Consider the following 115,343-nt stretch of genomic DNA (forward strand, 5'->3'; position numbering starts at 1 on the left):
TAAATGCTTCAGATAATAGATAACTATTACCACCAACTCTTGCGCTACAAATCAACATTAAAATATTTTTCTAGGTAAACAAAAAACGAGTGTAATCTAATGGCAGCTTTCAGATTTCACTATTAGCATATGAAGCAAGAAAATATGTATTCTGTTTAGATTATGGATACAATGTTTAAATTTTATGTAGCAACTGTTTTGTTTTAAAAATAAAATATTGATTTAGCATAAACTTTTTTTTATAAAGACATAATAAAATTATATAATAAATGGCAAGGAGGATTTAAATGGAAGCATTTAAGAGAATATTAAGTATAGCTTTACTTGCAATTATATTGGTTATAATGCTTGGAAATAACTCATATATGACTACGAATGCCAGCACAAACTATCGTCAAGGCTCTCCTGTTAGAGTAGGCTTATTTACAAGAGATCTTAATGATGATTACATTGTACTCCTTCGCAAAAATTTTGAAGATATCCAAAAGAATAATCCAGGAGAAGTTTCATTCTCTTTTTATAATGCCAATTTTAATCAATCAACGCAAAACACAGATATTGAAAATGCACTTCACAAGGGTATTGATCTTATATTACTAGATATGGTTAATCTACTTGAAATACGAGAAATGATTAACAGAATTTCACAATTTAACATCCCAGTAGTAGTTTTTAATAGAGTACCATTTTCAATGGAGGCAATTAAATCATATAAAAAAGCTTTTTATGTAGGAACAGATTCAGCACAAGGCGGCACTTTGCAAGGGAAAATGATTGTTGATGCTTGGAACAAGCATAAAGAATTAATTGATAAAAATAAAGATGACACATTACAATACGTATTACTAGTTGGTGAAAAACTTAATAAAACTTCCATTGATAGGTCAGCATACTCTGTTTCAACTATTAACGAAGCTTTTATAAAAACCGAACAACTTGCATCTCCTATTTTGAATTGGGATACAGCGTCTGCTAAAGATGCCGTTGATGCATTGTTTTTGAGATTTGGTAACAAAATAGAAGCGATAATTTCAAATGATGACTCTATGGCAATTGGTGCTGTTCAAGCGTTGCAAAAATATGGCTACAATACTGGAAATAAATCTCAGTCGATCATAGTTGTTGGTCTAGATGGAGTATCTGAAGCTAAAGAACTAGTTTCAAAAGGCTTTATGTTGGGTACTGCATCACAAGAAACAGCTGATATGACTAATACAATATATACCGTAGGAATGAATTTAGTTAAAGATAGAAATCCTCTTGAAGGGGTATCCTATAAATCAGATGAAACAGGAGTGGCAGTTTTACTTCCATATGAACCATATACCGGACCAATGTTTCAATAATAATTAATTTACTAAAGGTGAAATTGAAATAGGTATACATTATTTTAACTTAGATATTTACTTAGGTTTTATTCTTGACTTGAAGTTAACTTTAGGTGATATAATATGTTAATATAACCAATATATTTATGGAATTGCGAGAAAGGCGATGATAATATGGTAAATGTTACGCTAGGAAGAACTGGGATAGTAGTAAATAGAAATGGATTTGGTGCTCTCCCTGTTCAGCGTGTCTCTAACGAAGAAGCAGTAAAATTGTTGAGGAAAGCTTACGATAATGGGATTAATTTTTTTGACTCAGCAAGAAGTTACACTGACAGCGAGTACAAAATTGGTCTTGCTTTAAGTGATGTTAGAGATAAAATAATTATTGCAACGAAAACACCATCAACTACTGTTGAAGGTTTTTGGAATGATTTAGAAAAGAGTCTTGCTATGCTTAAAACAGATTATATAGATATTTATCAGTTCCATAATCCAAGTTTCTGTCCTAAACCTAATGATGGGACAGGTCTATATGAGGCTATGCTAGAAGCAAAAAAACAAGGAAAGATTCGTTTCATAGGAATTACAAATCATAGATTACCAGTAGCTATAGAAGCTGTTGAATCAGGTCTTTATGATACATTACAGTTCCCATTTAGCTATCTTGCTGATAAAAAGGATGAGGATCTAGTAAATTTATGTAAAGAGAAGAATGTTGGCTATATCTGCATGAAGGCATTATCAGGTGGGCTTATAACAAGAAGTGATGCAGCTTACGCATACCTTTCTCAATTTGATAATACTTTACCTATCTGGGGAGTTCAAAGAGAAAATGAATTAGATGAATTTATATCATATATAGACAATCCCCCTGCAATGACAGAGGAAATTAAAGAATTTATTGAAAATGAGAGAAAAGAGCTTGTAGGTGAGTTTTGTCGTGGTTGCGGATATTGCATGCCATGTCCAGCAGGAATAGAAATTAATAATTGTGCAAGAATGTCCTTACTTCTTCGTAGATCTCCAACTGAAGGGCATCTTTCAGAGGAAGGCCAAGCTAAGATGAAAAAGATTGAAGATTGTATAGAGTGTGGTAACTGTAAGGCTCATTGCCCTTATGGTCTTGATACTCCAAATCTTTTAAAAAGAAACTATGAGGATTATAAAACATTTCTAAAAAACATAGGTTAAGCAATTATAGATAACCCAACTAAGACCTGAACTTATGCATATAACTCGCCGAAATGAATAATATACTTTTGTTCCAGTTTCTGGGTAATTTCACAAAAATATATTACCCATTTCTAGTTGGGATATATTTCATAGTATAAATCTAACTTATAATTGGCTTATCTATATAGATATCAAATCATACGCGTAAAGCTTAACCAGTAATCACCAAATTGTGGGGGGAAAGAGAGTATCCCATTAATTTTCCCTCTGTAGTTTGGCGTTTTCTTTTTTCTCGGTTACAGCTCCTTCCTAAACTTACTAGAACGTTAAGCTCATATCTTAACTAGAAATCATAAATATATTTTCATAGCTTTTCGGAATCAAAATATTTATGATTTCGGTAGATTATCACATAAATCTCAAATTATTGTTCTTTATTTTTCTATTTTTATAGATTTTCTACATAGCTTTTTAGCATATCTATAAAGGCCAATGTTCCTTTTGAGGGGATTATACCTTTTTGCATTACATATGAAAATGGACGAGTGTAAGTTTGTTTGGTTTTTAAAGTGGAAATTTCATTGTTTTTTAAAGAATTCTCAATTACAAGTGAAGAAATAAAGGTTATTCCTAAATTGTTTTTTACAGCTTCTTTTACAGAATAATTACTTCCAAAAACAATGATATTTTTAGCGTTAATATTATTATTTGATAAGAAGAGATTCAAATATTGCCTAGTACCAGATCCTATCTCTCTACTAATCCAAGTCTGATTTTGCAGATCCTCAGCTGAAAAATAGTTATTAACTAAGTAGTGATTGTAAGGAACAGCAACTTCCATTTTGTCAGTATAAAATTTTTCAATCGTAAAGTGGGAAGGAGGAACAGTGCCTTCAACTAGAGCAATGTCAACTTGAAAATTCTTAACTTTTTCGCATATGTTATGTGTGTTTTCAATTGTCACTTCTAATTCTAACTCAGGATAGGCCTTTGCAAATTTTCCTAAAAAGGCTGGTAGTAAGTATTCTCCTATAGTAAAACTAGCCCCTATATGCAGCTGACCTTTTACAACATTTCCATAACCTAATAGATCATTTTTAGTATCATTTAGTAGCTTAATCATTTGTTTTGAACGCTCATAAAGTAAAAAACCAGATTGAGTTATATTTATATTTTTCTGCTTTATTGAACGTTGAATTAAAGTTGTATTAAAATACTCCTCAAGGTGCTTAATATGTAAACTTACACTAGGTTGGGATAGATTAATGGATTCAGCAGCTTTAGTGAAGTTTTTATATTCAACAACTGCTATAAAAGTTTTTAATTCATCAAGCATAAGATCATCCTTTCTTAATCATTAATATTCTTAATCATTATTATAGAATATATATATTTTACTTATGATTATACACCTAATATACTAAAAATAGAAAAAGAAGTACTTCATATTCAGATAAATATTTTAGAAGGTGATATGAATGAGTTTAAATATAATTAAAGATAGGAAATTATCAAGAGGAATGGATAAGGTTTTAGAAGTTTTACCAGGAGTTATAATATGTACAATAATCGCATTTATCGCAAAGTATTTAAGTAATTATGTACCTAGCATAGGGGCGGCATCTCTAGCAATATTCATTGGGATGGCAGCAGGAAATACATTTTGTAATAGAAAAATATATCAAAAGGGATCAAAATTCGCGGAAAGTGAACTATTGTCATATTCTATAGTTCTGTTAGGCGGAACATTGGGAATTCAAACTATATTAAAATTAGGTTTTTCAGGAATATCATTTATAGTATTTCAAATGAGTATTACTATAGCACTTGTAATTTTAATTGGGAAAAAGCTTAAATTTTCAGAGAATTTTAGTTTTTTAATGGCAAGTGGAAATGCAGTTTGTGGATCTTCAGCCATAGCAGCTACTGCACCAGTAATAGGAGCGGGGGATAGTGAAAAAGGCATAGCAATAACTATAGTAAATGTTACAGGAACAGTATTGATGCTTGTTCTTCCATTTATAGCTAAAGTGATATTTTCATTAGAAACAATAAAAACCTCCGCTTTAATAGGAGGAATACTTCAATCTGTAGGACAAGTTGTTGGTAGTGCAAGTCTAGTAAATGAACAAGTTAAGGATTTATCTACAATATTTAAAATAGTAAGAATAATATTTCTAGTTGTTGTTGTATTAATATTAGGAAAAATGAAAAATAAATCTGGTAGAGTAGAAAGCGGAAAATTAAATTCAAAAATAAAAGTACCTTGGTATGTGTTGGCCTTTTTCCTTATGTGCTTAGCGTTTACTGCTGGAGTTTTTCCAATGAATATTTCTAATATATTTAAATTAATAAGTAGTAACTTTGAAGTAATTGCTCTTGCTGGAATAGGGATGAGGGTGAATTTTAGACAACTTATAAGAATAGGAAAGAAAGCTTCACTTTATGCTATAGCAATTGCCTTAATCCAAATAGTTTCAGCAATCTCACTTATCACAGTATTTTTGTAAAATGCTATGCTTTAATATAGTGTTGAAATGTAGCGTTATAAAAATTATAGGTGGGATTGCCCACCTGTGATACTTAATATAACAACATTGTTTATTAGTTTTTTGGCTAATTCATAAATTAATGTTTCATATTAATTCCTATCTATCTCAACTATTCTAGTCATATCTTCAAATAATATCTTTTCATCTATTGGACCTATTAACGTCTTTACCCTTGCAGAAGCTACAGCACCTCTAAAACTTCCGATTGAGTAAGATTTTATTCTACTATAATATTGATTTCCTGCTTCCATAGTTCTTTCTTTCAATTCAGGATCATTAGGAGCTTTACTCAATTCTAAAAGAAGTTTATAATAAATCTTTTTATAAGGATTAGATTCCCACATCGTAAAAACTACTTGAAATATAACAACTGCAATAGTTGCAATACATGCTATTAATACTTGTATTCCCATATATATTCTCCATCCTATAAATACAGAATAATTAACTATTGTTCATTAGATTACAGTTTTTAATAACACTTATTATAACATAACTTGCAAAATATAACACATACTATGTATACAAGGGGTCTCTATTTTTTAAATCCCTATGTAGAACATTAATATGCTCAAAATAAATTTTTTGATTTTTAACACGATTTAAGCGCTTATTCTATAATATATAATATAGTGTAGTGTAGTTGAAATATTATTTCTCCTTATTAAATAAATTTCACGACAAACTTAGAATGATTTATTAATTTTAATAAATCATTCTTATTTTAATTCCTAAATCATATGGCCTGAGAGATTAACATACAATAATTACAAAACAAATACTATTTTATAATTATTATATTGCAATTAAGCCCGCACGATTTAATCTTTGCTAAGTACTCAATTTACTAGAATTTTAAGGTGAATTCATTATTTCGACATACATACTGAATGATTTCCAATACAAGCAACTAAATAACAAGAATTATATTAATTTTGTTCTTATTGAAAATGATACTATTCATAATATAGATAAACAACTTAAGGATTTGATTTATACTTTGCGTCAAAATACCATATAAGAAAGCAGAAACATTTTTATGCAGCAGGCATTGAAAATGAGCTAGCCAAAGTACTTAATTGTAGGTTGTTCAACTAATGCTTGTCACAATGAAATTGGGAGCAAGCATTAGTTGGTGCAACCTGCAATTTAGCACTTTCAGCGAAATTTTCATAGTCCTGCGAAATAACAATGTTTCTGCTTTCGGTGGGTTGTCGCATAAGTCCGAATTTAAAGCTGAGTATCTATAATTAACCTATTGCTTTTTAGGATGAAACTTAATCGAACTTGTTTTTATCGGTAAATAATGCTTATTTGAAGCAATAGGAAATTCTGAATCTTTATAAAGAGTTTCCTGTATAAGATGAAATTGATTTTCTGGCGAAATTGGATACGTTTTAGCAGCAAAGTTTCCAGAAGTTGAATACTTTATTTCAACTAATATATCACTAGATATTTCGTAAATATCCTTTTCTAGAAATTCTAAAATCATATCCTCATTGTTTAAATCAAGATTAAATTTTGAAATAGTTTCAATTGGCAATAAAGTAAACGTATAAGCTATAGCTTGACCTTCAGATTTATACCATCTATCTATTAATACTACAGCAGCAGTTTTCTTTACAAGAATTTGATTAAAATAGTCAGTAGATGGCTCTATTCTTAATTGAATTTTAACTTCATCAATGACATCATTTATGCACTTGTATACGGGGTGTCCCATTGTTTCTAAACCAAGATCTTTTTTAGGCTTAGATTTTACTATAAAATTTCCCTTGCCTCTTATATTATTTACTAATCCATCATCTTGTAGTAGTGCAAGTGCCTGTCTTAGCGTAGTTCTACTAACACCAATTAATTTAGATAGTTCAGGTTCAGAGGGTAATCTACTTCCTTCGGGAAAAGTACCTTCATTTATCATTTTAAAAAGTTGATTATATACACTTACGTATCTTAATTCTTTTGGCTTTTCAACTATATCAAATTCATCATTCATAAAAATATCACCTTTCTACAGATATAACCCTGTCTAGACAAGTATACATATTGAATTACAAATTTTCAACTGAAATATTTGTTTTATACTTAATTATAACGTCAATTAAACAATATTGGCAATTAAATTATTAGAGTTATTTTGTGCACAGCCTGTCCTTCTAAAAGCTTGTACTAACAGCCTTTTAGCATAGTTTTAAAATTGAATGAATTTTCGGAATTTACCATGAATAAAATGCTTGACATGAAATAACAGACATGCTATTCTTTGAGTACAAACAATAATACAACTTAATAGACAAGTATTAAGGATGTCCAACATTTTTTAACGTAATGTTGAAACCGTATTCTGAAAGCGAATCGTGAAATAAATGGAGGTATTATAATGAATTATTCACAAGGTTCTGGGAAACAATATCATATAGATGTGAGAGAAGGAGATGTAGGTAAATACGTAATATTACCAGGGGATCCAAAGAGATGTAAAAAGATTGCTGCATACTTTGATGATCCAAAATTAATTGCTGATAATAGAGAGTATGTTACTTACACTGGATTTTTAGATGGTGTAAAAGTAAGTGTTACTTCAACAGGAATTGGTGGACCATCAGCTGCTATAGCATTAGAAGAACTAGTAAATTGCGGAGCAGATACTTTCGTAAGAGTTGGTACATGTGGTGGAATGGACATAAATGTTAAAGGTGGAGATGTAGTTATTGCTACTGGTGCAATTAGAGCAGAAGGTACTAGTAAAGAATATGCGCCAATTGAATTTCCAGCTATTGCAAACTTCGATGTTGCAAGCCTGCTCGTGCAAGCGTCTAAAGATTTAAATAAAAATTATCATGTTGGGGTAGTTCAATGTAAAGATTCATTTTATGGTCAACATTCGCCAGAAACTAAACCAGTAAGTTATGATCTTTTAAACAAGTGGGATGCATGGATGAAATGTGGATGCCTTGCTTCTGAAATGGAATCAGCAGCCTTATTTGTAGTAGGAAGCTATTTAAAAGTAAGAGTAGGTTCAGTATTTCTAGTTGTTGCAAATCAAGAACGTGAAAAGGCAGGACTTGAAAACCTACAAGTGCATGATACAGAAACAGCTATAGAAGTTGCAATTGAAGGAATTAGAAAATTAATAAAAGCTGACAAAGAGAGAGAAACTAAGTAAGAAAGTGTTTGATCTCTTGGAAAGGAATATGAAATGAAAGAGTATGAAGATATTTTAGAAAGAGCTTTTAAAGCTATGGAAAATGCATATTCTCCTTATTCAAATTATAAGGTTGGTTCTTGTGTTGTTACTAAAGATAATAAATACTTTATAGGAGCAAACATTGAAAATGCATCTTATGGTTTAACAAATTGTGCAGAAAGAAATGCAATCTTTCAAGCATATTCAAATGGGTATCGTAAAGAGGATGTAAAAGCAATTGCTATTGTAAGTGATGGAAATACGCTAGCAACTCCTTGTGGTGCATGCAGGCAAGTTTTAGTTGAATTATTAGAAAAACATACTCCAATAGTTTTATCTAATAAAAAGACTGAAAAAATTACTGATATCGAAGAATTATTACCAATGTCCTTTACAGAGGAAGATCTAAAATAATAAAATTTTAATTTGGGAATAAGTATTAAATATAAAATGAAATATAAACTTATATTAGTTTTGAAAGGATGGAGTTATGAAGAAATATAATAGAATTTTCACAATAGTAATAGATTCACTTGGAATTGGAGAAATGAGTGATTCAAAAGAGTATGGTGATGTTGGTGTAGACACACTTAAGCATATATCAGAGTCGGTAGATGAATTTAAGATTCCAAACTTACAAAAGTTAGGGTTAGCTAATTTACATCCAATCAAACATGTTGAAGCAGTTGAAAAGCCTTTAGCTCATTTTATGAAGATGAGGGAAGCAAGTGTTGGAAAAGATACAATGACTGGTCACTGGGAAATGATGGGGTTAAAAATAGAAACACCATTCCAAACATTTACTGATACAGGTTTTCCACAAGAGTTATTAGATGAACTTGAAAAGAGAACAGGTCATAAAATAGTTGGAAATAAAAGTGCTAGTGGAACAGAAATATTAGATGAACTTGGCGAACATCAAATAAAAACAGGAGATATGATCGTTTATACTTCAGCTGATTCTGTTTTACAAATATGTGGTCATGAAGAAACTTTTGGTTTAGATGAACTTTATCGTTGCTGTGAAATTGCAAGAGAATTAACTCTTAAAGATGAATGGAAAGTTGGAAGAGTTATTGCAAGACCATATTTAGGAATGAAAAAAGGTGAATTCAAACGTACAAGTAATAGACATGATTATGCTCTAAAACCATATGGAGCTACTGCATTAAATGTATTAAAAGATAATGGATTTGCTTCAATATCTGTTGGAAAAATAAATGATATATTTGATGGTGAAGGTATAACAGAATCAAATAAATCAAAAAGTTCTGTTCATGGAATGGAACAAACTTTAGAAATAATGGATAAAGAATTTAAAGGATCGTGCTTTGTTAACTTAGTAGACTTTGATGCTTTATGGGGACACAGAAGAAATCCAGTTGGTTATGCTGAAGAATTAGAAAAGTTTGATGTTAATTTAGGAAAAGTATTAGATAAATTAAAAGAAGATGATTTATTAATAATTACAGCAGACCATGGTAATGATCCAACTTATAAAGGATCAGATCATACACGTGAACATGTTCCTTTCTTAGCTTATTCTCCATCTATGACTGAAAGTGGATTAATGGAAACAAGCGATAGTTTTGCAGCAATTGGTGCTACAATAGCAGAAAACTTTGGAGTAAAGATGCCTGAGAATACAATTGGTGAATCAGTACTAAGCAAGTTAGTATAGTATTACAGGAAGGATATTTAACTAATGATGAGTACAGTTAATACGCTAAAGGAAAAATCACTTAAAGTTCTTCTTATAAATATTTTAATAGCGTTAGTTGGAGTTTCCCTTGTTGGATTTGGAATTGCATTTAATTCAGCTGCAATGCTTGGAAATGATGCAGTTGCAATTCTATATGATGGAGTTCGCAGTGCAAGTGGTCTTCCACAAAGCGAACTTGGAATGACAACAAATGTGGTAAATTACGCAATAATAATATTATCGTTATTAATTAACAGAAAGTATATAAATATAGGAACATTTATATATACTATTCCAATGGGAACCTTTGTTGGGATAGGTTCAAAGTTTTATGAATATATGAATTTGCCTAATGTTTTAGAGTGGAGAATATTAAGTTCTGTATGTGGATCCTTAATGCTGTTTACAGGATTAGGAATCTTTATAGCAATAAATATTGGATTAGATCCTTTTACAAGTTTAGCTATGATATTAAAAGACAAAATGAAATCTCAATATAGAACAGCAAAAGTAATTTGTGATGTTACATCGCTTATAATTGGTTTTATACTAGGAGGAAAAGCAGGGGCTGTAACAGTTATTGCAGCCCTAATAGGAGGGCCTTGTATACAATTTGCATCAGAGCTATTTAAAAAGTCAGTTCTAATGAAGATTAAAATAGGTAAAAAGAACATTTTACAATATTAAAAACAAGATTTTGGAGGACAGAAATATGACAAATGTACCAACTCCCCATAATGGGGCAAAGCTAGGAGAAATAGCAAAAACAGTATTAATGCCAGGAGACCCTTTAAGAGCTAAATTTATTGCAGAAAATTTTCTTGAAGATGTTACTCAATTTAATACAGTAAGAAATATGCTTGGATATACTGGAACTTATAAAGGAAAACGTGTCTCAGTTATGGGAGGCGGCATGGGAATGCCATCTATAGGTATTTATAGCTATGAATTATTTAATTTCTATGGTGTAGATAATATTATTAGAATTGGAACAGCAGGAAGTATATCTGAGAAATTGCACTTACGTGATGTTGTAATCGGTTTAGGTGCATCTACTAATTCTAATTACGCACACCAATATAGTCTGCCAGGAACTTTTGCGCCTATTGCAAGTTTTGATTTAGTTAGCAGTGCAGTTGAAGCAGCAAAAGAAAACAATATAAATGTTGTTGTAGGAAACATATTATCTTCTGACACTTTCTATAGTGCTGATAAAACAGCAACAGAAAAGTGGAAGAGCATGGGGATTTTAGCTATAGAAATGGAAGCAGCTGCACTTTATATGAATGCTGCAGAAGCAGGAAAGAATGCGCTATGTTTACTTACAATTTCAGATTCAGTATTAACAGGAGAATCACTTTCAGCAGAAGATAGACAATTAAGTTTTACAGAAATGATGAAAATTGCTCTTGAAATAGCAAAATAATAAAGTTTATAGGAGGAAGTATCATGAAAAAAGTAATTGCATTATTAATGACAACAATGATTATGGGAACTATGGCTGGTTGCGGATCAAGTGGAAACAAGACAACTGATAAAGGAACTACAGGTGGTAATAAGGAATTTAAAGTTGCAATGGTAACCGATACAGGTGGTGTAAATGACCAATCTTTCAATCAATCTTCATGGGAAGGATTGCAAAATTTTGAAAAGAATAATGCTGGAGGTAAAGCAAGCTATCTTGAATCTAAGCAAGAATCAGATTATGCTACAAATCTAGATAAAGCTGTTGATGCTGGTAATAAAGTAGTTTGGGGTATTGGTTTTGCAATGTCAGATGCAATAACAAAGGCAGCAAAAGCAAATCCAGATGTTAGTTATGCTATAGTTGATAATTCATATGGAGATGATACTCCAGCTAATGTTACAGGCGTTATGTTTAATGCACAAGAACCTTCATTTATGGTAGGTTATGCAGCTGCTAAAACAACAAAAACAGGTAAAGTTGGGTTTGTTGGTGGTATAAAAAGTGGAATTATAGATCAATTCCAATATGGATACCAAGCTGGTGTTCAATATGCAGCAAAAGAATTAGGTAAAGATATTACTGTAGATGTTCAATATGCTGAAAGTTTCTCTGACGCATCAAAGGGTAAAGCAATTGCAAACAAGATGTTCTCTTCTGGATGCGATATCGTATTCCATGCAGCAGGTGGAGTTGGTGTAGGTGTAATTGAAGCAGCTAAAGAAGCAAATAAATTTGCAATAGGTGTTGACCGTGATCAAGCATATTTAGCTCCTGATAATGTATTAACATCAGCATTAAAACTTGCAAGTGTTGCGGTTGAAAATGTTTCCAAAGAAGCTATGAGTGGAAACAAAATTGGTGGTAAAACTTATACTTATGGATTAAAAGAAAATGCTGTAGGAATTCCGACTGAAAACAAAAATATGGATCCAGCAGTATATAAAGCAACTATGGAAGTTCAAGACAAGATTAAAGCTGGTACAATAGTTCCACCTTACAATGAACAAACTTACAATGACTTTTTAAAAAAATAATAATTTAAACTTAAAGTAGATAATAACTATTAAGACAGTAGTGGAGGTAGGCTTTGCTGGTAACTTAACGGTTTGCCGGCAAAGCCTTATATAATAGAGGAGGATTAGGTATGGAAATTAGCAAACAATATGCAGTACAAATGCGTGGGATTACAAAAACGTTTGGCTCGTTCTGTGCTTTAGATAATATCAACCTTGATATTAAAAAAGGTACAATTCATGCACTACTAGGAGAAAATGGTGCAGGCAAAAGTACACTTATGAATATCCTTTATGGATTGTATCAAGCTGATCAAGGTGAAATATATCTTAATGGTGAAAAGATAAATATTAAAAATCCTAATATAGCTATTGAAAATGGAATAGGAATGGTTCATCAACACTTTATGTTAGTTGAAAATTTTACAGTAACACAAAATATAGTGTTAGGTAGTGAAATTACAAAAAAATGTGGAATATTAGACATGAAAAAAGCCCGAGAAGAAATATTAAACATTGTTAAAAAGTATGGATTAGATGTAGATCCAGATGCAAAAATTGAAGATATTTCAGTAGGTATGCAGCAGCGTATTGAGATATTAAAAGCTTTATATCGTGGAGCTGATTTATTAATATTGGACGAGCCGACAGCGGTTCTTACTCCACAAGAAATTCAAGATTTAATAGGCATCATGCATAACCTTATTGCTGATGGAAAAACAATAATTATAATTACACACAAATTAAAAGAAATAAAGGAGTCTTCTGATGTTTGTACAATAATACGTAGAGGAAAATATATAGATACGGTAAATGTTAAGGAAGTAACAAGAGAAGATCTTGCAACAATGATGGTAGGTCATGCAGTCAAGTTAATCGTTGACAAAGAAACTGCAAAACCAGATGAGGTTGTTTTTGAAATAGATAATTTAACTGTAAAAGATGAAAGAAAGTTAGATGCAGTTAAAGATTTATCACTTAAAGTACGTAAAGGTGAAATCGTTGGTATTGCAGGAATTGACGGCAATGGACAAAAAGAATTAATTGAAGCTATAACTTGTCTTGCTAAATCCGAAAAAGGTACCATTAAAATAAATGGAGTAGAGATACAGAATACTACAGTGGAAAACGTTATCAAAAATAAAGTTTCAACAATACATGAAGACAGGCAAAAACGTGGGCTTGTACTAGATTTTAGTGTTGCTGAAAATATGGTAATAGAAAAATATAAAAGTGAACCATATTGTAAGAATGGATTATTGGTTAAAGATAAAATTATGGCTCATACTAAGGAGCTTATAAATCAGTATGATATAAGACCTGATAACTGTGAATCAGCACCTATCAGAGGGCTATCAGGGGGAAATCAGCAAAAAGTTATAATTGCAAGAGAAGTATATAATGATCCAGACTTATTAATTGCAGTGCAGCCAACTCGTGGACTTGATGTAGGAGCAATTGAATATGTTCATAAAACATTAATAAGAGAAAGAGATAAAGGAAAAGCTGTTCTTTTAATTTCATTAGAACTTGATGAAGTTATGAATGTTTCAGATACTATAGCTGTAATTTCGGAAGGAAGTATTGTAGGTACTTTTAAACAAGGTGAAGTTGATGAAAATACAATAGGCTTGCTAATGGCGGGAGGTAAACATAGTGAAGATAGTAGTAAAAATTCTTAAAAAACCAGTTACTTCAACATTCATTGCAATATTCTGTGGATTTATTGTTGCATCAATAGTACTAGGTGTTGCTGGTTATAATCCTATAGATGCTTTTAGTGCACTTTTTGGAGGGATTTTTTCAAAACCTAAATATATATCTAATACAATTATTAAGGCCACTCCTATTATTTTAACTGGTTTAAGTGTTGCATTTGCTTTTAAAACAGGATTATTTAATATTGGAGCGGAAGGTCAATATATAGTAGGTACAATTGCATCAACTATAGTTGGAATCAAATTAAATTTGCCAGCAGTATTGGAAATTCCTTTAGTAATTTTAGCTGGTGTAGCTGCTGGAGCAGTGTTTGGTGGTATTGTAGGAGTTCTTAAGGCGAAATTCGGAATACATGAAGTTATAACCAGTATAATGCTGAATTGGATTGCATTATATTTATCTAATTTCGTTGTATCAACAGATGTATTTCACCAACCAGATTCAACAAGCACTTATATGATTAATGAATCTGGATTTACTACTATACTTGGCAATTGGAAGACTTCTGATGCTGGAATGGAATTTCTTTCTCATCACAAATGGTTATCAGAAGTTTTGCTAAAAACAGATGTTAATATTGGAATTATTGTTGCTATTATAATGGCTGTAGTTATATCGATTTTATTATATAAATCAGCAAAAGGTTATGAATTACGTGCAGTTGGATTAAATAAAGATGCAGCAGAATTTGCTGGAATAAATGTTAATCGTAATATAATTCAATCAATGGTAATTGCAGGTGCATTATCAGGTCTTGCTGGAGCACTAGCTATTACAGGCACAGCACCTCATAAGTTATCTACTATGGCTGCTTTTGAAAATAATGGATTTAACGGATTATCAGTTGCATTAATTGCAGGAAGTTCACCTATTGGTTGTATCTTTGGAGGATTGTTATATGGTGGATTACTATATGGAGGCCAATCTGTACAATCTGCAATAGGTGCACCATCGGAAATAATAAATATAATGATAGGTACTATTGTATTTTTCGTAGCATTAACTAAGATTGTACCTGCTTTAGCTGACAGACTTTTAAAGAGAGGTGAGAAGAATGTTAAATAGTATTGCACTATTAATAGGTATTACACTAATGTATTCAGCACCGTTAATATTTGGAGCATTAGGTGGAGTTGTTTCTGAACGTTCTGGAGTTGTAAATATCGGAATTGAAGGTATGATGACTATAGGTGCATTTACTGGTGCGGCAGTAGGATATTATTCTGGAAATGCATGGCTTGGATTTTTAGCTGCAGGAATTGCAGGGGGAATAATGGCTTTATTACATGCAGTTGCATCTATAACATTCAATGCGGATCAGACAATATCAGGTATTGCTATAAATTTATTGGGTGCAGGTTTCTCTTTATTTACATGTAGGTTATTATTTGAGGGAGCTACTATGACTAAACCAGTAGCTACTAAATTGCCTAAAGTACTTGGAGTAGATATTACAGTTTTTATAGCACTTATAATTACAGTAGTTATTTGGTTCATTTTATATAAAACTAAATGGGGACTTCGTATTCGTGCTGTAGGAGAGCATCCAGCAGCGGCAGATACTCTTGGAATAAGTGTAACTAGAACTCGCTATGTATGTGTTCTAATTTCTGGAATACTAGCAGGGTTTGGTGGAGCATCTATGACGCTTGCAATAATAGCACAATTTACTCCAACAGCAATTAGCGGTCAAGGTTTTATTGCATTAGCAGCAGTTATTTTTGGTAAATGGACTCCACATGGCGCATACGGGGCTTGTTTATTATTTGGATTTGCTCAAGCATTAACAGTTGTATTAGGTGGTGGAACCTTTGCTATTCCTTCGCAAATACTTGCAATGCTACCATACATTTTAACAATTGTAGTATTGATTCTTTTTGTTGGAAAATCAGTTGCACCAAAAGCTGATGGAGTTCCTTACGAAAAAGGTACTCGTTAATAGAAAGAAGAAACATTGTTATTTCACAGGACTGCGAAAATTTCGCTGAAAGTTCTAAATTGCAGGTTGCACCACTAATGCTTGCTCCCAATTTCATAGGGAAGTTCGACAACCCAAAATAAAATTTTGGACTCTCACTTAACAAGCGTTAATTGAACAACCTTTAGCGGAAACTCGACTCACATACGTTCGTTGAGTAAGTTATAAGTGAATCACTTGTCACCACCTGTAATTTGTCACCAGTATCAACTTGTTATTTAATCAATCTAAAAAATAAACTGCATGATATAATTCCAATAACATTACAAGAATTTCATTCGTAATTGTGAATTACGAAATGTGCATTGTGAATTGTAAATTGTAAAATATATAGTTATAAAATAAATTTAAGGAGTAATGAAATATGAATATTGCTAAATATATAGATCATACGATATTAAAACCAGAAGCAACAGTAGAAGATGTAAAAAAATTATGCAGAGAAGCTAAAGAATACAATTTTGCTTCAGTTTGCGTAAATGGATGTTATGCAAAATTAGTAAGTACTGAACTTGCAGGAAGTGAAGTAAAAACTTGTGTTGTAGTAGGATTTCCACTTGGAGCTATGACAAAGGAAGCCAAAGCATTTGAAACATCTCAAGCTATTGAAAATGGTGCGAGCGAAATAGATATGGTTATAAATGTAGGGGCACTAAAGTCTAAGGATTATAAATTTGTAAAAGAAGATATAGAAGCAGTCGTAAATGCAGCTCAAGGAAAAGCTTTAGTTAAAGTTATTATTGAAACATGTTTATTAAGTGATGAAGAAAAAGTTAAAGTCTGTGAGATAGCTAAAGAAACTAAGGCGGATTTTGTTAAGACATCAACAGGATTTTCTACTGGTGGAGCAACTAAAGAAGATATTGCTTTAATGAGAAAAACTGTTGGACCAGATTTAGGCGTAAAGGCATCAGGTGGAGTTAGAGATTTTAAAGCTGCTATGGAGATGATAAATGCTGGAGCAAGCAGAATAGGATCAAGTAACAGTATTGCCATTGTTAATGAGAGCAAATAATTTTTAGGCTATAAGCTAAAGAAAAGATAAAATGATAAATTGTGATAAATATCTGGATAGAACCATGAGACAAAAAGTAATTCATGGTTCTATTATTTATATTACTCTGCAAATGAAAGAAGGTTTAGTAAGGAAAATAATTTAATTTTTTGTAGAGAATTATACTATTTTAAACCAATGTAGTGAGATAAGACTATATAAGGATTAATGTGAGTTAAAATGAATAGATTATAATTTTTAGATTTATTTATATAATCTGTAACATTATTGATAAATCTCTGTGACAGAACTGTAACAATAATTTCCTATAATTGAACCGAACAAGAGATATGCATTTAAAAAAGATGTGGAGGAGCAATAACAGAAGATAAGGAAACTGCTGTTATAGAAGCTTTCACTCCTTCAAAATAAAAAAACACGCTAACAAAATTTGGAGAGAGGATTAACATAAATTCTATAAATGAGTAAAATTTTAAGGTTAGTTATGCAAATGAATAACTAGCCTATTTGATTTAATTGGAAAAAAATAAAACATTGTATAACGATGCTATATGATGCACACTTTGTATAAAAAGGAAATGTATAGGTATATGTGGTTAAAAACTAAATATTTATAATCTAAATTAGTAGTATGATAATAAAAAAAATATATATATGTTGTAAAAATAATTCTTCATCATAATTCTAAAAATATTACAAGAATTTTAGCCATAATTGTGAATTGTGAAATGTGCATTGTGAATTGCAATATATATAAATAAAAAAATATAAAATTGTCATAACTAGAAAAATTTATGTCGAAATGCTATTATATTTTAACAATTTTTGATAAAATATAATTTAGTAAGGGTTTGAAATAAGCTGCAAATTATTATAAACTTTAATTTTTTATTATAAAGGGAGATGGTATACTGATGATAAAGAATGTATCCATAAAAACAAAATTATTAATTGGCTTTATGAGTATGGTTATACTAATTGGTATAATTGGTTTCTTCGGAAAGTTTGGTCTATCAAATACTGAGAGCAGTATAGAACAAATATATTCTGATGATTTAAAAAGTATTGATGAAATACATTCGGTTAAAGAGAATTTTTTAATTGAAATTAAAATTGTTAATGATGTAGTTCTAGAACAGGATAATTCTAAGGTACAAACAGCGCTACAACAACTTGATCAAATCAAAACTAAAAATTCAGCTGTAGTTGAAGCTTTTGGTAATATCAGTATGTCAACTGATGAGAAGAAAGAGTTTGATGATCTTAATTCTATTTTAGGAGATAAGTTTGCAACTGAAAAAGACAATCTTTTTGAGTTACTTAAAAATGGGAATTATTCAGAAGCAAAAATTAAATTATCTGAAATTAACCAAACTACAGAAATTATATCAAAACATCTTGATAACTTGGTTGAAATAAACCAAAAACAAGCAGATGAAGCTTATAGCAGTGCAAAAGAAAACTATCGTACAACAACTCATATAATGCATGCAATTCTAATAGTAGGGATTATTTTGGCGATTGCTATAGGGACAGGATTATCAATATATATATCGATGATGATTAAAAAGGGTTTATTATTTGCTGAAGCTTTAGGAAACGGAGATTTAACATATTCAATAGAAAGTAAAAACAATGATGAATTAGGATTATTAATTAGGGCATTAAATAATGCAAAAGAAAAAATTAAATCAGTGATTGAAAATATTGTGATTCAGGCTCAGGGTGTAACAGCATCTAGTGAAGAATTATCTGCTACATTAGAAGAATTATCAAGCAATTTTGAAAGCATAGATAAGAACACATCTGGAATAGTAGAAAATATACAAGGCATAAATTCAATTACAGAAGAGTTAGCTTCAACAATGGAGGAAGTTAATTCTGGAATAACTCAGCTGGCTTCGAATTCAACTGAAAGTAGTCATCAGTCTATCGAAATTAAGGAAAGAGCTACTGAAGTAAAGGAAACTGGAATTAACTCTATGAAAGCTACAGATGAATTGTATGAAGAAAAGCAAAATAATATACTTAATGCAATAGAGCAAGGAAAAGTAGTTAGTGAAATAGGTATAATTGCACAATCAATAGCATCAATAGCAGAACAGACAAATTTGTTAGCCTTGAATGCAAATATTGAAGCTGCAAGGGCTGGAGAACAAGGAAAAGGATTTGCAGTGGTTGCAAATGAAGTAAGGATACTTGCTGAGCAATCAGCAGATTATGTTAAGAATATTCAAAATGTAGTTTCAAATGTTCAGGCTGCCTTTAATAATCTATCAGGTAATTCAAAGGAGGTACTACATTTTGTTAATGAGAATGTTAAAAAAGATTATGATTTATTGATTGAGACAGGAAATAAATATGAAAATGATGCTGCATATATTAGTGATTTATCACAAAATATTGCATCAATGTCACAGGAGTTAAATGCATCTACAGAAGAGATTTCTGAAGTTGTACAAACTATTGCTGAAAATATGAAAGATACTAAAAACAGTTCGGAGGAAATTAAAGTAGGTATAGATGAAACTAATAAAGCAATAGAACAGGTTGCTAGAGTAGCTCAAGATCAAGCAGAAACAGCAGAAAAATTAACTGAATTGGTTTTAAATTTTAAAATATAAATAGGTTTAACAATCCAAGTGAATCTTAGGCATAACTAAGATCACTTGGATTGTTTTGTTAAATGGAAAATTTTTAATCATCAAAATTATTGATATGCTGCATTTAAAATTTCAATTTTACAAATGGATTAACCCCTCTTATAATAAGATAATCAACATCAAGGAGGGGAAAAATGAATAAAAAACTAAATACTATTTCTATAAGTGGACTGATGATAGGTCCAATTTTAGGTTCAGGTATTGTACTCTTACCAACTATAGCAATTCATATGATTGGAGACAAAGCTATTATTGCATGGATAATAACTATGCTTATGGGCATTATATTTGCTTACATATTTACAAAAATGAGTATACTAACTTTGAGTAATGAAGGGGTGAATGTGGTAATAGGTGAGAAGCTTGGACAAAATTTTAGGGAATTATCTTCGAATTATTTGACAGCAGCTGTCTGCTTTGGACCTGTGGCTGTTTTATATACGGCTTCTGGATTTATTTGTAATATGTTTCCGGGAGCAAATAATTATAGGACCCTTGTAATTTTTATATTATTATTTCTTAATATAGTCGTACTTCTAATGGGAATAACTGCAATGGGAAAAGTTACTTTAATACTTTCTTCACTTACTGGACTTATTCTTATTATAGGCAGTGTTTTTAATCTTTTAAAGCAGGATAATGTAACTTTTCCTAGTAGTATGCCACCAATTACAACTCTTGGCTCTACGCTTTTGTTATTGTTTTGGGCAATTATAGGGTGGGAAGTAATTGGAAGTTACGTTGAAGAGGTTATGAATCCAGAGAAAACGCTTATGCGTGCTATGAAAATAAGTTTATCAGCTGTTATTTTTATATATTTATTGACTACTTTTGCTTTGCAGAACAGTTTAGGAAATCAAATTATTACAAAAGAAACAGACATTAATGTGAGTTTGATTCTTATTCCTTTATTCGGTAACTTATCTTATATTGTTATGGGAATTGTAGCAGCTGGATTGTGTTATGCCACATTGATCATGATATTAGGCGCTGTTACAAGACAAATGGCTGCTAGAGCAGAAAATGGTATGCTTCCTGCTTTTTTAAGAAAGAAAGAGGAAGAAAGATCTCCTAAAAGAGCTTTATTAGTATTAACTATATTTCATTGCATACTTATTGTCCTCATTCATTACAACTATATTACTGTAGAATGGACAGTAGGAATTGCAAATACTTTCTTTATATGTAACGCACTTCTTGGACTTATTGCTAGTCTCAAATGTATAGATGGTATAATTTTAAAAATATCAATAATATTGTTGATTATAACATTAGTTATATTACTACTATTTTCATCACTATTAGGATGGATACTGTTGGTTCTAGTGAGTCTAATGAGTATGCCACAATTTCAGCAAAAATTAAAAAAAAGATTTTTAAAAGAAAGCTAAATTAGCTGTTTATTATGCAGCTAACCGAAATAAGGATTATGCTGTTGTTCCAGTTTCTAATGAAACATTTTATATTATGACCCTTGTGGTTACAAAAGCATAATTCTTATTTCTAGTTTGGATATATTTCATAGTATAAATATATCTTGTAATTGTATCTATATGTACATTATTTTGATATTTCAAATTTGATTTATGGTATCAAAAAGTATAAATATAATTATTTTGAAAAAAATAATTATTGAAGTATTGGGATTAGATTCTTCTTATTAGATGAATATATTTACAAAGTTGCTAAGATTTTAAATTCGTATCTTCACTAGAAATCATAAATATATTTGTAACTACAAGGGTCATAACAGTGCATCTTTGATTTGGTGAGAATTGTTTACTCAGCGAAATTTTCATAGTCCTGTGAAATAACAATGTTTTTACTTTCGGTGGATTATTTCATAAGTCTAAGTTATATATTGTTTATCTATAGGAAGAATCATGAACCACAGTAAAAATATTTTTAAGAAAGCAAAAGATACAAATGAAAGGATGTTTTATTATGAAGATTTATGGAAGTAATGTGTGTCCATCTACACTAAAGGCTATAGAGGAATTGAGAGAAAAAAATATTAGCTTTGATTATAGAGATTTTTGCGAAGATATAAAAGCTTTAAAGGAATTTGTTGCAATTCGTGATGAAAATTCACTATTTGATGATGTTAAAGATGAAAAGAGAATAGGGATACCATGTTTTATCTTGGATAATGGAGTTATAACACTTGATAAAAATTATGCAATAGAAGAATCTATGAAAAATAGATAGGGGAGTTTACATAGTAGAGGATTTTTAGATTGTATGCTAGTCAAATGGATAAAAAACAGGATTTCATTATTAATAAATAGTATGTTTTGATATAATGTTGAAATATAGCCTTGAAAATTATAGGTGGATTGTCCACCTATAATGCTGAATATTGGATATTTATTACATTACAAATATTTTCTTTGGTGAATAATATAAGAAGAACACAAACCATAACTTGAATAATAGAGTTATATCATAACTGTCTAAATATAACGTCTCACTTTATTCATATATTTTATATATTCTTCTCCGAATTTCTTAATACACCATCTTTCTTCTGAAAGAATAATCCAGTGTGCGGATACTTGAAAACAGATTAATAACGCAAGTAATATCAAGGAATGTGTTAGCAATGCACACCCTAAAAAATAAATAAAATATGCAATGTACATAGGATTGCGGGATACTCGGTATAATCCGTTTAAATTTATTCCATTCATTTTAGGCTTAGCATAATTTACTATAGATACAGCATATAAAATAATTCCTAAACTGTATACTCCTAAACCTATGTAAAACCAATCAGAGTCGGTTTTGATTTTGAGTAATAGTGGGTATAGTAAAATAAGTACGGTTGTAATTTGATAAACCCAGAATGCTACTTTTTCTCTTCCGATTAATGGAGCAAAGAAACCCGCACGTTTAAGTGATTCTTTGTCTATTATACTTAAAATCCCATACCTAATAAGTATTAGTGGTATTACTGTCAAAAATGCATTCATTTTACCCCACCTTTTAGTTTTTTGCTCTATATCATTTCTATTTTAGTTAGTTCGTCTTTTCTAACCATTGTTCATTAGATTATAGTTCTGTATAATACTTATTATAACATAACTTACAAAATCTCACACATACATTGGTTCTCTATTTTTTTAATTTTTTACTTTGGTATATGAATATGCTACATTGCTTTGAACTATAAAGTTTTTATGAATTAATTTTATAGGGCTTTTAGTGAGCATAATTTAATAGTGTTCATATTATATTATTATATTAATTGTAATTAGGGATACATATGAAGAAGTGTAAATGTAAGAAAGATAGAAAATGTAGAGGTAGTAAGAAAACAAATAAACAAAGGAAATCGCAATGCAATCCCAATCCATTTGCAGATGCAGTTATTCCACCATGTGCGGAATATTTAGAAAATGAAAATATATTGGTATTAGATGGAGAGTTGATTTATAGAAATGCTAATAAAATATATACATTTATTACTACAAGTGCTTCAAATAATGGTCCTACAGGTAGTTTAGGTGAAGCTCTTGAAACTAATGTTGAGATTAGCATTACAACATTTATAATTGGTTTATTTATTAATCAAGTTCAAATGGGTGTCATTAAGTATGACGAAACTAAACCAATTCACCCAGATGAAAAGATTGATTTACTAATACATGAATGTCTTCAAAATATATGTGAAGAAAATCAATCTGATGCAGAAATGAATGAAAAACCCAAGAAATCCCAAAGGGATGAAATGGGTGAAAAGTCAGATAAAAGCGAAGGAGATAACGAGTCTCAATCAAAAAATGCAGCAGAATTTAATTATATGTTAACATTCGTTATATCTAATGGAAATGCTATTGCGACTTTTGTAAACTATCAAATAAATATAACAGAACTTAATTATACTATATTATTGGCATTAAATAGATTAGAAGGAGATCCAGGATTATATTTTCCAAATAATAATTATGCAACACCTATACCAGTAAATCTTTATTTAGCGGGATTGAATATAAAATTTCCAATAGATAAAAATTGTTTCGAATAGAACTGTGTATCGTGAATTATATATTTCTAAATGTTAAAGTATAATCACTGCTGTCAGTATTAGGTATTTAAATATCGGTTTTAATGTCAATTATCTTGAGCATGCTACTAGGTTTAATTAGTTAGTTTTTACTAATAATCATATAATCGCCGCAAGTAAGTTGAACTACTTCCGCTCTTAAAGCCTTTGAAATATCATCAGTTAACTGCTTTTGCTCCTCTTGAGTTTGGGCAACTAAAATTAAGGGATTTCCATTTTGTGCCCTATCTTTAGATAGGGTTATATATGCTATTATTTCATAACCAGTATTATAAAAATCTGTACCCATGGTATTCCTGCCTTTCTACTTATTAATATTAGATTTCATTAAACTAGAACTCTTTTTTATACTCTCTAAAAGAGGTGTTTTCTTTATTGTTTCTATAAAAGAGCCTTCATTATAAATTATTGGGACTAGCATAACAGCGACTCTTCCTGTTTCGTAGTCACATTTAGTATAGTGATATCTTTTTAGTCCTAACATTCTGCACGCTTCAAATATTATGGCCTGCCTTTGACCGTGGTGATCAATTATTCTGTTGAAGTGCCTTTCATTTGGATAAATTATTGCCGCCATGCCGCCATCTTTAACTAAGTTTCTTGCTCTATCTGTACCTAAATGATTTGTAACAAATATATCATCTACATATAGTTCGGAATTTTTTACCGTTATCTTTGCTAACTTTACTTGAGCAATATCTCCGATAGATTTACCCTTTGAAAAATTTTTGAGTATATAAAAAATTATACCTCCAGCTAAAATACCGCTTAATATATTTATTAGAATGATGTTGTGAGGCACGAGGTGCATGGTTAAGCTAGTTAAAAAGGAAACTAACAATGATAAATAATTCCGCGCTTCAAAAGTTTTTGCAATGCCGTCAATGTAAGCTTCTCCTCTAAAAACATGTTCCACATTATCAAGATCTTGAAGACTTTCTTTTTCTATTTTTCGTACTTCTCTAAACTGCTCAGTAGCAAGAACTAGGAAGGTTATTGCTTCAAAGTTCCTTTCGAGAATAGCTGGAATTGCAATAGCGCCTATTCCAGAAGATATGAATCCAGCTACTAAATGAATTAAATATCCATTTGGATAGCTGGGATACTGCCTGTAATCAACTACTAGGGTAATATATCTAGCAGCAGTACCGCATAGTATTGGTATTAAGATTAAAAATATATAATACTGAGAAAGCATTTCTTTTTCCATATGAGCCTCCGAATATTTAGTAGTTAGAATATAAATAACCAATTTTATATATTAATTTTCTGCATTATATATAAAAAATATACAGTTATCTTGAAATTTGAGACCTATATAGATAAACCTACTATAATCTATACTTATGCGCATACCTCAACGAAATGAATAATATACTTTTGTTCCAGTTTCGGGGCAATTCTGATGGGTGATTCTAAGGCTATAAAGTTGCGCCCAAAGTGCTAGCCTCAAAGAACAAGCGCTCACAGAGAAAGTTCGAAGAACGAAATATAAAATTTCGATTCTCACTTCTTGAACTAGCACATTTGGAACAACTTATAGCCAAAGAATCACATCCATCAAAATTACCAATGAAACATTCCGCAAAAGTATATCACTCATTTCTGGTTGGAAGATATTTTATAAACTATACTTAGACGTATGCAATAATCCACCGAAAGTAGAAATATTGTTATTTCACAGGACTATGAAAATTTCACTGAAAGTGCAGGTTGCGCCACTAATGCTTGCTCCCAAACTTATCTCTTGTTATTTTTCACTAATTAAGATATTATCTTTAATTTGTGAAAAATATCATTTATAAGTTATAAATCAAGCTTTTGATTTGTTTATCTATGTAAGTTTCGGATTTATTTGGTAACTCACCGAAGAAATAATAAATATTTTGTTCCCAAAAGTTATGAAAATATCCCTGAAGGATCTAATAGGTATGGAAATATTTCTATATTGCTATAAAAAATATGATCGCAAACATCTGTTAAAAGGTTAATATTTAAAGGATAAGCTAATAGGAGATTATGAACTAAAATGAAATATAATTCTTAAACAAGGAAAAGTATGTAATACAAGCTATGGATGCTACTTTTACTAGTATTTTTATAGGTTATAAATTATCATACTGGTTAATATATTACTGCCAAGCAAAATTTATATTAATTAAGGGAGGTAGATGCATATGTCATCAAATAATAGTGGAAGAAATAGAACATTAGTACCAGAAGCAAAACAAGGATTAAACAGATTAAAAACTGAGGTTGCTTCAGAAGTTGGATTAAGCAATTATGAAAGCATGGATAAAGGAAACCTTTCTTCAAGACAAAATGGATATGTTGGCGGATATATGGTAAAACATATGATCGAAGATTACGAACAAGGTCTTAAGTAATAAGTATAAGACCAAGAGAATAAAAATAGTTGTTTAAGATATAAAGCGAAATTTTATATCTTAAACAACAAGACCTAAAAGATTTAATCAATAAATCTTTTAGGTCTATTTTTTACTATAATATACTTGCCTTTATTTAAATTAATACAGAATTTAGATTGGATATACTTATGAGCGTATTAATAATATTGAGGATAAAATAATTATCAATATATTTTAAAGAAATAAAAATGGCCATAAATTCCAAGCATTAAAGCCGTTTCCGTAATTACCGTAATTCATTCCATAGTTGCCATAGTTCATGCCACAATTTCCAAAGTTCAAACCACAGTTTCCACCGCAATTACCATAGTTCATACCGTAATTTCCATAATTCATACCATAATTACCATATCCGTAATTGTTATTATAGCAAGGCTTGCAAGATTTTTTGCAACACTTTTTCATAGCCCATTTCTCCTTTGTTAATCAAAATCATTTGTTATATTAATAATATATTAGGCAGTATTAAAAGTTGTTACATAATATTTAGGTAAAGCTTAATAAAATTCATTGTAATTTAAGATTTTAATTGATAATTCTAATTTAAATAAATTATTACTGTCTTCCAAGGAAATATCAAGTAAGCTTTGAATTTTATTAAAACGATAAAATAATGTGCTTCTATGTATATTTAATTTATTTGATGTATGATTGGCATTTCTATTACATTCTAAGTAAGTTTTTAGTGTTACAAATAATTCGGTTTTATTCTTCTCGTCGTATTTAATAAGCTTTTTTATTAGAGGGTTAACTAAGGTTGTTATATCAATTCTAGGTAAATCATTATTTTCTTTTGAACTTGCAGATATATGAATAAGATAATATTCAATGTAATCTTCAAAATAACTTATATTACTATGGATTTTCATATATGATGATAGCTTTAAAGCGCATATTGATTGCTTAAAGTAATCTTTTATATCCAATAAATTATTAAAATTAATACTAGCTCCACATCTTAAGTTGTTCAGTTTTAAAAATTCTAATAGATTTTCTTTTATGTACTCACTTATAATTTGTTCATTATCACTGCTAATAAGAAAAATAATTGTATCTTTATAATAAGTTGAAATACAATTTCCAAGTATACCTTTAAGTCTTTGAATTAAGTCTCTTAATCCAAAGTTATGTCTATAATCCTCATATTTCTGTTTGAAGGGTATTGAAAGGATTAAATTGTATTTACTTAAAGTAAAGCTACTATATTTTAAGCGTTCACTGGCATATTCCAAATTATCTATATCATTTACTAATAAATCCATCAAATAATATTCTTCATCTAGACCTGAGTTACTTATAAATAGATTATCTTTTTGTATTTGAATAGAAAGTAAATTGGATAATATATTTGTTAGTTCCAAATCTTCATCTTGAAAATCACGATCACGTTGAAGAACACTTATATATCCTATTGAAATTCCATTAACTTTAATAGAGCAAAATATTAAATTTTCATCAGAATAATGAAAAAATGAATTATTTGTTTTGTAAATAGTGTCCATGCATTTATTTTCTTTCATTAAACTAATGATACCTGATAATAAATAATCTTCACCATTATGGGTTTCGATGCTTGAATTTTCACACTTAGCTAGATTAGAACGAGTGATGAGTCGATAGCTGGTATCTAAAATAAAAATAGGATTTCCTAAAAAATTTTCGGCTATGCTAAGAATATCATCAATATTATTTTGAACAAATAAACTATTATAAAGTTCATATCTTTTCTTATATAAATCGTATTCCTTTTTCATTAATTTCTCCTTATTTCTCTTAAATTGAAAAAATGTCTAAACATTATAAACTTAAGAGTGTTATTTTAAGACTTATTTTTGATGAATGACATTTTCTATAATGCTAAAATTATGATAAATCGTTTGTTTTTGTAATTCAAAACTAATTATCTTATTAAATTATAATTAGAAAATGCAAAAGTATAAACTAATTTTAACAAAATATTAAGCTATTAAAAGGAGAAGTATTAATGAGTTTTACAGTATTAGGTATTACAGCGGGAAGAAAAGATTCAAATTCAGAAATCTTATTAAAGGAAGCATTACTTGCATGTCAGGAACAAGGTGCAGATGTTAAAATGATTAATTTAAGAGATTATAATATTATGGAATGTTCAGGGTGTACAGCTTGTACCCATGGAATGAGTAATGGAAAGAATGTTGGATGTACGTTAAGTAAAAAGGATGATAAGGAAGAAATTATGAAAGTGATGCTAAATGTAGATGCTATAATTGCAACAGCACCAACATATGACTTAATGCCAACAGCAACATTTTCAAAATTCATGCATAGAAATCTAGCATATGAATCAGCATTCTTAGAATTTATTGGTGCAATTGAACATAAAGATAGAGTTGCAGGTTTAATCGCAGTTGGAGGATCTACTCGTTCTTGGCAGTCAATGGCACTTGAGAGCATGCAGGCTACATGTTTTACAAATGATTTTAAAGTAGTTGATATGTATTTAGCAACAAGGGTTCCGGCACCAAAACAGTGCTTATTACATGATGATATGATAGAACGTGCTCATAAAATGGGTGAAAATATAATGAAATCATTAAATACTCCAGTAGAAGAAAGAACTTGGCTTGGAGAAGAAGGTATGGGATGGTGCCCACATTGCCATTCAAATGCATTAATTCTTGGAGAAGTGCAATGGGACGGGCTACATTACCCAGTTGAATGTCAAGTTTGCGGTGCTGGTGGAAACTTAGAAAAGACAGAAGACGGAAAATGGAAATTTGTTATACAAGAAAATGGATTAATTCGTGATCGTACATCTGTTGAAGGCAGAGGACATCATGTAAAGGAAATCATGCATACACAGGGTGGTTTCTATACAGACGAGAATTTGGCAGTTGTTAAAGAAAAATTTGCAAAATATAAGGAATTAAAGTTTCCTACAATTGAAATCAATAAATAATTAATTCCGTATTACTAGAGATATGTAGTTTAAAAAAATTATAGCATTGGGAAATGAATGATGTCATTTAATGGCGTTGTTCATTTTTTTATTTCGTAGAAAGTTGCATTAAAGTCAAGTACGAGGATAGTGTGGTTTGCTTACATAAATTATAAATAATGCAGATTAAGAGAAAATAAGAAAGAAAATGCATTCACATCTTGAAAAAATCATATTAAGTTTTAAGTAGAAATTTATCACATAAATTTTCCTGAACAGGATATTGAATATTATTCATTCTATTCTTTTCATAAATTACTTAAATTATTATACACAGTATTTCGTAAGTTATTCGACAGTTTTTATTAATGTGTCTTATATCCAACAAGCTTTTATAATATTGATGATTGAAATGAGAAATCCATCAAAATATAATATACACATGTCGACAAAACAATGACTATTAACGGAGGATGAATTTATGAGAAAAATATTAAAGCATCGTTTTAGTATATTGCTTATATGGATTATAGCCACAATAGTATTCGTAATTAATCAACCAAATTTTAATGAGGTACTAAGTCAGAAGGGTGGAGCTACTATAAGTGAAAACTCACCATCTGTAGTTGCTCAAGAAATGATAAATAAAATGGGTGATTCTAAGGGCGACTCATTGCTGTTAGTATTTAACAGCGATAAGGAACTCTCAGATGGTGATTTGAATAATATTGAACAGGGTATAGATAAATTAAATGAAAATAAAGAAAAATTGCAAATAAATGATATTATAGATCCATTCAGTAAGCCTGAAGCAAAAGATCAAATGATATCAAAAGATAATACAACTGTACTCGTATCAATTTCTTTTGAGAAAGGTGAAAGAGATAGCAATGCTGTAATACAAGATTTTAATAATGAAATCAAAGATGTTAAGGTAAATCATTATATCACAGGTTCACTTGCCATAAATAATGATTATCAAAATGAAGTAGCAAAGAGTGTTGATAAAAGTGCTGTAATAACTGTAGGATTTATATTAGTTGTACTAGTGCTTATGTTTCGTTCAGTTGTTACACCTTTAGTAACTCTTCTAGCAGTTGGGTTATCCTATGTATCGTCAATGGGTATTATAGGTGTGCTAGTTAATAAATTTAATTTTCCTATTACAAGTTTCACTCAAATGTTCATATGTTTAGTACTTTTTGGAATTGGAACAGATTATCATATACTTTTACTTAATAGATTTAAAGAAGAGTTATCTAATGGATTAACTATAGATGAAGCTATTATAAACAGTTATAAAACTTCAGGTAAGACAATATTATATAGCGGCTTAACAGTTTTAATGGCTTTTGCAAGTTTAACTTTTGTACAATTTTCTATATATAGATCAGCTAATGCTGTTGCTATAGGCATAGCTATTCTTTTAGTAGAAATGTTTACTTTTACTCCTATAGCTATGAAATTATTAGGTAGTAAGTTATTTTGGCCTTCTAAACAAGCAAGTGGTCATAAAGAAAGTGGTTTATGGGGAAGAATAACTTCAATGTCAGTTAGGCATCCAGTAGTTTCATTGTTAGTTGTTGCAGCAATACTTACTCCTGTAATAGCACTTAATGCAAATAAATTATCTTTTGATAATATTAAGGATTTAAGTGATTCAAATGAATCTGTAAAAGGCTTTAATATTATTACAGACAAGTTCAGTGCAGGAAAGGTTATGCAGACTACTGTTGTTTTAGAAAGCGATGAACCTTTGGACAATAATGAAGATTTAGCAGTTATAGATAATATTACTGAAAAGCTTAAAGGAGTAAAGGGAATAAAAGAAGTATCAGGACCAACTCAGCCTATGGGAACTATAATAGATAATTTTTATACAAATAAGCAGACAGATACTGTAGTGAATGGATTATCTAGTGCAAATGATGGGATTGGAAAGGTTAAGGATGGATTAAACAAGATGGATAACAGTCTATCAGCTCCAGATTTTTCATCAGTTAAAAATCTATCTGAAGGTACTGGTAATCTTGAAGGTGGAATGGATGCAATAACTAATGGATTAGTAAAAATCAATGATGGAATTGCACAAGGAGCAAATGGTGCAGATAACCTAGCATCAGGTATAGGGCAGCTTAAATCAGGCTTAGCTCAAATAAATGGTGGACTTAATAATATTTCAAGCAAAATCACAGAAATAAACAATGGATATAATACACTTGGAGAAGGATACAAGTCCCTAGAGACATCTATAAGTCAATTAAAGCAGATGTCATCAATGATGCAAGGAAGTATCGCAAAAGTTGATGAAAAATTACCAAATGATCCAGATGTAGCAGCACTTAAAGAGATGATTAACAAATTAGGTTCTTCACTAGATAGCATTACTTCAGCAATGAATACTGCTAATAATAACTACGATAAACTTACTTCTGGCTTAAATCAGGTCAATGATGGTTTAAAAACAGTTATTGCTAGTACAAGCTCAGATTCAGAGTTTGCAAAAGGTATTAATGAACTTGAAAATGGTGCTAAAGCACTTTCTAATGGATTAAAACAAGGTAGTGCTGGACAAGAACAAGTTATTTCAAGTATGTCACAACTAAGAAATGGTGCTGATAAAATTAAAACAGGACAAGATTCCTTATACAATGGATTAAATAATCTTAGTGGAGGAATGACAAAACTAAAGGATGGATTAAACGGAAGCAGTAATGGATTGTCTAGTATATCAAATGGAATTGATAAGAGTAACGATTTTTTAAATCAGCTTACTAATACAAAAAGTTTTTATATACCAGATGAAGCTTTTAGTAATTCAGATATAAGTAAAATGTTTGATGCATATATGTCTAAAGATAGAAAAATAGCTAAGTTAACTATAACTTTAGATTCAGAGCCATATTCTGATTCTTCAATTAATCTTATAGATAATATAAGTACTGTAGTTCAAAATAATCTTAGTGGTACAAAGCTTTCTAATGTAAAATATGGAGTTGCAGGGGCAACAGCTAATTCTAATGATTTAAGTAATGTTGCAACACATGATATAACTTTTACTCAAATAATAGTATTAGGGGCTATATTTATATTACTGGTTATCGTAATAAAATCATTTTGGATTCCAGTTTATATAGTAGGTTCACTTGGAGTGGCTTATTATGCAGCTTTATCATCAACAGCTTTTATATCAAAAATGTTATTTAGCAGTGCAGCAGAAGGGTTGTCTTGGAATGTTCCTTTCTTCTCATTTATAATGATAGCTGCACTTGGTGTTGATTATAGTATATTCTTGATGATGCGCTTTAAGGAATATCCAAATATTTCTGCAAAAGAAGCTATAGTTTTAGCATCAAGAAAAATAGGTGGAGTAGTAATGTCAGCAGCTATTATTTTAGCTGGAACTTTCGCTACCTTATATCCTTCAAATATTGTTATATTAATGGAACTCGCAATAGCTGTTGTCATAGGATTATTCCTATTAGCTTTTGTTTTACTTCCAATAGCAATACCAGCGCTTATGTCACTATCAGAAGATATTTCAAAAAAATCGAATACTAAAATGAAAGAAATTGCACAAGCAATGAAAAATAATAATTATATAGAAGAAATATAGATTTAATCAAAATAAAGGTGCCGAAAAAATTGAGGCACCTTTATTTTTGCATTGTACCAAGTATACACTATAGAGATATAGGTATGCTTCGATGATTTGGATAGAGAGAGTCTAAAGATAACATGAAGTTAAAACATTTCTATTATAATAGCAGCTAAATCTTTAGGTGGAACATTTATATCATCATTAAGCCACTGTTGCACAACTCCAATAAACCCTGAGATTGTATAAGGAATGTAATAATAGGCTTTTGTCTTAGAAAATGAACTGTTTACTGGTAAATTAGCATATTTTATAAAGTTCTTGAATTTTTCTATAAAAGCATAATCTCCATCATGGCCAAGTAATATTTTAAACATATCTGCATTGGTTTTTATGAATTCAAGTAAATAAGTTAAAAATGATAATAAATTATCATAGGAGGCTGTTTCTTCTGAAAATTTGTCATAAGCCTCAGTAAAATCATTGAATAATCCTGTTTCGATTTTTTCTAACATATCATATATATCATTGTAATAAAGATAGAAAGTTGATCTGTTAACATCAGCCAAGTCAGTAAGTTCTTTAACAGTAATCTTATTTATTTTCTTTTCAGACATAAGTTTTGTTAAGGCTTCTATTAAAACTTTCTTAGTTTTTCGTGTACGTCTATCTACTTTATTTTGCTCCATAATAAAAAACCTCCAAGTAAGCAGTTATGATTAGTACATGTCAAATAAATTAATCATTATATATTAAGTAGTTTGGCTATAATTACAAAAAGTATTAATAAATCCTAATTGAAATAGATAATTGTAATAGAATTGTATAAAGTCAGTGCTTTAAATTGATTATAATTTTAAGTATAATACTTTAAGGAGTACTAAGGTTAAAATTAAAATAGGATTATCCTAATTTAAAGAAATGGAGAGAAGTAATGACAGATTACCATAAGTTATTAGGCATAGAAAAGAATGCATCCAAAGAAGAGATAAAAAAGGCCTATGAAATGCAAGTAGAGAAAATAAAAAAAGAAGTGGTTAATGAAAAAAGACTTAATCAATTTTTAAAGATATTTGATGAGGCTTATGAAGCTTTAATCAGCTTAGAGGAAAATCAATCGGTTAAAGAAAATTTAACAGTAGCTATAAATCCAAAAGAAATACAAAAAGAAAAAGATTATAGTAATGAAGATGAAGCTTATACAAGTAGGCGTAATTCTAAAAGTAAAGCAAAAAGTTCTGGAGGGAAAAGTAATAATCTAAAGAGAAAAGAAACTTCAAGAAATAAAGAGAGAAAAAATAGATTAAACGATGATAAAGAAGAAAAAGGAAGAAAACAAAGAGCAGCCGAAAAGAAATCGCAAAATGATACTAAAAAGGCATTTAATTTGGTTATGCTACCATTTAAGATATTGGTGTTCCCATTTATAGTTGTGTTATCAGTAATAATAGCAGTATTACAGGTTATAAACATAATTTCGTGGATAGCAACTAAAGTATTAATCGTTGGATCTATATCTGTGGGAGCCATACACTTATATCAGGTTAAAATGGGACAAGCGATAAATTATAATATATTAATTTTGGCTGGTGCAGTATTAGTAGCATCATTTTTCTTACCATACATCTTAAAGTTATTATTAAAAGTTTTACAAACAATAAATGATGTATTAAAAGGCTTTGTTTTTTAGGATACATAAAGGAGTTATTAAATGAAATACTATTTAGCACCCATGGAGGGAATTACTGAATACATATATAGAAATTCTTATGAAAAGTTTTTTGGAAACGTGGATAAATACTTTACACCTTTTATCGTCCCAAATGAAAGTAGAAGTCTTAAGACTAAGGAGCTTGTAGATGTCCTGCCTGAAAACAACAAAGGCATGAATATAGTACCTCAAATACTTACTAACGATGCAGAAGGATTCATTAATACTTCTAGAAAATTACAACAACTAGGTTATAGCGAAGTTAACTTAAATTTAGGATGTCCTGCTAAGACTGTTGTCTCAAAGAATAGAGGCTCAGGATTTTTGGCAAAAAGGGAAGAACTAGACTCATTTCTAGATGAAATATTCAAGATGGATGATATGAAAATTTCTATAAAAACTAGAATAGGAAAAGATAATCCAGAAGAATTTTATGAGTTAATAAAAATTTATAATAAATATCCTTTGGAAGAGTTAATTATTCATCCTAGAACACAAAAAGACTTTTATGGAAATAAACCTAATTTAAATGTATTTAGAGATGCCTTATCACTAAGTAATAACCCAGTATGCTACAATGGAGATATTTTCACAATTAATGATTATAATAAATTAGTAGCGGATTTTCCTGAGGTAAATACAGTAATGCTAGGAAGAGGCATACTTGCTATCCAGGGTTGATTAACATAATAAAAAATGATATTAATATAAGCAAAAATATATTAAAAGATTTCCATGATGAAATTTTAAATAGATATATAAAGGTGTTTCCAGAAGATATATATGCAATAAATAGAATGAAGGAACTATTTGGATATATGATCTACATATTTTCGGATAATAAAGAATACGCTAAAAAAATAAGAAGTGCACAAAAGTTAAGCGATTATACTGAAGCTGTGCAAAGTTTATTTACAGAGCAAGAAATTATAAAAGAAGCTGGATTGTTTTATAATAAGAAATAAAAAAATCGGAGGCGACTGTGGTTAAGTTCCGTATTGTGCTTTACACTCTTTTCATAGGTGTAGATTTTTTTCACGCATCTGCCTTTTCGAACGCATGTGAGAAAAACTTGGCAGGCGAATATGATTTATTTTTTTATTCTTTATATAGTAATTAACCCAGGTAAAATAGACTACTATAAAAGTTATTCACAAATTTAATTGTATTATAATTTCCTAAAGAATAAAAAATAAGACCTGATTTTAATAATAATATTAGAATCAGGTCTTATTTAATTGGGCAGAAAATTAAAAGATATTCTAAAATAGATACGTATATAGTATTGATATTTAATCTGAAATTTATTCAAAAACATATATTGACAATTAAGGATTACAGTTGTATTCTAATTATAGATTACAATTGTAATACAAAAAGAGGAGTGAAAGTTATGGGAGAAATACCTAAGATATCTGAGGCTGAATGGGAAGTTATGAAAATTGTCTGGACAGATTCACCACGTACATCAAATCAAATTATTGAGGCATTAGAAGATACAAAAGATTGGAAGCCTAAAACAATAAAGACATTAATAAGCAGACTAGTTAGCAAAAATGCACTTGGATTTAAAGAAGAAGGCAGAAAATACTTATATTATCCAATTGTAAATGAAAATGAATGCATACGTGCAGAGAATCAAACATTTTTAAGTAAAGTTTATAATGGAGCTATCAAAAATATGCTAGTAAGTTTTATAAAAGAAAGTGATTTAAGCAAAGAGGATATAGATGATCTTAAAAGGATATTAGACGAGAGGAATAAGTAGTGTATGTACGAGTATTTTAATTATCTTGATCAGCTATTTAAAATAATATTTCAAACATCTATCACTGGCAGCATATTGATTTGTTTCATTTTAATTTTTAGAAGATTTTACAAAGAGAGAATAGGTATAAAGTTTCAGTATGCATTATGGTTTTTAGTAATACTGCGTTTAACCATATTTAAGCTTCCTGAGAGCACTTTAAGCATGTTTAATCTTATAAATAAATTAGGAAAAAATATATTGTTATTAATTTCCAACAGGGAAGTACATTTTGGAAGTATGTTAGAAAATGGTAGCAGCCAAGCTAGTTCTATGTCTAATCATGATGTTATCCTAGGAACTATAAATTCTATTGATTTTAGCAATAACGAAATTAATGGGTATAGTTTATCAAGTTTAACTATATTGAGTTTTATATGGCTTATGGGCACAGTGTTTATACTCTCATATATCATGTTTGCATATAAAAGATTGAGAAATAAAATAAGCAGCGAGTGCATGCAAAGTAACATCGAATTTTTAGATGTTTTAAAATACTGCCAAAATAAAATGAAAATTAAAAGAGATATACTGCTAGTTGAGACTTCTAGCGTAAAGACACCAGCGCTACTGGGTTACTTTAATCCAATGATTCTAATTCCAACAGATATTCATAAGATAATATCTGTTGATAAATTAAGATATGTATTTCTTCATGAATTATCTCACTTTAAACGTAAAGATATAGTTATAAACTGGATAATAATTTTTTTAAAGACTATTTATTGGTTTAATCCAATTATTCATTATGGTCTTAGAAAGATGAAAGAGGATATGGAAATATGCTGTGATTCACTTGCACTTTCTTATACGGAAGATGAAGAAGTTGCGGAATATGGATTTACAATCATAAATTTGATAGAACATTTTTCAAAGTCAGTTCATTTAGTTGGGGCAACTTCCATAGTAAATAATAAATCTGAAGTAAAAAGGAGAATTGTTATGATAAAAGTTTTTAATAAAAAGGCCTATAGATTTTCTGCAATGGCAGTTGCATCTCTGCTTGTAATTAGCGGGATTGCGCTTACTGATGCAAAGGCATCTGCAAATATAAATGGAGCAAGTAATGCAGTAAATGTAGATAAAATTGATTATGCTTTTGTTAATGATCCTAATATAATAGGTGAGTGGCAAGGTGTAGATTTTGTTGAAAACATAGAAGATTTCAATGTAAATGATAAGAAATTCAAAGGTGATCTATATGTTAAAGAATTAAACTTTACAGAAGATGGGAAGGTAGCAAAAACTGTATTTACCTGGACTAAGGACCACATTCTTAATGATGCTGATAAAACTGATAGTAGTTATGTAATCAAAGATATTGATGGTTCAACTTATATGTTCTTTCAATGGAAGAGCGGGGATTATACAATTAGAGGAGAGAAACCTAGCTACTACGTATTGAAAAAAATTAGTTCTACCCCATCACTTAATACTAATATATCTGGAAATGAAGTTGAAACGAGAGCTGATAAAGTTGACTACCCTTTTATTAATGATTCTGAAGTAATTGGAAAATGGGATAGCGTTGATTTTGTCCAGGATATAAATAACTTTAATCCAGAGAGAAAGTCATGGAATGGAGATTTATATTTAAATAATTTAATCTTTGATGAAAATGGTAAAATAGAGAATAAAAATATAACTTGGACAAAAGACCTGGTTCTAAATACTAGCGATAAAACTGCTTCTAAATATATAATAAAAGAAATAAACGGTTCAAAGTATATGTTCTTTGAATGGAAAAATGGTGATTATATAGAAAGAGGAGCAACTCCTTGGTACTATGTTTTGAAGCAAGCTAAATAATAAAACAGAATAACATTAAAAAAATAGTCGTTCGCATAGATATCCAACTTTAAAATTAGATTTATGTGGTAACTTACCGAAATCATAAATATTTTGTTCCGAAAAGCTATGAAAATATCGCTGAAGATTCTAAGCAGCAGATTTCACCACTTTAGCATGCTCCCGCTTTCAGCGTGACAAGCTAAAGTGGAACAATCTACAACTAAGAATCTTAGCAGCTCATTTTCAAATGTTTTCTACACAAATATATTTATGATTTCTAATTAAGATAACCAATTATATATAGTGAATTATGTTCACATAATAAGTCTAAAATTAGTGCTGTTCATCTATAGAATGGCTATTTTTTATGTGAAAATTTCTTAATATTTACAATGTAAAAATGTAGTATCATATTATTAGAATTTATGGAAAAGTTACAGCAACAGAAGAGTCATGGAGTATGATGGAAAAGATTTATTGTTTTTTTTAATTTTACGGGAACATTTTTGTTTTCTGCCCCATCTAATTATTGTAATACTTAGCTAGGTAGTATAAATTAAGGAGGAAAAAGATGGAGTTGATATCATTTTTTGATTATAGGAAAAAGTCAACAGTATCTAAAGCGAAGAAAGGCGACAAAGAAGCTTTTTTAGCTCTTATAGATGAAAATAGATTGAATATTTACAGAGTAGCCAGAGGGATTTTAAAGGATACAGTGGATATTGAAGATGCGATTCAAAATACAATAATAAAATCATTTCAAAAGATAAATTCTCTGAAACAAGATGAGTACTTTAGAACTTGGTTGATTAAAATTTTAATTAATGAATGTACACAAATATTAAGAAAAGGTAAGAGAGTTACTTATTTATCTGAAAATAGCGATACAGAGATCTATAATGATAGTTATGAAAATATTGATTTGACAAAGGCTATAAATTCATTAAGCGAAGAGTTAAGAGTGACAACAGTACTATTTTATTTTGAGGATATGAGTACTAAAGATATTGCAAAATTGCTGAAAATTTCAGATGGAACAGTTAGATCTAGACTCACAAGGGCAAGAACAAAACTTAGAGAAATAATGGGCGAGGTGGAGATATGATAGAATTAAATGATGATTTATTTGATGATAAAATAAGGAAAAAGCTAAAGGATGAAATTAATTATGTACCAAATGATATTAATAAAAAGATTGATAGTACACTTAGCAAAATAAATAAGAAAAGATTTACTATAAAGAAAGCTTGCTGCATATTGGTAAGCTGTATAGGGGTAACACTATTACTTGGAATGGCCATGCCAACATATGCAAGCAATATTCCTATTATAGGAAATATATTTAAAATGTTTACCAACAAAACTTATGAAAATTATGATCAATATGCTTCAGATTTAAACATAACCAAGGAAAGTAGCGGCTTAAAGATGACTATTGATAAAGTGGTTTACGATGAAGTTCAATTATCAATATTTTATACTATCGAAAGTGAAGAGGAAATACAAGATACTCCAAGATTTCCAGGAGCAAAATTAAGAATAAATGGCAAAGAAACGACTTTTGGCGCAGGTGGAACAGGAAAGTTTATGAATGATAATAAAACCTTTGTAGGTTCTATAGAGTACAATGTGTTAAAACATAATTCAATGCCTAAGGAGTTTCAAAATAAACATTTCTTGGGTGGATATGTAGAGATACCGGATAAATTTGTGTTAAATTTAGATATAGATGAAATAGGACTAGAGAATCCTATTAAAGGAACTTGGAACTTTAATATTCCTGTAAGTAGTGAGAAGGTTAATGGGAAAGTGAATGAAAAGGAGTGTGATATAGATTTAAGTAATATAGTTAGTGGATATCATATAAACAAAATTATTACAACACCACTAAATACAGTGATACAAGGAACACGTATGGATGATGAAGAAAATGCTAATAGATTATCTTTTGCTGTATTTGATAATAAAGGAAGATATATTAAAAACAAGTCAGAAGAAGCAGTAGGTGATAAAGATAAAGATGGAAATTATATAATGTATTTCAGTAATGGTTTTAAAGAAATTTATGATGATACTGATTACCTGACATTTATACCATGGAAATATAAAAATAATGATAGCAATGAAACTGAGAATAATATTACTGAAAAACTAAATTTAAAAGGAGAAACAAAGTTATATTCCAGTGATGGAAAAGAATATATGACTATTACTAAAGTAAATACTGAAGATGGAAAAACAAAGATTTATTATAAATCAAAATATGGAGTCAATGCAGCACCAATTGAAATAGTAGATAATAAAACTGGTGAAAATATAATCTCATTTAATGAGGATTATATTTTTGAAGAACAAAAAGAAGCTACTACTTATAATGCAGATACTGATGAGTATGCAATTACTTGTGATAAGGAAATTAAAGATGGGGACTATTCTGTTAAAACCATAGATAAATCAAAATCTATCGAAGTTTATGGTGATGAAAAATTCACAATAAAAATTAAATAGTAGATTATATATATTGGGAAAATAATTCTTCATAATAATTCTAAAAATATTGCTAGAATTTTAGCTGTAATAGTGAATTGTAAAATGTGCATTGTGAATTGAAACTATATTTTTGAAGGTGTCTCTTAGGCTTATAGAAGAGGCACCTTCATTTTTTTAGAGATAGGAGATTTAGGATTGCCGTGGATATTACTTATTTTATTTTAATAAAATATCAAAATAATTGGACTCTTTATGGCAAATCATTTAAAATTGATATAAGAAAATATAGGTTTATTTTTATTAGTGTGTATTTTAGGGCTTACTTAAGTATAGAAGAAAATTACATAAATTTTTGATACTAATAAAAACCTATTAGATTTTTTATATAAAACAATTTGGGGAGGAAACTTGATGAATTTACAAATTAAAGAGTTATTAGAAAAAAGAATACTAGTACTAGATGGGGCTATGGGGACTTGTATTCAGAATTATAAATTAGAGGAAAAAGATTATAGGGGCAATCTAAACATTTCTTGTAATCAAAAGGGAAATAATGATATTTTAAATCTCACTAATCCTAATATAATAAGAGAAATTCATGAAGCCTATTTGGAGTCTGGTGCAGATATAATTGAAACTAACACATTTAATAGTACGAGTATATCTCAAAAAGACTACGAAATGGAAGATAAAATATATGAACTTAATTTTGAAGGTGCAAAGCTTGCAAAAGAAGCTGCAGATAAATTTACAGCAGAAAATCCAGATAAACCGCGTTTTGTAGCAGGATCACTTGGACCTACAAATAAAACTGCATCTTTATCACCTGATGTTGAAAATCCAGGTTATAGAAATATAAGTTTTGATGAATTAGTTGAAGCTTATAAAGAACAAGTTTTAGGGCTTATAGATGGAGGAGTAGATTTAATTCTTATAGAAACAATTTTTGATGCATTAAATGCAAGAGCTGCTCTTATGGGAGCAAAGTCTGCATTTTTAGAAAAAGGCAAGGACTTACCTGTAATAATATCTGGTACTATTGCAGACAAAAGTGGAAGAATTCTTTCAGGTCAGACTTTAGAAGCTTTTGCAAATACTATGGTAGATGAAAGTATAATTGCAATAGGTCTTAATTGTTCTTTTGGAGCAAAAGATTTGATACCATTTGTAAAATATCTTTCAAAAACTCAAAATAGATACATAAGTGTTTACCCTAATGCAGGACTTCCAAATTCTTTTGGGGAATATGATGAAAAGCCAGAAGAAACTGCAGCTTTAATAAAAAGTTTAGCAGAGGACGGATGCCTTAATATTGTAGGTGGATGTTGTGGTACAACACCAGACCATATAAAAGCAGTAAGTGAAGCTATAAAAGACATTTCACCTAGAAAGATACCAGACATTGAAACTGAAACAGTTTATTGTGGTTTAGAAGCTCTTAGAGCAAATAAGGAAAATAACTTTATTAATATTGGTGAAAGAACAAACGTAGCAGGTTCAGCAAAATTTGCAAGATTAATTAGAGAAAAGAATTATGAAGAAGCTTTATCTATAGCTAAAGATCAAGTTGAAAATGGAGCGCAAATAGTTGATATTAACTTCGATGATGCTCTCTTAGATGCAAAAGAAGAGATGGATAAATTCTTAAAGCTTTTAGCAAGCGAACCTGAAATTTCTAAAGTTCCAGTAATGATAGATTCTTCTAAGTTTGAGGTTCTTGTAACTGGACTTAAAGCCATTCAAGGAAAGCCAATAGTAAATTCCATAAGCCTTAAGGTAGGGGAAGAAGAATTTAAGAGACAGGCGTCTATTATAAGAGATTTTGGAGCAGCTGTTGTAGTTATGGCTTTTGATGAAAATGGGCAGGCAGATTCCTATGAAAAGAAGATAAGTATTTGTAAAAGAGCTTATGATATTTTAGTAAATGAAGTTAATTTCCCTCCAGAAAATATAGTATTTGACCCTAATATCTTAACAATTGCTACAGGAATAGAAGAGCATAATAATTATGCGGTAGATTTTATTAATGCAACTAAATGGATAAAAGAAAATTTACCTTATGCAAAAGTAAGCGGTGGTGTAAGTAATCTTTCATTTGCATTTAGAGGTAACAATGTAATAAGAGAAGCTATGCATTCAGTATTTTTATATCATGCCATAAAGAATGGTATGGATATGGGGATCGTAAACCCTGGAATGATACAAATTTATGATGAAATTGATAAAGGCTTACTTGAAAAAGTGGAAGCAGTTATTTTCAATAAAAGTGAAAATGCAGCAGATGAACTTTTAGAATTTGCATCTAACTTCAATAAGATAGACAATAAGTTAGAAGAAAACAAGGAAGCCTGGAGAAATGACAATGTCAAAGAGAGATTAAAAACTGCTTTAGTAAAAGGCATAGACAAATATATTAAAGAAGATGTAGAAGAGGTAAGAACAGAATATAGCAAGTCCTTAGAAGTAATAGAAGGACCTCTTATGGATGGAATGAATGAAGTAGGTAAGCTTTTTGGTGATGGTAAGATGTTCTTACCTCAGGTTGTAAAAAGTGCTAGAGTTATGAAAAAGGCTGTAGAAGTTTTAAGACCATATTTAGAAGAGGAAAAAAGTAGCAGTGGAAGCATTAGTGCTGGAAAAGTAGTTTTTGCAACTGTAAAAGGTGATGTTCACGATATAGGTAAAAATATTGTGTCAGTAGTGCTTTCTTGTAATAACTTTGAAGTTATTGATCTTGGAGTAATGGTTCCTACTGAAGTTATTTTAGAGACAGCTAAGAAAGAAAATTCAGATATTGTTGCTCTAAGCGGCCTTATAACTCCATCTTTAGAGGAAATGGCAAACGTAGCAGAAGAGATGGAAAAGCAAGGATTTAAAATTCCACTTATGGTTGGCGGAGCTACAACATCAAAGGCTCATACAGCAATTAAAATTGCACCTAAGTATTCTGGTGGAGTAATTCATACAACTGATGCGTCAAAAGCTGTTGAAGCTGCTAAACTTCTTTTAAATAAGGATAAAAAAGCAGAATATCTTAATAAGATAGAATCAGAATATGAAACTTTAAGAGAAACATTTAACAAAGTACCTAGAAAATTTGTCACTTTAGATTATGCAAAGGAAAATAATTTCAAGAAAGAATGGGATAAAGAGCAAATCGAGAAGCCTAAAATGTTAGGTATAAAGAAATTTATTGATTTTCCTATAGGGAAATTAAGAAAATATATAGATTGGAGCTTTTTCTTCATTGCTTGGGATATGGGAATGACATATCCACAAATCCTTGAAGATGCAAAATACGGTGAAGAGGCTAAGAAATTATTAGCTGATGCTGAAAAAATGCTTGATAAAATGGAGCGTGAAAATATTTTAAAAGCAAATGCAGCCTTTGGTCTCTTCGAAGCTAATTCTGTAGGGGATAATATTGAAGTCTATAATGATTCTGAAATGATTAACTTTAATCTTTTAAGGCAGCAAGAAGTGAAAAAAGATAACACATATATGTGCTTATCTGATTTCATAGCTCCTAAAGATACTGGAATAAAGGATTATATAGGTGCTTTCATAACAACAGGAGGAATAGGCGCAAAAGAATACGCAGATAAGCTTAAAGCCTCTGGTGATGATTATGGTGCAACAATGGTTATTTTACTTGCAGATAGGCTTGCAGAAGCCTTTGCAGAATATGTTCATGAAAAAGTGAGAAAAGAATATTGGGCATATTCGCCAGATGAGAATTTATCCATCGAAGAAATATTTAAATGTAAGTATAGAGGAATAAGACCTGCAATTGGCTATCCTTCACTTAGAGATCATTCAGAAAAAGTTAAATTATTTAACTTACTTGATAAAGAAGGAGAACTTAATGTAAAACTTACTGAAAGTTATATGATGTCACCTACGGCAAGTACCTGTGGTCTTTACTTTGGAAATAAAGATGCCAAGTACTTTGACATTAATAAAATAGATCAGGATCAGTTTAACGATTATGCTCAAAGGAATGGCAGAGATAAAGGTGAGCTTAAAAAGCTTATGTATACAATTATAGATTAGGGGTTCTTCTTAGTAAAAGACAGGATATATTTTAATTTAAAAATATAATTATGTAGATTTTTATTTTATAACAGCAGTTTAGTGTGTCAGTATGGGATGACATGTTAAACTGCTTTTTCCAACATGTGCATAAGTATAACTTATTTTAAAATTCTACAGGAAGTAAATATTATCATATGGCTGCAAGTGATTATAAATCTGAAAGTAAAGTTTTTTAACTTATTTTACTATATGACCAAAAGCTTATTCAGTAAGCATATTTAACTCACATTATATATAACCCATAGAAACTTCATTTGATAAATTATATCTTATCTTAATGAAGTTTATATGGGGTATTTTTATCGATTGGAATTTTATTTGAATTAGTATATGCTTGCACCTTAATACAATTAGTTTTACTTTGAACTATCTGATGAATCTGAAGAACTTGTTATATTGCCTTTTTTAGAAGCAGACTTTTTAGCACTACCAGAGTAAACGCTACTAACAGAATTTTGTACTGAATCATCTGAATTTAGTATCTTTAGACCCTTAACGTCGTATGCATTTCTAACCATAATTTATGTTCCCCTTTCACTTTTTATAAACTAGTAAAATTTTGATAGACTTAATTTAGCTAACAAATATATTTTGTCTTGATTTCTTTAGTTTATGACAGGAAGTTTATCACTTTGAATGATTATTATAGTATTATAAATCAGTTGGAAACGGTGAAATTACTATTGAAAATAAGATTAGCATATTGTATAATGATAGAAATTAAAATTTAGGAGAAAATATTATGAAAGCATTTAATATGAAAAAAATAAATTTCATACATCATCACCAGTAAGACTTGGTCTGTTAAATAGGCAGATACAAGTCTATAATTCGTAGGCTTGTATCTGCTGGTGATGATAAATTAAATGTCAGTAATAATTTGTTAAGCCATGTAGGATATATGCCTGCATGGCTTTTTGTCATTTAAAGCAAAATATAAAACAATTCATTTATCAAATATAAAAATTAATTATTAAAAGGAGATTAAGATTATGAAGAATAATAAAATACAACCAAGTATATTACCAGGATTTATGGAACTATTGCCCAAGGAGCAACAAATATTTAAAGACATAGTAAGAAAAATAACTAAAGTATATGAAGAAAATGGATTTTTGGAAATTGATACTCCAGTCATTGAAAAGTCCGAAGTATTATTAGCTAAAAGTGCAGGAGAGACAGAAAAACAAGTTTATAGATTCAATAAGGGAAGTAATGATTTATCTTTGAGATTTGATTTGACAGTGCCGTTTGCAAGATTTTCAGCACAGTATTTTAATGAATTAAGCTTCCCATTTAAAAGATATCAAATTGGAAAGGTATATAGAGGTGAAAGAAATCAGAGAGGAAGATATAGGGAATTTTATCAATGTGACATTGATATCATAGGTAATAACAAGCTTAGTATTAATAATGATGCATTTGTAATCAGTATGGTTTCTAAAGGATTTAAGGCTATCGGTTTAAAAAAATATAAATTTCAAATAAGCAATAGAAAGATATTATCAGCTGTTTTAAAGGATTTAGAGATTGTTAATGCAACTGAAGTTCTAATATTAATTGATAAATACGATAAAATAGGAGATGAGGAGTTTAAGGAATCATTAAATGAATTAATTGGAATAGAAAAAGCAGATATTATTAATAAAATCATAAATTTAGATGGAAGTAATGAAAATATATTAAATCAACTAAAGAATTTAAATTTCAATACAGAGGAGTTTAAAAAGGGTTTAGAAGAACTTGAAGCAGTTAAAAAAATGCTGAAGATTTTTGGCGTAGAAGATAATGAATATGCAATTAACTTAAAAATAATAAGAGGGCTAGATTATTATACAGGGACAGTATTTGAAACATTTTTAATGGAAAATGAAAAATATGGATCTATATGTTCAGGTGGAAGATATGATAACTTAGCACAAAATTACACAGATAAAGTATTACCTGGAGTAGGTATATCCATCGGTCTTACGAGATTATTTTTTGTATTAAAAGAAATAGGATTTCTTAATAGCTACAAGTTAGAAAAATCAATGGAATATTTAATAATACCGATTGGTGATACGCTTGAATATTGCACTGAGATATATAAAAAATTAATTGATAAAGAAAAATATGTAGAAATATATCTTGAAGATGATAAATTAAAGAAAAAACTTAACTATGCAAATAAATTGGGGATACAGAAAGTGATATTAATAGGTGAAGATGAAGTAATAAGCAAACAAGTTAAAATTAAAGATATGATTAGCAGTGAAGAAAAAGTGATTAGTATCGAAGAAATTTAAAGTTTGGGATTAGTGTTTATTTATAGAAATTAATTTGAGTATATTGAAATTTAGGATTCTCTATATTAAGAAAACAAATTATATTTTTCATGGTATAGATATCCAACTTAAAAGATATACTTATACTTTATTATTTGTATCTAATTTCGGTTTTTCCACACATAAATCTAGTTTTAAAGTTGGATATCTATATTTCCATATAAAAACACTATACTTTAGCTGAAATGTAGTGTATACTACAGTAGATTTATGAATGTTTAAAGTGCTAGTTTTGATGTTTATATTAAGAGTTATCTTACAATCTTTTTTTATAATTTAACCATTCATAAATTACAGATATAAAAAATTAAGCAATTAATGAAATAAAAGGTTGCTATTTAAAATAAAAGCTGTTATAATAAATTTTGTAAGAAAAAGAAAAAGGTTTTTTATAGATAGTATGGATTTCTCCTTTTAGAGAATTATATGAATCGATATTAATCTTTAATTTTAGAAGGAGGAATTGAATATGCAAGATAAAACTTTAGTATGTAAAGATTGTGGAAATGAATTTGTTTTCACAACTGGAGAACAAGAATTCTACAAAGAAAAAGGATTTGACAACGAACCAGTTAGATGTCCTGATTGTAGAAGAGCTAGAAAGCAACAAAATAATAGAAGATAGTTTTGATTATTTTAGGAGTTATAAGATTTTCTTATAACTCTTTTTTGATTCTTTAGAGGTGTGCGTAAACACAAAAGTATTCGCAAAGTATAATGAAAATAGTTTTATTTTCGCAGGAAATTACAATTAAATCAGTGGTATTGTACCCTCTGTGGGTATAAATTATGGAAAAGGCTGATTTAGAAGATCATGTTTTAGAGGAGAATAAAAAAGAAAATGTATTCGCCTATCAGAGGTTGATATGTAATAAATCTCCAGATCCAAAGTAGTCTGCGATTTTGTTCTATAGTCTGAAAATATTAAAATATATAAAAAAACAGGTGAGAAAAATGATACGATAATTGCTACATTTTAGATTTTATAGTAAATAAATTTTTGCTATAGAGGTTTTTATAATGTGAGGGTTCTTGAGTGGTTAATCCCTAAAAGCTGCTTTCCAAAAAATTAGTTAATACCAAACCAATAATAGAGCAAAGAATCTATTTTATATTTTGAGAAATTCTTGAACTTATAAAAAATCAACGTAGGAATATCTTATGTTGATTTTTTTTATTTATGGTGGTACAATATCATTAAATTTGAAATTTGAGGTGAAATGATGATTAAATTTTCTTGCTAATTTTTAAAGTGCAATATAATAGAGGAGTGAATGAGTGGACTCTGTTTATTTTGTTGTACCTATGCAAGAAAGTTATTCTATTTTCTCTTAATATATATTTTATGTTATGCTATATAAATTAGCTAAACTATGTGTATTTATGAGCTGTAAGAATAATAATTTCTTGCAGCTCTTATTTTTTTCTAAATTATAATTATAAGGAGGTGAAAAGTATCATGGAAAATAAAGATACAAATCTAACACATGACAATCTTCATATAAAGCCGGATACTTCAAGCGACGTTTATATTTATATGAAGTAGAAGCAGTCGCCTAATTTTCCGACTTTGTTATTTTAGATTAATAATAAACTAATTACAAAGGAGGACAAATGAATGTCTTTAATAAATGTTACAAACCTTACCTTCTCTTATGATGGGAATTACGATACTATTTTTGAAAATGTTAGTTTCCAAATTGATACTGATTGGAAATTGGGATTTACGGGAAGGAATGGACGAGGAAAGACTACTTTTTTGAATCTTTTACTTGGAAAATACGAATATACTGGAAATATTTCAAACAACGTAAATTTTGAATACTTTCCGTATGAGGTAGAAGAACAAGAAAATTTTACAATAGATGTTATAAAGGAAATTAGCCCAAATTCAATGGATTGGGAAATAGTGAAAGAATTATCCATGTTAGATATAGATGATGATATTCTATATAGACAATTTTATACTTTATCAAAAGGAGAGCAGACCAAGGCATTGTTAGCTGCTATGTTTTTGAAGGAAAATTCCTTTTTGCTTATTGATGAACCTACAAATCATTTGGATGCTGAGGCTAGAAAAAAACTTAGTAATTATTTAAGAAAAAAGAAAGGATTTATTTTAATTTCACATGATAGGGCCTTTTTAGATAATTGTATAGACCATGTTCTTTCAATAAATAAGACCAATATAGAAATACAGAAAGGTGATTTCTCAAGTTGGTGGGAGAATAAAAAGAGACAGGATGGATATGAGTTAGCAGAAAACGAAAAACTTAGAAAAGACATTAATCGTTTATCGGAATCTGCTAAGCGAACTAGTAGCTGGTCAAATGAAGTGGAGAAATCGAAAAAAGGAACAACTAACTCTGGCTCTAAGCTTGATAAAGGCTATGTTGGTCATAAATCTGCTAAAATGATGAAGCGTTCCAAATCAATTGAAAGTAGACGAGAATCTTCAATTGAAGAAAAATCTAAGCTTTTAAAAAACATTGAAAGCTCAGATAGCTTGAAGATCTCTCAGCTTGCTTATCATAAAAATAAGCTTTTGGAACTCGAAAATGTGTCGATATTTTATGAAGATACAATGGTTTGTAAAGATGTCAATTTTAGTATTGAACAAGGTGAAAGAATATCACTTAAAGGTAAAAATGGAAGTGGAAAATCAAGCATTATCAAGCTTATTTGTGATGAGAATATAAAATATACAGGTACCTTTAGAAAAGGCAGCGGACTAAAAATATCATACGTGTCACAGGATACTTCTTATCTTAAGGGAAACTTGACTAACTATGCTCTTGAAAACAGCATTGATGAAAGCCTTTTTAAAGCAATTTTGAGAAAACTCGATTTTTCAAGAGAGCAATTTGAGAAGGATATATCATCCTTTAGTGGTGGGCAAAAGAAAAAAGTACTGATTGCAAAAAGTCTTTGTGAAAAAGCTCACTTGTATATTTGGGATGAACCCCTTAATTTCATTGACGTTATTTCTCGTATGCAGATAGAAGAGTTGTTGCTTGAATATTCACCAACACTACTTTTTGTAGAACATGACAGTGAGTTTTGCAAAAATGTTGCAACAAAGATTGTGGAGCTTTAGTTAAATCAATTTAAACTTATTAAAGTGGGGAGCAAGGGCTCTCCACTTTTTGGTTATCTATTATTTAAGTATTTTTATTTACATATTTCTTCATAGCTTCAAAACTCTCGTTGCTTATAACATGTTCAATTCTGCAGGCATCTTCAACAGCAACTTTCTCATCTACACCAATAGATTTTAACCAGTTAGAAAGAAAAGTGTGCTTTTCATAGACCATATTTGCTATTTCTTTACCTGCGCCAGTGAGAACTATATTTCCATCATCTGTTATAGATATATATTCTTTTTCGCGAAGATTTTTCATAGCAACGCTTACACTGGATTTTTTAAAATTAAGCTCTGTAGCAACATCAATAGAACGAACTGCATGTGATTTTTGGCTTAAAATTAAAATTGTTTCTAAATAGTTTTCGACTGATTCATTTATAGCCATATAAAGACCCTCTTTCAATAAAATCTATGTAATGAAATTTAAATTTTAATGAAGTAAGTATATCATAATGTATATTTAACATCAAATTTAGAGGAAGAATAGTATATATGAAAATCATTGTGATGAGAATATAAAATATAAAGGTACTTTTAGAAAAGACAGCAGACTTAAGATATCATAGGAGTCACAGTATACATTCTATCTGTGATTTTATGAGAAAAGTCATTAATGCACTGGACAATCTTACTAGAATATATTAAACTAGTATCAGTTAGTTGAGACTAACTGATACTGTTTTATTATCCAATAGTTCAATTGTTTTGAATTTTTGTGATGATTTTATCATACATGTTATTGTGAAATAGGGGCACTATATAAATATAATATTGAGTTAGTTAAGACTAACTCTGAATAGAATATTAGGTAACAATAAAAAAGATGAAATTAAAAATTTTTAATATTTATAGATAAAACATAATAGTTAAAGTAAATTATATTGGCGAATTGCCGAAAAGTAAATTAACTTAAAAATATTATTATATAGTTAGATAGGAGAGGTGAAGATAGAAATGAGTATTGTTATAATTGGTGGTCATGATCGAATGGTTTGTGAATACAAAAAAATATGTAAGAATTATAATTGTAAAGCAAAGGTTTTTACTCAAATGCAAGGTAATTTGAAAAAGCAAATTGGAAAGCCTGACTTGCTTGTATTGTTTACAAATACTGTATCGCATAAAATGATACAATGCGTGTTATCTAATAATGATACAAATGAAGCTGAATTAATACGATGTCATCAGAGCAGTGGAACTGCGCTAAAAAAAATACTAGAATACAAGTGTTCTAATATTAATAGTAATAATTAAAGTTTAAAATTTATTTAAAGGAATTCAGAAATATTGTACAACTATTTTAAGTAGCCGTACAATATTTCTTTTTTATAAAATTGGATTATGTTTTGGAGCTAAAGATAATGTTTTGGGCTTGTAAGAAAAAAATGGAATATAGTATAATTCAGTATAGTTAGTTAAGACTAACTTAGCTGGAGTGTTTAAATTATAAATATAAGAGGTGAATTAGTTTGGAGAGAATAGATATCCCAGGGTGTGGTAGTATTTGCATGCATGAAATATTTCCTGGAATTGTACTTAACTATGAAGAGTTTAAGTGTAAAGAGTTATCATTATTCGCAAATGAACAAGTCATGCCAAAAATAAGTGGGGAAATGATTGAAATCGGATATTGCCATGAAGGACGTATTCAGTGTGAATTTGAGGGAGGCGTATGTGTATATATGGGAAGTGGAGATTTGTATGCAGGGCTTATGGGAAAATATCCTCCTGTTAATACATTTCCAGTCGCAGAGTATAAAGGAATTTCCATATACATTTATATTGATGAAATTTCTAAGTGTTTACCTGAAATTTTAAAAGACGCCTTGATTGACATAAATGCTTTTCAGAAGAGGTTGTTTCCCTCAGAAAAATATTTCGTAAAAGTTGGAAACTGCATTAATTGGGTAGGGGGAAAGATAGAAAGAATTTTTCTTGATTTATTTAGTTTGCCTGATTTGCCAGAAGCAGTTATAGAAAGTTATTTAAAGATTAAAGTGTTAGAACTTATTTTGCTTTTAAATGAAACTTGTGCCAATGAAAATGAAGCTAAAAATAAATACTATTTGAAAGCGCAAACTGAAACTGCTAAAAATGTTCATGATGAGCTTGTTAAAAACCTGTCTAATAATATTACACTTAAGCAGATAGCAGAAAAATATAATATAAGTCAATCAGGGCTTAGCAGTTGCTTTAAAGCAATTTATGGTAAAAGTATCGCAAAATATATAAAGGACTATCGAATAGAATATGCTGCATCTTTGCTTAGAAAAACTGATGAAACTGTTATGAATATATCAGTGACAGTTGGATATGAAAACCAAAGCAAATTTGCAGCAGCTTTTAAGGAAGCAATTGGGGTGAATCCAACAGAATATAGAAAAGGAGATATGACTACGTTTGAAAATTTAACTTTATGAATCTAAATGGTATCTACCCCAATAATAATCTAAATTATTAATTTATAAATGAGTGTTAATCTACGTTAAATTGTAAAATGGTACGTATTATAATCATATTACTTTGAAGAAATTATATAGTAGAAAAGAGGAATTTAAATGAGTAAAAAGAAAGAAGGACTTTCAAGAATGATGGAGTTCGCTGGAAGGCATAAGTTTTTAACTTTGCTGGCATTTATTCTGTCAGCTATAAGTGCTGTTTTAGCATTAGGACCATTTATCTGCTTATGGTTTGTAGCAAGAGAGATTATTACGTCACTTCCAAAAGCACCTAATGTTAATGAACTTTCATTTTATGGATGGCGCGCTGTATTGCTGTCTGTAATAAGCATGATTATATATTTTATAGCACTTATGTGTTCACATGTTTCTGCATTTAGGATTGCAAGAAACATGAGAATTAAGGCTATTCATCATATAGTAAAACTTCCATTGGGATTTTTTTCAAGCAACAATACTGGGAAGCTCCGAAAGGTTATTGATGATAATGCAGGTTTAACAGAGACATTTTTAGCGCATCAGCTTCCAGATTTAGCAGGAGCGATAGTATCACCAATTGCAATATTTGTTTTACTGTTTATTTTTGATTGGAGACTTGGAGCAGTGTGCCTAATTCCTACAGTAATAGGTGTTCTTTGCTTGAAAAAATTGATGGGGGGAGAGAAAGCAGATTCTATAAAAAAATATCAAAATGCTCTTGAAGAAATGTCCAATGAAGCTGTGGAATATATCAGAGGAATTCCAGTAGTAAAAGTATTTCAACAAACTGTATTTTCTTTTAAGAGTTTCCACGATTCAATTAATAAATATAGTAAATTTGCATCTAGTTATGCTGCTGAGTGTCAGATTCCTATGACTATCTTCACAGTAGCTGTCAATGGGGCTTTCGCATTTTTGATACCAGTTGGCATTCTCGTTATTAAAAATACATCAGATTATAAAGGTTTTTTACTTGATTTTATATTTTATGTATTATTTACACCAGTAAGTGTTAATATGTTAACTAAGATAATGAAGATAATGGAAAACATCATGGTGGCTAAGGAGGCAGTTAAAAGGATTGATGCTATTTTGGATGAAAAGCCTTTAAAAGAGCCAGAAGATCCACAAAAAATAAATGGAAGAAGAGTTTCTTTTGAACATGTTACGTTCACTTATCCAGGAAATACGTCGCCTACAGTAGATGATATAAGTTTTTCTATTAATGAAGGTGAAACTATAGCATTAGTAGGGCCATCTGGTAGTGGAAAAAGTACGGTAGCAGGCTTAATACCACGATTTTTCGATGTTAATAAGGGGAATGTTAAAATAGATGGTGTTGATGTTCGGGATGTTTTAAAAAAGGATTTAATGGACAAAGTTTCCTTCGTATTTCAAAATACAAGGCTCTTAAAAACAAGTATCTTAGAAAATATTAGAATAGCAAAACCAAAAGCAACAATGGATGAGGTACTTGAAGCAGTTAGAGAAGCACAATGCGCAGATATTATAGAAAAGTTTCCAGAAGGCATTAATACGGTAATTGGTGGAAAAGGAATATATTTATCTGGTGGAGAGTGTCAGAGAATAGCTTTGGCTAGGGCTATATTAAAAGATTCACCGATTGTAATATTAGACGAGGCAACAGCATTTGCAGATCCTGAGAATGAGAGTCAAATACAAAAGGCTTTCGAAAAACTTACTAAAGGAAAAACAGTGCTTATGATAGCTCATAGATTATCTACTATATGTGGAGCGGATAAAATCTTAGTTATGTCAGGTGGAAGGATAAAAGAACAAGGAAAGCATGAAGAATTATTAAAAGAGGACGGCATATATGCTCATATGTGGAATGAGTACTGCAGATCTATTTCATGGAAGGTAACAAAGAAATTAGATGAGATTAACGATAGCTATTTCAAGAAAAGTAAGAGGTTAGGTAAAGGTAATGACAAGGAGGTTCTTATATGATTAATATGCTATGTGATAAATTTGCATTGACTAAGCAAGGTGCAAAAGATTTGCTACAAGGAATACTTTTTAGTACACTGGCAGATATTGCTTTAATGATTCCAGTGGGGTTAGTTGTTATGGTTATTAGAGATATGTTAGCTCCAATTACAGATGGTATAAACAGTAATTTACAACTGTCCAAATATATTATAATGATTCTTATAACATTAGTTATATTGTTTGCTGTAAATTGGATGCAATACAAATCTTCATTTATTGCAGTTTATGGTGAAAGTGCTAACAGAAGAATAAACTTAGCTGAAAGACTAAGAAAGCTTCCTTTATCTTTTTTTGGAATGAGGGACTTATCTGATTTAACAAATTCGATTATGGTAGATTGTACAGATTTAGAACATGTATTTTCGCATGCAATACCGCAGTTTATTGGTGCTATTGTATCTACAATACTTGTTGGAATTGGAATGTTGATTTTTGATTGGCGTATTGGAATTGCACTTTTGTGGGTAGCTCCTATATCGTTTTTAATCGTCATTTGCTCTAAGAAACTGCAAAATAAATTTAGCATAAAAAACATCGCTGCGAAACGAAAAGTGGCTGATGGAATACAGGAATGTCTAGAGACTATAAAGGATTTAAAAGCTTATAATCAAGAAAAAGAATATCTTTTAAAGTTAGATGATATTATAGATAATGCTGAAAAGATACAAGTTAGAAATGAGCTTACTACAGGAATTATGGTAGTTAGCGGACAGATGCTTCTAAAAGTTGGCTTTGCCACAGTGATTTTAATAGGTGGAACTCTTCTTGCAAAAGGAAAGACGGATTTATTTATATATTTAGTATTTTTGATTGCAGCTTCAAGATTTTATGACCCAATTTGTGATTCATTAATGAATCTTGCAGATATATTTTCATCAAGCCTTAAAATAGAAAGAATGAAGAAGATGCAAGATCATCCAGTTCAACTTGGATCAGAGATATACAAAACAAATGGATATGATATAATTTTCAATCATGTAGCATTTTCGTATGATAAGAAAAATAACGAAAAAGTTTTAAAAGACGTATCTTTTACTGCGAAGCAGGGACAAATAACTGCTTTAGTAGGTTTATCAGGAGGCGGAAAAAGTACAGTAGCAAAGTTAGCAGCAAGATTTTGGGATGTTAATGAAGGAAGCATAACTCTTGGGGGAGTAAATATAAATTCTGTGGATCCAGAAGTACTTCTTAAAAATTATTCTATAGTATTTCAAGATGTAATACTATTTAATGATACAATTATGAATAATATTTGTTTGGGGAAACGTAATGCAATAGACAAAGAAGTAATAGCGGCAGCTAAGTCAGCATGCTGTGATGAGTTTATAAAAAGGATGCCAGATGGATATAATACGGTGATAGGAGAAAATGGTTCAACTTTATCAGGAGGAGAGCGTCAAAGAATTTCTATTGCAAGAGCCTTGTTAAAAAATGCTCCTGTAATTTTATTAGATGAAGCAACAGCATCTCTTGATGTTGAAAATGAGACAAAGATACAAGAGGCACTTTCAAACCTTATTAAAGATAAAACAGTACTTGTTATTGCTCATAGAATGCGAACAATATCAGGCGCAGATAAGATAGTTGTATTAAACGATGGGTATGTAGCAGAGCAAGGAACCCCATCAGAATTATTAAAACAAAATAGAATTTATGCAAAGATGGTAGAATTGCAGCAGGAAAGTTCAAAGTGGAAGATAAAATAAAATTCTTTTAAGGTAGTAATTTATATATATATCCGTTGTAGCTTACCGAAATCACAAATATATTTATGATTTCTAGTGAAGATACAAACTTAAGGTTTCAGCAACTTTGTAAATATGTTCATGATTAGTTTATCTATATAGCATAGGACAAATGTATTTTTAAAAGGAATATAATTTTTAGATGATTTAATTTTAGAGTCAATATTAGATTTAATGAGAATCATTGCAGAACATAGTTAAATAGAGCATATTCTGAAGAATAAATATTCTAATATTCTAAAAAATATATATTCTTAAGAATTTTAGAATGTATATTCTCGACTATATGATAAATTAATAATTTACTTAAGTAATCAAGGGGAATCGAGCTGTAACAGGTAAGATTCTCTTTCTTTTTTATTTTCTAGGAGTCTATATTGAAGTGAAATCAATAGATATTGTAACGAGTATAAATTATGAAAAAGAAGGAACTAGATGGTTACATCTCAAGAGAAAATATATTTGACTTCAAAATTCTTCTCATATGGTTCAAAAAAGTAGATTCAAAAAATATGCTAGGCCGGTTATAAAATCAGATGAAATATGTTAAGCTTTTTGATATACTTAAAAATAGAAAAAATTATCTAGGTTTCTTTAAAATGTATTTGATTTTTATTAATCAGATTTGAGAGGAAGTTTTATCATGGGAGAATTATCAAATCTACCTAATATCGGCAAAGAAGTGGAAAGGCAATTGAATCAAGTAGGGATATTTACCTATGATGAATTAAAAGCAATTGGAGCAGAGCAGGCATGGCTTAAGATACAAGAAATTGATCCTTCTGCATGTATCCATAGATTGCTGGCACTGGAAGGTGCAATTCATGGTATTAAGAAAACAGAGTTATCAACGAAACGTAAAGAAGATCTAAAAGATTTTTACAATTGGAATAAAGGAAAATAGTTACTTATAAAAGGAGAATAAAAATGGTTTTATTAGTTGTAGATACACAAAAATTAATAACAAATGATAAATTATATAACTTTAATGCATTTGTATCGAATGTAGAGAAAATAATTAGTGAAGCAAGGAAAAACGATATTAAAATAATATATATACGTCATGATGATGGACCTGGGAGCGAGTTAACAAAAGGAACTGACGGATTTGAAGTATATGAAAAATTTCAACCAGTTAATGACGAAAAGATATTTGATAAAAAAGTAAACAGCGCGTTTAAAGGGACAGGCTTATTAGAATATTTAATGGATAAAGACGAAAAAGATATAATAATTGTAGGAATTCAAACAGATCTATGTGTTGACGCAACTATAAAATGTGGATTTGAGCATGGCTTCAATATGATAGTTCCTGCTTATGCAAATACAACAGTTGATAATAAATTTATGTCAGCAGAAAATAGTTATAAATATCACAATGAATTTATATGGAATGGAAGATATGCAGAATGTATCTCAATTGATGAAGCTATTAGAAGAATGAGTTAAATAAGGTGTAAATATTTTTTACAAGGAGAAATTATAAAATGAAATCCAATAATATATATGTTATCCATGGTTATACATCTTCAAGTAAATCAGAGTGGTTTCCATGGTTGAAAGAACAGTTTAAAGATAGCTCTATTAAGGTTAATGTTCCGGATATGCCTGATTCTGAAGATCCACATCTTGAACCTTGGATTAATCATCTTCATAAATGTATTATGGATATTGATAAAAATACGATATTAATTGGTCACAGCCTTGGATGTATCACAGCACTGCGCTATATTCTAGAGAAAAACATAAAAATAAAAGGTGCAATACTTATCTCAGGTTTCATGAATAAAAATCCTATGGATGAACAAACAGAAGGTCTTCAAGAATTTGTAGATAGTCTACTTGATGTTGCAAGAATAAAAAGTCTAATTCCAAAGAGAATAGCTATTACTGCAATAGACGATGACATTGTGCCGACAGAGGCAACGCAAAAACTAGCAGAAGAGTTAGACGCAAATCTTATTATTCTTGAATCAGGAAAGCATTTTATCGCGCGTGATGGGTATACTAAATTTCCTGTTTTGTTAAGTGAGATTAAGAAATTAATTGGCACATAGAATATATGTTATTTAGAGTGAATGGAATAGATAAAATATTCATAGTTCAATAATCGAAGAATAGAAGATTTACAAAATATGTTATGATTAAGGATATTGCGAAAGATAATATTTGAAGAAATAATAGATTTCTCTGAATAATAACAGACTATATTAGGATTATTTCTAGCATGGGTTTTTATGTAAAAATATATAGATAACGCAATCAGAAATGAGTAATATACTTTTGTGGAATGTTTCATTGGTAATTTTGATGGATGTGATTCTTTGGCTATAAGTTGTTCCAAATGTGCTAGTTCAAAAAGTGAGAATCGAAATTTTATATTTCGTTCTTCGAACTTTCTCTGTGAGCGCTTGTTCTTTGAGGCTAGCACTTTGGGTGCAACTTTATAGCCTTAGAATCACCCATCACAATTACCTAGAAACTGGAATAAAAGTATGTTATTCATTTCGGTGAGTTATATGCATAAGTTCAGGTATTAGTTGAGTTATCTATAGTTACAGATATTTATGGAATCATTTAACCATTATCGTATATAATTCACTACATTTAATTTTCTCTTAGGAGCAATTAATTCTTTGTTTAATGACTTATATCCTAGAGCGACACCATAATAGGCTTCATATCCTTCTGGAATACCGAGTTTTTTTGCTTCATCTTCTAATTTTAAGAAAAACGTTATGAGGCCAATCCAAACAGAACCAATGTTTAAGCTTTCTGCTGCTAAAAGCATATTTTGTATTGCTGCGGAGCAATCAACTTTTGGGGAAAGTGCGCTTTTATTACCAGATACAATTATTAAGGTTGGAGCATCGTATATTAAATTTACTTTGGGGTTTGATACCATATTTTTGATCCAACTGATTTCTGATTGAGCCATTAACTCTTTTGATTTATCATTGATATGTTTTAATATTTCTTTGTTTTGAATAACAGTAAAATGCCATGGCTGATCATTATGACCAGAAGGTGCATATATCCCAGATTCAATGATTAGATCTAAATCTTCTTGTTTTATTTGTGTAGGTAAATATGTTCTTACACTTCTCCTATTTCTTATAGCTTTCAAAACTTCATTCATTTCATATAATATCTTCCTTCCTTATTGGTTTTATAAAATAATAGCATTAATAGAATTATCATAAAAGTACGCACAAATTTGATATGTGATATCAAAAATGATACCATTAAGGTAATTAAATAGAAGATAGATTGTTACAAAAATGTGTTAGGAGAATAAATTAATGTCAAAATCAATTGATTTAGAATCGAATTGCCCGATGAATTTAACTATAAATATACTTAGAGGGAAGTGGAAAATAGCAATTCTTTGGCATTTGTCAAGAGGAACTATTAGATTCAATGAATTACAACGGTTATTAACTAATATTACTCAGAAAACACTGACAATGCAGTTAAGAGAATTAGAAAGAGATGGAATAATTTACAGAGAAGTTTATCCAGAATCACCACCAAGGGTAGAATATGGACTTACAAGCATTGGAGAAAGCATGGCGCCTATTTTAAGTGCAATGTGTGACTGGGGAAAAGGCTATAAAAAATTAATAAATGAAGATAATAGTGTTAGCTTATTATAGCAAATTCATATATTGGTTAATGGAAGATGATTTTTTTATTCTTTAGGAAATTATAAAGCAATTAAATCTGTGGATAACTTTATAGTAGTATATTTTACTAGGGTTAATTACTATAAAAGAATAAAAAAACAAATCATATTCGCCTACCAAATTTTTCTCACATGCGTTCGAAAAGGCAGATGCGTGAAAAAATCTTCAGCGCCACAGTCGCCTGCGATTTTTTTACTTATATGGCGAATACAATTATTTTAATGATGTAAATTTTGATTATATTAGTTTAAATGGAAGGGGAAATTAAATGGCAGAATATATAATAGCTGTAGATGAGTTTGATAAAGAAATAGGATCAATTGAAAAAATGGAGGCTCACCGTAAAGGAACATTACATAGAGCTTTTTCTATATTAGTATTTAATTCTAAAAAACAATTGTTATTACAGAAAAGAAATTTGGAAAAATATCATTCGCCTGGTCTCTGGACAAATACGTGCTGTAGTCATCCAAGATACGGTGAAAGTTTACATGATGCGATTTATAGAAGGCTTAAGGAAGAAATGGGTTTTACATGTGAACTTGAAGAAGTATTTAGTTTTATTTATAAAGTAAAACTTGAAGATAATCTTTTTGAAAATGAATATGATCATGTATTCATTGGGAAATATGATGGAGAAATAATTGTAAACAAAGATGAAGTAGATGATTTTAAGTGGGTTGATATTAATGAGGTTAAGAAGGATATTATAGAAAGGCCAGAAGCATACACTTATTGGTTCAAGTATTTAGTTAATAAGGCAGAAAACAAAATATTTAAATAAGTAAGAATTTCGTCTAAATAAAGATTTGGAAATTAATTGTTTTTCAATCAATAGGCCAGCAGTAATACCTATCCCAATACCTTCAACAACAAGTCTTAATCTAAAACTATGTCAATGAAATAAAGTTTTATAGGTATTTGTTTTATGTTTTAATTCCATTATTATGCCTCAAATATTGTCGTGTCTCAAAAGTATATTGTATTAAAGTATTTAATACTACAACGTATATTATGTTAGCATATATATATAAATATGTTAATAGGAGAACCTTATTTATGGATTTTGTTATATATATTGGATATATATTGTAGATTGTTACACTAATGCTTGTCACAATGAAAATGGGAGTAAGCATTAGTGGTGCAACCTGCAATTTAGCATTTTAGCGATATTTTTATAGCTTTTCGGAATCAAAATATTTATGATTTCGGTGGATTATTGCATAAGGCTAAGTTATAAATATCAATATAATTCTTCAATAGGGAAAAATATTTAATACAAGCTATCAGTACTATTTTTGCTAGTATTTTAATAGATTATAATTTGTCATAATGGTTAATATATTAATGCCAAACAAAATTTATATTAATTAAGGGAGGTTGATGTATATGTCATCAAATAACAGTGGAAGAAATAGAACATTAGTACCAGAAGCAAAGGCAGGATTAAACAGATTAAAAACTGAGGTTGCTTCAGAAGTTGGATTAAGTGATTATGAAAACATCGATAAAGGAAGCCTTTCTTCAAGACAAAATGGATATGTTGGCGGTTATATGGTAAAACATATGATTCAAGAGTACGAACAAGGTCTTAAGTAATAACTATAAGACTAAGGTCGTGAAAATAACTCTTTAGAAATTTAATAAGATTACGAAAAGCCAGTAGAACTATTTATATAATTAATTGTTCTACTGGTTTTTTTGTGATTTTAAAGTTATTAATATATCAAAGACATCTGTTTATTATTTTATTAATAATGGTATAGATGATATAATAAATTAAATGTATTCTATTTGAAGAATTTATATTTTATATGCATTATGGAAATTCCATACATGTTATAAGAGTTTTATATTTACGGAGGAAGAATCAATGCCACTTAATAGTAAAAGAAATCAAGAAGCATCTATTACTATTTCAAATGAGATAGTAATTAAAGTAAGCGAAGAATTTGTTGATTTAACAGGGTATTACAAAGAGGAACTATTAGGAAAATCATATAAAGAACTGAGTAAAATATTGAAATCTGATTTTTGTGATGAATTTGGAAGTGTTAGTGATGAAATAGATATCTACATATTCACTAAGTCACTTGAGCCAAGAGAAGTGATTATTTCTAAGAAGATAGATCACGAGAAAATGAATATATTATATTTCTTCTATGAAAAAGAGAATTCCCGTATTGAAAATAAATTTTTATATGCAGAACAGTTATGTTTGGATAATAGATATGGGATTGGAATTTATTCAGCGCCAGATTTAACTTTATTAAAAGCTAATGAAAAATACATTTATTATATGGATGAACCATTTAATAGGAAAGAGAATTGCATTGGTAAATCAATAGAAGAAATAGCTAAAGATTTTAAGGAAGATAAAATAAGGGAAAAATGGATAAGTGTTATAAAAACAGGTAAGACGGGCTATGTAAAAGATTTTATGAGTGATAGACATGGAACGGGAGCAACATATTTTGATTCAGCAATAGTACCAATATATGAAGATGGGAAAGTAAAATATTATATTGAGAATCGTATTGATGTAACAGATAGAATAAGAAATAAAATGGTTATTAAAGCTCAAGCTGCTGAAATTGAGAGAAGGGATAAAAAAATCGAGGCAATAATGGATTTAGCAGATGAGCAGATAAGCATCTTTGATAAAAGTGGAAGGTTAATTAAAATAAGCAAAGTTATTTTGGAATTATTTCAAGCAAATAAAATAAGCAATATAAATGATATAAAAGATGAAATAATAATTTTTGATGTAAATAAAAATAAAATTGAATTTGAAGAGAGTAAGTTTAGTTATATAGAAAAAGGAAAGGAAATAAATAATTATAGAGTAATAATAGGAACTAGAAATTTAGAGAAACATGTTGTTATTAGTGGCAAGCCTATATTTGATAGAAAAGGAAATTTTGAAAGATATGTTTTAATAATTGACGATATAACGGAAAAGGTACAAGCAAAAATTATAGAAGAGCAAAAGAATAAATTAGAAGCTATAATTAGAAATATGTCCGAAGGATTGTTTACAATTGACAAAGAAGGTAATATTAATATTCTAAATTCCAGTGCAAAAGACTTTTTTTATAATATTGAATTAGCAAACAAAATCAGTGAAAATTTTTTAAAAGTGAAATTCTACGATTCCAATGATAATATAATCAAACCAGAAAATTTGCCTAGCTATCGAGTACTAAAAGGTGAAAAGATTAATGAATATAGAATGACGCTTAAGAGAAAGGGATTAGAATATCACTTTAATGTAAGTGGCAGTCCTCTATATGATGAAGATGGAGATATAGTAAAGGCGCTATTGTGCACTCGAAATGTTACTGAACAGGTTAATAGTAATACAATTATAAAGATGCAAAAAAAGCAATTAGAAGCTGTCATTGAAAATATTTCTGATGCAATTTATATTGCAGATAAGGAAGGTAAAATAATTTTGATGAATGCAGAAGGAAGAGGTCTTCTTTCTGATTATTATGCTGTAAAGAATGCAGAAGATTTTAACATAACTAAGCAAGCTTTTGATACATCAGGGAATGAAATCCATGTAGAGAATTTGTCTTTAAAATGCGCATTACGAGGCGAAAAAATAAAAAATAAAACAATCATAATTAAGCGTTCAGATAAAGAACTAACTATTAGAGTAAATTCTACTCCTATATATGACACAAGTGGAAATTTAATTATGGCTTTAGCTTGTTATCATGATATTACAGATCTAGCTGAAAAAGAAAAAATCATTGTTGAAAAATATAGGCAATTGGAAGTATTAAAGGAAGAAGCTGAAATTGCTAATAAAATAAAGTCGTTATTCTTAGACAATATGAGCCATGAAATACGGACTCCGATGAATGGCATTTTTGGAACAATTCAGCTTCTTGAAAAAACACCTATGAGTGAGGAGCAAAGTAAGTATATAACACTGCTAAAAAACTCTGGAAATAAACTATTAACAATTATAAATAATATTTTAGATATTTCAAAAATAGAGGCCGGTATACATAAATTAAATGATGGTAAATTTGCTTTGAAAAAGATAACAGATGATATTTATACAAATCTCTTGGAATCAGGAAATTCTAAAGGATTAGAGATAAGATATTATTTTGACCCAAATGCAGAATTTATAGCAATTGGAGATGAACTAAAGTTAAAACAAATATTAGATAATTTAATTAGTAATGCGGTAAAATTTACTGAAAAAGGATATATATCCTTTAGGGTAACAAAAGTATTGTCAGATAATGACTATGTAAAAATTAAATTTACAATAGCAGATACGGGGATAGGAATAGACGAAAGATTTAAGAGTAAAATTTTTGGCATATTTAGTCAAGGTGATATATCTGTAAATAAAAAATATACAGGAACTGGTCTAGGATTATCTATATCTAAGCAACTTGCTATGATGATGAATGGAAATATAAGCTTTGAAAGCACACTAGGAGAAGGGTCTACATTTACGTTTACATGTAGTTTTAAAAAAAGTGATTATTATGAAAAGAATATAGAGGTAATGAACGATAATAAAATTAGCGAAGATGATAATATAAATAATTTATGGATGAATAAAGTCATACTTTGCATTGAAACTAATTCAATTGACAAAGAAGTTATGGAGAGTATAGTGGAGAGAAAAGGCTGCAAATATATCCATGCGCATAATATAAGCGAGGCCTTGAAAATCCTAAATTGTAACTATGTAGACTTAATATTGCTAGATATGAAATTAAATAAATTAGAAGATTTTGAAAAAATTAAGGAAATGAGAATATTAAGAGTAAAAGGAAAAAATATTCCTATAATCGGAATGTCTTCATATACCATTATGGAAAATAGAGAGATACTTATGAATCTAGGAATTGATCATTGCATATCAAAACCATTTAATGTTGAAGAAATTTATAACATCTTCGAAATCTATTTATGAGAATGAAAGAGTGTGTTGTAAAAATAATAAGGGGATGGTGTAAATTATGGTTAGCTCAGTATTAGAGGGAATATCATATTTAAATAATATTAATAACATAATATCTATATACGAACCATTAACTGATTCAAATCAAGTTATTTATGATTTCAGTGTTAAATTTATAAATGAAAGTTTCAGAAAGGAATTTGACTGTGAAAACTTAACCCATAACTGTGTTGATGAAATTAAGATGTATTTAAGAGAGTATTTATTTAGTTATTTAAAAAGAATTGATAACAATATTTATACATTAGTCATTAGAGATACTGTTTATGAAGTTAGTTTCAGTAAATTTGCTGAAAAGTATATACTTTGCACATTCATAAAAAGCAAAGGCATATTATCAAATGAAAAGTTGTTTATAGAAGGAAGAGATTTTATAGATAATGCATTAGAGAGTATTCTTGTAGTAAGCAGAAGTGGGGAAATACTTTATGGAAATAAAAAGGCTATTGAAATGTATGGGTATTCTTTTGATGAACTTGTAAATTTAAATATCTTTACCCTTAGAAATGAGGATAGCAGGGAATTCACCCAAGATCAATTAAATAAAGCTTTAGATAGGGGAATAAAGTTTAAAAGTTATCATCACAAAAAAGATGGGACAAGATTTCCGGTTGAAGTAAGGTCCGTTTGTAGTAATAAGAAATCAAGAGATGTGGCAGTCAGTATTATAAGAGATATTTCGGATATGGAAAGGCTATTTAAAGATTCAAAGATATTTTCAATATCTTTAGATATACTTGATGATCCATTTGTGATTTTTGACAAAGAAATGAATATATCTCGATGGAGTAAAGGCGCTGAGACAAAGTTTGGATTTAAGGAAGCGGACATAATAGGAAATGATATGAGACGGCTAATTCCAAAAGATAAATTAAATGAATCACAACAACTAATAAATACAATTACTAAAGGAGCGGTAATTAAAGATTATGAAACCGTTAGAATAGACAAGGAGGGAAACCTGGTTAATGTCTTAATGTCAGCATCTCCGATTTATGATGATAATAATCTCTTTTCCGGAGTAGTAGCAATGTATAAAGATATTACAGACAGGAAACTAATAGAAAAGGATCTGCGGGAAAAGTGTGAACAATTAGAATTGTTAAAACAGAAAGCAGAGGAAGCTAATAAAGCGAAATCAATTTTTTTGGCTAATATAAGCCATGAAATAAGAACTCCAATGAATGGAATTACGGCGGCTATACAGTTATTAAAGTTAGAAGATATTAATGAAAAGCAAAAAAAATATATTAGAATATTAAATGATTCAGCAAATACTGTGCTTAGGCTTATTAATAATTTATTAGATATGTCAAAAATAGAGTCAGGTACATTTAGAATTAATAGGGAACCGTTTAATTTAAAAGAGACTATAAATAGTATTTATAATAGCCTTTTAGTCACTGGAAATTCTAAGGGCTTAGAAGTAAGTTACTATTTAGACCATAACATAGATTTTGAAGTTATTGGTGATGAGCTTAGGTTAAAGGAGATATTATCCAATCTAATTAGCAATGCAGTAAAGTTTACAGATGACGGATATATATCATTTAGAGTAAGTATGATTTCAGAAGATAGTGATAGTGAAAAAATTCAATTTACGATTAAGGACTCAGGGATTGGTATAGATGATGAGTTCAAAGATAAGATATTTAATAATTTTACTCAAGGAAATATATCATCAATGAAAAAGTATATGGGAACAGGATTGGGGTTATCAATTTCAAAACAGTTTGCTAATTTGATGAATGGAGAAATAAGTTTTGAAAGCTCTTTTGGTAAGGGCTCAACATTTATTTTCACATGTGAATTCAAAAAAACAAATGATAAAAAACAAGTTATGGAAAGAAAAAATATTGAAAGTGATAAGCTTAATCAACATAATGATCGAGAGGATAAAGTTATCTTATATGTTGAAGATAACTTAATAAGCCAAGAAGTAATGGAAAACATAATTAGGAGTAACGGGTATAAATATATTTCAGCATATAATGGAAATGAGGCTATAAATATATTAAAAAACAATAAAGTTGATTTAATATTAATGGATATACAGATGCCAGAACTAAATGGTTTTGAAACAACACAGGCTATAAGAGTTGAGGAATTAGAAGGAAAACATATACCAATAATTGCAATAACTGCATATGCTATGCGGGAAGATAAAGAAAAATGCATAAAGGCAAAAATGGATGATTACATATCTAAACCATTTGAAATTGAAAATTTGTTAAATATTATAGAATTCAACTTAAGAACATAGAGGCTTATAAGGCAGCACTAATAATTGGTGCTGCTTTTTTTATTCTTTATAAATTTATATTTAATCTGGGCCGTGAATAAATCAAGGAAAAAATTAATTAAGAAGGTTGAGATCTATAAAGAAAATATAATTGTTAGATATATGTATTTGAATAGTGATATGATTACATTCCTAAAGAAATAGTTTTCATTCAAAATGAGTCGAATTATGAGTAAAAATAGAGTACAAAATAAATTGAATGGGGAAAAATACAGTGATATGATTTATGTAACGAACGTTATATATATAATTTTGTAATTTATGAGAATAATAACAAAGTTATTAAAAAACTTTCAGTAAATTTGTAAATGGAGGTAAGTATTTTGGAAAATTCAACAAGAGATAAAATATTTTATACTTCTTTTAGACTTTTTCTGGAGAACGGATATGAGGCTACTAATATTAGAGATATTTGTAAGGAAGTTGGAGTTAAAGCATCAACAATATATTTTTACTATAAGTCAAAGCAGGATCTGTTTTTCTATATTTATGATTATATTTATAAAGATTATATTGATTACATGGAGAGTATTGAGACAATGGACAAGAATATGCCTCTTAAGGAAAAGCTTTATACTCTATTAAAAAAGAAGATAGAGTATTATATATTAGATATATCCAAGAGAAAGTTTATTCTTAGATGCCACATGTTTCCACCAGAAGAGATAGCAAATGTAATACGAGAAAAATATAAATTCTATATAGCTGAAGAAAACAAAATCATTCTTGATATCATGGGTAATCCTCAATATAATGATAAATTTATAACTAAAAATATAAATAGTTATTTGATTAAATGTAAAAAGCTTGAGGATTATTTACTTTATGAAATGATAATATCAAATATAAGAATAAACGATAAAGTTGTTTCAAAGCTATGGGATATATTTTTTGAATTAATGTAATAAGAAGAACAATTCTAAAAGAGGTTTTAAGAAGTACATATGAATTTAATAAGCTAGTTTTAGGGGAAGTGAGAGGATTTTAAATTTAAAAGGGAGGGAATCTTATGGAAGTAATCGACCAAGTAAAAGAAAGGCTATCTATTTTTAAAAAATTATATGATGTTATAAGAATAGTGGATCCAATAAATAAAAAAGCGGCTCTTGTTAAGGACAATGAGCTACAAGGCCTAAATGGCACATGCTATTTGTTGTGGAAGAAACATACATTTTGTAAAAACTGTATTTCTATGCGAGCATATAACAACAATGATACATTTGTAAAAATAGAATATGATAAAGAAAAAATTGTTTTAATCACAGCGACACCAGTAGAATTAAATGGCAAGATATATATTGTAGAAATATTAAAGGATATTACCAATATCGGAAGCGTATTTCATAAGATGACTGAGGATTCTGACTTTGTGGAAGAATTAATTATCTCAATGAATGAAAAGGTAATTAAAGATGAATTGACAGGATTATATAATAGAAGGTATATAAATGAGAGACTCCCTGTAGATATTAACTACATGAAAATTAGTAAAATGCCTTTATCGATAATTATGGCAGATATAGATTTCTTTAAAAAAGTAAATGATCAATATGGTCACATTATAGGTGATAAAATACTGATTGATTTTTCAGATCTAATATTGAAATCGGTCCGAGGTAAGTCAGACTGGGTAGGTAGATTTGGTGGAGAAGAATTTATTATAATATTAAATTATACTGAGGCTAAAAATGCGTATAAAGTTGCTGAGAAGATAAGAAAAGTATTAGAAAATACATCTTTTAATTATGATGGTATTGAGATAAAAATAACAGCAAGTTTTGGCGTGTACGAAGCTTCTGATGAAGATGTGAATATTTATGATTTATTATCAAAAGTAGATAAGAATCTCTATAAAGCTAAAGCTAGTGGAAGAAATAGGACAATTGTAAATCAAGAAAGTATGTATGAATTTGATTCAACGAATATTAAAGAAAAAACAATCAAATTATCAGAGTTAAATCAAAATATAAGTGCTGTAAGAGAAATTTTGAATGAAGTTTGCTGCACACTTGATGGAAACGTAGATATAGATAATGGATTAACTATAAGCCAGCATTTAGATGATCTGATAGTAGAGTATATGAAAGAATTGAACAACCATAAAGAAGGTTATAATCATGAAAGATAATCAAATGAACTTATTTTTAAGGAGAGCAAAGAAATCTGTTATGGAGATAGAAAAAAGTGATTTGGATTATGAAGAAATATTAAAAAAATATAAACAAGCAATAGATGAAGCTAATATAGCAGTTTGGGAATGGAATATAAAGGAAGACAGTTTCTTTATTTCTGATGCATGGGAAGAAATTACTGGTTATAACTCAAAAGATTTTAGCAGTTTAATTGATTGTATTGAAAAAGTAGCTATAAGTAAAGATAGAGAGGATGCATTGACTGATTTAAATTTTTTTGTTGCAGATAAAGTGACCTTATATGTGAGCGAGTTTAGAATTATTACTAAAGATAATAAATTGAAGTGGGTATTGTTTAAAGGAAATGGCATAAAAGAGAAAGATGAAGGTGTAACTCGTATATTTGGATTGGTAAATGATATAACTGAAGAAAAGGAAAGAGAAAAAGGAATTGCAGATAATTTGTATCATGATTCTCTTACAAATCTTCCTAATAGGGATATGTTTCTAATGGATATAAAAAATATCTTAGATAAAAATATTCAACTGAATCAGGAAGGAGCTATAATTTTCATAGACCTAGATAATTTTAAATCGATTAATGATACCTTAGGACACGACTATGGTGATCTTATGTTAAAAGTATTCTCACAATTATTACATGTGTGTATAAAGGACTACGGGAAGTTGTACAGAGTCGGCGGTGATGAGTTTATTGTAATTATAGAAAAAATTAATTCTATAGAAAAAGTAAAAGATATGTGTAATACAATTTTAAAATATTGCAAGAATCCATTCGAACTTAATGAAAACCATCTGTATATTACAACAAGCATGGGAATATCAATTTTCCCAAGAGACAGCAATAATATGAATGATCTACTAAAATTTGCAGATCTAGCAATGTATAAGTCTAAAGCAGATGGAAAAAACACATACACCTTTTTCGAACAAGCTCTAAGTAGGTTATATACAAGAAGAATAATAATTGAAAATGAATTAAAAGAAGCAATTAAGAAAAATGAATTTTCCATTGTGTATCAACCGCAAATTGATGCATTAGATAATAAGGTAGTTGCATTTGAAGCGTTATTGAGATGGAATAGTAAAAAGCTCGGTTTTGTATCTCCAGCTGAATTTATACCAATAGCTGAAAGGATTGGAATAATTGTAGATATAGGGGATTGGGTATTTGGGAAAGCATGCCGTAAAATTAGAGAGCTTAAGGAGAGGAAATATGAATTTAATAATATCTGTATAAATGTTTCACCTGTTCAAATAAAAGAAAGAGATTTTAAAGACAAAATAATAAAAACTTGTGAAGAAAACAAAATTCCTCTAAGTTTAATTGAAATAGAAATAACCGAAAGTACTTTAATTGAATTAGATGATGAGAAAATTGCTGATTTACATGAACTAATAAAAAAAGGTATAAATATTTCAATTGATGACTTTGGAACTGGATATTCATCTCTAAGTTATTTAACAATCCTACCTATAAATACTTTGAAAATAGATAAATCTTTTATCGATAATATTGGGAACGATAAGAATAGAGCAGTAATAGAGTGTATTTTGAGCTTATCGAAAAGTTTAAAGTATAAGGTTATAGCAGAAGGGGTTGAAGTTAAAGAGCAACTTAATGAATTAATGAATTTAGGATGTAATATAATTCAGGGATATTATTTCAGTAAACCAGTTTGTGAAGAGGAACTTGAGAAAATGCTAAAAAATGATTAAATGAACTATTAAGCCTGCTTATGCTATACTAACGACAATTATATTTTATGCTATCTTATTCGTTTGTTATTTAATTTACGGAATTTAAGGAGGGGTGATAGATGAGTAGTGAAACCAATGAAAATATTAATAAAAAAAAGTATAATTATTTGCAAATATATGAAGCTGCTATACGTAATGCTAATGACATAATAATTTTGTTTTCAAGTCAAGGTAATATATTGGAAGTTAATAGAAAGGCAGTGGATACTTATGGCTATACTGAAGCAGAACTACTTTCTAAGAATATATTTGAATTAAGAAATAGAGAAAGAATCGAACTTGCAATCATGCAGTTTGAAAAAGCTAAATCGGGTGATGTTGAGTTTGAAACTATTCACTTTAAAAGTGATGGTACTAGTTTTCCAGTAGAAGTCAAATCAATAGGAATAGAAATTAGTAATGATAGATTTGTTTTAAGTATAATAAGAGATATATCAAACCGAATGAAAAGTGAAGCAGAAATTAGGGGATTAGCTTCTTTAGTTGAAAATACTGAGGACGCAATTATAGGAAAAACTTTAGATGGAATTATAACAAGTTGGAATATAGGTGCTGAAAATATCTATGGATACAAAAAAGAAGAGGTGATTGGAAAGCACATATCTATCATAATTCCTGATGAGAAAATTAATGATTTTTATGAAATAATTAAAAAGATAAAAAATGGAGAAAGAATTAGGGGATTCGAATCTAAGAGAAGAAAGAAAAATGGTCAGTTAATTGATGTTTCAATAACAGTTTCACCTATTTACGACTTTGAAGGAAATTTAATTGGAGCATCTAATATCACTAGAGATATAACAGAAAATAAAAAAGTGGAAAAAGAGTTAAGAGATAAATATGAAGAGATATCAGCTCTATATGAAGAACTTATAGCAATAGAGGAAGAGCTAAGAAGTAATTATCAGGAATTAGAAAAAGCAAAGGAAGAAGCGGATAAAGCAAACAAAGCTAAAAGTGAATTTCTTGCAAATATTAGCCATGAAATAAGAACTCCTATGAATGGAATAATAGGAATTATAGACTTATTGAAGGTAACTGAACTTAATAATAATCAAAAAGAATATTTAGACATGCTCAGTAATTCATCAAGATTGTTACTAGGAATATTAAATACCATTTTAGATATTTCTAAAATAGAGTCAGGGAAATTTGAACTTACATTAAAGCCGTTTAATATGAAAAAAACTCTAGATAGGATTACTAAAGAGTTATCTATAGCATGCAGTAAAAAAAACTTAGAAGTATTTTACTATATTGATACATATATAAACTTTGATTTAATAGGAGATGAAATTAGATTAAATCAAGTACTTATAAATATTATTAATAATGCTATTAAATTCACTGAAATGGGTCAAATAATGTTTAAGGTAAGGAAATTAAATACTACAAATAATAAGCTAACATTAGAATTTTCAGTGAAAGATACAGGTATTGGGATTAAAGAAGAATTTAAAAATGATATCTTTAAAAAATTTGTCCAACAAGATATGACTTACACTAAAAAATATGATGGAACGGGGCTAGGGCTTGCTATTTCAAAAGATATTGCAAAGCTAATGAATGGGGATATATGGTTTGAAAGTATTGAAAATAAAGGAAGCACCTTTTATTTTACAGCAGAATTTTTATTGAATTATGCAGAGGATATAAATAATGATAATTTAAATGCAGAAAATACTCGGATAGCATCAAGTAAAAATAAAAAGATATTATTAGTTGAAGATAACGAAATAAATATTAAGATAACTTGTGAAATGCTAAATAGATTGGGATATGAATATGAGTATGTATATGATGGGAAGCAGGCGTTAGAAAAGCTAAAAGAAAATACATTTGATTTAATACTCATGGATATTCAAATGCCAGAATTAAATGGATACGATGCCACTAGAATAATTAGAGAAAAAGAAATAAAGACAAAAGAACATGTTAATATAATAGCTATGACAGCTTATTCTATGAATGGAGACAGAGAACGATGTATTGAAATTGGAATGGATGACTATATTTCTAAACCATTTGATATGAATACATTAAAGAATGTTATCTTAAGATTTATATAATATTTATGAAAGAGAAATAATGGCATTCGATTTATAATTTAATCAGCGATTAATGAAAACATTGCTTTCGATGAGTAAATCGTGATATATTTTTAAATATGTTATAGTCAATTATAAATAGGAGTTTGAAGGAGAATTTTAATGAGTAATTCTATTTTAATTGCAGTAGGTGCTGCTATTGGATGTGCTTTGGTTGCTATAAGCAAAAGAGATAGGAAAAAATGAATTTTAAATCTAATGGTAAGTTTTATATATAGTAGTTTGTAGAATGCTGTTTGGGCAACGTATTTAAGTTAAGAAAATAGTGAGTCTACTTATAAAGTATACTCGCTATTTTTAAATTCTTTAGACTGCTTATGAGCTACTAACTGGACCTGTATATGGCTTATAAGACTCTGGAATCGTAATTACTCCATTATCTAGTTTGTAAGGTGTATTTGCTATAGGGGGTTCATTGTTAATTAAATTCATTCCAATATTATAAAAGGCTTCAGCTACCATTTTCGTATCTTGAATAAGGGTGCCAGTCATTAATCCTTTGTCTATTAAATTTTTGGCTTCTTCCAGACCATCAATTCCAACAACGGCTATATTCTTATTTTTGTTCCCTTTGTTATATCCATATTTTTGTAGTGCTTCAATAGCGCCTAAAGCCATTGCATCATTATTAGCAATTATTGCTTCAATTCTACCATCATATTTGAGAAATAGATTATCAACTGAAGTTTTAGCTAATTCTCTAAACCAATTGGCATTTACTAGAGCAAGCTGTTCTGTTTGTATCCCGGCTCCATTAATTGTTGAAATAACATCATTTGTTCTTTCAATAGCATATGGGTTATTAGCTTCACCTTTTAGCAAAATGTATTGCAAAATATTATCATTATTCTTGTCTAAAAATTTCTTATCAGTATTCCATTTATCTACAAGAATTTTACCTTGCAAAACACCTTCGTGGCTTGAAGTTGAATACAGAAAAACAGCTTTACTGTAAAGTTTGGAAACTTTTGATACAACTTCGGGAATAACTTCCATAAAAATAATTGGAACATTTTTTAGATTAAGCATGATGTTTTTTATGGTTTCTTCTTTTGTATCAGCTAGTTTCAATATAAATAAATCAATACTACTCTTGCGAAGAGAATCTATTGTTTCGTTTTGTACAGCTATATTATTTTTTCCATCATAAAAAGTAAAGTGGACTTTATCTTTATTTTGATTTTCAATATTCTCCAAACTCTTTTTAATTTCTAACATATAGGGATCATCAAAACTATATAGTAATACTGCAACATTAGCTACTTTACTATTGCTAACATTTAAACTTGAACTAGCAAATGTATTAACTTGAGCTATATTTATTAGTATGAATATAATTAACACAATTTGAATGAATACTATTATTTTTTGAAATGTCTTCATCAAATGATCCTCCAACTCATGTAACTGTTTTAAATCATAATACTCATCATTAGGTTTGGTATAAATATAAAATTTATTCTAAGATTATAAAATAAAAAGTGCAATAAAAATAAAGTAAATATCTTTTTAGATAAGTTTATTAACGAGTTACAAGCTAGTGTGTACTAGTAAAATTTTATGAAAAATAAGCCCCTAAAGATAAGGGACTTATAAAAATATTATTTTAGAACAAGTATATGCATAAATGATAAAGATGTATAAATTTACAATTAAGGAACTTATTATTATTTAACATATTCAGAATAAGGCAGCTCAATTGCGACTCCAGTTTCATCAAATTTATAATTAGTACCGCTGAGAGGAGGAGCACCAGAAATTAAATTCATTCCTATAGAATAAATTGCATTTGCATGTTCCCGTGGATCTTGCTTAACAGTACCCGTCATAAATCCTTTTGAAATTAGTTCTTGTGCCTCTGGTAAGGCATCAACTCCAACAACTGGAATACACTTAGAGGGATCTCCTTTATTGTATCCATATTTTTGAAGCCCTTTAACAGCACCTATTGCCATGGAATCACTATTAGCAATTATTGCTTCAATTTTATTACTGTAATTTAAAAACAGTGATTCTACAGAAGTTCTTGCGCATTCTTCTAGAAAATCACAGGTGACTGATGAAATTTCCTGAGTTTTTATTCCAGATTCATTTATTGCCTGAATTGAATATTTGTTTCTTAGAGCTGTTATATTGCTATCAGATGGGCCTTTTATAAGAATATATTGCATTATATTATCTTTATTTTTATCTAAAACCCCTTTATTTGCATTCCAAGCATTGGCGAGAATTTTACCTTCAAGAATACCAGATTGAGCAAGATCTGTATTAATTATAATAGATCTATTGCGGTAAGGCCTAAGTAAGTTTACTATAGATGGAGTTTTCTCGTATAAAATAATTAATGGAATATTCTTTTGCTGTATTTTATTAAAAGTACCTTCAATATCGTTTAGGCTTTTACTAACAGGACGTATTACAAAAAGGGTAAAATCCTCATTAAGTGCATTTTCAATGCTTTCGTTTTGAATACTTTGATTTTCTTTTGCATCAAAAAAAGTAAATTGAACTTTACCTGAATTTTCAATTTGAATATCTTCTAAATTTTTCTTTACCTCATAAAGAAATGAATCTTCAAAATTATTTATAAATACAGCTACTTTAAGCTGAGGTTGAGTAGTGGTGTTTTGTAAAGCATATATATTATATGGAATTATATTTGATAATAATAAAATAACTATAATAATCAACTTAGATTTTTTTAATACATTCATTTTAATCCTCCATATGTTTTAATTTAACTATATACTCATAGGCTTTCTTTATTTATAAAATTTATTCGAACCTGTACATATGGCATAAAATTTATAATTATGTTTGTAGCTAAACTTTAGAAAGATTAAATTGACTTAATAAAAACAATAAGAATTAAATTGAAATTTTAAATTTTCAGTGGGAAAACTATATAGGACTATAATTATAGATATTAATAATGAGAATAAGATTTTTGAAATAATGTTTAAGAATTTTAGATAATCATGAACGAAATCATTGTTTATATGTATTTCAGAAAAAAGAAATTGAGAGAAGTTATGAAAATCAAAAAATAATTGTGTAAAATAATACTAAACTCAAGCTTCAAATCAAAAGCTCAAGTTTAGTGTTATTATATTTTTTGTATTTTGAATTAAACTTATATTTTATAGAACTTATTATAGATAAATTAATTATAGGTTAGATTTATATTATTTTATCCACTATAAATATTTTTCAACTAACCCTTTTAAAATCTCACCATGTCTACACTCATCTTCGCCAGCAGTATGTACAGCTTGAGCTGCTTCTTTAAGGCCTGATTTATCAAGAATTTTAGATAATTCTTTTATTTTTTCTCCTGCAGAGATTTCACCAATAGACATTGAACTCAAAGCATCACGTAAATTTTCATTTGTATGACCATTTAGTGCTGCATATAATCCGCCATGACGAGCTTCATCAGCAGAAATCTTTTTTAGTTCATCTGCTAATTCGGATAGACCTCTTTCCTGAGCCACTATCGCAAAAGCTTGATAAGTTGCAGCACCTATTGCTTCTGCCTTCCACATTTCATTAATTTTTTCTTCTAAATCTGTGCCTTTAGTTAAACCAATTAAACTCATAACAAACCTCCATATTAAAATTGATTAAAATATAATATAATGTAATTAAATTGAATGAAATCAGATTAACATTTTAATAAATCAATGTCAATAGAATTTAATCTCCATTAAATATATATTCCCATAATATTTCAAGTTAATCTTAATTAGAAAACGAGTTACTAATTTGGATGCATATTTACTTTAATATCAATGAAAAGACATGTTCTCTTTCTATCTAGATAAAGTGCATACAATTAAAAACAATATAATTTGGTGTTTAAATGGTAAAAGAGGAATATTGGACCAAATGTCGAATACTATCAATGTATTTATTTAAAATTCGAAAAACAAATATTAGGGTGGTGTAGGAATGGAATGTCTACGAGAAACAAATGATAGTTTAGAGGAGTGGGAGAGTTTTATATCAATTGTAAATAGTAATCCTACTGTAAGAAAGATTACATTAGAATCATGGAAACGATGCAGTGAATTAGGAATAAAGCCTGAAAAAATAAAATTTAAGTTTTTATCAGATAAAGATTTAAAGAAAAAGATAAAAGAAAATTCACAGCTTATTGAAGTTTCAAAGTTATATATGGATTCTTTATCAATGAGTCTGAGCGGAATACCGCATATTGTAGCTTTATCAGACAAAGATGGATGGATTATTGATTATAGAGGCACTCCAGAAGAATTAGGAGGGAAAAAAGCAGGATTATGTATTGGTTCAAGTTGGTCAGAAAAAGATATAGGGAATAATGGTGCAGGTACAGCATTAGCAATAGGAGAGCCGGTTCTTGTTTATGGAATAGAACATTATGGTATTGCTTATGGTGGATGTGCATGTATTGGTGTTCCCATAAAGTATGATAATAAAATTATTGGTGCAATGGATATAAGTGTACCTGTTAAATATGCAAGACCAGAAAGGCTTCATATATTAGTAGCTTGTGCAAATTCGATTGAAGCAACAATTACGTATATAAATAATAGCAACGACAAATCTTCAGGAGAACATATAAATTTACAAGCAACGAGTGAATTGATAGCAACAGCAGTTCATGATCTAAAAAATCCATTATCAGTAATTAGAGGATTAGGGCAATTAGGAATGATAACTTCTGATAAAGTTAGAATTGATAACTATTTAAGCAGGATAATAACACAGGCTGATGAGATGAATGATATGATTATTGAACTTTTGAGTATATTTAAGCCAGAAAAACTTATGCCTCAGAAGGTAATTCCGATAATAGAAAATATTATAAGTTATTTTGAGCCAATTTGTGAACATAAAAAAATTAAGTTATCTTTCTATAATAATTTAGATGAATACATAAATATGTCTGAAAAGCTGCTAAAGAGAGCAATTGAAAATATTATAAATAATGCAGTACAAGTTATGGATGATGGTGGAGAGATTGAGATTTTAGTAGAAAAAGATGAAGATTTCATGATAATTCAGATTAAAGATACAGCGGGGGGAATACCAGAAGATTTAAGTGAAACTTTATTTGAACCTTTTTCTTTTAGAAGAAGTGGTGGTACAGGGTTAGGATTATTTATGGCATATCATACTGTTACCAACATTCATAAGGGTCAAATATGGTTTGAAACAGAATTAGGCATAGGAACTACGTTCTTTATTAAATTGCCAATAGCTAAAAATATTGAGAACTCAATACTTGAATTTCATAAATTCATATAAGATATAAATTAAGAAGTGATTGGCTAGAATGTAGCAATTTAAACTAAAAAATAAAAAGAAATAGAGATAGCATTTAAACTAGGTAGATAATAATAAAGCTATCTCTTTTTTGTTCTATGAAATTGCATTTTAATTATGTACAGTATTTAAAGAAAATATACTCTTAATTATAAACGATAATTGAGAAATGTAATTTTATTTAAGAAAAAGTTAACGCGCCTTGACCCAATATTACAATTCTATCATTATTTCGAATGGGTTTAAGTGGAAACTTTTGAGAGCGTGGATCTAAGGAAATAGCTTGTTGTATTTTCTGTTCAGAATCAAATACAACCATAAATCCTCTATATTCAGATAAATTTTGAACGTTATAAGATACATTTTCCATAAGGCCTAGATCTCGTATGTTATAAAATCCTTCTTTAAAAGTTCGTGGTTGATTTATATCAGCTACTGCAGCAGTACTAATAGTAAATGACAGAAGCAAAAAAATAGAGAATATTGAAATAAATCTCTTCAATTCAAGAACCCCTTTCGTCAGTTTAATGTTATAAAATTTAAATATGTTGAATTTATTATGTGAATCTAGAAAAAATATATTCTTTTTATATTATCTTTAAAATATTGTATAAGTGGCATTATGAGCTTGTAAACATACTTTATATTTGTGAAGCAATATTGTAATAAGTGAAGAAAAATGCTTTGTGATAAAAGAATATTTTTAGTTGAAGATGATCTGAAGATAAATTTTGAAGGCAAATCAATAAAGTTTAATACTTCTATATATAAAAATATTAATCGCTATTTTATGCCCATTTTAGAATTTGTTAACCAGACTGGAGGCAAAATTAATATTAATGGGAGTAAAATAGATATAAAGTTTAAGGAGAAGTCATCTATATGTATAGATTATTGCATTAGTGATTATAAATTTACTGTAATTAATAGTGCATTTTATATATCGTTATTTGACATGTGCAGAATATTAAGCATAAGATCTAAGTGGGATTATAGTAGGAGCACTATTTCACTTTATTGGGATAAAATTAATTATAGGAATCGCAAAAATATTTATGGAAGAGTTGGTTTAATTCGATTTGAAGACATAACAGCAGGCGGTGAATATTTAGATTCTGATAACTTAGAAAAGCTTAGAGTAGTTGCGGATTATATGTATTCAGCGGGCATACCATTTCATATAGCATGGATACCAAGATTTGTTGATCCCCAGAATGGAATTGATAATGATATATCAAAAGATTATAGTATGCCAAATGCTAACTTTCTATTTACAATGGAGTATTTATTAAACAGAAATGGAACAATTGGTTTACATGGCTATACTCACCAGTATGGTGATGAAGTAAGCGCGGTTGGTACTGAGTTTAGTGATGAAAGAAATAATGATGAAAAAAGTATAAGAAAAAGAGTTGAAGCGGCTATTAACACTGCAAAGAAATTAGAATTACCTGTTAAGTTTTTTGAGACACCTCACTATGCAGCCACTGCATTTCAACAAAGCATATTTGAACAATATTTTGATATTATTTATGAACCATTTGTAGGCATTTGGGGAGATAGAATAGTTAAAAGTCCTAGAAATTATAGAACTTTGTATATACCTACACCGTTAGGCTATGTAGAAGAAAAAGATGGTATTGATAAAATGATTAATAGAATAAATAACTTAGGTGAAGCTACGCTCGCTAGTTTGTTTTATCATCCATATATTGATTTTGAATATATAACTCTTAAAATTGGTATTAGCAGATATAAATTGAGTGGTTATTCAGAAAATTCACCTCTTCATGAAATAGCAAAAGCACTATACTATAAGGGGGGTAACTTTACAAAAATTACGGATTTAAATCTAAATAGTAAGAAATATGAATTTAAAAAATTATTCTATAGTTTTTTAAATTCGCACAAATATTCTAAGTTAAGATAGTATTTTAAAATTAAAAATGAAACTCGAGTAAATGAGTGATAATGGATATTAATAAGCAATAATTTAATATACTTTGGTATTATCTAAGTGCAAATATTACTAAATGATTTTGGGTAGTATTTACGCTTATCTTTTATCGTACGATTTTATGATGGTGAGTATTACACAAGAATAGTCCAGGCTTTAGCAAGTTTATATGAAAATATAATTGAGCTTTGAAGTGAATTAGGATACACTAATGATAATTGAAACTTCAAATATTGTAAATTTAGGTAAGCTTTAATGATTTTGATGAAGAGAAGAAACTTAATTTTAGTATATATTTTTGTGTTTATTGAATACAAATGAATTTGGTTGTATAAAGGAGAATAGAAATGGAATTTAGAAAAGCGGTTGAAACAGATATAGATGATATAATGAACATTATTAAGCAGGCACAAGCTTACTTTAAAGAACAAGGAATTGATCAATGGCAGAATAATTATCCTAATCCTGAAACAATAGGAAATGACATTGCTAATAAACATAGCTATATTTTATTAAAAGACAATAATATTGTTGCTACGGCAGCGGTTTCTTTTGACGGAGAAAAAACATATGATTCTATTTATGAAGGTGAATGGATTACTAATAGCCAATATGCAGTTATTCATAGGATAGCTGTAGATAACACTTATAAAGGATTAGGCTTATCATCTAAAATTATTAAAAATGTTGAGGAGCTTTGTTTAAGTAAAGGGGTACATAGCATAAAAATAGATACACATGAAGAAAATATATCTATGCAAAAGTTGCTTAAGAAAAATAAATTCCAATATTGTGGAGTAATCTATTTAGAAGATGGAAATAAAAGAATAGCCTTTGAAAGAACACTGTAATTTTGAAGATAGTTCTGCTCTTTCTTTAAATAATGAGGACAAGCACTACTGGAGATTAGTAGTATCAGATAGCAATGCTAATTTATAGGTGGAAGATTATAGCCTTAAATCCTAGAAGTGTAGAAAAAGATAAATTTATGGATTTATTGACACTCAATGGAACTTGCTGTAAAATTAATTTAATGAAAATTTGATTTAAAGTTAAGAGGGAGTAACTGCCTTTAAAAAGGTGATGAAGTCAACATACTGACCTTAGGTCTGGCTTTATCGTAACTAATTTTAGTTAAGTGAGACTTTTAGCGCAATATTTGTGTTTTGATATAAGAGTTTTGATCTAGTTCATTAAAATTCTTATATTAGGACACGTTATTGTGCTGAAGGTCTTTATTTTTTTATTCTTTAAGAATTTATATTACAATAAAATCTGTGGATAATTTAAAAAAAGGTTTATTGACTAGTTTTTGTATCTTAAAAAGAATAAAAAAGAAATCTTATTCGCCTGCCAAATTTTTCTCACATGCGTTCGAAAAGGCAGATGCGTGAAAAAATCTCCGGCTCCACAGTCGCCTGCGATTTTGTTCTTTAATAATTAGTATATTTGATCCTTATGGCTGGGAATATACTTTTGGACAAGTTTGGCTAGGAATTAAAAACTAAACTAAAACAAGTTTGAATTGATGAAAAAGTACACAAAGAGGGAGAGTTCGGGTTAATAAATAATATAATTTGGAGGTATTAAAATGGCATCATTTATTAAGGCATTATTATTAGTGGTAGTTGCAGAAATGGGTGATAAGACGCAGCTTCTGGCAATGGCAATGGTAAGTAAATACAAAGCTAAACAAGTATTACTTGGAGTGCTAATTGCAACTATTTTAAATCATGCATTAGCAGTTGCAGTTGGAAGTTACTTAAGCTCTGTAATTCCAATGGATTTAGTAAAAATTATAGCAGCAGTATCTTTTCTAGCCTTTGGTCTTTGGACAATACGTGGAGATAAATTAGATGATGAAGAAAACAAGAAAGTAAAATTTGGTCCTATTGTTACAGTAGCCATTGCATTTTTCTTAGCAGAAATGGGAGATAAGACTCAGCTTATGACAATAACTATAGCGGCAGAAAATCAACAGCCAATTTTTATCTTAATGGGAACCACAGTAGGAATGCTTATTGCAGATGGTATAGGAATTTTAGGAGGAGCATGGATGTGCAAGCATGTACCAGATATATATATAAAATGGGTAGCAGGCGTAATCTTCATATTTTTTGGAACATTAACTTTGTATAATTCGGTTCCAACAGCGTTCTTAGGACCGCTATATATTGTTTTATACTTAGCTCTTATGGGATTACTGATTTATCTTTTCGGAGTAAAGTTTGCATACTTTGGTCAAGCATGTGATATAGCAATATCTAGGAAAGATGATTTGCTAGATATTGAAAGTGAAGAAGAAATTAAGAAAAGAGCTTAATATTAAATTAAGCAACAATTAATGTAAAACATAATCAATAGAAATCTATAATAGAGTTATGGAAGGTTATCATAGCTCTATTTATTTTATAAAGACCACTCTTAAATATATTTGAATGCATATTTAATTAAAGCCATCTTCTAATTTATTATAGGTAAATTCATTATGACCAAACAATTTTTAATTCAAAAAGTATTATAGAAAGTAACAGTTAGCAGGGAAAAATAATATAATAAAATTGATATTTAATTATTGTATGGGAGAAATTAACGTGTTATCAACTGGTAATTTTATACGACAATCCTTGGAATTACATCTTTTCTTTGCGAGAATTATGAAGGAACATTCATTTTTCTTGGAAATAGGCTTTACGCCAAAGAATTCAAATTATATAGAAGAAGCAGATGCTTTTAGGATGGGATTTGACAATCTTTTATATGATGCAATTACTGTTTCAGAAGGTGTTGTAGGCGGTGATGTATTACAATCTGGTGAAGTAGTAACTCCTTTTACACTTGAAGCCGAAAAAGCATCGGCATATTTTACAGGAGTAAAAATCGCCACTAATATTACTAAAGTGGAAGCTGAATTAATGAGTGATTCTTTTAGCAGACATAATCATGAAGAACTAGAGAAAAAAGTATTTGCAATTAACAATAGAGCATTGGAATTGACAGCTGGTTTAATCAGGTTTAAATCTAGACTATTATCAGATGTCTTATCATGCAAGATATTTACAGTTAATTATCCTTTGCTTATAGACCACATCTTAAGAGAAGCAAAGTTTTATTTTATGCTAGTTCAAAGGCTTCAAAATCATGAAGAAATTGATATAGAGAGAGAAGCTTATGAACAGGAGGCTTTTTGGAATAGAATTATGGCTGAACATTCAAAGTTTATAAGAGGATTGCTAGATCCAACTGAAGATGAGCTAATAAATACAGCAAATAACTTTGGTCATCAATTTGATATATTAACTAGAGAAGCAAGAGCAGCTATGAATAAATCAATTCCAATTTCTAAAGTTACAGATGAAAGCTTAGAAGCAACCAAGTCTATAAGAAATTTTAAGGCACAAGGTACTCAAGGTCTAGTAGAATGTAAGATTAAGTCTATAATAATACCATTGTTGGGAGATCATACGCTACGTGAAGCTAATCACTATTTGCGCTTGCTCAAAATATTCAAAAGGGCTGAAGATATAGACTAGTAATTGTATCTTCAATAAAACTTTTAGCACAATTGCTTATGATGTGCTAGAAGCTTTTTTTATTCTTTAGGAATTTATATTCCAGTTTTTTTGTAATCCATAGTTTCGAGATTATTTGTGGGAACTAATAGAAATCTGTGTATAGTATCTAAAAAAATGGAATACTAAGCATGAGGTGATTTACATGGAAAGTGTATGGAGCTATGAAGTTAATTTTAGAAAAAGAGAAACTTTAAATCAAGATATTCAATGTGACATTCTTGTAATAGGGGCTGGAATGGCAGGATTGCTCACAGCATATATGCTAAATAAAAGTGGGAGAGATGTTGTTGTAATTGATGCAAGAAGTATAGCAGGAGGAGTTACTAAAAATACAACTGCTAAAATAACATCTCAGCATGAATTAATTTATGATAAATTAATAAAAGAATTTGGTGAAGATAGTGCCAGTCAATATGCAAGAGCTAATGAGCTTGCTATAAGAAAATACAAGGAAATAATTGATGCAGAAAAAATTGATTGTGATTTTGAGCATAAAGATGCTTACTTGTATACTTCAGATAACATTAAGGACATTGAGGACGAATATAATGCAGCGAAAAGATTAGGAATTGATGCTGAGCTTGTAGATGAAGTAAATATTCCGATAAAAGCTAAAAAGGCATTGAAATTTAAGAATCAAGCACAGTTTCACCCACTAAAATTTCTAAGATCAATTTCAGAACAGTTAACTATTTATGAAAATACAGTAGCTCTTGATATTACTGAGGATAATACTGTAGTTACAAAAAATGATATGAAAATTAAAGCAAATAAAATAGTAGTTGCATCACATTACCCATTCTTAAATACTCCAGGTTACTATTTTATGAGAATGCATCAAGAAAGAGCATATGCTATAGCTTTAGAAAATGCGCAAGATGTTAAGGGAATGTATAAAGGTATTGATCAAAATACATATTCATTTAGAAATTATAAGAATCTATTAATACTTGATGGTGCAGCCAGAAGAACTGGGGAAAATGAAGAAGGGGGAGCATACGAGGAATTAAGAAAGTTTGCTAAAGAATTTTATCCAAATGCAACAGAAAAATATCATTGGTCGACTCAAGATTGTATGACCTTAGACAATATACCTTATATAGGTCACTACTCATCTAAAACCCCTAATATTTATGTTGAAACAGGATTTAAAAAATGGGGAATGACAACTTCAATGGTTGCAGCAATGATAATAAGCGATATAATTCTTGAAAAGGAAAATGACTTCTCTGAAATATTCTCGCCAAGAAGATTTGACATGTCAGCATCTATGAAAAATGCTGCAAAGGATCTTGTCATAACTGCAAAAAACTTTATCGCGGAGAGGATAAATATTCCAGAGGAAACCTTAAGTAGTATTGAAAATGGTCATGGAGGCATTATAGAATATAAAGGTCAAAAGGCTGGTGTCTATAAGGATAATGAAGGCAAAGTATATACAGTATCAACAAAGTGCGCTCATTTAGGCTGCGAACTTAAATGGAATGCTGATGATTTGACTTGGGACTGTCCTTGCCATGGTTCAAGATACAATTATGAGGGAATCTGGATTGAAAGTCCTACTAATAAATGCCTTCATGAAGTGTAGTAATATGTTATAGATAATAGCATAAGTATATTATTTAACATACATAGAGTTTATACGTTGAAGAAGCTGTCTTAAAATATTTAAATTTTAGATGGCTTTTTTAGTTTGGAAAACTATTTTGATATGATACCTTGACATTATTACTAATTAGTAATAATATTATATCCATGAATAAGAATAAAGTAACTTATGGAGAATTAAATGATTTAAATTTAAAAACTATTATAGCATTAAGCCGATGCATACAAAGTGTTAACAAAAGAGAACTTAAGATTATCAAAGAAGGAGGATTAACTTATTCACAATTTGGGGTACTTGAAGTACTGTATCATAAGGGAGATTTAAGAGTCAGTGAAATATTAGAAAAAACTCTTTCAACTGGTGGTAATATGACTGTTGTTATAGATAACTTAGCTAAAGATGATTTGATTGATAGACGTCCTGATCCTAAGGATAGACGCGCAAGTTTAATAAGCATATCTGAAAAAGGAAGAAAGCTTATGAGTGAACTCTTCCCTAAACATGTAGATAATTTAAATGAAATTTTTAGCACTTTAAGTGTTGAAGAGAAGAAGAATCTAATAAATATGTTAAAGAAATTATCAGGTGTATAAAGTGGAACTTACACCTTAATTTTTAAATAAATAGTACTAATTAGTAATTAACTGATTAGTACTGAAGTGTTAACCAGATTTTATAATAGAGCAAAAAAAAAGAGTGAAGAAGTAGGAGTAGTAGAAAAAACTCTTTGAGTTTATTAGTAATACATTTTAAATATTTACTATTATCTATTGCTTATTCATAAATTATATTTTGCGAATATGTTCTAAAATTTGATAGAGTTAGATAAAATGGAGGAGGGTAAAAAATGTTAAGAAAAATTGAAAGCGGAAATATGGGCAGTAGTAATCTAGGATGGTTAAGAAGCAAATTTCATTTTTCATTTGCAGAATACTATAACCCACATAATATAAAGTTTGGAGTTTTAAGAGTTATAAATGATGATTTAGTTGAATCTAATACTGGATTCGATACTCATCCACATAGAAATATGGAAATAATATCATATGTAGTTAACGGTGAACTTACACATGGAGACAGCATGGGAAATAAAAATACAATAAGTCGTGGTCATGTTCAATACATGAGTGCTGGCACAGGCGTATATCATAGCGAGCATAATTTAGGGAAAGATGAGTTGAGATTTTTACAGATATGGATATTTCCAGATAAGGAAGATTATAAGCCTAATTATGGAGATTATAGATTTGACTGGAGAGATAGACAAAATAAATGGCTTCATATGGTTTCAAGTAAAAATGCAAATGCACCAATAAAAATAAATCAAGATATAAATGTTTATTCCCTAGAACTTGATAAAGGAAAAGAAATTAATTTTCAAGTTAATGAAGGGAGACAGGCCTATTTGGTTCAAATAGAAGGTGGTGCTATAATAAATGACATTGAATTAAATAATAGAGATGGAATGGAAATAGTTGAGGAAGATATTTTAATCAAAGCCAAAGAGACATCTCATATTTTGATTTTAGAAATGAAGAAAGAAAATTAAGAATTGTATAAGTTCAACTAATCTTCAGAGGGAGGTTGGTTGAACTTCTTAAACAAAATAAGAATAAAAAGAGGGTTAATAATGAATGATTTTTTAAAAATTGTAAGAGAAAGAAGATCAGCTAATAAATTTATTGAAAATATTAAAATACCTAGAGAAGATTTTAATGATATATTTAGAGAACTTTCACTGGCGCCTTCTGCTTTTAATTTGCAACATGCTAGGTACTATGTTGTAGAAGATAAGGAGCTTATGGAGAAAGTTTATGATGCATCATTTAAACAATACAAAATAAAAACTGCTTCAGCAACTATAATTGTAACAGGTGATAAAAACGCATACTTATCAGCAGATAAAATTTATGAAGGCTCAATGATGCTTGGAATGATTGATAAAACTGATTATGAAATCATGCTTAATACTATTAATAGTCTTTATGAAGGTTGGGGAGAAGAATTTAAGCATGAAGAAGCTATAAGAAATGCTTCATTGTCAGCGATGCTATTTATGTTATTAGCTAAAGACAAAGGCTTGGATACATGCCCAATGATTTATTTTGAGAAGGAGAAGATTGGTAAGTTATTAAATATTCCAGAGAATGAAGTTCCAGTTTTAATGATTACTATGGGGAAAATGGACAAGAGTAGTAATAAAATTAGAGGATATAGAAAGCCTGCTGCTGAATTTGTGAAATTTTATTAATCAAAGCTTTTACACCCAAAATATTAATATTGGATTTGGGGTGTAAAAGCTTTGAATTTCACTATTAGTATACATAATAAAAATAAAAGTGTTAAAACTATTCAGTGTAAAAAGCTTTATATTTAATCTAACAATAACTAAGGAGGCAATATAATGGATGATGATAAAGTGATATGCGGATGTAAAAATGTTAAAGTAAAAGACATAAAGAATGCTATTGCTAATGGCGCAAAATCATTTGAAGAAGTTCAAGAAAAAACTGAAGTTGGAACTGGCTGCGGGCATTGCGTAGAAAACAATAAAGCATTAGTTGATGAATTATTAGGAAAGTAACATCAAAAATAAGAATAGATATGATACAAATATTGATACCACTTACATTGAGATACAAATATATCTTTATGTGGTGGTTCTTTTTGTTTAAAAAATTACTATCCCCATAAAATTCACACAAATAAATGTTAGAATACGTTCAGAAATTGTAAATATAGATTGGAGGAAACACAAAGGTTTTGATAGTTTCAAAAAAGTAAAATCTTATATTCTGGGGGTTATTAAAAATTGATTGGATTAATTCAGCAAAATATATTCTTAGTAATTGTTATTGTAGCTCTTATTATAGCTATTGCAGCTTATGTTATTAATAAAAACGAAAAAGAAAGTGAAGAAACTGTAGTAAGAGAATTTTATGGACTTGGTACAATAATACGATTAAGAGTGGATGGAAAAAATCGAGAAAAAGCTATTCAGGAAGCTATGGATAGACTCAATATTATAGAAAATAAAATGTCTGTATTTAAAGAATTTAGTGAGGTCTCCATGATAAATAAAAATGCTGGAGTGTCAAATCAAGCTGTGAGCACAGATACTTACTTTGTAATAAATAAAGCAGTAGAATACAGCAGGTTATCAGAAGGGACTTTTGATCCAACTATAAGGCCTATAGTAAGTCTATGGCGTATAGGAAGTGATAATCCTAGAATACCAAGTAAAAGTGAAATTACAAGTAATCTTAAACTCGTAAATTATGAAGATATAATTCTTGATGAAAAGAGCCATTCAATAGGTTTAAAACATACAAAGCAAGCAATTGATATTGGCGGAATAGCTAAAGGATATGCTGCAGATGAAGTAAAGAAAGTTTTTGAGAATAACAGGATTAAAAGCGCTTTAATCGATATTGGTGGAAATATTTATGCCTTGGGCACAAAGCCAGATAAAACTTTATGGAAAGTAGGTATTCAAAACCCTGTTGATACTCGTGGAGAACATATTGGAGTTATTAGTGTGGAAAATAAATCTGTAGTTACATCAGGAAATTATGAAAGATATTTTACTAAGGAAGGAAAGATATATCACCATATAATTGATCCTAAAACAGGATATCCTTCTGAAAGTGAGGTTATAAGCTCAACGATAATCTCAGATCACTCCATTGATGGGGATGGACTATCTACAGGGGTTTATATTATGGGGCTTGAAAAGAGTATCAAACTAATAGAATCTTTAAAAGGAATTGATGCCATTTTTATTACTAAAAATAAAGAAGTATATGCAACATCAGGAATAAAAAATAATTTTAAGATAACCAATACAGAATTTAATTACAAGGATAGCCTATAAGAGAAAAACAAATTTATTAACATGGATAGTAGAATGGGAGAGAGACGATGAAAAAAGCAATATCAAGGTTACAAGGATTGAGATTAATTTCTCAAATTATGTTTTTAATTTTAATGCCAGAATTAGTTGCAGTGATTTTTAATCAATTTAAAAAGCTATACTCAATGGTTCTTAAAGGAAATTTTGATGTAATATCAGTATGGCCTCAATTATTAGCAATGATTACAATTTTTATTATAACCATAGTACTTGGGAGATTCTTTTGTGGATGGCTTTGTACCTTTGGAGCTATTAATGATTTTATCTACATGGTATCAAAAAAAGTATTTAAAACAAAATTCAAAGTAAATGAAAAAGTAGATTCTATATTAAAATATTTAAAATATGTTATTTTACTATTTATAATAGTAGTTATTTGGACAAGTGGTAGTACAGCGTTTGATAGTTATAGTCCTTGGGATGCATTTGCACAGCTTGATAATATTTCGGGTGCTATAGCAGGTTATACAGGAGGATTTATAATACTTGCAATAATAGCAATTGGAGCAGCTTTTATAGAAAGATTTTTCTGTAGATATCTTTGCCCGCTTGGAGCTGTCTTTTCAATCCTATCGAAGGCTAGAATTTTAAAAATAAAGAAACTTAGAGACAAATGTGGACCTTGTAGAATATGTACAAATAATTGTTCAATGGGAATAAAGCTTTATGAAATGGATAAGGTGAGCAGTGGAGAATGTATAAATTGTTTTAAGTGTATAGATGTTTGCCCTAGAAAAAATACTAAAGTAAATATTTTAGGTGAAGATGTAAGTCCATTACTTCCTAGTGCAATAGCTATTGCTGCATTTACTGGAGTAAATGCTTTAGGTGGTGTTATGAAGGATACAATCCCTAATCATTCATCAAATAATACTGTTGCTAGTAGTTCAGATATTAACAAATCAGAGCAAAAGAAATATAAAGATGGAACATATACAGGAGTAGGGAAAGGTAAGAATCCAGATTTAAAAGTTGCAGTTACTATAAAAGATAACAAAATCACAAATGTAGAAATAGTATCTAATAATGAAACAAAAGGCAAAGAAGCCTTAAATACTATCCCTAGCAAAATTGTAGATACACAATCTACAGACGTTGATGTAGTATCAGGAGCTACAATGACAAGTAAGGGAATTATGGAAGCAGTAAATGATGCTTTAAGCCAAGCGGAAATCAATGTTTCATTAACATCTAATAATCAAGGAAAATATAATGATGGAACTTATGACGGAATTGGGCAAGGTAAGGGCCCAGAGTTAAAAGTTGCAGTTACAGTAAAAGATGACAAAATCACAAATGTAGAGATTGTATCTAATAATGAAACAAAAGGAAAAGAAGCTTTAGCAGTAATTCCGAGTGAAATTATAGAAAAACAATCTACAGAGGTGGATGCAGTATCCGGTGCCACAATGACAAGTAAGGGAATTATGATGGCAGTAAATGATGCACTAAATCAAGCTATAAGAAATGATTAATTCTTTAAATACAGACATAATTTAATTTTTTTGTAAATATTCATTTAAATAGATGCTTCATAGACATCTAGTAAGAATAGAATATATTTATTTTTTCAAGGGAAAATAGAATGTATTTAAATTTAAGGAGGAATTAATTTTAAATGGTATAAAAGTAATTGGACATAGATTTTTTGGTGCAGTTCCTTATGTTTCTGATGAAACCCGCAAGGATTATCTAAATGAAGTAGAAAAAATAATAAAAGATAAAATATAGAGCTTCTTATTTATTGTTAATTAGGGAATTATGAATTAAGATTATATCGTGGCAGAATGAAATAGGCTAGGATATAATCTTAATTTGATATATAAATAAAGATAAATCATCTAGTTAAATAAAAGTAAATGACAAACTAGGAATTGAATCTAAAAATAGTTTATTTGTAATTTCTACAACATAAGCTGTAATTATTATATTTAGTGCAACACCGGAATTTCAAATAACTAAGTTACATATGATATTTTTAAGTAAAAGCAGCCTTTGCAAAAATTAAATTAAAATTTCTATAGTATTCTTAAATAAAAGTAATATAAGGTAAAAATTATTAAACATTTAACTTATAATTTTAAAATCAGATAGGGGATAAAATATGCTGGAAGAGAAAAAGGTTCTTATAGTAGATGATGAGAATAAGATAGTTGAAGTTATAAAATCATATTTAGAAAAAGAAGGTGCAATTGTATTTGAAGCATATGATGGAAATCAAACATTAGAGGTCTTTGAAAGGATTAATCCAGATTTAATAGTTCTAGATTTAATGCTGCCAGATATGACAGGTGAAGAAATCTGCAGTATAGTTAGAAAAAGATCTAGAGTACCAATTATAATGCTTACAGCAAAAATTGATGAAAAGAGTATAATTTCAGGATTACATATGGGTGCTGATGATTACATAACTAAACCTTTTAGCCCAAGAGAGCTTATAGCAAGAATATATGCAATATTTAGAAGACTTAATGAAGAAGTTGTACCTTTATCTAATGAAATTTCATTTAATGATAATGATTTGGTAATAGATATGTTAAAGAAAGAAATACGGAAAAATGGAGAGAATATAGGGCTTACCTCAAGGCAGTATAAAATATTGATGACCTTACTTAAGTATCCTAACAAGACTTTTACAAGGGAAGAGCTTATAAGTACGGCACTTGGAGATGATTATGATGGATATGATCGTAATGTAGATACTCACGTTAAAAATATAAGACAAAAGATTGAAACCAATCCTAAGGATCCACAGTATATAATTACTGTCCATGGAACAGGCTATAGGTTTGGAGGAGAATTTAATGAAGAAAAATCTTAGAAACAGACTTTCACTTTCATACATATTTATAACAATGATTTGCGTAGCACTTATTAGTATCCTTTCACATTTCTTTCTTGTAAATCAATTTAAAAATTATGTTATACAAGAACGTCAAAGAGACAATAAAATTATTGTTGCAGCTATAAGTCGTGAGTATAGCAATAGTTCAAATTTTAATGTTGAAGCAATTCAAAGTATTGGCGCTGGTGCAATTGAAAATGGATTATTTATTACCGTAAAAGATGCATCAAATAAAGTAATATGGGATGCTGAAACTTACAATAATATTAAATGTGAAGAAGTTAAAAATCGTTTGATTAGTACAATGGAAAAGATTTTTCCAACCTGGGAAAGTGAATATTCTAAAGATGAATATCCAATAATAAATAATTCTAATAAAGTAGGAGATATAAGTATAGGTCATTATGGCCCTTTTTATTATGATGAAAATGACATAATGTATTCAAAAACACTAAATAAAATACTTATAGGTGTTGGAGCAGCTTCTTTATTATGTGCATTAATATTGGGATTGATAATGGCTGAAGGATTAAGCAGACCAATTTTGAAGGTTATAAATATAGCAGAGATGATTTCAAAAGGGGATTATAGTCAAAAGATTGAGAAGAAATCAAATGTTGAGGAGCTAGACAAACTAACTGCCACCATTAATAGTCTTGGGTATTCTCTTAATGAACAAGAAAAATTAAGGCAAAGACTAACAAAAGATGTTTCCCATGAACTTAGAACTCCACTTTCTACCCTTCAAAGTCATATGGAAGCGCTGATAGATGGAATATGGGAGCCAACTCCAGAGAGGCTTATAAGCTGCCATGAAGAGATACTAAGACTTAAACGTCTTGTAGGAGATTTGGAGAAGTTAGCACAGTATGAAAGTGAAAATCTCGTTTTAAATAAGACGGAATTTAATATTGGTGAGGCTGTTAAAAATATAGTTTTAAACTTCGAAAAAGAATTTTTAAATAAAGGTGTATCTTTAATTTTTCATGAGAAAGATATTGTTGGATATTTAGATAAAGATAAAATAAGCCAAGTTGTAGTTAATCTAATATCTAATGCATTAAAATATACTCAAAAAGGTGGTAAAGTGGATGTTAATATATCTGAAGATAACAATTATATTGAAATAAGCGTTAAGGACACAGGGATAGGAATATCTCAGGATGATTTACCTTATGTGTTTGAGAGATTTTATAGAGCAGATGAATCAAGAAATAAATTAACAGGTGGAGCAGGGATAGGTCTTACGATTTCTAAGTCTATAGTTGAAGCACATGGTGGAAATATAACATTAGATAGCATAATTGGTAAAGGAACTAATTTTGTGGTAAAAGTACCGAAAATAGTATAAAATATTTTTATACTATTTTCGCTTTTTTTTATACAAAAGATAAATTTGATGTAACAAGGAGGAGAATTATGTTATTTAGGTTAAATGAATTTCTAATGGCTGTTTCATTTGCTTTAGACTTTGTGGAGATGGATATTCTTGGGATGGCATCTAACCATGGAAAAAGAACTGCATATATTTCAATTAGTATTGCTAAAGAACTGGGTCTGAATTCTGAAGAGCTCCATGATGTAGCTGCACTTGCAATGCTTCATGACAATGGGTTAAGTGAATATAGCCTGCATGAAAAATTGGCTACAAAAGAATTAAAAAATGCAGCATTATTAGAAGGGGTAAAAGAACATTGTACAATTGGAGAAAGTAATATTAAAAACTATCCATTGCTTACTAATGTGAAAAATATAATAAAGTACCATCATGAAAGGTATGATGGTACAGGATTCTTTAGATTAAGGGGAGAAGAAATTCCTCTAATGTCGCAAATTATAGCAATTGCTGATGCTTTAGAAAAGACCTTTGATTTGCAGAATAATAATCACAATATGCAAAACAAAGTTTGTGAATTTGTAAGGAATCAAGAAAATATATCATTTTCTTCAAGAATTGTAAAAGCGTTTTTTAAAGTTACTGAAGAGGAAAAGTTCTGGATGAATTTAGAAAATAGTTTTATTAGTATAGAATTAGAAAAAAGAATTCCAAAGCATAGCCTGGAATTATCATTTGAAGAGATTCATGGTATAACTAATGTGTTGTCAAAGATTATTGACTCTAAATCTAGCTATACTCAAAGGCATTCTCAAGGCTTATCAGAGAAGGCAGCTATTATGGCAGATTTCTATAACTTAGAGAAGGAAGAAAAGATGAAGCTAATTATTGCTGCAGATCTTCATGATATTGGTAAACTAGCGGTGCCAAATGATGTATTGGACAAGCCAGATAAACTTTCTGATGAGGAATTTAAAATTATAATGAAACATCCAGAGTACACTAGATTAGCACTTCAAGAAATAAAAGGATTTGAGGATATAACTGAGTGGGCTTCAAATCATCATGAAAAGTTAAATGGAAAGGGATATCCTTTTGGTATGACAGACAAAGAATTAGATTTTAATTCGCGTCTTATGACTTGTCTTGATATTTATCAGGCACTTACAGAGGAAAGACCATATAGAGAAGGATTATCCCACGAAAAAGCAATGGAAATACTAAAAAGTATGATGGACAATGGATTTATAGATACTAAAATAACTAGAGATATTGATTGTGTTTTTAGTAAGTTGAGTTAAACTATAATGAAGTATCTTCTTATGATTTAGGAATACGGATTACATTTGAGATTCAAAGCGTCAAAATTGACACAAGTTATTGTGATATAATATTATATAATAAAAAGGAAGTGAATTCATTATGTTTCTAGTAATAGTAGTTAGCTCCATGCAAAGATTATAATATGTGAAAAACTTTTGCCTGGAGCCAATATATCAACAGTAAGTTTTTCATATTATAATAGGTCTTTGTATCTTCATTTAGATATTAAATGTAGAGTGGAGCGAAGAAATTATGAAATATGAAAAAGCGCAAAATATACTGCCATATAATATAATTGAACTAATTCAAAAATATACAGATGGTGGATATATATATATACCAAGAAAAAATGAAAATAAAAAATCATGGGGAGAAAATACTGAGACTAAAAGATATCTTAGTGCAAGAGATAAAGAAATTTTTAATAAGTATTCATCTGGAATGTCCGTTAAAATTTTAGCTGAACAGTATTTTTTAACTGAAGGTAGTATTAGAAGAATAATAAGGAAACAAAAAAATTCTACTTAATATAAGAGAAAAGGCATATTTTTCACAGTCATTACTATGGAGAATATGCTTTTTTTCAGCATGATTATAAACATTACAGATTTATTCTTAAACTTGGTCTTCATATTACATGATGATATCATTTATTATGAGGACACAAGGAGATGTAAAATATGAGTATTTTAACAATTGAAAACATGAGTCATTCATTTGGCGATAGGATTTTATTTAACGATGTATCTTTTAGGTTATTAAAAGGAGAGCATATTGGCCTTGTTGGTGCTAATGGAGAAGGAAAGTCGACTTTTATGAAAATAATTACTGATCAAATATTACCAGATAAAGGCACTATTGAATGGAATAATAAATTCAGTATTGGTTATATGGATCAATTGGTTGATTTGAAAGAAGGAATTAATGCGTTAAATTTCTTAAAAGAAGCATTTGATAATTTATTTAATATAGAAAGTAAAATTAATAGTCTATATATTGATCTTCAAAATATGAGTGAGAAGGATATGGAAAAATCTTTAAATAAAATTGCTATTATGCAAGAAATATTAGATAAAAATAATTTTTACAGTATCAATTCAAAAATACAGGCAACTGCAGTAGGTCTTGGAATTAAGGACCTTTTAGATAAAGATGTTTCAACTTTAAGTGGCGGGCAAAGAACTAAGATTTTACTCGCTAAATTACTTTTGCAAAAGCCAGATATTTTATTACTGGATGAGCCGACTAATCATTTAGATGAAGAGCATATTGAATGGCTAAAAAATTACTTAGTAAATTATGAAAATGCATTTATATTAATATCGCATGATAATGTTTTTTTAAATAATGTGGTAAACGTAGTTTATCATCTTGAGCACAAAGTATTAACAAGATATGAAGGGAATTATGACTATTTTATTAAACTATACGAAATACGAAAAGAACAAAGATTGATTGAATATAAAGAACAACAAAATGAAATAGAAAAGCTTGAAGATTATATAAGAAAAAATAAAGCAAGAGCCTCAACTTCAAAGCAAGCTAAATCAAGAGAAAAGAAACTTAATAAGATTGAAAGAATAGAAATAAAAAAAGAAATTATAAAACCTCATTTTAATTTTAAAACTGTAAAAATGCCAGAAAGTATAATCCTTGAAGTAAGCAACTTGATTATCGGATATAACAGACCTTTAAGCAAACCTTTAAACTTAAAAATGAAAAGAGGACAAAAAATTGCAGTAACAGGAGCTAATGGATTAGGAAAGACTACTCTGCTAAAAACCTTACTTGGAATGCTAAAACCTATAAATGGTGAAATCACTTTAAGTGAGCATAGAAAAATAGGATATTTTGAGCAGGAAATTGCATGGAATAGCACTAATTCAGTTTTATATGATGTTTGGAGTGAGTTTCCTCACCTAACTCAAACGGAGGTAAGAAGAGAATTGGCCAGGTGTGGATTAACAAGGCAGCATATAGATAGCCCTATTAATATATTAAGCGGAGGAGAGCAGGCTAAAGTCAGATTATGCAAACTTATTAATGAATATACAAATGTATTAGTATTAGATGAACCAACAAATCACCTAGATATTAATGCTAAAAATGAATTAAAGCGTGCATTAAAAGAATATGAAGGAAGTATGATTTTAGTATGTCATGAGCCGGAATTTTATAAAGATATTGCTACAGATATATGGGATTGTGAAGAGTGGGGGAGTTTTAGTATATAAAAGTTTTAAATAGAAAATAATTATACAACAATTTTTAAACGAAGATGGATGGCTAGTAACAGCAGTATATGAGTATTTGGAAAGTTCAATTTCCATGTTTGGTTATTCAAAGAATTATATTGCTGGTTCTTGTGAATTTCTTAGCTATGGCTCAAATGACGAATCTATTTGGGAATCAAAAATTTAAAACTTTGACCAGTAAGTACTTAATTAAGACTAGAATATAGAAAAGTAATTACTGAATAGGTAATTGTTCTAGATTAGAATATTATAAGAGATAAAGGAACAAAATCATAAATTAATCCTAAGTAGAATTAGATTTTTAATTCTACTTAGGATTTTTTGGTCATTAGGTTTATAAAACTACTTTTTAAGAGATGGGCGTCAATTAAAGGAAAAATGATTAATTAATATTTCTATAAATGGGCTTTAATTCTATTAATCGTACTTCATGTGGTTCTAGTTCGGCAGTTATTGTTAGTGAATTATGTTCAGTATTGATGATTTTCTTTTGAATTCTTGGTAGTGATACAGATTTTAGATAATCAATATCAGTCTTATTTTGTAATGGCAATCCACCTAATTCAAGCCATTTATCAAAAGAGCTTCCATAATTCTTATTAACGATAGTCTCAGTTAGCTCATAACAGATTTCAGAAAGATTTATAAATGGAAGAATTACTTTTAATATATTTGTTTTTGGAAATGGTGTATATCGATTAGTAAAAGTCATATCAAACACTTCACCTGCTGCATATAGTTTTGAATAGTGCTGGTAATTATATAAGATAATTTTAATCGAAGATCCATTTGTAGTTATAAAGAAACCATCACCTTTTTGAAGCAATATATCACCAAGATTATTAAGCATTTTAAAAACATAATAATGAGATTTTTTTATTCCGTTATAGGTGAAAACACCTTGTCCACCATGGTACAATTCGTTTTTCATTTTTACTTCCTCTGTAAAATCAGATAATTGCCAATAACCGAAACTTTCAAGATTATCATAATTTTCTAATATATTTTTTGCAATATAAGCTGATTTATAGGTGGTATCATTTATCAGCTCATTATTAGAAATCGAAGAATTCCACCCTATTAAGTATAGTTTTTCAGTTTTCCAATCTTTTTCTTTGATTCTTTTTCTAATACATTGAATATTTTCTTTTAAAGAATTTTCAGATTCTACATATACAAGATATTTTTGCATTTCTAAATGAAGTTTTTTCGAAAGAGTAGTAGAATCACCATCTGGAAAACTCATAGGATAAAAATGCATAGTTAAAAAATCTGGTATGCAGTTATTTGATTTGCAGAAATTCATAAAAGTGTCCATCCAGTCATTTGAACCTGCCAATGTGTTAGAGAAAACAGGTGAACTTCCAAAATTAATGCAAGGATCAATATTCTTTAATGAGGTAAATGTCTCTTTAAAAAGAATAAAAAAATCATTGCTATTTTCAAAGCCAAACATTTCTATTAAATCAGGCTCATTCCATAAGAAAAACGGCCAAGATTCAACTTCTTTTTTGCCATAGCGGGAAATTAAATGTTTGATAAGTTCTTCGATAATATAAGTCCACTTTTCTATGCTTTTAGGAAGGCTAATAATCGAGTTAATAAAAAACATTGTACGAGAAGGATCCAGTGCAAGTTGTTTTGGCATAAATGAAAGTTCCATAAAAGGTTTTAGTTTAATTGAAAGAAGAAAATCTACTACTAAATCAATATAAGTAAAGCATAGTTCAGATTCACCATCTTCATTTTCAGAATAAAACATCATCTCATCATCGAATAATCCATGAAAACGGATATATCTAAATCCAATATCTTTTTGCATTTCACGGAGCATATCTTGATTTTCAGAAATTAAGATATGCTTTGCCTTTCCAATACAGATAAGAGTTTTAAATGTATGCTTTAACTGAACTCCCTTTATTGAAATATCAATTGGATTTACTTCACATATTGTAGTATGTTGTTTAGTCTCTTCTGGAATAATAACGTCATGTCTTAAATAATCTACTAAACGATTAAATGAAGTATTATGGCGTAAAGCAAAATAATTTACACTTTCCGTAATTTTCTTTTTTGTGCCAAGATCATATGCATCCATATTTTTTCGATATGAACTTGGAAGGCAGGAATATTTGCTTTTAAATGAAGAAACAAAGGAACGTGTATTAGAAAAACCATTTTTTTCTGCAATATATTCAATTGTTAAGTTAGGATCAGTTAAATCTTTCATTGCATGAGAAAGTCTTATTTCTATTAGGTAATCACTAAAACTAATGCCTATAAAATCTTTAAATATTTTTGAAATATATGGCGTAGATAGATAAAACTCATCTGATAAAGAATTCAGAGAAATTTTATTTCTATAATTTTCGCTTATATAATGTAATATGTTTTTTATTCTCTCTGAATTTTTATTTATATCGGTAGAATTTGCAGAATCTTCCACTTTAAAAGTGCTAGTTAATATATATAACAATTCATAGATATATGATTTATTTAAAAGTTCAACATTCTCGTCTGGGTTAACATTAGATTTTACAATTAAGGCAAGAAGGCGCTTTAATCGTATAAATTTCTTTTTATCTGCTTCTATAGATGAATTGCAATCAAACCTATTTTGGGCAAAGCGAGAAATTTCAGGGTCCAATGCAGAAATATCAATTTTTAGTGATAATACTTCACATTTTTTCCCATATAAGGAATGTACATCGAACATATTTATAAGAATAAGATCGTCTTCATGTAAAGTATATTGCATATTACGACACTGAACTCGAACGCTGCCAGCTAATATATATATTAGCTCTATGCTTTTATGCCAATAGCGTTCTAGGTTTTCAATTGCTAGAACGGAAAATTCCATGGGAGACGAGGTTTTAAAAGTTATAAGTTCCTGATTTATATTCATAAAATACCTCCATAAGAGATAATATATAAATTTTAACTCATCTAATATATGATGTGATAAATTTATAGCATTATCAAGAAAGGATTATAACATATAATAAAGCAAGATGAAAATGATTATGTAAAATTTTAATATTTTTACTGTTAAAATTTAATGAATGCTTGCGAAGTTATAATCTTTATTAAAAAATAAATAGAAATTTACAGTTAATAAAATATAATACCTAATTTTTTATATAATTGTTGAATGCTAAAATAGTAACGAATGATACGTTGTGTATAGATTTTACATTAACGCAATAATTGGAGGTATAAAACATGAAAATTTTAGGTATTTCAGGTGGAAGAAAAGATAGTAATAATGATGCTATGTGTAAAGAAGCTTTAATAGCAGCGAAGGAAATGGGGGCAGAAATCGAATTTGTTCGTTTATTGGATTTAGATATAAAACCTTGTACAGGCTGTACAGCTTGTGTTAACTCACTTATGACAGGAAAGGGAAATATGTGTGCCTTAAAAGATGACTTTGATTGGTTATTAGATAAGATGTTAGATGCAGATGGAATAATTTTTGCAAACCCTATTTTTTGTAAAGGTGCTCCAAGTGCATTTTTAACAATTAGGGATCGTTTTGGGCCAAGAATGGATAGAGGGAATAATGTTGTAGCTACTAAGATTGCAGAGGAAACAGGCGGTAAAGCTCCAGATCCAAGAATTCTAAAAGATAAGGTGGTTTCTTATATAGGAATTGGAGGTTCAGATTGGGTTACAGCATTCCAATGTGATTCAGGAATCCAAGCATTGACTCCTATGTGGAAAGTTATAAATAATGAAGTTTTTCCATGGTCAACTGCAATAATCGTAGATGATGAGAAAGTTTCAAAAGTCCATGAAATAGGAAAGAATCTTGCAGAAGCTGCAAAAGACATTGAAAATGCTTCTTATAAGGGTGAAGAAGGCGTATGTCCACATTGCCATAGTAGAAATTTCTTCTTAGATAGAGAATCTACACATGCTGTCTGCTGCCTATGTGGTATTGAAGGTGAAGTTAAGATAGTTGAAGGTAGAGTAAGATTTGAATTTCCAGAAGAACAATTAAGCCACGCTCATGATACATTGTCAGGAAAGTTTATTCATGCTGATGATATTAAAAAGACAGTTGAAACAACTATGAATTTAAGGAAATCAGAAGAGTATAAGAAGCGTTTAGAAAATTATAAAAATTTTATTACATCAATTAAGCCAGAAAAATAGGTGGAATATTATTTTATAAAATAGGAGCGAAATGAGTAGCTTTAGAATAAAAATATCATTTTATTCGAATTAATATTCTGTCCACGACTAAAAAGATTTTTATTATCATGGAAAAATTAGAGGTTAGTGCTGTTAAATTAAAATAGCATTAGCCTTTTAAATATTTATATATAATCTATTTTGAACTTTCAATAATAACGAAATATTCATATTAATTAAAGCCCCAGAATTTAGGTGGTTATTTTGGCTTAATGAATTTATTAAGTGCTAGAACAGAGTAAAGTTTTATTGTTATAATGATAAGAGAGGTTTAATTAAGGACATCTAAAACGAGTATGTTTAAATGGCAACTTAGGATATTATTGGAATGAAATTCGACAATTTATATTAAGAATCATTGATTTTCTTACATGAATATGATAATATTTCTATATATTAGGTAAGTGTATTTATAAAAAATAGAACAATTGGAAGCGATGAAAAATTCTCTATATCTGGGCACTTTGAGAATTTGGAGCTAGTTGTGCAACCGACCAATTAAAACTTAGTAATACATAAATATATTAAGTTTTTGTTGGTTTTTTATTTTTAATTAATCATTTTAATAAATATATTGTAATAATGAAATTATATTTAAGATTCTAGTATTAAGATAAGGGGGACAATAAAATGACGTGGCTTAATAATTTAAAGGTAGGTAAAAAATTAACTTTACTTATAATTTGCTCTTTAGTAGGATTATTTGCAGTGGGAATAACCGGCTACTATTTTTTACAAACGTCTAGTAAAAGTATGGAGGTCATGTATAGTGAAAGACTGCTATCAAGTGAATGGCTTAGTGAGTCTAGAGTACATGCAAGGGCTATTTCAGCTGACATTTTTAGAATTATGGTAACTACTGATAAAAATGAAAATAGTAATTTAACAAAAGATATAAATGCTCGTGCCGAAGAATTTAACAATTATATGGCTCTTTATAAAAAATTAAAATTAGATGATTTTGAGGCTGATAAGATCAGTAAGATTGATAGTAATTTAGCTAAATATAGGGAGGGGAGAAAAGTAGCACTAGATTTAGCTGGTGAAAACAAAAATCAAGAAGCCTACGAATACTATGAGAAGAACGTTGAATCATATGCTGATACTTTCTTAGCTGATTTAGTTGAACTTGGAGAACATAATAGACAAATTGCTGAAAAAATAAACTCTCAGGATAAAACAAATTTAAAAATTGCAACAGTAACATTTTTAAGCATTGTAATTATAGCTTCAATTCTAATAATTTTATTAGGAATATTAATAACAAAACGTATCACAAAGAGATTAAATGATTTTGTAGTATTTATAGGTGCTTTATCCCAAGGTGATTTTTCTATAGAGATAAAAGAAGATAATCTTAAGGATAAGAGTGAATTTGGTGTTGTAACTAATGCTTTAGATAAGATGACCAAAAACATTATTGAACTAATAAAACAATTAGGAAATACATCTGAGCAGTTAGTATTATCATCTGAAGAGCTTACAGCAAGTGCTGAGCAATCAGCAGATGCATCAAATCTAGTTGCATCCGCAGTAACAACAATGGCACATGGAGCAGATGAGCAATTTTCTTTTGCTAATAGTACAAACAAAGTGGTTGAAAACATATCTAATAAGATAAATGTAGTATCTGAAAATACAAAATCTGTTTCATCTTTAACAGATAAGGCAAAAATATCAGCAAATGCTGGTGAAGATGCTGTAGAGAAGGCAATGAATCAAATGGAAATAATAGAGAAAAAGACTAGTGAAACATCGCTTATTATAAGCGAGCTTGAAGAGAAATCAGTGAAAATTGGACAAATACTTGATACAATCCAAGGTATATCAGAGCAAACAAATCTTCTAGCATTAAATGCGGCAATAGAATCTGCAAGGGCTGGGGAAGCCGGGAAAGGTTTTAGTGTAGTAGCGGAAGAAATTAGAAAGTTAGCAGAACAATCACAAGAGGCAACTAAAGAAATAGCTGGAATTATTAATGATGTGCAAAATAAAACCAATAGTGCAGTTGCTGTTATGAATGAAAACTCAAAGGAAGTTAAAACAGGAGCAGATGTTGTTGATGTTGCAGGAATAAGTTTTAAGGAAATCCTTCAAATGATAATAGAAATATCTAGTCAGATTCATGAAATATCAGATTCTATCACTGAAGTAACTGTTGGAACTAAAGAATCTGTTGATTCAGTAAATAATATTAAAAACATAAGTAGTAATATAGCTGATGAGACTCAAACAATATCGGCAGCTGCTGAGGAACAATTAGCATCTGTTGAGGAGATAGCTTCATCTAGTAAACTTCTATCTCAAATGTCTGAAGAGTTAAGAAGGATTATAGCTAAGTTTAAAATATAGTTATTTAAAAAATACTTATTTATAAGAGAAATAATGCTGATATATATCGAAGATGTATAAACTAGGAATGTGATAAGGAATCAATTTAAATATAAAATTTAAATAATCTAATGATTATAGTTAATTTATTTTTTAAAGTAATTCAATATTCTAAATGCTAATTCTAAATAATCTAGGCACTTACGTATAACTTGTAAGTGTCTATTTTATTGCAGTTTTTATACTAGAGTATATTAATCATACAAAAGAAAACAATAAAAATGGAGGTGATAGAAGTATGAAGAATTTAACCGACAAGGAAAAAGTATATTATGAAAAACATTTAAGACAAGATATAGCAGCAGAATTTGAAGAAGAAAAAGATTCGGGAAATCAACCAGAAAATCCAGGCAGATATCATTTTACCCAAGATTACAATTACCCAATATCATCAAGAAAAAGATAGATGCTAGGATATCTATTAATTGTAAATAAGAAAATATACATTTGTAGTATTACATTAAATTAGAGGTAATGCTTTTTATTATTAAATATAGCTAGTAAAATAAATGTTTCTGTATTTAACTAAGACAAAATTCTAAATTATAGAGGGATTTATTTTGGAAGGAAAAAGCGTTTAGAATTATTCTAAGCGCTTTTTTTGGCATCCTAATCATAGTATTTTATGGTGCTTTATAGATTCATTGAACTTTAAATTAATATTTATTTGTCTTATAATCTCTGGCACGTTTACTAATATAGTAAGTATGGCGCCAACTATATAAAATATTTCATTTTCATTATTTGGCATCATAAACACCTCATTTACTTTTAATATATTAGATACACTTAAGAAATGTTAAACAATATATACAGAGAACAATAGAAAATTAGGTTATAAAACAGATGTGGAGTTATTAATCCAGAAATATATAACTTTCATGCGTTCATAATATTAAGTAATTACATTTGAAGTTCTGAGGTTATACATAGAATATATGTAAATAATATGAATATTTTAGCTAAAACATATTTATGTAACAAGTGATACATGAATTTTACTATTTAAGGGTTATACTAATAAAAAAGTAAAGGAGGTAAATATTTGGAATATTTAAAAGAAAAAGAGATGATGATTAGTAGAATGAGGCAAGCCTTATGCAAAATTATGGGCGATGAAGAAAATTTATTAGATTGGGAGGTGATTAGTGCTTGTAGAAGATTAAATTTTGCACTGAATGAGTACAATGAATTACTAAGGAGAACAATTAAATAATATACTCTTATATGGAAAATTGTCAGAGTGGTTTAATGGGCTGGCTTACTAAGCTAGTGAGCGTAAAAGCTCCACAGGTTCGAGTCCTGTATTTTCCAACAACTTATATTATAGTTTGTAATATATGCTTATAGCGAAATGTGAATAAAGCAATTGAGGCGCTCTAGTTAAAAATTTCTAGTTTGCCTCTTTATTATTTAACTTAACCGATTACATATATCCCCAAGTATTGAATTAATATGAAATAAATGTTGAAATTAATTGGAAAGTATAATAAAATATTAACCATGTGGTAATTAATGTATTGCTATATGAAATTAAATACTATATTTTAGGGGGAATAATAATGAAAAAAATCAAAAGAATTTCTACCATATTGTTAGCTGTTATGATGGTAACAATAATGCTAGTAGGTTGCGGAACAAAAGCAACTCCAGAAGAAAGTGCTAAAATATTTTTAGATCTACTTTTAAAAGATGATAAAACTAATATGGACAAGATAGGGATGAAGGAAGAAGATTATACTGAATTTAGAAGTAGCTTTGATGATGGAATGATGATGGCCCTTGGAAACTCAGGTTTAGATGAAAGCATTCTAACAGATGATATAAAAAATTCTTTTAAGAAAGATATTATTACAGGATTAACTAAAGTGGAATATGAAGTGGTTTCTGCGTCAACAGATAAGGACACATCAAAAGTTCAAGTTAAAATAAAAGGGTTTGATATGAAGAAAATCACTGAAAATGGCCAAAGTGAAATAATGAAAAAAGTTACTGAAAACCCTTCAATGACTAAACAACAAATATATACAGAAGCTTTTAAGCTTATAGGGGGCAGTATGGCTTCTGGAATATTAAAAGAAGAACCACAGACAGTAACAATAACATTAACTAAAAAAGGCGGTGCTTGGTTACCGGGTGAAGATGATGTTGTAACATTAATGAAGGCAATTGCCCAATAGAGTAAAAGAAAAAGCAGTAGTTAGAAGAAATTTTTCTACTGCTTTATTTATTTCTTAAAATTTATAAATAAATGTGATAAAATGTAGTTGTGAAAGTTGAATTATCTTCAATTTTTACTTTAGATCCCATTAAGTGCAGTCATTAACTTGACTGCATTTTTTTATTCTTTAGGAAATTATAATGCAATTAAATTTGTGGATAACTTTATAGTAGTATATTTTACTATGGTTAATACTATAAAAGAATAAAAAAATAAATCATATTCGCCTGCATAAAATGTTCTTTTTTGAGTAAATACATTTAAAAGCAGTAGATCAAAAAGTTTAACTGCTGCTTTTGGTTTTGAAATTATATTGCTGCTATTGTGTAAAAAATTTAAAGTATATGAATTGGGAAAGTTTTTAGGAGAAAGTAACAGGAGTATTCCCAAAAATTATAACTGAATAGCCATAGTTAAAAGGTTTGAGAGTTTGTTCGTTTGATTGAGAATCTAGCCTTGTAAGTTCTCTCATGTATTGATTATTATCAATGACGAAAATAATAACTCTGCCATTAGGGTCATTAATTCTAGCCGTCACAGGAGAACCTATTGGTAGATTAATATCTCGTACATTATAAATACCTTGACTTAAACTTATGGGAGCAGCACTGGTATTTTGAGCTAAATTAGTAAATGACAATAATAAAAATATAAAAAACACTATAGTAGATTTTTTCATAAGATATTTCCCCTTCCATAGTACATTTAAAGCAAAATTTACTAGTGAAATAAGTTCCTTTGAAGGATCTGAATTAAGTAATTTACTTAATAGAATTAATCATTTTAATATATTCCAACATTAGTTATGCGTAATTCATAAAAAAGTATTCAATTACTCATTAGTTTGGATAATAATTAATCACCTATATGTGAATTTATAAATAATAATAAAGCTCAAAGGACTTATATCATTTCTTTGAGCTTTATTTATAGTGATTGCAGATTATGTTGAATTTTTAGTCTTTTTAGATTTTATTAGGCTATTTCGATTTAGATATGAATATTTCTGCAATAAATTATTAGATTTTAATGAACTTTTCTTATATTGTGCTGATTTATGTAAGCCATAAACAGAAATGTGTATATAAATTTATATAAAATACATAATTTATTATATTTCCTATTAAATGTAAAATGGATAAAATAAGTATGTAACCGATTTAAACTAATTTTAAAATTATTCTAATAACTCTAAGTTCTTTTCAGAAAATTAATTTTATTATTATTAAATCTTAAGTAACTTATTAACAGAATATCATTGGGGTAAACACTGAAAATGTCAGCACATTATAAAAAAGTGAAAGTGAGTGATTAAAAGAAACGGTAATATTCAAGTAGTATACAGGAAAGTAGAAGAAATAAAACTATTTTATGGTGTAATGTAACTTAAAGGTTATAATCAAAAGGGGGAAATGAAAATGAAAAAAAGAGGATTAAAATTATTTTTAGCGTCATTAATGTGTTGCACTCTTGCACTTTCTGTTGTAAACGTAAACGCATATGCAGCAGCAACAGACTATTGGCAAAATTGGACAGACGGTGGTGGAACAGTAAACGCAGTTAATGGATCTGGCGGTAATTATAGCGTTAATTGGAGTAACTGCGGCAACTTTGTTGTTGGTAAAGGCTGGAATGCTGGATCATACACTAGAGTAATAAACTATAATGCTGGTCAATTTGCACCTTCAGGTAATGGTTATTTATCATTATATGGATGGACAAGGAACTCACTTATAGAATATTACGTTGTTGATGACTGGGGAACTTATAGACCGACTGGAAATTACAAGGGTACTGTAACTAGTGATGGAGGCACATACGATATATATACTGCTACTAGAACTAATGCACCTTCTATCGATGGAGTTACAACTTTCCAACAGTTCTGGAGTGTTAGACAATCTAAGAGATCAATTGGTACTAATAATACCATTACTATGAAAAATCACGCTGATGCATGGGGAAGTAAAGGAATGGCTTTAGGTTCTAGTTGGGCTTATCAGATGATAGCAACAGAAGGATATCAAAGTAGTGGAAGTGCTAATGTAACAGTATGGGAATAGATTGTCTAGAAATATGAAGATGATTTATACTTAAGTGATTTGAAATTATTAAAAAATTTTTACTCATTTTTAAGGCTGATTAGAATTATAGTTAGCAGATTTATAGATTGAAAATACTTACCTGTATATTGCTTAAATATTACCTTTAAGGCTTGATTAATAAGTCTTAATATTTCAGGGGTCGTTTCTCGAAAGATGAACGGCCTTAAACATTCAGTTAGTAAAATTAACTTTGAGATATTATTTCACATAAATTTTATATGAATTTGAAGGAGGTATATTAATGAGAAAATTATTAATATTTCTTTTAATGATAATAATGGTTTTTGTCAGTGCTTGTTCTAAAGAAATAAGTGATAATCTTGTATTGGTCAAAGGTGGAGATTTTGTAAATACAAAGTCAAACTATTATGGAAAAAACATAAAGTTATCGGATTTTTATATAGGTAAGTATGAAGTTACTCAAAAGGAGTGGAGTGAAATCATGGGAAGTAATCCATCACAATTTAAAGGTAATAACTTACCTGTAGAAATGGTGAGCTGGTATGATTCTATTGAATACTGTAATAAAAGGAGTCTAAAAGAGGGGCTGAAGCCGTATTATAATATAGACAAAGATAAAAAGGATCCTGATAATAAAAATAATAATGATGATATAAAATGGATAATAATGATTAATGAAGGAGCTAATGGTTATCGCTTGCCAACAGAGGAAGAATGGGAATATGCTGCAAGTGGAGGTCAGATGAGTAAGAATTATATATACAGTGGAAGCAACAATGCAGATGAAGTAGCTTGGTATTGTAGAAATGCTGGAGATAAGTATTTAACAGGGAATTGGAATTGGCCTGAAATACAAAATAATAATAACAAAACAAAATCTATAGGTATGAAGAAACCGAACGAATTAGGACTATATGATATGTCTGGCAATGTAAGAGAATGGTGTTGGGACTGGTATAAAGGTTTGGATATTAGCAGCGTATCTGTGAAAGTAACTAAAGGCGGAGGCTGGATTGGCGATGTTACTTGTGGAGAGGCAGCGTTTAGAGGAAAGTATGATGCAAGTGGCAAGGCTCCAGATCAAGGTTTTCGAGTGTGTCGAAGTAAGTAAGAGATAAGAGCTATAGCTAAAAATGATAATTATTAGAGATGTACTTAAATTTATGATATTAGCAAACGCATAATTAATAGAGAAAGACACTATAATAAAAAGTAAGACATGATTCTAATCTAAGATAAAGAGAAGGAGGAGAATTAGATGAATGAAAATCAAATGAAACGAATACATACAGGTAAAGGGTTTATTGCAGCTTTAGATCAAAGTGGTGGCAGTACTCCAAAAGCGTTACTTGAGTATGGGATTAAAGAAAACAGTTATTCTAATGAGGATGAAATGCTTGGATTAGTACATGAAATGAGAAAACGCATAATAAAGAGTCCGGCATTTACGTTAGAATATATTTTGGGTGCTATATTATTTGAAGATACAATGTATCGCACTATTGACAATCAATATACACATGATTATCTTTGGAAGGAAAAAAATATTGTCCCTTTCTTAAAGGTTGATAAAGGCTTAACTGAAATTGAAAATGGTGTACAGCTTATGAAACCAATAAGTAATTTAGATGACCTTTTAAAGCATGCAGTAGAAAAAAATATTTTTGGAACAAAAATGCGCTCAGTTATTAAGGAAGCAAATGCTAAAGGAATTAAAATGTTAGTTAATCAGCAATTTGAAATTGGTAAACAGATTGTAGAAGCAGGTCTTGTTCCTATTATTGAGCCAGAAGTTGACATCCATAGCACCGATAAGGAAGAATCTGAAAAACTTTTAAAACTTGAAATTTTAGAGCAATTATCAAAACTTGATAAAGAAACAAAAGTGATGCTTAAACTTTCAATACCAACTCAAGATAATTTCTACATTGATTTAATAGATGAGCCACATGTTGTCAGAGTAGTAGCTCTGTCAGGTGGTTATAGTCAAGCAGAAGCAAACGAAAGACTCGGACGCAATAATGGATTAATTGCCAGTTTTTCAAGAGCTTTATCTCAAGGGCTCACTGCTCAGCAAACTGAAGAAGAATTTAATGCAACAATATCAAAATCAATTAAGGAAATCTATGAGGCATCAATAAAATAATTCAATAGTATATATTGTGATTAAGTAGTGTAATAAAACTATGTGCCTATTTATTGATGATTGAACACTTTCTCTAGCTCCTAAATAAGTAGTTACATTTATAAAATGTCGGAATGTAGTGAAAATTAAAACAAAATAGAAATTTGTGAATTGATATGTATTGACACCATATAATAAGGTATGATATACTTCATATAACTTAGGGGAGTAGCTTATAAGCTATAGAGCCAACAACCGGCAATTAAAACTGCCTGGTTCTATACTCCAAATGGAAAGCAAGACCTTTGATACGATTTAGTTGTTACTGAATCAGATCAAAGGTCTTTTTTGTTAAATTAAAACTATAAAATCAAGGTAGTGGAGGGATAAACATGGACATTTATTATATTATTTTAGTTTTACCGGCATTGGCTTTTTCGCTTTATTGTCAATTTAAAGTAAAAGGAACCTTTGACAAGTATAGCAATTATGGCAATGCTAGAGGATTTACTGGTGCAGATGTTGCAAGGAGAATTCTTGATAGAAATGGACTTTATGATGTAGATGTAGTTCCGATAGCAGGTAGTTTAACAGATCACTATGATCCTGGAAAAAAGGTAGTGAGATTATCTGAATCAGTATATTACAGCAATTCTGTTGCAGCCATAGGTGTTGCGGCTCATGAAACTGGACATGCAATACAACATAAAGTACAATATGCACCACTTTCTATAAGAAGTGGGCTTGTACCAATTGCAAATATAGGTTCTATGGCAGGCCCATATATGGCGATTTTTGGATTAATATTTCAAATTCCTTTGCTTGCACAACTAGGCATAGTGTTTTTTACTGGTGCGGTAGCATTTTATTTTGTAACTTTACCAGTAGAATTTAATGCAAGTAAAAGAGCAATATCAGAGTTAGAATCCCAAGGAATACTTAGTTTTAATGAAATGGCTCCTGCAAAAAAAGTGCTAAATGCAGCAGCTATGACTTATGTTGCTTCTGCAATAACTGCTGTTGCAAGTTTGCTTCACCTTATATTTTTATTCATGGGAAGTAGTGATAGAGAATAATAAATTATCATGCATGGAGCGTGTTAAAGTCCATACAATACAGGTTATTTGGTTAAGGTTGTAATTTGCTAATATTAAAGGAGGAAATTTTATGTTTCAAAATAGAAAAGGGTCGCCTAATAAAAAAGGATTGCCTGATAAAAAGGAGTTACCGAAATACATTATAGCAGCGCTCATAATTACATTAGTAATAAATATAGTTATAAGTTTGATTTCTCAGTCAAATCATAAACAAATTGATTATAGTGAATTTCTTACAATGGTAAATAATAAACAAGTGGAATCAGTTGAGATTTATAGTGACAAGCTTGTTATAACACCAAAAAGTGATGAGGATGCTTCAGCTATAAATAAAAAATTATATTATACTGGCAACTTAGATTATCCCCAACTTGTAGATAAACTATATAATGCAGATGTAAAGTTTACTACACCCGTAAAAAATACTCAGTCTCCAATTATCGGTTTTATACTTTCGTGGATTATACCTTTTGCTATATTCTATATGTTAGGTAATTGGTTCATGAAGTCTTTAAGTAATAAAATTGGAGGAGGCGGAGGAGGATTTATGTCCGTCGGAAAAAGCAATGCTAAGGTATATGTTGAAAAAGCTACAGGAGTATCTTTTAAAGATGTAGCAGGTCAGGAAGAAGCTAAAGAATCTCTTAAGGAGATAGTTGATTTCCTTCACAAACCTGAAAGATATACGAAGATAGGAGCTAAGCTGCCTAAGGGAGCACTTTTAGTAGGACCTCCAGGTACAGGAAAGACATTGCTTGCAAAAGCTGTAGCAGGAGAAGCAAAGGTACCATTTTTCTCACTTTCTGGGTCAGGTTTTGTAGAGATGTTTGTAGGTGTTGGAGCTTCAAGAGTCAGGGATTTATTTGCTCAAGCTGAAAAGCAAGCACCATGTATTATTTTTATTGATGAAATTGATGCAATAGGTAAGAGTAGAGAAGGTAATATAAGTGGAAATGATGAAAGAGAACAGACATTAAATCAATTACTTGCCGAAATGGATGGCTTCGATTCTTCAAAGGGAGTTGTTATTCTTGCAGCAACAAATAGACCAGAAGTACTTGATAAAGCGCTATTAAGACCTGGACGTTTTGATCGTAGAGTTATAGTAGATAAACCAGACCTTAAGGGAAGAGAAAATATATTAAAGGTTCACTCCAAGAATATAATAATGGATGAAAGTGTTAATTTAAAAGAGATAGCACTTGCTACTGCGGGCGCTGTTGGAGCTGATCTTGCAAATATGGTTAATGAAGCTGCTTTAAGAGCTGTAAGAATGGGGAGAGATACGGTTAGGCAGGATGACTTATTTGAGGCAGTCGAAACTGTAATTGCAGGTAAAGAGAAAAAGGATAGAGTAATGACTGAGAATGAGAAAAGTCTTGTTGCATTTCACGAAGTTGGACATGCATTAGCTTCAGCGCTTCAGAAAAAGACTCAGCCAGTTCATAAGATTACAATTGTTCCAAGAACAATGGGAGCACTTGGATATACTATGCAGATGCCAGAAGAAGAAAAGTACCTTATGTCTAAAGATGAATTGCTAGAACAGATAGTTGTTCTGCTTGCAGGAAGAGCAGCTGAAGATCTTGTGTTTAATGAAATAACTACAGGTGCTTCAAATGATATTGAAAGAGCTACTAGTATTGCAAGACAAATGGTAACAATGTATGGAATGTCAGAAAAATTTGGTATGATAGGACTTGAATCAATTCAAAACAGATATCTTGACGGCAGACCAGTAAGAAATTGTTCAGATGAAATATCTGCTGAAGTTGATCGTGAGGTCATGAATATAATCAATGAATCATACGAAAAGGCAAAAAATCTTCTAAAGGCGAATATGGAAGCTTTGGGCAAAATATCATCGCATCTTATTTTCAAAGAAACCATAATGGGTGATGAATTTATGAAAATTCTAAACTCAATTCAAATAGATGAGCCAGTTAATGTTTAAAATTAAGAAAGTTTCCTGATAAAAATTTTTATAATGTGTTTCAAAAAATAAATATTCTTCAGAATATTAGAATAGATATTCTGAAGAATACTAGAATATATATTCTAAACCATATATATTCTTAAGAATATGCTGGAATAATGCCAATCTTAGAGAAAGGTATGTGAAATTAAAGCAAGGTGATGATAATTATTTAATAACCAGCTTAAGCTCATAAATTTCATTCAATATTCATAAGATATGATTAGTAATATTTTATAAATATAATAAATAACATAAAATCATGTTATGAATAAATATGGGGGAAATAAAATGAGAAAGTTAATATCTGGTGCTTTAGTGGTAATTTCAGTATTAGTTTTAAGTCCAACTGAAGCTAGTGCTGAATGGAGACAAGATAATAATGGCTGGTGGTACTCAGAAGGAAATTCATATGCTAAGGGATGGAGAGACATTAATGGAAAGACGTATTATTTTGATTCAAATGGATATATGAAAACTGGATGGGTGCAAGATAATTATTATGAGACTTGGCATTATTTTTATCAAGATGGAGCTATGGCACATGGTACTGTAATTGATGGATATGAACTAGATGAAGATGGAACTTGGATTAAACCATCCAAGGAAGCTGAAGAAGCAAGAAATTTAATATTAAAAGAAGACAGCAGTTACATTTCAAAAATGAATGCTGCTTATGGCGCTAAGCTGACAAAAAGATATTTTGAAGGGAATATTAATAAGTTCATAACCAATGATAAATGGAATCTACCAGTAGAGGATGTATATGTGTTTAGCCTTACAGGATCTTATAATGATGAATACTGTGGATACATGGTTGGTAAGACAAGTAAAAATGTATATTGCGTGCCACATCAAGGAGGACTTTCAATATATCAAATAAAGAATAATGAAATAGTAAAAACTTATAAGTGGCTTGATAGCTATGGATATGATGGTAACTGGCGTAATTTAGACAAAGATAAATAATTTTAAATAAAGTCGATTTTTTCATTAAAAACTTTATGTATATTTATATAATAAAAATCCAAGGTTTATGAGCCTTGGATTTTTAAGTATGTACAATTTTATAATTCATGCTTAAAGAATAATACATAAATGCAATTACAACATTACTAAATCATAGACAAATCATTTAATAATTCCATTAATATGTTATTGGTTATTAGATAAAACCTGTAAAACTTCATTTATATCTGGAAGTTGTTCTGATGGATAAACTTTTATCCATTGAACTTTACCATCTTCATTTATGATTATGTTGGCACGTGCTGATATTCCCTTAGTTTTATCAAATATTCCATAGTCACATGCTATTTTACCATAAGGCCAAAAATCTGATAGAAGACTAACATTCTTAATTTGGAGAACGGTTGCCCATGCTTCTTTGCAAGGCTGAGAATCTACACTGAATCCAAGTGGAACAGTGTTGAGATTTTGAAATTTCTCGAAATTAGTTTCTAATGCTCGAATTTGATCTGTACATACTGGTGTCCAAGCTAGAGGATGCCAGGAAAGAAGTACTTTTTTTCCTTTAAAATCAGATAACTTTATATCTTGTTTTTTATTATCTTTCGCTTTAAAATCTGGTGCATCTGCACCTATTGTAATTGGAGTCATTATAATCTTCCTTTCTCTTTAAATTCTCTTAATATAGAATTCCCTAAACAATAGTTTTTATGAAAATTAAGAAGTAAAGGTATAAAAGAGCTATTTTTTCTAAAGATTATTCTAGATAAATAATAGGTGAAGCTTTAGAAAAATCA

The 115,343-nt window shown here is 29.4% G+C and carries 94 protein-coding genes, 1 tRNA gene, 1 pseudogene and 1 riboswitch (1 of these 97 only partly in view); of the genes and pseudogenes, 75 read left to right on the top strand and 21 right to left on the bottom strand.

The features are described 5' to 3' along the window. Positions 1-58, bottom strand: partial view of a hypothetical protein gene (locus L1S46_RS26305; protein ID WP_275298970.1) — the start only. 68 nt of this gene lie to the left of the window's left edge; the window shows 58 of its 126 coding nt (coding positions 1-58); its start codon is at positions 56-58; its stop codon lies off the left edge, out of view. A gap of 229 nt (positions 59-287) precedes the next feature. Between L1S46_RS26305 and L1S46_RS06925 the strand changes: the two genes are divergently transcribed. Further along, complete coding sequence (locus L1S46_RS06925) at positions 288-1,346, top strand: galactose ABC transporter substrate-binding protein (RefSeq protein ID WP_238899615.1); 1,059 nt, start codon at positions 288-290, stop codon at positions 1,344-1,346. A gap of 156 nt (positions 1,347-1,502) precedes the next feature. Continuing rightward, positions 1,503-2,522 carry an aldo/keto reductase gene (locus L1S46_RS06930; RefSeq protein ID WP_078116159.1) on the top strand — a complete coding sequence of 340 codons (1,020 nt, stop codon included), beginning with the start codon at positions 1,503-1,505 and terminating at the stop codon, positions 2,520-2,522. Positions 2,523-2,952: 430 nt separating this feature from the next. Here L1S46_RS06930 and L1S46_RS06935 read toward each other — a convergent pair whose 3' ends face one another. After that, a complete protein-coding gene (locus L1S46_RS06935; protein ID WP_012059320.1) occupies positions 2,953-3,840 on the bottom strand; it encodes a LysR substrate-binding domain-containing protein in 888 nt (295 codons plus the stop codon). 142 nt (positions 3,841-3,982) lie between these two features. Here L1S46_RS06935 and L1S46_RS06940 point away from each other — a divergent pair, with 142 nt between their 5' ends. Then, positions 3,983-5,014, top strand: coding sequence for a putative sulfate exporter family transporter (locus tag L1S46_RS06940; protein ID WP_238899616.1), 1,032 nt, complete (start codon positions 3,983-3,985; stop codon positions 5,012-5,014). 131 nt (positions 5,015-5,145) lie between these two features. Here L1S46_RS06940 and L1S46_RS06945 read toward each other — a convergent pair whose 3' ends face one another. Together L1S46_RS06945 and L1S46_RS06950 are read right to left on the bottom strand one after the other, a co-directional pair. Then, complete coding sequence (locus L1S46_RS06945; protein WP_012059318.1) at positions 5,146-5,469, bottom strand: hypothetical protein; 324 nt, start codon at positions 5,467-5,469, stop codon at positions 5,146-5,148. 842 nt (positions 5,470-6,311) lie between these two features. Continuing rightward, positions 6,312-7,052 carry a GntR family transcriptional regulator gene (locus L1S46_RS06950; RefSeq protein WP_026888883.1) on the bottom strand — a complete coding sequence of 247 codons (741 nt, stop codon included), beginning with the start codon at positions 7,050-7,052 and terminating at the stop codon, positions 6,312-6,314. Positions 7,053-7,436: 384 nt separating this feature from the next. Here L1S46_RS06950 and udp point away from each other — a divergent pair, with 384 nt between their 5' ends. From udp to L1S46_RS07015, 13 genes are all read left to right on the top strand, one after another. Beyond that, positions 7,437-8,222: a uridine phosphorylase gene (gene udp, locus L1S46_RS06955; RefSeq protein ID WP_012059316.1), complete on the top strand. Its 786-nt coding sequence runs from the start codon at positions 7,437-7,439 to the stop codon at positions 8,220-8,222. A 33-nt stretch (positions 8,223-8,255) separates the two neighbouring features. Then, entirely contained in the window at positions 8,256-8,657 is a 402-nt protein-coding gene (cdd, locus tag L1S46_RS06960) for a cytidine deaminase (RefSeq protein ID WP_012059315.1), read from the top strand. 76 nt (positions 8,658-8,733) lie between these two features. After that, positions 8,734-9,924 (top strand): phosphopentomutase, encoded by a 1,191-nt coding sequence (locus L1S46_RS06965; protein ID WP_077831718.1) that lies wholly within the window; start codon positions 8,734-8,736, stop codon positions 9,922-9,924. A gap of 24 nt (positions 9,925-9,948) precedes the next feature. After that, positions 9,949-10,632 (top strand): YitT family protein, encoded by a 684-nt coding sequence (locus L1S46_RS06970; RefSeq protein WP_238899617.1) that lies wholly within the window; start codon positions 9,949-9,951, stop codon positions 10,630-10,632. 25 nt (positions 10,633-10,657) lie between these two features. Then, on the top strand, positions 10,658-11,371 hold the full coding sequence (gene deoD / locus L1S46_RS06975; RefSeq protein ID WP_026888887.1) for a purine-nucleoside phosphorylase: 714 nt from the start codon (positions 10,658-10,660) through the stop codon (positions 11,369-11,371). 23 nt (positions 11,372-11,394) lie between these two features. Continuing rightward, positions 11,395-12,447 carry a BMP family ABC transporter substrate-binding protein gene (locus L1S46_RS06980; protein ID WP_238899618.1) on the top strand — a complete coding sequence of 351 codons (1,053 nt, stop codon included), beginning with the start codon at positions 11,395-11,397 and terminating at the stop codon, positions 12,445-12,447. A 110-nt stretch (positions 12,448-12,557) separates the two neighbouring features. Beyond that, a complete protein-coding gene (locus L1S46_RS06985) occupies positions 12,558-14,108 on the top strand; it encodes an ABC transporter ATP-binding protein (protein ID WP_275298971.1) in 1,551 nt (516 codons plus the stop codon). After that, positions 14,083-15,210 (top strand): ABC transporter permease, encoded by a 1,128-nt coding sequence (locus L1S46_RS06990; protein ID WP_238899619.1) that lies wholly within the window; start codon positions 14,083-14,085, stop codon positions 15,208-15,210. Before L1S46_RS06985 ends, L1S46_RS06990 begins: the two co-directional genes overlap by 26 nt. Continuing rightward, positions 15,200-16,084 (top strand): ABC transporter permease, encoded by an 885-nt coding sequence (locus L1S46_RS06995; RefSeq protein ID WP_238899620.1) that lies wholly within the window; start codon positions 15,200-15,202, stop codon positions 16,082-16,084. The genes L1S46_RS06990 and L1S46_RS06995 overlap by 11 nt, the downstream gene beginning before the upstream one ends. 403 nt (positions 16,085-16,487) lie before the next feature. After that, positions 16,488-17,138, top strand: coding sequence for a deoxyribose-phosphate aldolase (gene deoC / locus L1S46_RS07000; RefSeq protein WP_238899621.1), 651 nt, complete (start codon positions 16,488-16,490; stop codon positions 17,136-17,138). A 914-nt stretch (positions 17,139-18,052) separates the two neighbouring features. Beyond that, positions 18,053-19,762: a methyl-accepting chemotaxis protein gene (locus tag L1S46_RS07005; RefSeq protein ID WP_238899622.1), complete on the top strand. Its 1,710-nt coding sequence runs from the start codon at positions 18,053-18,055 to the stop codon at positions 19,760-19,762. 173 nt (positions 19,763-19,935) lie between these two features. Further along, positions 19,936-21,192, top strand: a complete 1,257-nt coding sequence (locus tag L1S46_RS07010) for an APC family permease (protein WP_023974972.1) — start codon at positions 19,936-19,938, stop codon at positions 21,190-21,192. A gap of 553 nt (positions 21,193-21,745) precedes the next feature. After that, on the top strand, positions 21,746-22,009 hold the full coding sequence (locus L1S46_RS07015) for a hypothetical protein (RefSeq protein ID WP_023974971.1): 264 nt from the start codon (positions 21,746-21,748) through the stop codon (positions 22,007-22,009). Positions 22,010-22,254: 245 nt separating this feature from the next. On the opposite strand, the gene L1S46_RS07020 is transcribed toward L1S46_RS07015, so the two are convergent. Then, positions 22,255-22,773 (bottom strand): isoprenylcysteine carboxylmethyltransferase family protein, encoded by a 519-nt coding sequence (locus tag L1S46_RS07020; protein WP_017213123.1) that lies wholly within the window; start codon positions 22,771-22,773, stop codon positions 22,255-22,257. 293 nt (positions 22,774-23,066) lie between these two features. On the opposite strand from L1S46_RS07020, the gene L1S46_RS07025 reads away from it, so the two are divergent. Next, complete coding sequence (locus L1S46_RS07025) at positions 23,067-23,828, top strand: hypothetical protein (protein WP_023974970.1); 762 nt, start codon at positions 23,067-23,069, stop codon at positions 23,826-23,828. Positions 23,829-23,949: 121 nt separating this feature from the next. On the opposite strand, the gene L1S46_RS07030 is transcribed toward L1S46_RS07025, so the two are convergent. Continuing rightward, complete coding sequence (locus tag L1S46_RS07030; protein ID WP_012059301.1) at positions 23,950-24,156, bottom strand: hypothetical protein; 207 nt, start codon at positions 24,154-24,156, stop codon at positions 23,950-23,952. Between the two features lie 15 nt (positions 24,157-24,171). Next, entirely contained in the window at positions 24,172-25,077 is a 906-nt protein-coding gene (locus L1S46_RS07035; RefSeq protein WP_238899623.1) for a YIEGIA family protein, read from the bottom strand. A 967-nt stretch (positions 25,078-26,044) separates the two neighbouring features. Between L1S46_RS07035 and L1S46_RS07040 the strand changes: the two genes are divergently transcribed. Further along, the gene (locus tag L1S46_RS07040; protein WP_023974968.1) at positions 26,045-26,254 is read left to right on the top strand and encodes an alpha/beta-type small acid-soluble spore protein; all 210 of its coding nucleotides are present in this window, start codon (positions 26,045-26,047) and stop codon (positions 26,252-26,254) included. Between the two features lie 216 nt (positions 26,255-26,470). Here L1S46_RS07040 and L1S46_RS07045 read toward each other — a convergent pair whose 3' ends face one another. Both L1S46_RS07045 and L1S46_RS07050 read right to left on the bottom strand, forming a co-directional pair. Further along, entirely contained in the window at positions 26,471-26,701 is a 231-nt protein-coding gene (locus L1S46_RS07045) for a hypothetical protein (protein ID WP_023974967.1), read from the bottom strand. A gap of 92 nt (positions 26,702-26,793) precedes the next feature. Then, the gene (locus L1S46_RS07050; protein WP_238899624.1) at positions 26,794-28,050 is read right to left on the bottom strand and encodes a helix-turn-helix domain-containing protein; all 1,257 of its coding nucleotides are present in this window, start codon (positions 28,048-28,050) and stop codon (positions 26,794-26,796) included. 230 nt (positions 28,051-28,280) lie between these two features. Here L1S46_RS07050 and L1S46_RS07055 point away from each other — a divergent pair, with 230 nt between their 5' ends. Together L1S46_RS07055 and L1S46_RS07060 are read left to right on the top strand one after the other, a co-directional pair. Continuing rightward, the gene (locus L1S46_RS07055) at positions 28,281-29,234 is read left to right on the top strand and encodes a flavodoxin family protein (RefSeq protein ID WP_238899625.1); all 954 of its coding nucleotides are present in this window, start codon (positions 28,281-28,283) and stop codon (positions 29,232-29,234) included. 460 nt (positions 29,235-29,694) lie between these two features. Continuing rightward, positions 29,695-32,829, top strand: coding sequence for an MMPL family transporter (locus L1S46_RS07060; RefSeq protein WP_238899626.1), 3,135 nt, complete (start codon positions 29,695-29,697; stop codon positions 32,827-32,829). A 128-nt stretch (positions 32,830-32,957) separates the two neighbouring features. On the opposite strand, the gene L1S46_RS07065 is transcribed toward L1S46_RS07060, so the two are convergent. After that, a complete protein-coding gene (locus tag L1S46_RS07065; RefSeq protein WP_238899627.1) occupies positions 32,958-33,500 on the bottom strand; it encodes a TetR-like C-terminal domain-containing protein in 543 nt (180 codons plus the stop codon). Positions 33,501-33,745: 245 nt separating this feature from the next. Here L1S46_RS07065 and L1S46_RS07070 point away from each other — a divergent pair, with 245 nt between their 5' ends. The 7 genes and pseudogenes from L1S46_RS07070 to metH all read left to right on the top strand — a co-directional run bounded on the left by L1S46_RS07070 (position 33,746) and on the right by metH (position 44,663). Beyond that, positions 33,746-34,501 (top strand): molecular chaperone DnaJ, encoded by a 756-nt coding sequence (locus L1S46_RS07070; protein ID WP_238899628.1) that lies wholly within the window; start codon positions 33,746-33,748, stop codon positions 34,499-34,501. Between the two features lie 21 nt (positions 34,502-34,522). Next, positions 34,523-35,487: pseudogene (locus tag L1S46_RS07075) on the top strand (tRNA-dihydrouridine synthase family protein). 428 nt (positions 35,488-35,915) lie between these two features. Beyond that, complete coding sequence (locus L1S46_RS07080) at positions 35,916-36,290, top strand: CopY/TcrY family copper transport repressor (protein ID WP_009170362.1); 375 nt, start codon at positions 35,916-35,918, stop codon at positions 36,288-36,290. A 3-nt stretch (positions 36,291-36,293) separates the two neighbouring features. Then, positions 36,294-38,138: a M56 family metallopeptidase gene (locus tag L1S46_RS07085; RefSeq protein ID WP_238899629.1), complete on the top strand. Its 1,845-nt coding sequence runs from the start codon at positions 36,294-36,296 to the stop codon at positions 38,136-38,138. A 553-nt stretch (positions 38,139-38,691) separates the two neighbouring features. After that, positions 38,692-39,225: a sigma-70 family RNA polymerase sigma factor gene (locus L1S46_RS07090; protein WP_017213135.1), complete on the top strand. Its 534-nt coding sequence runs from the start codon at positions 38,692-38,694 to the stop codon at positions 39,223-39,225. Beyond that, entirely contained in the window at positions 39,222-40,628 is a 1,407-nt protein-coding gene (locus L1S46_RS07095) for a DUF4179 domain-containing protein (protein WP_238899630.1), read from the top strand. The genes L1S46_RS07090 and L1S46_RS07095 overlap by 4 nt, the downstream gene beginning before the upstream one ends. A gap of 393 nt (positions 40,629-41,021) precedes the next feature. Continuing rightward, positions 41,022-44,663 carry a methionine synthase gene (gene metH / locus L1S46_RS07100; RefSeq protein ID WP_238899631.1) on the top strand — a complete coding sequence of 1,214 codons (3,642 nt, stop codon included), beginning with the start codon at positions 41,022-41,024 and terminating at the stop codon, positions 44,661-44,663. Positions 44,664-45,061: 398 nt separating this feature from the next. Here the strand turns inward: metH and L1S46_RS07105 are convergent, their stop codons facing one another. Beyond that, on the bottom strand, positions 45,062-45,223 hold the full coding sequence (locus L1S46_RS07105) for a hypothetical protein (protein ID WP_170816481.1): 162 nt from the start codon (positions 45,221-45,223) through the stop codon (positions 45,062-45,064). 474 nt (positions 45,224-45,697) lie between these two features. On the opposite strand from L1S46_RS07105, the gene hisS reads away from it, so the two are divergent. The 3 genes from hisS (at position 45,698) to L1S46_RS07120 (ending at position 50,129) form a co-directional block, all read left to right on the top strand. Then, the gene (gene hisS / locus L1S46_RS07110; protein WP_238899632.1) at positions 45,698-46,993 is read left to right on the top strand and encodes a histidine--tRNA ligase; all 1,296 of its coding nucleotides are present in this window, start codon (positions 45,698-45,700) and stop codon (positions 46,991-46,993) included. 508 nt (positions 46,994-47,501) lie between these two features. Continuing rightward, entirely contained in the window at positions 47,502-47,657 is a 156-nt protein-coding gene (locus tag L1S46_RS07115; RefSeq protein ID WP_008425645.1) for a zinc-ribbon domain-containing protein, read from the top strand. A 993-nt stretch (positions 47,658-48,650) separates the two neighbouring features. Next, positions 48,651-50,129, top strand: a complete 1,479-nt coding sequence (locus L1S46_RS07120; RefSeq protein WP_238899633.1) for an Lsa family ABC-F type ribosomal protection protein — start codon at positions 48,651-48,653, stop codon at positions 50,127-50,129. Positions 50,130-50,193: 64 nt separating this feature from the next. On the opposite strand, the gene L1S46_RS07125 is transcribed toward L1S46_RS07120, so the two are convergent. Continuing rightward, positions 50,194-50,562, bottom strand: coding sequence for a metal-dependent transcriptional regulator (locus L1S46_RS07125; RefSeq protein WP_238899634.1), 369 nt, complete (start codon positions 50,560-50,562; stop codon positions 50,194-50,196). Positions 50,563-51,131: 569 nt separating this feature from the next. On the opposite strand from L1S46_RS07125, the gene L1S46_RS07130 reads away from it, so the two are divergent. The 7 genes from L1S46_RS07130 to L1S46_RS07160 all read left to right on the top strand — a co-directional run bounded on the left by L1S46_RS07130 (position 51,132) and on the right by L1S46_RS07160 (position 58,430). Next, positions 51,132-51,431, top strand: coding sequence for a DUF2325 domain-containing protein (locus L1S46_RS07130; RefSeq protein ID WP_038457681.1), 300 nt, complete (start codon positions 51,132-51,134; stop codon positions 51,429-51,431). Between the two features lie 215 nt (positions 51,432-51,646). Next, positions 51,647-52,597 (top strand): AraC family transcriptional regulator, encoded by a 951-nt coding sequence (locus L1S46_RS07135; RefSeq protein WP_238899635.1) that lies wholly within the window; start codon positions 51,647-51,649, stop codon positions 52,595-52,597. Between the two features lie 138 nt (positions 52,598-52,735). Beyond that, positions 52,736-54,586: an ABC transporter ATP-binding protein gene (locus tag L1S46_RS07140; RefSeq protein WP_238899636.1), complete on the top strand. Its 1,851-nt coding sequence runs from the start codon at positions 52,736-52,738 to the stop codon at positions 54,584-54,586. Beyond that, on the top strand, positions 54,583-56,334 hold the full coding sequence (locus L1S46_RS07145) for an ABC transporter ATP-binding protein (RefSeq protein WP_238899637.1): 1,752 nt from the start codon (positions 54,583-54,585) through the stop codon (positions 56,332-56,334). Before L1S46_RS07140 ends, L1S46_RS07145 begins: the two co-directional genes overlap by 4 nt. Before the next feature lie 682 nt (positions 56,335-57,016). Further along, entirely contained in the window at positions 57,017-57,277 is a 261-nt protein-coding gene (locus L1S46_RS07150) for a TfoX/Sxy family protein (protein WP_238899638.1), read from the top strand. Between the two features lie 23 nt (positions 57,278-57,300). Beyond that, entirely contained in the window at positions 57,301-57,822 is a 522-nt protein-coding gene (locus L1S46_RS07155; RefSeq protein ID WP_238899639.1) for a cysteine hydrolase family protein, read from the top strand. A gap of 38 nt (positions 57,823-57,860) precedes the next feature. Then, positions 57,861-58,430 (top strand): alpha/beta fold hydrolase, encoded by a 570-nt coding sequence (locus tag L1S46_RS07160; RefSeq protein ID WP_238899640.1) that lies wholly within the window; start codon positions 57,861-57,863, stop codon positions 58,428-58,430. 527 nt (positions 58,431-58,957) lie between these two features. Here L1S46_RS07160 and L1S46_RS07165 read toward each other — a convergent pair. After that, positions 58,958-59,512 (bottom strand): nitroreductase family protein, encoded by a 555-nt coding sequence (locus tag L1S46_RS07165; protein WP_238899641.1) that lies wholly within the window; start codon positions 59,510-59,512, stop codon positions 58,958-58,960. 163 nt (positions 59,513-59,675) lie between these two features. Between L1S46_RS07165 and L1S46_RS07170 the strand changes: the two genes are divergently transcribed. The 9 genes from L1S46_RS07170 to L1S46_RS07210 all read left to right on the top strand — a co-directional run bounded on the left by L1S46_RS07170 (position 59,676) and on the right by L1S46_RS07210 (position 73,343). Continuing rightward, the gene (locus L1S46_RS07170; RefSeq protein WP_238899642.1) at positions 59,676-60,029 is read left to right on the top strand and encodes a helix-turn-helix domain-containing protein; all 354 of its coding nucleotides are present in this window, start codon (positions 59,676-59,678) and stop codon (positions 60,027-60,029) included. A 298-nt stretch (positions 60,030-60,327) separates the two neighbouring features. Continuing rightward, complete coding sequence (gene idi / locus L1S46_RS07175; RefSeq protein WP_238899643.1) at positions 60,328-60,843, top strand: isopentenyl-diphosphate Delta-isomerase; 516 nt, start codon at positions 60,328-60,330, stop codon at positions 60,841-60,843. Positions 60,844-61,451: 608 nt separating this feature from the next. After that, entirely contained in the window at positions 61,452-61,661 is a 210-nt protein-coding gene (locus L1S46_RS07180) for an alpha/beta-type small acid-soluble spore protein (RefSeq protein ID WP_238899644.1), read from the top strand. A gap of 274 nt (positions 61,662-61,935) precedes the next feature. Continuing rightward, positions 61,936-65,010, top strand: a complete 3,075-nt coding sequence (locus tag L1S46_RS07185; protein ID WP_238899645.1) for an ATP-binding protein — start codon at positions 61,936-61,938, stop codon at positions 65,008-65,010. A 46-nt stretch (positions 65,011-65,056) separates the two neighbouring features. Then, entirely contained in the window at positions 65,057-67,321 is a 2,265-nt protein-coding gene (locus L1S46_RS07190; RefSeq protein WP_238899646.1) for a PAS domain S-box protein, read from the top strand. Positions 67,322-67,683: 362 nt separating this feature from the next. Beyond that, positions 67,684-68,265, top strand: a complete 582-nt coding sequence (locus L1S46_RS07195; protein WP_238899647.1) for a TetR/AcrR family transcriptional regulator — start codon at positions 67,684-67,686, stop codon at positions 68,263-68,265. A 104-nt stretch (positions 68,266-68,369) separates the two neighbouring features. Next, positions 68,370-69,488 carry a GGDEF domain-containing protein gene (locus tag L1S46_RS07200; protein ID WP_238899648.1) on the top strand — a complete coding sequence of 373 codons (1,119 nt, stop codon included), beginning with the start codon at positions 68,370-68,372 and terminating at the stop codon, positions 69,486-69,488. Continuing rightward, complete coding sequence (locus tag L1S46_RS07205) at positions 69,478-71,232, top strand: EAL domain-containing protein (protein ID WP_238899649.1); 1,755 nt, start codon at positions 69,478-69,480, stop codon at positions 71,230-71,232. Before L1S46_RS07200 ends, L1S46_RS07205 begins: the two co-directional genes overlap by 11 nt. 101 nt (positions 71,233-71,333) lie before the next feature. After that, the gene (locus L1S46_RS07210; RefSeq protein WP_238899650.1) at positions 71,334-73,343 is read left to right on the top strand and encodes a PAS domain S-box protein; all 2,010 of its coding nucleotides are present in this window, start codon (positions 71,334-71,336) and stop codon (positions 73,341-73,343) included. A gap of 354 nt (positions 73,344-73,697) precedes the next feature. Here L1S46_RS07210 and L1S46_RS07215 read toward each other — a convergent pair whose 3' ends face one another. The 3 genes from L1S46_RS07215 to L1S46_RS07225 all read right to left on the bottom strand — a co-directional run bounded on the left by L1S46_RS07215 (position 73,698) and on the right by L1S46_RS07225 (position 76,981). Beyond that, on the bottom strand, positions 73,698-74,765 hold the full coding sequence (locus L1S46_RS07215; RefSeq protein WP_238899651.1) for a galactose ABC transporter substrate-binding protein: 1,068 nt from the start codon (positions 74,763-74,765) through the stop codon (positions 73,698-73,700). Positions 74,766-75,049: 284 nt separating this feature from the next. Then, entirely contained in the window at positions 75,050-76,096 is a 1,047-nt protein-coding gene (locus tag L1S46_RS07220) for a galactose ABC transporter substrate-binding protein (RefSeq protein ID WP_238899652.1), read from the bottom strand. A gap of 483 nt (positions 76,097-76,579) precedes the next feature. Next, on the bottom strand, positions 76,580-76,981 hold the full coding sequence (locus L1S46_RS07225) for a ferritin family protein (protein WP_238899653.1): 402 nt from the start codon (positions 76,979-76,981) through the stop codon (positions 76,580-76,582). Positions 76,982-77,333: 352 nt separating this feature from the next. Between L1S46_RS07225 and L1S46_RS07230 the strand changes: the two genes are divergently transcribed. Further along, the gene (locus L1S46_RS07230) at positions 77,334-78,671 is read left to right on the top strand and encodes an ATP-binding protein (RefSeq protein ID WP_238899654.1); all 1,338 of its coding nucleotides are present in this window, start codon (positions 77,334-77,336) and stop codon (positions 78,669-78,671) included. A 199-nt stretch (positions 78,672-78,870) separates the two neighbouring features. Here L1S46_RS07230 and L1S46_RS07235 read toward each other — a convergent pair whose 3' ends face one another. Then, entirely contained in the window at positions 78,871-79,191 is a 321-nt protein-coding gene (locus L1S46_RS07235) for a hypothetical protein (protein ID WP_238899655.1), read from the bottom strand. Between the two features lie 177 nt (positions 79,192-79,368). On the opposite strand from L1S46_RS07235, the gene L1S46_RS07240 reads away from it, so the two are divergent. From L1S46_RS07240 to L1S46_RS07315, 16 genes are all read left to right on the top strand, one after another. Beyond that, entirely contained in the window at positions 79,369-80,619 is a 1,251-nt protein-coding gene (locus L1S46_RS07240) for a polysaccharide deacetylase family protein (protein WP_238899656.1), read from the top strand. Positions 80,620-80,993: 374 nt separating this feature from the next. Next, the gene (locus L1S46_RS07245) at positions 80,994-81,497 is read left to right on the top strand and encodes a GNAT family N-acetyltransferase (protein WP_238899657.1); all 504 of its coding nucleotides are present in this window, start codon (positions 80,994-80,996) and stop codon (positions 81,495-81,497) included. 740 nt (positions 81,498-82,237) lie between these two features. Continuing rightward, the gene (locus L1S46_RS07250; protein ID WP_238899658.1) at positions 82,238-82,969 is read left to right on the top strand and encodes a TMEM165/GDT1 family protein; all 732 of its coding nucleotides are present in this window, start codon (positions 82,238-82,240) and stop codon (positions 82,967-82,969) included. Positions 82,970-83,240: 271 nt separating this feature from the next. Then, complete coding sequence (locus L1S46_RS07255; protein WP_077830277.1) at positions 83,241-84,179, top strand: DUF2935 domain-containing protein; 939 nt, start codon at positions 83,241-83,243, stop codon at positions 84,177-84,179. A 184-nt stretch (positions 84,180-84,363) separates the two neighbouring features. After that, positions 84,364-85,809: an FAD-dependent oxidoreductase gene (locus L1S46_RS07260; RefSeq protein WP_238899659.1), complete on the top strand. Its 1,446-nt coding sequence runs from the start codon at positions 84,364-84,366 to the stop codon at positions 85,807-85,809. Between the two features lie 167 nt (positions 85,810-85,976). Continuing rightward, positions 85,977-86,423 carry a MarR family transcriptional regulator gene (locus L1S46_RS07265; protein WP_012059250.1) on the top strand — a complete coding sequence of 149 codons (447 nt, stop codon included), beginning with the start codon at positions 85,977-85,979 and terminating at the stop codon, positions 86,421-86,423. A gap of 254 nt (positions 86,424-86,677) precedes the next feature. Continuing rightward, complete coding sequence (locus L1S46_RS07270; protein WP_238899660.1) at positions 86,678-87,379, top strand: pirin family protein; 702 nt, start codon at positions 86,678-86,680, stop codon at positions 87,377-87,379. Positions 87,380-87,460: 81 nt separating this feature from the next. Next, positions 87,461-88,081: a nitroreductase family protein gene (locus L1S46_RS07275; RefSeq protein ID WP_238899661.1), complete on the top strand. Its 621-nt coding sequence runs from the start codon at positions 87,461-87,463 to the stop codon at positions 88,079-88,081. Between the two features lie 153 nt (positions 88,082-88,234). Then, positions 88,235-88,414, top strand: coding sequence for a (2Fe-2S)-binding protein (locus tag L1S46_RS07280; RefSeq protein WP_012059247.1), 180 nt, complete (start codon positions 88,235-88,237; stop codon positions 88,412-88,414). Positions 88,415-88,642: 228 nt separating this feature from the next. Then, positions 88,643-89,704, top strand: coding sequence for an FAD:protein FMN transferase (locus tag L1S46_RS07285; protein WP_238899662.1), 1,062 nt, complete (start codon positions 88,643-88,645; stop codon positions 89,702-89,704). A gap of 47 nt (positions 89,705-89,751) precedes the next feature. Further along, complete coding sequence (locus L1S46_RS07290; RefSeq protein ID WP_238899663.1) at positions 89,752-91,218, top strand: FMN-binding protein; 1,467 nt, start codon at positions 89,752-89,754, stop codon at positions 91,216-91,218. 629 nt (positions 91,219-91,847) lie between these two features. Further along, the gene (locus L1S46_RS07295) at positions 91,848-92,564 is read left to right on the top strand and encodes a response regulator transcription factor (RefSeq protein WP_012059244.1); all 717 of its coding nucleotides are present in this window, start codon (positions 91,848-91,850) and stop codon (positions 92,562-92,564) included. After that, positions 92,548-93,939 (top strand): ATP-binding protein, encoded by a 1,392-nt coding sequence (locus tag L1S46_RS07300; protein WP_238899664.1) that lies wholly within the window; start codon positions 92,548-92,550, stop codon positions 93,937-93,939. Before L1S46_RS07295 ends, L1S46_RS07300 begins: the two co-directional genes overlap by 17 nt. Before the next feature lie 68 nt (positions 93,940-94,007). Continuing rightward, positions 94,008-95,225 carry an HD domain-containing phosphohydrolase gene (locus tag L1S46_RS07305; RefSeq protein ID WP_238899665.1) on the top strand — a complete coding sequence of 406 codons (1,218 nt, stop codon included), beginning with the start codon at positions 94,008-94,010 and terminating at the stop codon, positions 95,223-95,225. 274 nt (positions 95,226-95,499) lie between these two features. Beyond that, entirely contained in the window at positions 95,500-95,775 is a 276-nt protein-coding gene (locus L1S46_RS07310) for a CD3324 family protein (RefSeq protein ID WP_017209248.1), read from the top strand. A gap of 152 nt (positions 95,776-95,927) precedes the next feature. Further along, a complete protein-coding gene (locus tag L1S46_RS07315) occupies positions 95,928-97,481 on the top strand; it encodes an ABC-F family ATP-binding cassette domain-containing protein (protein WP_238899666.1) in 1,554 nt (517 codons plus the stop codon). A gap of 403 nt (positions 97,482-97,884) precedes the next feature. Here the strand turns inward: L1S46_RS07315 and L1S46_RS07320 are convergent, their stop codons facing one another. Beyond that, on the bottom strand, positions 97,885-100,410 hold the full coding sequence (locus L1S46_RS07320; RefSeq protein ID WP_238899667.1) for a helix-turn-helix domain-containing protein: 2,526 nt from the start codon (positions 100,408-100,410) through the stop codon (positions 97,885-97,887). Between the two features lie 317 nt (positions 100,411-100,727). Between L1S46_RS07320 and L1S46_RS07325 the strand changes: the two genes are divergently transcribed. The 3 genes from L1S46_RS07325 (at position 100,728) to L1S46_RS07335 (ending at position 104,499) form a co-directional block, all read left to right on the top strand. After that, positions 100,728-101,663, top strand: coding sequence for an NAD(P)H-dependent oxidoreductase (locus tag L1S46_RS07325; RefSeq protein ID WP_017209245.1), 936 nt, complete (start codon positions 100,728-100,730; stop codon positions 101,661-101,663). A gap of 460 nt (positions 101,664-102,123) precedes the next feature. Continuing rightward, a riboswitch (cyclic di-GMP riboswitch) is annotated at positions 102,124-102,207 on the top strand. Positions 102,208-102,332: 125 nt separating this feature from the next. Continuing rightward, positions 102,333-104,054, top strand: a complete 1,722-nt coding sequence (locus tag L1S46_RS07330; protein WP_238899668.1) for a methyl-accepting chemotaxis protein — start codon at positions 102,333-102,335, stop codon at positions 104,052-104,054. Positions 104,055-104,331: 277 nt separating this feature from the next. Continuing rightward, on the top strand, positions 104,332-104,499 hold the full coding sequence (locus L1S46_RS07335; RefSeq protein ID WP_017209243.1) for a hypothetical protein: 168 nt from the start codon (positions 104,332-104,334) through the stop codon (positions 104,497-104,499). Between the two features lie 207 nt (positions 104,500-104,706). Here L1S46_RS07335 and L1S46_RS07340 read toward each other — a convergent pair whose 3' ends face one another. Then, the gene (locus L1S46_RS07340; protein ID WP_155715502.1) at positions 104,707-104,847 is read right to left on the bottom strand and encodes a hypothetical protein; all 141 of its coding nucleotides are present in this window, start codon (positions 104,845-104,847) and stop codon (positions 104,707-104,709) included. A 291-nt stretch (positions 104,848-105,138) separates the two neighbouring features. Between L1S46_RS07340 and L1S46_RS07345 the strand changes: the two genes are divergently transcribed. The 3 genes from L1S46_RS07345 to L1S46_RS07355 all read left to right on the top strand — a co-directional run bounded on the left by L1S46_RS07345 (position 105,139) and on the right by L1S46_RS07355 (position 106,273). After that, complete coding sequence (locus L1S46_RS07345; protein ID WP_238899669.1) at positions 105,139-105,309, top strand: Spo0E family sporulation regulatory protein-aspartic acid phosphatase; 171 nt, start codon at positions 105,139-105,141, stop codon at positions 105,307-105,309. Positions 105,310-105,322: 13 nt separating this feature from the next. After that, positions 105,323-105,407: transfer RNA gene (locus L1S46_RS07350), tRNA-Ser, on the top strand. Between the two features lie 248 nt (positions 105,408-105,655). Then, positions 105,656-106,273: a DUF5105 domain-containing protein gene (locus tag L1S46_RS07355; protein WP_012059235.1), complete on the top strand. Its 618-nt coding sequence runs from the start codon at positions 105,656-105,658 to the stop codon at positions 106,271-106,273. Positions 106,274-106,675: 402 nt separating this feature from the next. Here the strand turns inward: L1S46_RS07355 and L1S46_RS07360 are convergent, their stop codons facing one another. After that, positions 106,676-106,993 (bottom strand): hypothetical protein, encoded by a 318-nt coding sequence (locus L1S46_RS07360; protein ID WP_017209239.1) that lies wholly within the window; start codon positions 106,991-106,993, stop codon positions 106,676-106,678. A gap of 739 nt (positions 106,994-107,732) precedes the next feature. Between L1S46_RS07360 and L1S46_RS07365 the strand changes: the two genes are divergently transcribed. The 6 genes from L1S46_RS07365 to L1S46_RS07390 all read left to right on the top strand — a co-directional run bounded on the left by L1S46_RS07365 (position 107,733) and on the right by L1S46_RS07390 (position 114,546). Next, on the top strand, positions 107,733-108,377 hold the full coding sequence (locus L1S46_RS07365) for a glycoside hydrolase family 11 protein (protein ID WP_012059233.1): 645 nt from the start codon (positions 107,733-107,735) through the stop codon (positions 108,375-108,377). A 283-nt stretch (positions 108,378-108,660) separates the two neighbouring features. Beyond that, on the top strand, positions 108,661-109,491 hold the full coding sequence (locus L1S46_RS07370; RefSeq protein ID WP_077830270.1) for an SUMF1/EgtB/PvdO family nonheme iron enzyme: 831 nt from the start codon (positions 108,661-108,663) through the stop codon (positions 109,489-109,491). 147 nt (positions 109,492-109,638) lie between these two features. Beyond that, entirely contained in the window at positions 109,639-110,526 is an 888-nt protein-coding gene (locus L1S46_RS07375; protein WP_238899670.1) for a fructose bisphosphate aldolase, read from the top strand. A 371-nt stretch (positions 110,527-110,897) separates the two neighbouring features. Beyond that, the gene (locus L1S46_RS07380) at positions 110,898-111,581 is read left to right on the top strand and encodes a zinc metallopeptidase (protein WP_077830268.1); all 684 of its coding nucleotides are present in this window, start codon (positions 110,898-110,900) and stop codon (positions 111,579-111,581) included. A 91-nt stretch (positions 111,582-111,672) separates the two neighbouring features. After that, positions 111,673-113,556, top strand: a complete 1,884-nt coding sequence (gene ftsH, locus L1S46_RS07385; protein WP_077830267.1) for an ATP-dependent zinc metalloprotease FtsH — start codon at positions 111,673-111,675, stop codon at positions 113,554-113,556. 312 nt (positions 113,557-113,868) lie between these two features. Continuing rightward, positions 113,869-114,546 carry a cell wall-binding protein gene (locus L1S46_RS07390; RefSeq protein WP_077830266.1) on the top strand — a complete coding sequence of 226 codons (678 nt, stop codon included), beginning with the start codon at positions 113,869-113,871 and terminating at the stop codon, positions 114,544-114,546. Positions 114,547-114,732: 186 nt separating this feature from the next. Here L1S46_RS07390 and L1S46_RS07395 read toward each other — a convergent pair whose 3' ends face one another. Next, on the bottom strand, positions 114,733-115,197 hold the full coding sequence (locus tag L1S46_RS07395; protein WP_236897515.1) for a redoxin domain-containing protein: 465 nt from the start codon (positions 115,195-115,197) through the stop codon (positions 114,733-114,735). Positions 115,198-115,343 lie beyond the last annotated feature (146 nt).

Origin of the sequence: Clostridium sp. YIM B02500 (assembly GCF_022324665.1) — a bacterium.
GTDB classification, from domain to species: domain Bacteria; phylum Bacillota; class Clostridia; order Clostridiales; family Clostridiaceae; genus Clostridium; species Clostridium beijerinckii.

Coding starts and splice junctions, on each gene's coding strand:
- L1S46_RS06925 (WP_238899615.1), top strand. CDS start 288: ATGGAAGCATTTAAGAGAATATTAAGTATAGCTTTACTTGCAATTATA.
- L1S46_RS06930 (WP_078116159.1), top strand. CDS start 1,503: ATGGTAAATGTTACGCTAGGAAGAACTGGGATAGTAGTAAATAGAAAT.
- L1S46_RS06935 (WP_012059320.1), bottom strand. CDS start 3,840: ATGCTTGATGAATTAAAAACTTTTATAGCAGTTGTTGAATATAAAAAC.
- L1S46_RS06940 (WP_238899616.1), top strand. CDS start 3,983: ATGAGTTTAAATATAATTAAAGATAGGAAATTATCAAGAGGAATGGAT.
- L1S46_RS06945 (WP_012059318.1), bottom strand. CDS start 5,469: ATGGGAATACAAGTATTAATAGCATGTATTGCAACTATTGCAGTTGTT.
- L1S46_RS06950 (WP_026888883.1), bottom strand. CDS start 7,052: ATGAATGATGAATTTGATATAGTTGAAAAGCCAAAAGAATTAAGATAC.
- udp (WP_012059316.1), top strand. CDS start 7,437: ATGAATTATTCACAAGGTTCTGGGAAACAATATCATATAGATGTGAGA.
- cdd (WP_012059315.1), top strand. CDS start 8,256: ATGAAAGAGTATGAAGATATTTTAGAAAGAGCTTTTAAAGCTATGGAA.
- L1S46_RS06965 (WP_077831718.1), top strand. CDS start 8,734: ATGAAGAAATATAATAGAATTTTCACAATAGTAATAGATTCACTTGGA.
- L1S46_RS06970 (WP_238899617.1), top strand. CDS start 9,949: ATGATGAGTACAGTTAATACGCTAAAGGAAAAATCACTTAAAGTTCTT.
- deoD (WP_026888887.1), top strand. CDS start 10,658: ATGACAAATGTACCAACTCCCCATAATGGGGCAAAGCTAGGAGAAATA.
- L1S46_RS06980 (WP_238899618.1), top strand. CDS start 11,395: ATGAAAAAAGTAATTGCATTATTAATGACAACAATGATTATGGGAACT.
- L1S46_RS06985 (WP_275298971.1), top strand. CDS start 12,558: ATGGAAATTAGCAAACAATATGCAGTACAAATGCGTGGGATTACAAAA.
- L1S46_RS06995 (WP_238899620.1), top strand. CDS start 15,200: ATGTTAAATAGTATTGCACTATTAATAGGTATTACACTAATGTATTCA.
- deoC (WP_238899621.1), top strand. CDS start 16,488: ATGAATATTGCTAAATATATAGATCATACGATATTAAAACCAGAAGCA.
- L1S46_RS07005 (WP_238899622.1), top strand. CDS start 18,053: ATGATAAAGAATGTATCCATAAAAACAAAATTATTAATTGGCTTTATG.
- L1S46_RS07010 (WP_023974972.1), top strand. CDS start 19,936: ATGAATAAAAAACTAAATACTATTTCTATAAGTGGACTGATGATAGGT.
- L1S46_RS07015 (WP_023974971.1), top strand. CDS start 21,746: ATGAAGATTTATGGAAGTAATGTGTGTCCATCTACACTAAAGGCTATA.
- L1S46_RS07020 (WP_017213123.1), bottom strand. CDS start 22,773: ATGAATGCATTTTTGACAGTAATACCACTAATACTTATTAGGTATGGG.
- L1S46_RS07025 (WP_023974970.1), top strand. CDS start 23,067: ATGAAGAAGTGTAAATGTAAGAAAGATAGAAAATGTAGAGGTAGTAAG.
- L1S46_RS07030 (WP_012059301.1), bottom strand. CDS start 24,156: ATGGGTACAGATTTTTATAATACTGGTTATGAAATAATAGCATATATA.
- L1S46_RS07035 (WP_238899623.1), bottom strand. CDS start 25,077: ATGGAAAAAGAAATGCTTTCTCAGTATTATATATTTTTAATCTTAATA.
- L1S46_RS07040 (WP_023974968.1), top strand. CDS start 26,045: ATGTCATCAAATAATAGTGGAAGAAATAGAACATTAGTACCAGAAGCA.
- L1S46_RS07045 (WP_023974967.1), bottom strand. CDS start 26,701: ATGAAAAAGTGTTGCAAAAAATCTTGCAAGCCTTGCTATAATAACAAT.
- L1S46_RS07050 (WP_238899624.1), bottom strand. CDS start 28,050: ATGAAAAAGGAATACGATTTATATAAGAAAAGATATGAACTTTATAAT.
- L1S46_RS07055 (WP_238899625.1), top strand. CDS start 28,281: ATGAGTTTTACAGTATTAGGTATTACAGCGGGAAGAAAAGATTCAAAT.
- L1S46_RS07060 (WP_238899626.1), top strand. CDS start 29,695: ATGAGAAAAATATTAAAGCATCGTTTTAGTATATTGCTTATATGGATT.
- L1S46_RS07065 (WP_238899627.1), bottom strand. CDS start 33,500: ATGGAGCAAAATAAAGTAGATAGACGTACACGAAAAACTAAGAAAGTT.
- L1S46_RS07070 (WP_238899628.1), top strand. CDS start 33,746: ATGACAGATTACCATAAGTTATTAGGCATAGAAAAGAATGCATCCAAA.
- L1S46_RS07080 (WP_009170362.1), top strand. CDS start 35,916: ATGGGAGAAATACCTAAGATATCTGAGGCTGAATGGGAAGTTATGAAA.
- L1S46_RS07085 (WP_238899629.1), top strand. CDS start 36,294: ATGTACGAGTATTTTAATTATCTTGATCAGCTATTTAAAATAATATTT.
- L1S46_RS07090 (WP_017213135.1), top strand. CDS start 38,692: ATGGAGTTGATATCATTTTTTGATTATAGGAAAAAGTCAACAGTATCT.
- L1S46_RS07095 (WP_238899630.1), top strand. CDS start 39,222: ATGATAGAATTAAATGATGATTTATTTGATGATAAAATAAGGAAAAAG.
- metH (WP_238899631.1), top strand. CDS start 41,022: ATGAATTTACAAATTAAAGAGTTATTAGAAAAAAGAATACTAGTACTA.
- L1S46_RS07105 (WP_170816481.1), bottom strand. CDS start 45,223: ATGGTTAGAAATGCATACGACGTTAAGGGTCTAAAGATACTAAATTCA.
- hisS (WP_238899632.1), top strand. CDS start 45,698: ATGAAGAATAATAAAATACAACCAAGTATATTACCAGGATTTATGGAA.
- L1S46_RS07115 (WP_008425645.1), top strand. CDS start 47,502: ATGCAAGATAAAACTTTAGTATGTAAAGATTGTGGAAATGAATTTGTT.
- L1S46_RS07120 (WP_238899633.1), top strand. CDS start 48,651: ATGTCTTTAATAAATGTTACAAACCTTACCTTCTCTTATGATGGGAAT.
- L1S46_RS07125 (WP_238899634.1), bottom strand. CDS start 50,562: ATGGCTATAAATGAATCAGTCGAAAACTATTTAGAAACAATTTTAATT.
- L1S46_RS07130 (WP_038457681.1), top strand. CDS start 51,132: ATGAGTATTGTTATAATTGGTGGTCATGATCGAATGGTTTGTGAATAC.
- L1S46_RS07140 (WP_238899636.1), top strand. CDS start 52,736: ATGAGTAAAAAGAAAGAAGGACTTTCAAGAATGATGGAGTTCGCTGGA.
- L1S46_RS07145 (WP_238899637.1), top strand. CDS start 54,583: ATGATTAATATGCTATGTGATAAATTTGCATTGACTAAGCAAGGTGCA.
- L1S46_RS07150 (WP_238899638.1), top strand. CDS start 57,017: ATGGGAGAATTATCAAATCTACCTAATATCGGCAAAGAAGTGGAAAGG.
- L1S46_RS07155 (WP_238899639.1), top strand. CDS start 57,301: ATGGTTTTATTAGTTGTAGATACACAAAAATTAATAACAAATGATAAA.
- L1S46_RS07160 (WP_238899640.1), top strand. CDS start 57,861: ATGAAATCCAATAATATATATGTTATCCATGGTTATACATCTTCAAGT.
- L1S46_RS07165 (WP_238899641.1), bottom strand. CDS start 59,512: ATGAATGAAGTTTTGAAAGCTATAAGAAATAGGAGAAGTGTAAGAACA.
- L1S46_RS07170 (WP_238899642.1), top strand. CDS start 59,676: ATGTCAAAATCAATTGATTTAGAATCGAATTGCCCGATGAATTTAACT.
- idi (WP_238899643.1), top strand. CDS start 60,328: ATGGCAGAATATATAATAGCTGTAGATGAGTTTGATAAAGAAATAGGA.
- L1S46_RS07180 (WP_238899644.1), top strand. CDS start 61,452: ATGTCATCAAATAACAGTGGAAGAAATAGAACATTAGTACCAGAAGCA.
- L1S46_RS07185 (WP_238899645.1), top strand. CDS start 61,936: ATGCCACTTAATAGTAAAAGAAATCAAGAAGCATCTATTACTATTTCA.
- L1S46_RS07190 (WP_238899646.1), top strand. CDS start 65,057: ATGGTTAGCTCAGTATTAGAGGGAATATCATATTTAAATAATATTAAT.
- L1S46_RS07200 (WP_238899648.1), top strand. CDS start 68,370: ATGGAAGTAATCGACCAAGTAAAAGAAAGGCTATCTATTTTTAAAAAA.
- L1S46_RS07205 (WP_238899649.1), top strand. CDS start 69,478: ATGAAAGATAATCAAATGAACTTATTTTTAAGGAGAGCAAAGAAATCT.
- L1S46_RS07210 (WP_238899650.1), top strand. CDS start 71,334: ATGAGTAGTGAAACCAATGAAAATATTAATAAAAAAAAGTATAATTAT.
- L1S46_RS07215 (WP_238899651.1), bottom strand. CDS start 74,765: ATGAAGACATTTCAAAAAATAATAGTATTCATTCAAATTGTGTTAATT.
- L1S46_RS07220 (WP_238899652.1), bottom strand. CDS start 76,096: ATGAATGTATTAAAAAAATCTAAGTTGATTATTATAGTTATTTTATTA.
- L1S46_RS07225 (WP_238899653.1), bottom strand. CDS start 76,981: ATGAGTTTAATTGGTTTAACTAAAGGCACAGATTTAGAAGAAAAAATT.
- L1S46_RS07230 (WP_238899654.1), top strand. CDS start 77,334: ATGGAATGTCTACGAGAAACAAATGATAGTTTAGAGGAGTGGGAGAGT.
- L1S46_RS07240 (WP_238899656.1), top strand. CDS start 79,369: ATGCTTTGTGATAAAAGAATATTTTTAGTTGAAGATGATCTGAAGATA.
- L1S46_RS07245 (WP_238899657.1), top strand. CDS start 80,994: ATGGAATTTAGAAAAGCGGTTGAAACAGATATAGATGATATAATGAAC.
- L1S46_RS07250 (WP_238899658.1), top strand. CDS start 82,238: ATGGCATCATTTATTAAGGCATTATTATTAGTGGTAGTTGCAGAAATG.
- L1S46_RS07260 (WP_238899659.1), top strand. CDS start 84,364: ATGGAAAGTGTATGGAGCTATGAAGTTAATTTTAGAAAAAGAGAAACT.
- L1S46_RS07265 (WP_012059250.1), top strand. CDS start 85,977: ATGAATAAGAATAAAGTAACTTATGGAGAATTAAATGATTTAAATTTA.
- L1S46_RS07270 (WP_238899660.1), top strand. CDS start 86,678: ATGTTAAGAAAAATTGAAAGCGGAAATATGGGCAGTAGTAATCTAGGA.
- L1S46_RS07275 (WP_238899661.1), top strand. CDS start 87,461: ATGAATGATTTTTTAAAAATTGTAAGAGAAAGAAGATCAGCTAATAAA.
- L1S46_RS07280 (WP_012059247.1), top strand. CDS start 88,235: ATGGATGATGATAAAGTGATATGCGGATGTAAAAATGTTAAAGTAAAA.
- L1S46_RS07290 (WP_238899663.1), top strand. CDS start 89,752: ATGAAAAAAGCAATATCAAGGTTACAAGGATTGAGATTAATTTCTCAA.
- L1S46_RS07295 (WP_012059244.1), top strand. CDS start 91,848: ATGCTGGAAGAGAAAAAGGTTCTTATAGTAGATGATGAGAATAAGATA.
- L1S46_RS07300 (WP_238899664.1), top strand. CDS start 92,548: ATGAAGAAAAATCTTAGAAACAGACTTTCACTTTCATACATATTTATA.
- L1S46_RS07305 (WP_238899665.1), top strand. CDS start 94,008: ATGTTATTTAGGTTAAATGAATTTCTAATGGCTGTTTCATTTGCTTTA.
- L1S46_RS07310 (WP_017209248.1), top strand. CDS start 95,500: ATGAAATATGAAAAAGCGCAAAATATACTGCCATATAATATAATTGAA.
- L1S46_RS07315 (WP_238899666.1), top strand. CDS start 95,928: ATGAGTATTTTAACAATTGAAAACATGAGTCATTCATTTGGCGATAGG.
- L1S46_RS07320 (WP_238899667.1), bottom strand. CDS start 100,410: ATGAATATAAATCAGGAACTTATAACTTTTAAAACCTCGTCTCCCATG.
- L1S46_RS07325 (WP_017209245.1), top strand. CDS start 100,728: ATGAAAATTTTAGGTATTTCAGGTGGAAGAAAAGATAGTAATAATGAT.
- L1S46_RS07330 (WP_238899668.1), top strand. CDS start 102,333: ATGACGTGGCTTAATAATTTAAAGGTAGGTAAAAAATTAACTTTACTT.
- L1S46_RS07335 (WP_017209243.1), top strand. CDS start 104,332: ATGAAGAATTTAACCGACAAGGAAAAAGTATATTATGAAAAACATTTA.
- L1S46_RS07340 (WP_155715502.1), bottom strand. CDS start 104,847: ATGATGCCAAATAATGAAAATGAAATATTTTATATAGTTGGCGCCATA.
- L1S46_RS07355 (WP_012059235.1), top strand. CDS start 105,656: ATGAAAAAAATCAAAAGAATTTCTACCATATTGTTAGCTGTTATGATG.
- L1S46_RS07360 (WP_017209239.1), bottom strand. CDS start 106,993: ATGAAAAAATCTACTATAGTGTTTTTTATATTTTTATTATTGTCATTT.
- L1S46_RS07365 (WP_012059233.1), top strand. CDS start 107,733: ATGAAAAAAAGAGGATTAAAATTATTTTTAGCGTCATTAATGTGTTGC.
- L1S46_RS07370 (WP_077830270.1), top strand. CDS start 108,661: ATGAGAAAATTATTAATATTTCTTTTAATGATAATAATGGTTTTTGTC.
- L1S46_RS07375 (WP_238899670.1), top strand. CDS start 109,639: ATGAATGAAAATCAAATGAAACGAATACATACAGGTAAAGGGTTTATT.
- L1S46_RS07380 (WP_077830268.1), top strand. CDS start 110,898: ATGGACATTTATTATATTATTTTAGTTTTACCGGCATTGGCTTTTTCG.
- ftsH (WP_077830267.1), top strand. CDS start 111,673: ATGTTTCAAAATAGAAAAGGGTCGCCTAATAAAAAAGGATTGCCTGAT.
- L1S46_RS07390 (WP_077830266.1), top strand. CDS start 113,869: ATGAGAAAGTTAATATCTGGTGCTTTAGTGGTAATTTCAGTATTAGTT.
- L1S46_RS07395 (WP_236897515.1), bottom strand. CDS start 115,197: ATGACTCCAATTACAATAGGTGCAGATGCACCAGATTTTAAAGCGAAA.